Source organism: Sphingobium sp. TKS (assembly GCF_001563265.1).
In the GTDB taxonomy this organism is placed as follows: domain Bacteria; phylum Pseudomonadota; class Alphaproteobacteria; order Sphingomonadales; family Sphingomonadaceae; genus Sphingobium.
The window spans coordinates 2,091,549-2,202,600 of the sequence record NZ_CP005083.1; the positions used below are offsets into that span (position 1 = coordinate 2,091,549).

The window sequence follows — 111,052 nt, forward strand, 5'->3', positions numbered from 1 at the left end:
CCAGCACTCCAACAACGGCCTTCACCGAGGACAAAACGCCGGACGACTGCCGGGTCGAGCTTCTCAGGATCAATCTCGCCATCACCGAACCGCTCGAGGAGCAGCTGGCGAATGATATGGATCCGCTGCCGCCGCGTCGTGTCCGCCAGACCACCGACATCGCGCATGTAACGATCGAATGCTGCCAGTTCACCGTCGAGCCGGCCCCTCTGTTCGATCGCCGGAATCCGCCTTTGGGCACGAAGCACGTGCAGAAGGTGCCGGATAGCGACGCGCAACTCGTGGCGCAGCTTGCGAACCGGGTAAGGGCAATCGCAAGATGGCACATGGGTATCCAGGAATCGTCGTTGCGCCGCCTCATCGATCAGCGCGATGTCCAAGCCTTCCTCGGTCGCCCACTTCCCGAAATGCGCGACGCAAGCAAAATATACTCGCACTGTGTTCGGATGATATCGGCCCGCTCGAAGATAGGAGACATACTCCTCCTCCACGGACGCAAAGACACTGTTCGCCAGCCAGCGACGCGGTCCCGGCTGCAATAGATCAGACTTCATGAAAGGCTCCTCTCCAGATGGTGGGTGGAGAGGAAGGCGTATTATGTGCAGCTGAAGTTAGTCATGCTGCAACATGTGCGACGAAAAAAAATGGCGGACTGGGCACAACCCGCCGTCGGCACCTGCGCATAATCCGGCGCTTCGCATAATTGCGATTGAGCGCCAGCGGGCGGATTGAGCGTTCGACGGTGTTGCTGTCGAGGTCGATGCGCCCATCGTCGAGGAAGCGGGAGAGGCCGTCCCAGCGGGTGAGCGTGTAGCGGATCGCCTCGCCGAGCTTGCTCTTGGTGCTGACCTGGCGGGCCAGGGCCTCGAGATGCTGGTGCAGATCGTCGATAATGCCGCGGCTGCGTTCGTGGCGAACCGCGCGCCGCTGCTCGGCCGGTGATCCTCGCACCTCGTCCTCGATGGCGTAGAGCATGGCGATGCGGCGCAGCACCTCGGTCGCTACCGGCGATGTGTCGGCCAGCTCGTAGAACTTGCGACGAACATGCGCCCAGCAGAAGGCGAGTTGGACTTGGCCACGCCGCCGGGCAAGCGCGGCATAGCCGCCATAGCCGTCGACCTGAAGGATGCCGGCAAAGTCGCCGAGATGGGCGTGAGGTCGCTCGGCCTTGCGGTCAGCGGCATAGACATAGGCCACCATCGGCGCATCCTTACCGCCCCACGGCCGATCATCGCGGGCATAGGCCCACAGCTGCCCGGTCTTGGTCCGCCCGCGCCCCGGATCGAGCACTGGTGCGGTGGTCTCATCGGCGAACAGTCGCTCGGATCGTCGCAGCCGCTCGAGGATGTGGTCGCGCAAGGGTCGTAGATACCAAGCTGCTCGCCCGACCCAGTCTGCCAAGGTGGAGCGGTCGAGTTGGATACCCTGGCGGGCGTAGATCTGCGCCTGACGGTAGAGTGGCAGGTGATCGGCGTACTTCGAGACCAGCACCTGGGCGATCAGCGTCTCGGTGGGGATGCCACCCTCGACGATCCGCGCTGGCGCCGGTGCCTGAACCACCGCGCTCTCGCACGAGCGGCAGCCGTAGCGCGGCCGGCGCGTGATCAGCACCCGAAAGGTGGCCGGCACCACGTCGAGCCGTTCGGATACATCCTCGCCGATCTGGTGGAGAGTACCGCCGCAGCAGGGGCAGGCCTTGTCCTCGACATCGACGACCTGCTCGATCCGTTCCAGGTGCGCGGGCAGCCTGCCGCGGTTGGTCTTGCGCGGACGGCCAACACGGGTCGGGCTCGCCTTCTCCGTGGCGTGCTCCGCCTCGGCGAGAGCCGTCTCGACCTCCTCCAGGCAGAGCTGGAGCTGATCGGGATCGAGCTGTTCGGAGCGGCGGCCGAAGCGGTGACGCTGAAGGGCATCGATGATGGCCTTCAGACGCTCGACTTCGGCTTGAAAAGCCTTGAGCGTGTCGAGCTCGCGAGCCTGTTCGAGGACGAGCGCGCGGAGCGCTGCAACGTCATCGGGAAGGTCCGCTTCCAAGAGCATGCAGGCACTGAATCAGCAGAAGAATGCCCGGTCAAGCGGCGATCACCGGTGCCTTCGGCCGACGGCCGCCATGCACCCGCCGCCAGTCCAGACCCTCCAGAAGCGCGCCCAGTTGCGCCGCAGTCAGGCGCATTACGCCATCGCGGATGCCCGGCCACTTGAAGCCACCTTGCTCCAGCTTCTTGGCCATCAGGCACAGGCCCGTGCCGTCCCACCAGATGAGCTTGATCCGGTCCGCTCGCTTTGCCCGAAAGACGTAGATCACGCCCGAATAGGGCTCGCCGCCGTACTCAGCGCCGACCAAAGCGGCGAGCGAGTCCGCTCCTTTGCGAAAATCCACCGGACGCGTCGCCACCATCACGCGCGCGCCGGCACCAGGGCCGATCATCGTGTCGCCTTGAGTGCTTCGATCACCGCCGCGATGACACCCGCATCGGCGCCGCGGGCGATCTTCACCGCCACCCCGTCGATCTCCAGTTCGACCGCACCGGCCTGCGAGCGCCGGCGCTTCCGCGAGCGCCTGGCCGGCGGAGCCGGATCGCTTGCCGGCGGCGGATCGATCACCGCGGGGACGAACGAAGGCGCCGGCGCCGTGGCCATCGGCAGCGACAGGCCCTGGGCCTCCAACTGCTTGCGAAGCTCCCGGCGCCAGGTGAACAGCTGCGACGGGCTCAGACCGTGCCGCCGAGCAACCGAACAGACCGTCTCAGCGCCTGAATAGCTCTCCGCGACGATTGATGCCTTCACCTCGAGCGGCCAATCGCGCCGCTTGCCTGCACCCGTAAAAACCTCGAACCGCTGAACCACGCTCGTGCCAGCATCGTCACATGACATCATCATAGCACCAGCGCACCTCCAACCGATCAAGGCGGAGACTCAGCGCTGCGCGTCACGCCCGCAAGGTGGGAGCAGAACAGCGCTTACGTTCTATCCATAATACGAAACCACCTAGTTGACCCGACCGCGTAATATCGAAAACCACTTCGCCAGCGTCTCCCGCAATCTCCCTGGTATCGAAGCGTAAATCCTCGAATATGTGCTTGTCTGCCAACAAGTGTGACTCAGGAAAGTTGAACGTGACAATGCGGCTAAGAGTGAAATCTCGACTAACGCTCTGTTTAATGCGCTGAGCATAATGATCTGCGACCGCCGTGCAGGCGGCGTTTCGATAAGGCGCTTCGACTACCGATGCAGGCGCAAACCAAGTTATGCATCTCTTGGGCAGCATATGGCCGTCAGGCTTGAGCAGCCGACGCGCGTTTAGGAGCGAACCGACGGCTCCCTCGGCACTTCCTATCATTCCGATCACTTCCGACACGCATAAATCGGCTGGTTCGGCTGGTTCGATCTCGGTGGACGGCCCACAATGGACGGTGATGCGGTCGCTCAATCCCAGCTTGGCAATATGTACTCGCGCCGCCTCTGCCGATGCAGGCATGACCTCGATCGCATCAACGTGCGATGCTCCGGCTTCTGCACACATAATAGCGAGCGGCGCCGATGCACCCGTGCCAAGATCGACCACCCGTCTGCGCGGTGCTGCTCGTTGGATTGCTCCGCGATAGGCTGCGATCCGACCGCTGTCTTCCAACAACCAGCGGTAGAGATGATCGTCATATACCGGATACTCACCAATTGTCGGCCGACAAGTGATCTCGCTGCGCCAGCGGGCAAAGGCGCTGTCGAACGCTGCTCGCGGTGGCGGTGACGATTCAGTCATTGAAAGCCCTTTCAAACCGGCTCGGGCGTCGAGCGACTGTCGCTGGTCACGGCTCCTATCGAAGCCGCCATGATTGTCCCGGTTCCGATGACCTGGGCGAGAGAAAGATGTTCAGCAAGAATGATCGCTGCCGACAACGCTGCCAGCGCTGGCTCCATACTCGTCAGAATGCCGAAGGTTCTTGTGGACAAACCTTGTAACGCGACGATCTCAAGCGAATAGGGAATAGCGCTGGTCAACAGGGCGACAGCAAGAGCAAGTGGTAGAATATCGAAAGAAAGTAGATGACCGCCGGTATGCTCAAGACCGACCGGAACGGTTAGGATGGCTGCAATCGTGGTGCCATAAGCGACGGCTGCCTGGCGGCCTTGCGCTGCGGCACGCTTGCCAATCCGTATGTAGACAGCCCAGCAAACGCCTGCCCCCAAGGCAAACGTCACTCCGCCGGCATTCAATCCCATGCCGGTCGTTCCGTAAGTGAACAACAGTGCGATACCGATGAACGCGAGGACCACCCAGCACAAATCGATAGGGCGGCGCGATTGCCAGAGCGCGAGGCCAAGCGGCCCCGTAAATTCAAGGGCAACCGCCACCGCAAGAGGCAGGCTATGGATCGCCAGGTAAAAAAGGAGGTTCATGCCGCCAAGTGCGGCTCCATAGAATAGCAGCGGGCGAATTGCTGCGCGATCCAATCGCGTTCGCCATGGCCGAAAGATGATGAGCAGGATGCCCGCTGCCAGCCCTAGGCGAAGAGCCGTCGCCCCCTCCGCTCCCACGATCGGGAAAAGCGACTTTGCCAGCGAGGCACCACTTTGGATCGACACCATCGCCACCAACAGCGCAGCGACGGGGATCAGAGGAAACGGTGCGGAGCGCGACCCGGTTGATCCGTCTGATACGGTGATGATCCTCTCGCTCAACGAATGTGAAGCTGACTCAGTAAGTCTCAGTTCTTGCATTGACATGCCCCCTCGGCTCACGCAGCGATGGCGAGGGGAAAGATCGGCGCGAGCAAATCCTGCCACCATTGCCGCATCGCCGCAATCGCCTTGCGTCCACCGTCCAATGCGGCGCCGGGGCTGACGCCATCAGCACTGACGGTCTGCTGATAGGGATTGATCTCCTGTAGAAAGATTCCGAGTTCATCCTTGTGGCTCTGCTCGACTCCGCTCAGATGCATGTCGTGGAATGCCACCAAGGGCTTACCCTCGGCCGCAAGCTCACCACGCCTGATGACTTCCTTGGAGATATGCCGGAAAATCTCATGCTCGAAGATCGCCGCCGCTTCCGTGGCATACATGGCACCAAGCATTCGCGAGGGGTCATCCGATATCAGACCAGCGATACGGAAGAAGAAATACGAAGTGGGAGGAAACTCGTCTCTGGACTCGATGGAAATGCCAATACGTTCCAACGCGGACTTATACATTGCGGCATGGCCGTTCTCTTCGGCCAGATTTCGCATCAATTCGGTGTGAATAGCCGCGTTCGTAAATTCAAGTGCTAGTTCCGCTCCTTGTGCGAGGAAGGTCGTATTGCGAGCCGAAAATTGATAATGCTCCAGCATTAGCCAGTTGAGTGAACGTGTATCGAAGTTCGCGAGGTTGGAGAGTTTAGATTTTACATGGGAAGTAAAAGCCAAATTCTCCGCGTCTATGACTCCTGCGAGTGATGATGATGCATCCATTGCGAAGCTCCTAGAAAGCCATTCGTTATGTTTGTGGTTGGATGATCCACCATTGCCAGTTAGGATAGCTAAATATTCTAAGGGGTATTAAGCATGACTAATCCCATAATCGAATATTCAGCACTCGCTGCTGTTGCCGCCGTGGTGCGCGAGGGAAGTTTTGAGCGTGCCGCCGCAGCTCTCGGAGTCACCTCGTCGGCAGTCTCTCAGCGGATAAAGGCCATTGAAGAACGTGTCGGCGCAGTGCTGGTGTTGCGCACAAGCCCTTGTCGCCCGACCTCGGTCGGCGCGCGTATGTGCGCTCATTTCGAGCGCGTGCAGCTACTCGAAAGGAACCTCATAGACGGAATGCCGAACCTTTTTACCGTTCATCCGGCATGTGCCCCCACAATTCGCATTGCGGTCAATGGCGATAGTCTCAGCACATGGTTTCCAGCGGCTGCAGGGGAGTTTGCGCGGCGCAGTGGTAATCTGCTTGATCTCGTTCTTGAGGGTGAGGAACAAACCGCCCAATTGCTCCGCTCCGGCGAAGTCCTTGCGGCAATCACCGCTGACCCAGCGGCCGTTCAAGGCTGCCGTATTACGCCTTTAGGCATACTCCGCTATGTTGCGGTTGCATCACCGGCCTATTTCACCCGCTTTTTCCCGAACGGCATTGACGCTCTCTCTCTTTCGAAAGCACCGATGCTGCGCACCGACCGGGAAGATGCCCTGCAGGCGCGCTGGGCAAAGACTGTTCTGGACAGCGATGTATCGCCACCAACCCATTGGGTGCCGTCTACTCAAGGATTTGTCGACCTACTACGGGTGGGACTGGGCTGGGGCATGGTGCCGCATATTCTGGGTGATCGCTACATTGCGTCTGGCGAACTGCAACCGTTGGAACCTTTGCGTGCACTGGATGTCACGCTATACTGGCAATATTCTCGGCTTTTCGTCCACATCCTTCACGATCTCAACAAGACCGTTATCGCAACTGCCCGCACGTTGCTCTTTCCCCCAAGCGAGGAAAGAATGAGTGAATGAGGTGTGGAGCGAAGCGACCGGCCGCGCGCTCCCCATATAGCGCCGTAGCGGCCGGTCGGCTTCGCGGCCTATCATCCTGCGATCCGGCCAAAGCGTCTAACGCCCTATCCTGATCGTGCATCGCACCGGCTCCTTGGCTTTCTCCGCCGCCCTCTCGCAAGCGGCGATGGTGTCGCGGTTCGCCTGCCGCATGTCGGCGGCATCAACGATGGCCCGCCAGCCTTCCGGGTTCCCCGCGCGCATCAGGCGGATACCGGCGTCCCACAGCGTCGGCTCGCCCATCGTGCGGCGCGCGACCCGTTCGGGCCATTGCCAGCTTTGCGGGGTCATGCTCGCGGCCAAGGCCCAGGGATCGGAGCTGGATTGCAGCATCCTACTACGTATGTTTCCCAATGCTGGCTGCCCGCCTGGCGCGCGATAAGACAGGCATGATCCAGCTTGTCCAATCCTGCGCCGATTGCGCTGTGCGAAGCTCAGCGGTCTGTAAGGGTGTCTCGGATGCGGATCTGGCCACGTTCCACCGCATCGGGCGGCGCTCGCGCGTTTCGCGCGGGCAAGGCCTCATCTGGGCGGGCGACCCGCATCCTCCATGCGGGAGCCTCGTCTCGGGCATGGTCAAGATCACTGCCTCGACCATCGGCGGCCGTGAGCAGATCGTCGGGCTCCTATATCCAGGCGATTTCATCGGGCAACCGTTCGCCCCGCAGGCCGAGTTCACGTTTACCGCCCTCACGGACGCGCAAACCTGCATCTTCGCGCAGCGCGACTTTAGGCGCCTGCTGGACATGCATAGCTGCGTCGAGCAGGAATTGCTCAGGCGAATGGCGCATTCGCTCGACTTGGCGCGCCACCGGATGCTGATGCTGGCGCGTCAGTCCGCCGGCGAGCGCATCGCAGGCTTTCTGCTGGAGATGGAGGCGGCCATTGAGACTCCCTTGGCGAGCGAAGGGCGGCCGAATGCGTTCGAGCTGCCGCTCTCCCGGGGGCAGATCGCGGAGGTGCTGGGGCTCACGATCGAAACTGTCAGCCGACAGCTCACCAAGTTGAAGAACCGCGGAATCATCGCGCTTTCCGGCGGCCGGTCGGTGGCGATCATCGACCGGGGCGGACTGGAAGGGCTCGCCGAGGCGGCCTGAGCCGCTCGGCCGGAGGTTAGGAGCGGCTGCCACATCCGGAAAGGCGGCCGACCAGAAACGCGTTTGCCTCATTCGTTAGCCGGTTTCCTCCGAGGGTCAGGAGTGCCAGCGTCTCGAACGCCATGTCCGCACGCGCCACCTCGAAGAAGCTTCTCAACATGTATCCCAAGGCCTCCGCGGAAAAGGCGCGCGTAGCGCAATTCAGCGGCCGCAGCGCAGCTGCGAGATCCTCCGCAGCTATCGCCTCGACCAGATGCTGGCGCCCGATGCGTTCCAGCAGGATCGTGCGGAGCGGCTCTGCCGTTGGGCGGGCGAACAGCTGTTCAACGAGCCGTCGCCCCCCGCGGGGAAGCTGGGACGAGAGCCTCCCCAGGTCCGCGCAGACATCGTCCACCAGCGCGGGTCGAGGCAGGCCGGGCAGCCCGTCGGCGAGCTTTTCGAGCCTGTCGCACAATGCCGCTAGGTGCGCGTGATCGGTCATGATGGGAACCAGTTCCAGCTCACCAATCATATGCCAGCCCGACCTGAAGGCGACGAGATTGTCCGGCGCCTTCTCGATATTCATGACGCTCCGCTGAGGCCGCATATCTTTCTCCGATGCAACTTGCGGGGTCTAGCGAAAGCATGAAGCGGCAGCTTTGACTCGCGTCAAAGTTGACGGTCAGCTGGATCGGGCGGAGGACTCGACGCTGACGGTGCTGATCACAATGTCCACACGCCGCGCCGGGCTGTCTCGGCGATCGCGAAGATCACCGAAGAAAAAGGACAGTCATGTAGCTTGTAAACCCAGTCATGCGGTGACTGCTGTCGCCCGGCACAGGGTCATAGATTCGACACGAACCACACTATGAAACCCGCCACTCCGGCAAGGGCGAGCGCGAGAACGACACGCACAAGCGGCGGGTCCTTTGCAATGTCTTGAGGCCAGGGCAAGGTCAGCGCCCGCATGGCCGATACGAAAAGCGGCAGCGGCTCCAGCTACCCGAACCCAGTCGTCACCCAGCGCTGCGCCATGGCGATCGACTGACCATCTGTGATGGTGTCCTTGGGCGAGTGGATGCCGTGATAGAAGAGCGCGGCGTTCATAGGCCAGAACTCGACCACAGTCAGGATCAGCAGGAGCAGAATGCCGATCGATGGCAGGCAGAGCAGCCATCGATAGCGCCACGGGGTTCGCCACCCCGCTACGAGCGCACCGAACCCGGCTATCAGCATGGCGGCCGAGAACGGAATGAAGAATATGCCGGTATCGACTGGCCAAGCCTTGCCGTAAGGCATCATACCGAGAGATGCAGGTGGATTAGCGCTCCAAGCGCCAGCAAGGACGAGAAGGTCGAACAACTTGGCGCCGAGCAGCGGTCCGCCCGCCAACACGGCCAGCCAGAGGGATGCTCGGGTTATGTCTTCTCTGCTCGCCATTTCCCGCCCCAGCCAAACCCACGAGTTATGTCCGTAGCCTGGGATCATCTCCTCAAACCTGCCCGGCAGCAAGCCACCAATGACCGCCCCTCGCGCATGGGTTTGCAAGCGACATAAATGCGAAAAAAAGCCACCGCGGACGCGGTCCGCGGTGGCATTGCGCTGGCGCGGGGAGGGGGTAGCGCCAGGATCAGTACAACGGTTGTTCGCGAACCAGCCTGCGCCCGTCCGAGGGCACGAAGAGCAAGACCGCAGTCAATAGGGCGCCAGCCGCAAGGGAAAGCAAGAAAGGAGACATCGAAGCGCTGGTGCCATGTCGCGTATCCTGACGGAGTCGATGGATGAAGTTGTGATCCCGGAGCAAGGCCAGCACTTTGACGGCGGTCAAAAGCCTCGTGGCCGAAGCGAAGAAAATCGGCAAGCGGCGCATGCTGGCTCGAATCCGGGAGACGTCACTGTCCCGACCTCTTGAGAAGACAATCTCAACTTCCGCGAGGCTCGCGCGACCAAACAAGCGCGACCGCGCCAGCAGGGAGGGAATGATACCAAGGCGTGCGCAGGTGCCGTCGGCCGTGCGCGCGAATGACGGTGCCGGCGATCGCACGGCGGCATCGTCTAGCGAAAGGGGCCGGCGCACTTCGGCGCGAACGATCCTGGTTAGGCAGTTCGGCGGATTTTCGTCTGTTCGACCCCGACCAAACGCAGCCTTGACCTTGGTCAAGGAGAGAGATGCCGAGAGCGCACAAGCGGACGAGCCATGTGGCCCTACCATCCAGACCTGCTCGCCCAGCCAGTGCCGCGCTATACGAGCTATCCGACCGCCCTCGAGTTCGAAGGCGGGATCGGCCGATCTGAGCAAGTGGCGGCGCTCGAACGGATCGGCCGCGAAGCTCCGGTCTCGGTCTATGTCCATATCCCCTATTGCCGGGAGATATGCTGGTATTGCGGTTGCAATACGGGTGCGGCCAATCGCCCGGGAAGGCTCGCGGGTTATCTCGAAGCGCTCGAACTGGAGATCCGCCTTGTGGCCCGGCGCCTTCAGGGACGTGGACGCGTCACCCGGATCGCCTTTGGCGGCGGAAGCCCCAATGCCCTGCCGCCGTCGAGCTTTCTGCGGCTGCTCGACCGACTCATCGTCGCGTTCGATGCGGCCACCGCCGCGCTGTCGATCGAATTGGATCCCCGCACCCTCGACGATGGCTGGTACGATGCGATCGCCCAGGCGCGCATCTCCAGCGCCAGCCTCGGCTGTCAAACCTTCGAGCCGCATATTCAGCGGGCGATCGGCCGTATCCAGCCCCTGTCAATGATCGAGACCGCGATTTCGCGGCTGCGTGATTCAGGTATCCGGTCTCTGAACATTGACCTCATGTACGGTTTACCCGGCCAGACGGGCGCCGATCTTGACGCCACCCTCGACGAAGCGCTGCGGCTTGCCCCCGACCGCATGGCCTTGTTCGGCTATGCTCACCTGCCCTCGGTGATCCCCCGTCAGCGCCGGATCGATGGGAGCCAGCTTCCCGACATGCGGCAACGCTTCGAACATGCTGCGCTCGGCTTCGAGCGCCTGACCCGGGCAGGCTACGCGGCCGTCGGGTTTGACCATTTCGCATTGCCGGGCGACCCGCTCGCCATGGCAGCCGAGGGGGGGAGCCTGCGGCGCAATTTCCAGGGATTCACCGACGATCCCGCCGACGTTATCCTGGGCCTCGGCGCCAGCGCCATCAGCCTGTTCCCCGACATGATTCTCCAGAACGAGAAGCTCGCCGGTCGCTACCGCATGCTGGTCACGGCAGGGAGCCTCGCGGGTCAACGGGGCGTGATGCGCTCGCCTGACGCCCGCCGCCGCGCTGCGATCATTGAAAGCCTTCTCTGCTCTGGGGAAGCGGCCGTCCCCGAGGATATGTTGCAGGCCGTGCGGCCCCATCTTGAAGCATTCACGGCGAGGAACCTCCTCGCCGTGGAATCTCGCCATCTGAAGATCGCACCGGCCGGGCTGCCTTATGCGCGGCTGATTGCGAGCAGGTTCGACAGCTTCCGGGCCGATCCGACACGTGCAGCCGGCAGCGCGCTCTAAACCGGCCCATATCTGCTGATTGCCTTTGACCTTCGTCAAATCGGTCGATCCAGCGAGCCGCTAGCCTGACTGCGAAAGGAAATCGTCATGGCAGAGATGTTCAGCGCCCATTTTCCCCTGCTCGTTGTCGGATCGATGCTGTTCTTCATGATCGTCCTCGGGAGCGTCTCGATCGAAGATGCCTTGCGCGGACGGCGGCATTGACGACTGCGAGTGCCCCGCCGTGGTCCCCCTTCGAAGCGATCGGGGGCAGCGACGCGATCAGGCAAATTGTGGATCGCTTCTATGACCTGATGGACACCGATCCTGCGTATCGCGATCTTCGCGCCCTGCACGCCGACGACTTGACGCCGATGCGCCGCTCGCTCAGCGGTTTCCTGACCGGCTGGATCGGAGGACCGCGCGACTGGTTCGCGGCCAATCCGGGCAAGTGCATGATGTCGGTCCATGCACCCATCGCGATCAGTGCCGCGACGGCCAACCAGTGGGTCCGAGCCATGTCGGAGGCGATCAAAGGCTGCGACGTCGACGCCGATCTCTCGGATAGGATCAATGAGGCGCTTGCCCTTATGGCGTCCGGCATGGTGCGCCAGGCCTGAGCCCACCGGCGACGGCGACAGGGTTCCCAGGTCGCGAGATTGGTCTTTCTGCCATCGCGGCAGCCATGGACCTTCGTGGTGTCGCTTGTAAGGCAGCGCCGTCGGCGGAGGGTGGGGCGCGATCGGATGGACTTCAAGGAAGATTTCTCAGGGGCCGGAAGCGGAGTGTCAGATCCGGTCAGCTAGGATGGATGCCGCCGGCTCAGCCGTCAGGCGAGACCGTCTGGAACCTTCAGGAGGAGAGGCTTTCGGCCAAGATGCGGCCAATATCCTGACGATTCGTCATAAGGTCCGACAGTGTGTAGCCGTCCAGTACGCCAAGGAAAGCCGCCAGCGCCTCCTTCAGGACTCCCGTCAGCCCGCAGGCGCGAGCAATCACGCAGCTTCCGCAATCCACCAGATCGAACCCGTCTTCGGTATGCCGGACCAGCGCGCCAATATTGATCTCTTCGGGCGCTTTGCCGAGCCGGATGCCACCGAATCGCCCACGCTCGCTTTTGATATAGCCGCTGCGCGCGAGCTCATTGACCACCTTCATGAGATGATTCTGCGAGATGCCATAGGCCCGCGCGACCTCGGCGATCGAGCATAGCCGATCGGGCCGTGCGGCGAGATAAAGCAGCACCCGCATCGAGTAATCCGTGAACAGCGTCAGCTTCATGCATGCTCCTAAGCAACCTTCAATCGGGCCATCGTACATAATATGCATAACGCTTGCATCTTTCAAATGTCACGATAGATGTATTGGAGATGTATGATTGGAGCGTGAGTCGTGGGCAGTGTCGCGGGAATCGATGAGGGAGGGCTCAAGAGGCTTGTGGACGCCTTCTACGCCCGCGTGCGCGCGGACGTCGAACTCGGCCCCATATTCAATGGTGCGATCGATGACTGGCCCGCACATCTTCAGAAGCTCACGGCCTTCTGGTCGTCGGTGATGCTGACCAGCGGACGCTACAAGGGCCAGCCCGTGCCTGCCCATATGAAGCACCGCGACCGGATCACGCCCGCGCTGTTCGGGCGCTGGCTCGGGCTTTGGACGGACACGACGAACGAACTGATGGCACCGGAGGCGGCCGCAGCCCTTCAGGACAAGGCGGCGCGGATCGCGGAGAGCCTGCAGCTTGCCCTCTTCTTCAGGCTGGATTCTCGGCCACCGCGGCCGATCGTCCAGGCGACGCACCTCGCCGACGGGGCTCGCCTCTGATGACCGAGAACTCGCGCGTTCAACCCTATCGGTCGACGCCGGTCTTCGACGAGACAACGCTCCCGGCCGCGTTGCGCGGCCGGCACAGCACCAAGGCCGGCGTATGGGGGATCGTCCGCGTGATCGAGGGGCGGGTCCGGCTCAGCTATCTCGATCCTCCTTCCGAAATGCTGCTCGATCCGGAGACCTCGGGCCTGCTGCTTCCTGAGCAACCGCACTTCGTGGAGCCGCTTGGCCCGATGAAGATGCGCGTCGATTTCTACGATCAGCCGCCCGACGGCTGACCTTTCGCTTCACCTTCACTACCGGCCCTAAGGAGACGTTGATGTCACAGACACTCAGCGAGCGCACCATCGCGCTCGTCAAAGCCACCATGCCCGCGCTCGAAGCGCACGGCCTCGACATTGTACGCGAGATGTACCGGCGGATGTTCGAGAACCCGGAGATCCGCGACCTGTTCAACCAGTCGCACCATGGCGATGCCGGTTCGCAACCGCGCGCGCTGGCCGCCGCCATCCTCGCTTATGGCGCCAATATCGACAATCTCGGCGCGCTGGCCCCCGCCGTCGAGCGGATCGCGCAGAAGCATGTCGGCCTGCAGATCCTCCCCGAACATTATCCTCACGTCGGCGAAGCGCTGCTCGGCGCGATCAAGGCGGTGCTGGGCGATGCCGCTACCGACGAGATCCTCGCCGCATGGGGCGAAGCCTACTGGTTCCTGGCGCATATCCTGATCGCTCGCGAGGAGCGCCTCTACAAGGAGCATGAGACCGCGGAAGGCGGCTGGACGGGTTGGCGCACCTTCGTGATCGACGAAGTCCGCCCCGAAAGCAGCGTCATCACCTCGTTCATCCTGCGCCCGACCGACGGGCGCCCGGTCATTCGCCACAAACCCGGCCAGTATCTGACCTTCTGGCTGGAGATCCCCGGTCACCCGCCGGTCAAGCGCAACTACAGCATCTCGCAGGCGGCCAATGGCGAGACCTATCGCATTTCGGTCAAGCGCGAGCCCATGGGCCTCGCCTCCGGCTGGCTGCATGACCAGGCGAAGCCGGGCACGGTGCTCAAGGTGGCGGCGCCCGCGGGCGAGTTCTTCCTGTCCGAGAATCCCGAGCGCCCCGTGGTGCTGATGTCCGGCGGTGTCGGCCTGACGCCGATGGTCGCAATGCTCGAGGCGATCGCGCAACATCATCCCGATCTCCCCGTCCAGTATCTTCACGGCACGCTGGATGGTTCGACGCACGCGCTGGCCGATCATGTCCGCGCCATCGCGGCTGCTCATCCGAGCATCCGCGTCACCGATTTCTATCAATGCCCTCGCCCCGAGGATGTGGCGGGTCGCGATTACGACCATGATGGCTTGATCGACGAGGCCTGGTTGACGGAGCACACGCCGATCGAAGATGCGGATTATTATCTATGTGGTCCGCGCCCGTTCCTGCGCACCTTCGTCGCGACGCTGTCGCTTGCCGGCGTGGCGTCCGATCGCATCCACTACGAGTTCTTCGGTCCGGCCGACGAACTGCTCGCAGCTTGAGGCAGGCGCCGCGATGGACGATTTCATCATTGGTCGTGCGCTGCACGTCGTCGCCGTCCTGATGTGGATCGGTGGCGTTGCGTTCGTGACGACCGTCGTGATGCCGTCCATCCGGCGCCACCATGCACCCGACGAGAGGCTCGCCGCCTTTCATCAACTGGAGGAGCGGTTTGCGCCGAAGGCGCGCCTGTGGGTGCTGCTGGCCGGAGCAAGCGGGCTCTGGATGGTCTACAGGGCCGATATGTGGGGCCGGTTCGCCGATCCCCGTTTCTGGTGGATGGACGCCATGGTCTGCCTCTGGGCCATATTCATGGCGATGCTGTTCCTGATCGAACCGCTCTTTCTCCACGCGCGCATGGAGAAATCACCCGCTCCATCGGCGGACTTCGAGAGGATGGTAGGAATGCACCAACTCCTCCTGATGCTGGCCGTCATAACGGTGCTTGGCGCGGTAGCCGGAAGTCATGGGTTGCTCTGAGCGGACTGGCTCACCTTGACGATGGCGAGCTTGCGTTCATGCCCCTCCCGGTCTGGCCACAGAATCGACTCTCCCTCGCGCAAGCCGATGAGGCCGGCTCCGACTGGCGTCAGGATCGAGATGCGTCCCGCCGAGATGTCGGCGTCCTTTGGGTAGACGAGCTGTACCGAACGCGTCGCTCCGCTCGCGTCGTCGGTGAACTCGACGGTCGAACGCATCGTCACGACGTCGGACGGGATTTGGGTCGCGCTGTGAATCGTGGCGCGTCCGATTTCCTCGAGGAGCAATTCGCTGACCTGCGGTAACCGCTCTTCGGCGCCAAGCGCCAGGTTGGTGAGGGCGTCGGCCTCGGTGTCGATCAAATGGATGGGCGGTCGACATGCCGCCTTGCTGTTCGTCATGGTGCTGGCTTTCCGGATAAGGAGGCGCGCGCAGGCTCATGGCCTGGCGCAGCGGTCTGTCGAGAGTTGCCCCGAGTTCGGGGCGTGCCGCACCGGAACCCGGGGCCAGATGCCCGCGAGAAGCTGCCCCCCATGATGGCGGAATCGGAAATGACGGCGCCTAGTCTGCATGATGCGATGATGTCCCCAGCACAGGCGCAAGTCAAATCATCTGCATAGGGGCTGGGTGCCGGTCAGCTAGCCAGCGTAGCGGGCCTCGGCGAGATCGAGTTCGCGCACGAGCTTGCGCGCGGCTTCGCTGCCAAGTTCGCGCCGACGCACGCGTCTGAAGATCTCTCCCCGTTCGGCTCTGAGCGCAGCCAGCCGCAGCTCGCGCTCGATGGCGTCGTCACGCCGGATCAGGCTCCCCTGTTCCGGCCCGCGGGCGTGGCGGTCGATCCGCTCGCGATAGACATCCATGAGACGCGACGCGACGGTAACATAGGTGTCGGCATCCTTACGGCCGTCCGCAAGGCGATGCTGGGTGCGCTCGATCTCGGCGATCGCCGCTTCCGCAGCGGCTATGCGCGCAGCTTCGACCGCGGCAGTCTGGCTTGGCTCCGGAGGCATCTCAAGGTTGCGCAGCAGCAAGGGCAGCCCGATGCTTGCCGAAGCCAGCGATACGATGATCACGCCCATGGCCAGGAAGATGGCGAGATCACGGGCAGGAAAGGCCGAACCGTCGGCCATGGTCAGAGGGAGGGTGAGCACGCCGGCCAGCGTGATCGCACCACGCACGCCGGCGAAAGACATGGCCCCGATAATCCGCCAGCCCGGAGCGCCACGTTCGTCGCTCTGGCGAAACAGGGTCAGGTGGAGCGACAGCCATACCCACCCGAAGCGCAGACCCGCAAGCCCGGCATTGATCGCGACGACATAGATGGCCAGCCACCAGGGCTCATAGTGGCCGGTCAGCCGGACGGTTTCGGCAGCACCCGACAGGATCGACGGCAACTGCTCGCCCAACAGGACAAAGATGATCCCGTTGGCGGTGAACTGGATCATGTCCCAGAAGGCGGTGCGGCGGATGCGTGTGACGGCGAGTGCCTGTCCCCGGGATTCGACGAAGCCCATGGCAAGCCCCGCCGCGACGGCGGCGAGAATGCCGGAACAATGCAGCCGTTCAGCGATGAGATAGGCGCCAAACGGAATCAGCAGGCTGATCAGGACCTGCGATCCGCTTTCCTCGCCGAAACGGCGAGCAATGATGGCCTTGAGCCAACCGACCAACCAGGTCAGACCGGCCCCGATGATGATCCCGCCAGTCGCGACCCAGAGAAAGCTGAGCGCGGCCTGGCCGAGAGAAAAGGCACCGGTGAGAGCGGCAGCGACCGCAAAGCGGAGGCAGACCAGGCCTGACGCGTCATTAAGGAGTGATTCGCCCTCCAGGATATGCATCATTCGCTTGGGGATGGGAGAGCGTTGAGCGATTGCGGATACCGCGATGGGATCCGTCGGTGATACCACCGCGGCCAGCGCGAACGCGACGGCAAGCGGCATCGCCGGGATCATCCAGTGGATGAACAAACCCATGCCCAGCACCGTGAAGACCACGAGGCCGAGCGCCAGCTCGAGAATGGTCTTGCCGTCCTTGAAAAGGTCTTCGCGCGGAATGCGCCAGCCGTCGAGGAAGAGAAGCGGCGGGAGGAAGAGAAGGAAGAATATCTCGGGATCGAGCGTCACGCGCCAGTTCGCCGCAAGCCCGATGAAAGCGCCCAGCGTGATCTGAACAAGCGGGCGCGGTAGGGGGAAGGGCAGAAGCCGCGCAACAATGCCGCTCACGACGACGGCGAAGAGCAGGGCAAGCACGATCGTGATCGTTTCCAAAACATACTCCGAACAAGAAGCTGGTCCGTGTCTCCTTTCCTATAAACGGCTTGAGGGCCAGTCCCCTCCCTTGAACCTTGACGCTCTCAGATCACGGCGCCGGCGTCCTCATGGCACTGCATCGCTGGTTCGCCGCCGATGGTCGCATCTCCGACGAGGATCGCGAATTTGGCGCCGGCATAGTGAGTGGCGGGCGTATGCCAGGCATTGGCCACAGTCAGGATTTCACCCGCGATTTCCACCTGCTCGCCAGGCGCGGGCGATCGGACGAAATGATAGCAGCCCCGTGGGGCGGCCGTACGACGGTCGGGTCCGGCAAACACATCGATAAGCATGGTTATCTCCCTTCACTGAACAAGAGCGCGTACCGGCGCGGGAAAGCGCCATGGCTCGCCATGACCCAGCGCGGCACCATATTGCTGTTCGGCGATATGCCAGTTCGCGAGTCTGTCCCACCAGACAAAGGCGGTCACGTTCAGGTTCTCGGCAAGCCGGTCTGCCGGATAGCGCGGCAATCTCCAACGCGCTAGAAGGCCGCCGTTCCGAAACCGGATGTTTTGCGGCTGTCGCTTGTCGAGTGCTAGTTGACATCGCGGCTCTCGTGCAGGCGCGCGCGCAGGGCCGCGAGACAGAGTGCGATTTCCTCGACCGGGTGATCTTCCATCCACTCCCCACGGGCGCATGCCACCGCGATGCCGCGCGCGCGGGAGTCGATCCAGTATCCCGGCGGTACGAGCGTCGCCGCCGCCGTGTGCGAACCGGTGTAGCGCAGGGCGCGGACGCGGGAGCCGTCTGGATGCAGCCAGACGCCTACCTCGATCTGCGGCAGTTCCGCCAGGCCGGGGAACACCCCAACGGCGATCAGAGCGTCGAGCGGGCGGCTCGGCGATAAGGCGTTCTCACAGGCAGCGATCGCACCCATCAGCACATCGCACGAAGTCGCCGTGCTCGGAACAGGCGGTCGGACGATGGCTTCCATGATCAGCCGGTCCCATCGATCACAGGCTCGACCGCTAAACCCCCGCCGTGGACTCGCCGGCACAGGCTCTTCAACAGTCCATCGCCGATCCTATAGACCCAGCCGTGCAGGCTCAGCGGGGCCTCACGCGCCCAGGCCGCTCGCACGAGAGGATTGACGGACAGCGCGTCGACTTGCGCCACGACATTGCGCTCGCACAGGGCCTCGGCTGCCGCCCCATCGGTGTTGACCTTGCAGGGATGACGACGGTGAAGCTGACGCACGGGCGCCAGCCAGTGGCCGATGGCGTCGTCGGTCTCGTTCTCCATCGCGGCATGAATGCCGCCGCAGCCATAATGGCCCACGACGATGATATGGTGGACATTCAGGACATCGACCGCGAACTGCAGCGCGGCGGAAAAATTGGGATCGGCGGCGATTGCGAGATTGGCGACGTTGCGATGGACGAACATCTCGCCCGGATCGAGATCGACGATCTCCGTCGCCGGCACGCGGCTGTCCGAGCAGCCGATCCAGAAATAACGGGGCCGCTGCTGACCGACGAGGCGGCGAAAGAAGCCCGGATCGTTGCGCGTCTTGGCATCGGCCCAGGCCCGGTTGCGGTCGAACAGCGTGGACAGCCAGCCGTCGCCTTCAGGAATGGCGGCGGCCTTATCCTGCCCGTTCGTCCGCGTCCGGCTCATTGACCGGTCGATTGCAGATCGACGATCCGCAGATAGGGCTTCAACGTCTTGAAGCCTTGCGGGAACTGCCGGTTGGCTTCCTCGTCCGATAGCTTGGGCGAGATCACGACGGGTTCGCCCGGCTCCCAGTTGACCGGAGTGGCGACGCTGCGCGCGTCGGTCAGCTGGAGGCTGTCGATCGCGCGCAGGATCTCGGCGAAGTTGCGGCCCGTGCTCGGCGGATAGGTGAGGATCAGCCGGACCTTTTTCGCCGGATCGATCACGAATACCGAGCGGACCGTGACGGTCGGATCACTCTTCGGGTGGATCATGCCATAGAGGCTCGAGACCTGGCCGTTGGGATCGGCGATCATGGGGAAATCGAGCGTCGCGCCTTGCGTCTCCTCGATGTCGGACTCCCATTTATGGTGGGCCTCGACCGGATCGACCGACAGCCCGATCGGCTTCACGCTGCGCCTATCCCATTCGGGGCGCAGCCGCGCGACCTCGCCCAGTTCGGTCGTGCAGACCGGCGTGAAGTTCTTGGGGTGGCTGAAAAGGACGCCCCAGCTCGCTCCGAGCCAGTCGTGGAACTGGATGCGGCCGTGGGTGCTGTCCTGTTCGAAATCGGGGGCGATCTGCCCAAGCTGGATAGTCATGGAGGCTCCTTCGTGCATGCGGAGCCAGTGTGAGGCCGCACTAGCCAACAAACAAACGAATGTTATTTCAGGTTGAAAGCAATATCATTGCCTTTACTGAGGTTCACGGGGGGCAGCCATCCAATGGTCAACAGCGCTATGGGCAGGGCGATCAGCAGGACGAACTCGCCATCCGCATCGCTGATTACGCCACTCTTGCCCAGAACCCAGATGAACAGCCGCAGCGATGCGATCGCAATTGCCGCGGCGACCATCCAGTAGAGGCCGACGCGCAGATGCGGCCGGCGATTGCGGCACTCGCCGCCGCTTCCGTTTCGCTGGCCGCTCACGGCTCATCGCCAGGTTCGACCCCGGGATGACGGGTCGCATTGCGCTTCCTGGTTCTTGGCGATTGGGCGGCGTCCGATCTGCCATGGTCCAGCGGCCACAGAGCGGTGAAGTCGGCGGGGGGCGGCACTTCGCGGAAGGCCTTCGGCGCGCTGGTGGATGTCGCCGCCCATTCGAAGCCCATGATGACGAATGTCGCGACAGGCGCCGCGACAATGATGACGATGGGCAAGGCCTGTTCGGAGATGATATCGGCTTTGACGAGGCCATAAAGGCCAAGCCAGGTCACCGCCATCAGGATCGTGGCGAGAATCCCGAAGGCCTTCCCGTCCTCGCGTCGCGGTGGCTCGGGACGAACCGGATCGAACGGTTTCACTGCAGCACCGCGCCCAAGGAGAGCGGGTCGGCTTCGGCGAACACTCCTTCATGCTGGACCATCCTGGTCCTCCTTGTCGGCACATCATCCGCCCGCTATTATCCATCAAGCAAATGAATATAATTGATGATTGAGCGGAAAGATCTTGCGGCATGGATATCGGCGTCGCCCGCACCTTCCTGGAAGTGGTGAAGACGGGCAGCTTCGTCGCTGCTGCCGCGAATCTCAATCTTACCCAGACCGCGGTGAGCGCGCGCATTCGCGTCCTTGAGGACCAGCTCGACCGGCCTGTGTTCATCCGCAACAAGTTGGGTGCGAAGCTGACGCCGGCGGGCGAGCAATTTCTGCGCTTTGCGACCACGCTGGTGCAGGTGTGGGAACGCGCCCGCCGCGCGGTGGCGCTGCCGCCTGGCCGCGAGACGGTGGTGACGATCGGCGCCGAGCTCAGCCTGTGGAGTCCGCTGCTGCGGCACTGGCTGCTCTGGATGCGGCGCGAATGCCCCGAGTTCGCGGTCAGCACGCAGATCGACGCTTCCGAGCGGCTGATGGAGCAGGTCCAGGACGGCTCGCTCGACGTCGCGGTGCTCTATGCCGCGCCGCGCCGTCCCGGCGTGATCGCCGAGCTGCTGTTCGAGGAGAAGCTCGTCCTCGTCCGCACCACGCCGACCGATCGGCCGCTGGCGCCCGAAGACCATGTCCAGATCGACTGGGGCGAGGAGTTCGCCGCGAGCTATCAGGCCGCCTATCCGGACCAGCCGAACGCGGTCGTCGCGATCAGCTACGGACCGCTCGCGCTCGACTATCTCCTGGCGACGGGCGGCAGCGGCTATTTCCGCAAGGGGTTCATCCGATCCTATCTGGAGGAGGGCAGGCTCGCGCTCGTGCCCGACAGTCCCGAATTCTCCTATTCCGCCTATGTCGTCCATTCGACCAAGGCGGACCCCGGCGTGATGGCCCGCATCCGCAGCGGGCTCCGCGCTGCGGCGGCGATCGCGGCATGAGCGACGAGCCCGCGTCCCCGGTCTGCTATGCGGCCCAAGCTGACGACGTCTATATGGGCTATGCCGGGCGCGATGAGCTGCTGGCCGCGCTCAACGAGCTTCTCGAAGCCGAGCGTGCCGGCGCTCGGGTAGCGTTGGCGAGCGCCAAGGCGGCGGCGAGTCCGCCACATGCGGCGCTGATGAGGACAGTGCGCGCCGACGAGGCGCGCTGGTGCGCGATGCTGGCGCGGCAGATCAAACGACTCGGCGGTATGCCCTCCCGCAGGACCGGCGGCTTTCATGGCAAGGCGATGGCGATCGCCGATCTGGCAGAGCGTCTGGCCTTTCTCAACCGCGGCCAGTCCTGGGTCGTGCGCAAGCTCGAAGCGCTGACGCCTCGCGTGCGCGACGAGGGTCTCCACGCGGACCTGCGCGCCATGCTGGACAGCCACAAGGTCAACATCGCGCTGGCCGAAGCCTTCCTCAAGACCATCGCGCCGAGCGGCGACCAAACAAAATAATTGCTCAAGTGGAGTGAGATGATCTTTGTCGCTGTTTGCTTGAGTGTCAGGCGATTCAAGAAGACGTTTCCGGCAATACGCAGGATGACGGTCCGACCAGCGCGCTGATCGGGCGCATGGCGTTTTGCCTGCATCCCGCCCCGCACCAATTCTTTTTCGCGAGTTTCATCTGGTCGCTGAGGGCCAGTGGCTTGCGCCGATCGGTAAGGAAAGGCGCGACCACGCTCGGGTGGACTCTCTCGAGTCCATCACCCTGCCATCAATTCGAGACGCGACCCCGGATCGCGTGAGTTTTTGTCGCGCGAGCATCGCCTGGAGGCCGGGTGTCATGCGGCGCGTGGAGGTTCCGGCGGTTCTGGAGGTCGGGATCGCGGGGATTGTCGCGGCAGCTTGGCAAAGGGCAGCACATTTGCCCGTTCCTCGCCGCTACGATCGGCGATGTCATCGTCCAAATCTTCAGGGGATCGGTTGTGGTCGTGGCCGCTCATGGTTCCGCTCCAGGCGCAGTTCTTGGCGCATTCATCGGTTGAAGAAGGGGATCCCCGGATCCGCACGGCGCGGTCCGGGGCCACTAGCCTTCGAGAAGCCGATCCGCGTGGCGCGCAGAGCGCCTTTGGAAGATGGAGTCGCACATGGTGCGTCAGTCAACGTCGCCGCGCGCGAAAAGTCAACGCAGGCGGTATTTGGAAGCGTAATCGCCTAGACGGCCCGCTTTTCTCCCCGTACCCGCAACAAAAACCTGTCAGCCGCTTCACCATCGGCACATCCATCAGCTGCGGAAAGGTGAGCGGCCACGACGAAACAATGCCTAGCGGATTTCGGCTTCTTCGACGACCGGGCGGCTCTCTCTCGTGCCGCGCATGTGGCTGTCGGGATCGTTGGGATCAGCGCTGATGATTACATATTCGTCATGCACCTCGAGCAATGTCCCCATGAAGGGAAAGTCGCTCAAGCTACCGGTCACCCGGTAACTGACGAGATCTCCCACCTTGAACGTCGCCGCATCGAAATTGAACTCGAAGGGACAGTTTTCGCCCATGCCTTGCATCGCGAGTCTCCTCACAATCAATAATCGCATTTCTCGACGCTTGCGGCCCCGGACGCAAGCCTGTCGCGTGAACGACCGATACGTTCCAAGCCGCCGTCGCACGGATGTACCGATTGGCGCGCGTCGTTGCATGAAGTGCTCGCCGGCAAAAGGTAGCGGAGGGATCGGTGTCGCGTAGCAATCAATCCCGGTGGCCATCTCGCGGCCCACAGGCCGGCTCATATCAAAATCATTGCGTTAAACCCTCAATAAAAGTCGCTTGTCTTATTCTATCGACATCCTCAATCTGTCGGAAGCTGAACTGAGCTTCGCTAGAAAATGCGCCCGGAGAGGATCCCGTGCCGGTGGCATGGGCCGGAGCGCTGAAGGGAGCTGAACGCCAAGGACGAACGCGCATGACAGCATCGGATCCGCCAGGGCGCGCGCTGACCCTGGAGCAATGGCGACTTGTGGAACTGCTTTCCCGGTCCCTGGATCCCACGCAGGCGCGATGGCTTAGCGGCTATTTCGCGGGACTTGACGCCGGCCTGTTGCTTCGCGCGCAGTCGCCGGCGTCCGCTTCGGCCTCGGCGCGCAAGCTCACGATTCTGTATGGCACAGAGACCGGCAATGCAGCGGAACTGGCGCGTAGCCTCCTCGACGTCTTGTCCGCACAGGGCCTCAAACCAGCGCTTTCGGATATGGCCGACTACAAGGTCCGGCAGCTCTCCCAGGAGCAGGATCTGCTGATCATCGTCAGCACCTATGGCGAAGGCGATCCGCCGCAACCGGCGACAGGCTTCTTCGAGTTCGTGGAAGGGCGCAAGGCCCCGAAACTGGGCGACGTGCGCTTCGCGGTATTGGCGCTCGGGGATTCCACCTATGAATATTATTGCCAGGCCGGCAAGCGGATTGACGGACGGTTGGAGGAGTTGGGCGCGACCCGGCTGGTGCCGCGCGTCGATTGCGACGTCGACTATGAAGAGTCGGCCGGCGCCTGGACGCAGGCGCTCGTTGAGCAGTTTGCCGCCGAAAAAGAGGCCGCCCCGCGCGTGGCTCCCGCCGTTGCTGCGTCGGCGGTTTCTGCGTCATCAGCTTATGCCAAGCGGAACCCGTTCCCGGCATCGGTAACCGAGAATATAGTGATCGTCGGACGAGGATCGACCAAAGAGACGCGTCATATCGAACTCGCGCTCGCCGGATCGGGGCTGACCTACGAGCCCGGCGATGCGCTGGGGATCGCCGCCTCCAACGACCCGGCAGTGGTCGCGGCGCTGCTCGATGCGCTCTCGTTGCCTGCCGAGGCCGAGCTGGACCTCAAGGGGCAGACGATGACGATCGCGGAGGCGCTGACGCAGCGCTTCGAGATCACCGCCGCGACCCCGCGCTTCCTCGACTATTGGGCGCTTCTCAGTGATGCCGCCGCGCTCACGCAATTGCTACAGGAGGACCGCTCGGGCGAGCGCTCGGTGTTCCTGCGCACGCATCATATCATCGACATCGTCCGGAGGTTCCCTGTGGGTGAGGTGATGCTCCAGGGCTTCGTCAGCGCGCTGCGGCCGTTGCAGCCCCGCCTCTATTCGCTGGCCTCGAGCCTGGCCGCCGCGCCAGACGAAGCCCACCTCACCGTCGCGCCCGTCCGCTATGCGTTGCATGGCGAGGCCCGCAGCGGCGTCGCCTCGGGCCTGCTTGCCGACCGTGCCGGACCGGACACCGAACTGCCGGTCTACATCCAGACCAACCCGCATTTCCGGCTGCCGGGCGATGATGTTCCGATCATCATGATCGGCGCCGGCACCGGCGTCGCCCCCTATCGCGCCTTTCTTCAGGAACGCGAGGCGCGGGGCGCGGGAGGAAAGAACTGGCTGTTCTTCGGCGAGCGCAATTTCCGCTCCGATTTCCTCTATCAGACCGAATGGCAGGGCTGGTTGAAGGACGGCGCGCTCGGCCGCATGGACGTCGCCTTCTCGCGCGACGGCGCGGAGAAAATCTACGTCCAGCACCGCATGAAGGAATGCGCGCGCGACTTATTCGCCTGCCTTGAGGACGGCGCGCATGTCTATGTCTGCGGCGATGCCGCGACCCTCGCGCCGGATGTCCACGAGGCACTGATCGATATCGTCGCGGCGGAGGCGCGCACCGGGCGGGAGGCGGCCGAGGACTATGTCCGTTCGCTGCAGGCTGACCACCGCTACCAGCGCGACGTCTACTGAGCCATGACCATGACGACGATCGACCGCAGTCGGGATCTCTCGCAGCCACTCGACCGGCTCAGCGCCGACGAGCGCATGAAGGACAGGAGCGACTATCTGCGCGGCACCATCGCGAAGGGGCTGCTCGACCGGATCACCGGCGCGGTGCCGTCGGTCGACGACGTGAAGCTGATGAAGTTCCACGGCATCTATCAGCAGGACGATCGCGACGTGCGAGACGAGCGCCGTCGCCAGAAGCTCGAGCCGGCCTTTCAGTTCATGATCCGGGTTCGCCTGCCGGGCGGCGTCTCCACGCCGGCGCAATGGCTGAAGCTCGACGAGCTCGCCCGCGCGCATGGCGGCGAAACCCTGCGCATCACGACGCGCCAGACCTTCCAGTTCCACTGGGTCCTGAAAGACAGCCTGCGTCCGATCATCCAGGGCCTGCACGAGACGCTGCTCGACACGGTCGCGGCCTGCGGCGATGACAGCCGGGGCGTGATGTGCACGGTCGATCCGCAAAGCTCGCGCTTCCATGCCGAGGTCGCGGCGATGGCGAAGCGGGTCAGCGATCACGTCATCCCCAAAACGCGCGCCTATCACGAGATCTGGTATGGCGACGCGCGGGTCGCCTCGTCAGTGCCGGAGGAACCCTTTTACGGACGCACCTACATGCCGCGGAAGTTCAAGATCGGCTTCGCGCTGCCGCCGTCCAACGACATCGACGTCTACGCGCAGGATCTTGGCTTCATCGCCATCGGCGGGCCGGAAGGGCTGGCAGGGTTCAACGTCGCCATCGGCGGCGGCATGGGCCGCACCGACCAGGCGCCGGAGACCTATCCGCGCCTCGCCAGCGTGATCGGCTTCGTGGCCGCCGACAAGATCATCGCCTGCGCAGATGCGGTGATGGCGGTGCAGCGCGACTACGGCGACCGCAACGACCGCCAGCATGCCCGCTTCAAATATACGATCGACGACAAGGGACTCGACTGGGTCAAGGCGGAGGTCGAAAACCGCATGGGCGCCGCGCTCGAGGCCGCGCGCCCCTTCGCTTTCACCTCGAACGGCGACAGCTATGGCTGGAACACGACGGCCGACGGGCGTCACCATCGCACGCTCTATATCCAGAGCGGGCGGCTGGATCTGAAGCTGCTCGACGCGCTGCGCGATGTGGCGCGCATCCATCGCGGCAGCTTCCGCATGACGCCGAACCAGAACGTCATCATTGGCGGGGTGGAAACCGGCGATCGTGCCGCGATCGAGGCGGTGCTGGCGGAACATGGGCTGGAAGTCGACCACGTCTCGATCCTGCGGCGCAATGCGATCGCCTGCGTCGCCTTGCCGACCTGCGGCCTCGCCATGGCCGAAAGCGAGCGCTACCTGCCGACGCTGATCGACAGGATCGAAGCAATCCTCGCAGAAAATGGTCTCTCGGACGAACCGATCACGGTCCGGATGAGCGGCTGTCCCAATGGCTGCTCGCGTCCCTACAATGCCGAAATCGGGCTTACCGGACGCGCGCCGGGCAAATATAATCTCTATCTGGGCGGGGGCTTTCATGGGCAGCGGCTCAACCGCATGGTGCGCGAGAATGTCGGCGAGCCCGTGATCCTGGAGGTGCTGGCGGACGCGCTCGGCCGTTACGCCCAAGAGCGGGAACCGGATGAGCATTTCGGTGACTTCGCCGTGCGCGCCGGCATCGTCCGCGAGGTGACGGAAGGACGGTTCTTCAATGACTGACGGCCACGACGATGTCCCAAAGCCCGAGACGATCGCCGCGTCGCATGGCGTGGCGAGCGATACCGCCTTCGGTGCGGTGGCGCCGCCGCTTTACCTCTCGAGCACCTATGAGTTCGCGGGATTCGAGTGCCCGCGCCCCTATGATTACGGCCGATCGGGCAATCCGACCCGCGACCTGCTGGCCGATGCGCTCGCCAGACTTGAGGGCGGGGCAGGGGCGATCGTCACTTCGAGCGGCATGGCGGCGATCGATCTGCTGATCAGTCGCCTGCGCCCGGACGAGCTCGTGATCGCGCCGCACGATTGCTACGGCGGCACCATGCGCCTTCTCAAGGCGCGGGCCGAGCGCGGACAGATCGCGCTTCGACTGGTCGATCAGGGCGACGACGCGGCGTTCGCCGCCGCGCTCGAGGACGTGCCGTCGCTGGTGCTGATCGAGACGCCCAGCAATCCGCTGATGCGCGTCGTCGACATCGCGGCTTTGTCGGCCCAGGCGAAAGCTGCCGGCGCCGAGGTCGCGGTCGACAACACGTTTCTGTCGCCGGCGCTTCAGCGGCCGATAGCGCTCGGCGCCGATTATGCGCTCCATTCCACCACCAAATATCTGAACGGTCATTCCGATGTCATCGGCGGCGCGGTGATTGCCGCCGATCCGGCGCAGGTGGAGCAATTGCGGCACTGGGCCAATGTCGTCGGGAGCGCAGGCGCGCCATTTGATTCCTGGCTGACCCTGCGCGGCCTGCGCACGCTCTTTCCCCGCATGGCGCAGCAGCAGATCAATGCGATGGCGGTGGCCAACTATCTCGAACGCCATTCGGCGGTCGCCCACGTCTATTATCCGGGTCTCGCCTCCGACCCGGGACATGCCATCGCCTCAAGGCAGCAGCGGGGCTTCGGCGCTATGTTGAGCTTCGATCTCGCGGGAGGGGTGGAGGCCGTGCGCCGCTTCATCGCTGCCGTTCGCACCTTCACGCTCGCGGAATCGCTCGGTGGCGTCGAAAGCCTCGTCGCCCATCCCGCAACCATGACCCATCTGGACATGGGCGCGGATGCGCGCGCGGTGGCGGGGATTGGTGACGGGCTGCTCCGCCTGTCGGTAGGTCTGGAAGCCGGGGCGGACCTGATCGCGGGCCTGGATGCAGGGCTGATGGCGTGCGCCGCGTGAGGATATCCTGCGCGGCCGGCACGAGAGGTAACCTATCATGCCCGCCTTCGTGCTGATCGTCGATCTGGGCGGGACCATCCTCGCCGTCGTGGGCTTCAATATGGCATTTCGGCAAGCCTTCGTCCGCCGCGTCCTGGGCCGAAATGGCATTTTGGAGGCGAAGCGGGCGCGACCGGATAATGGTCAGGATCCGCTGACCTACGCCCTGCGAATCGCAGGAGTCATGATCATGGTCTTTGGCATAGCGATCGCCGGAATGGTGACGCTGTTCCACGGCCGATAACGGAGGATTGAGCGGGGCGGGAGATTTGGGAGCCGTGCCATTGCTTCGGTCCGCGCCTGAACGACAATGCAGACGATGGTTCGACACAAAACGGCCGATTCCCCTGGCCTCCCACGACCGCATGATCGCTCCATGCCTCCCTTGCCGCTGGGACCTGGCTGCAGCCGGCACGGGTCTTTTCGCAGGCGCTGCGCACACCGGCCACTTCGATCTATCCGCTGTCGCCGCGATCGGCCTGCGCACCTCTTCGAACGTCACGCCCATGGCCCGCGAGCGCTTGCGCCATTCATCCATGGGTATAGGCTGCCTCTTCCGGTCGGTGTCGATGAGGCCGCCGAGGCCGGACCGATGCCCAGGAAAATGGCGGCCTGTGCGATGCAAGGCACGCCGGCGCTCATTCCGTCCGACCGCGCGGGAGGGCTGCGCCAGCAGTGCTCCGGCTTCGAGGATGAAGTGCGTGTTGGCGCCGGCATCGCATCTGAGATCGCCGACAGGAGACTGACCGATGACGCATGAATATGACGATCCCATCAAACTGGAGGCGCTGGCCGAGGCGGCGCGGCACGTCGAGAGGCGATATCGCACCGGAGCAACCGACCTAGACGACCTCGTGCGCCGGACCGTTCATGAACGCTTTTGTTCATGCGTCGCTTCGTCCGACCGAACGGACAATGCCACGATCCTCAACGCGCTCATTGCCGATGTTGCCGCGCGCGTCGAGATCCTGCTTGCCGCCGACAGGCCGATCGACCCGATCGACGAGGCGTCGATCGAATCCTTTCCGGCGAGCGATCCGCCGGCCTGGATTGGCAGGAACGAGCGGGACTGATCACCACCCATATCGGCGCAGCAGGCCATACCTGCGGAAATGAGGCAGGTGGCAAAAACGCGGTCCCGTGCGCCTGCCGCGATCGGCTATGCGCCGGCGTGGAACTCGCTATGCCGGCAGCCATCCGTGGCTGCCGGCAACGGCGCCAAAGATCGTCAGAAGACTGAGCACGAGCAGCAGCTTGTGAACACGATGAAGGGCCGCGAAAGCCCGCTCGGGATCTCGTTGCGCCCATGCCGGAAAAGCGCGCTGGAGGACAAACGGTTCGCCGACGAATAGGACGAAGGCGAACAGTCCCCACACGCCGACCATGGCGTGCATCCACCAGAAGCCCACATCGGCGAAGCGATCCCAAAGCTCCATCCGCGCGATCATAAACAAGCCGGTCAGGCCTGCGACGACCACCGCCGCCCGCGCCTGCCAGACGAACCGCCGCTCAAACGCGTGAAAGGCCTTGAGGCGATCTTCTCCGAGATCGCCACGCCGCACGGCGGGCAACGCGACCGTCGTCGCCATCGACACGCCGCCGATCCAGACCACGACGGCGAGCACGTGCAGCGCACGGGCCAAGGCGAGTTCATCCATGGATCGCATTCCCTTCGATCGATCTGCCATAGACGGCCGGTGCCGGACGGCGATTGCGCTGGCGCAAGCTGCCCGCGCCTGAAGATCTATCGCGCCAGTTGCGCGGCGGCCTCCGGTGTCAGCGCGCCGTCCCGAACGAACACGCCCTGGAGCAGCACATCGCCGTCACGAGCAGCCGCCCAATGCTGCCCGCCGACAGCCGGCACGACGATCACGCTGCCCGGACCAAATCGGCGCTCGGCGGCCTGGTCTACCTTGTCGCCGTCGCCCCAGGACAGCGTGCCCGAAACGACCGTCAGGATTCGTAGCCCGCCCTGTGCGCCGTGCGGCGGCAGGAATTGGCCTCTGCCGATGCGCAGGACGAAGGTCAACGGCCGTCCTTCCTTGTCGACGGCCAGGATCGCGCGCCGGGCGACCTCATGCACGGTCTCGTTGCGAAGCCGGTCGATGTCGAGCTGTGTGGACCGCGCCGACGCGCCGGCCGGCAGTGCTACGGCTGCGATTATCGCGAGCAGGACAGGACGATAGCTCATCATTACCTCCAATGTTGGTGGATCTAAAAACGGACGGTCACGCCGCCGCCGAAGCTGCGGCCGTCACCGGGAAGAAAGACGGCCTGGTCGGGCCGCGCATGATCGACGATCAGCGACGAGGAGGCGTAGGTCTTGTCGAAGAGATTGGTGATCTCGGCGAACAGCGAGAGCCTGTCGCTGATCCGATACGTGCCGCGCAGGTCGGCGATCGCATATGGGTCATTGTAAAGCGTGCCCAGATTGTCGACCGGCGTCTTTTCCGGCACCCAACGCAGAGCTGCCTCCAGGGCCAGACCTTCGAGCGGCCGATAGGCGAGCGTCGCGTGGACCCAATGCCGCGGCGCGCCTGCGAGCCGATTGTCGCCGCGCAGCGCATCGTCGCGGAACCGGAAGTCCTGAAAGGTGTAGACGATTCTGCCCGTGAGCGCCGGGGCGATTCGCGCGGTGACGCCGAGTTCAACACCGAAATGGCGCGTGCGCGGCGCATTGACCGCGCCCAACGACGTGCCTGACGCATCGCGCAGGCTGAGGAGCTCGTTTCTGACCCAGCTATAGTAGAGGACGCCATCCCAGGACAGGACGCCGGCATCACCGCGCCAGCCCGCCTCCAGCGTCGTTGCGCGCTGCGCCTTGAGGTCCGGCGTGACGAACACGGCCGCAGGCATTGCCGGATTGGCCGGGTTGGGTCGGCCCGCGCTGCTGTTCGGCGTGCCGTTTACGGTCGCGAACAGATCGTCATGAGTCGGCGGCTCGAAGCTGCGGCTGATTGCCGCGAACAGCGTCTGGTGTTCCGCCGCACGCCAGCTGATACCGAGCGCCGGGCTCCAGCCTTCATAATCGCGCGCATAGCTTGAGCTGACCGTGGGCACGGCACCTCCCGGCAGCGCCATCGTTGGATTGGCCGGGGCGTAGGCGGCGGTTGGGCGCGCAGGGAGAGCATAACGGTCGACATTGTCGCGGGTCGCACGCGACCATGCGAGCGAGGGCGACAGCGTGATCCGGTCGCCCAGCGGGATGTTGAAAGCCGCATTGAGCGCAAGCGTATCGGCCTTCAGCCGGTTGTTGCCGAATTGTGCGCCACGGCGTCCCGACAGATTGAGATATTGATCCCGGTCGGCGGAGCCATTCACATACTGGCCCGTGGCCTCGAACAGGGGCAGGGGCCGCGACCCATCCGGCTTATAGGCGTAGCGCAGCACCGCTGTGGCGTCGTGCCCGTCGGTTACGCGCACGCCGGCGGAGATCGGAAAGCGGAAGCTGTCGTCGGTCTGCGTGTAGCCGACCGCAAGATCGACGATATGCGAACCAAATGAACCGGTAGCGCGGGCACCGATCAGGAGCTGGCTGGGTTCGCGGCGCGGCCGGTCCCGCACCACATTGGGACCCGGATTGATCGGACCGCCAGGCGTCACCGTCGGCCCGGCGAACACCGAGCGCGGATTGCTTTCGAGCAGATCGCGGGTCAGCGGCCCTGCGACATCGAACCCAAGATCCGTGTAGCGTGCAAAGGCGCGGAGCGTGAATGCGTCGGAGAGGCGGAAACCGAGATTGCCGCCAACGCTTGTCCGCTCCGACTTGTTGTAGACGCGAAAGCCGTCCCGATGGCTGACGTCGCCGTGGAGCAGCATATCGAAGCCATCGCGGGACAGACCGTATTCCGCGAGTCCGCCAATCTGGTCAAAGCTGCCGCCGCTGAGATTGAGCTTTACGCCGGGCGAACTCCGTCCTGTCGGCGACATGAGGTTGAGCGCTCCGCCCAACACGGTCGCTCCGAGCCGGTTGGCCGTGTAGCCGCGATAGATCTCAATTGCGTCCGCGCTCCCCGGATTGGCGAAGCCGACGACATAGGATCCGTCGGCCCGGTTGAGCGGCAGTCCATCCTGCAACACCAGCACACCGCGCTCGACGGGATTCTGTTGTAGTCCCGAGCCCCGGATCTGGATACGCGGCTGATCGTTGCCCCCGAAGAAGTCCTGAACCACCACACCCGGAACGTCGGCCAGCGCACGCGAAATCGTCAGGTTGGCGGTAGCAGGCATGCTCTCGGCGGTGACGACCGCCGTGCCACCCGCGGTCGCACCTAGCCGAGGTGCGATGACATCCCGCGGCGCCGTCACGACGATCTCGGCGCCAGTGCTGCCAGGCGTCGCGGATTGCGCCAGCGCAGCCTGGGGCACGGCACCGGCGACGAGCATGGCGAGCCCCGCCGAGGGCATTCTGGAGTGACCGCCTTCGGTGCGCCGCGGCACCGATCGGACAAGGCCGATAGGCATGTTGCTTGCCCCCTGGATATGCTATTGCGAGGCGTTTGCGAATAACATGCCCGATCAATGCCGGATTTGCGCTGGCGCAACGGATGGCCAGAATATCTTCATGGGTGAGGACTATCGTTGACGGAGCGACAACGAATGCAGGCTTTTACTTCGATGAACGGCAAGGCGGCGCTTCTGCGGCTCGAGGAGCTTGAGCTTTTCCGTTCGCTACCCGATGCGGCTCTTACAACGGTTCGCGCGGCGATGCAGGTTGATCGGGTCGCGAGCGGCAGCGTTGTCTTCGAGCAGGGGGAGCGTGCAAGCCGCGCCTTCGCGCTCGGCTCCGGCAGCATCCGCATTTCGCAGACCGGTCAGGAAGGTGGCCAGGCGATCGTTCGCTTCATCGCGCCGGGTGAGATGTTCGGTACCGTTCCGCTGTTCACCGACCATCTCTTCCCTGCGAATGCGATCACGGCGGAGAGCTCGGTCATCCTCAGCTGGAGCGAGCAGGGCCTTGTGGACCTGATGACGTCATATCCGGCCATCGCTCTCAATGTCATTCATGTGCTCGGAACCCGGCTCGGAGAGGCTCAGGAGCGCATGCGCGAGCTCGCGACGTTGCGCGCCGAGCAGCGTCTGGCGCAGGCTATTCTCAGACTTGCCGCACAAGCGGGATCAAACTGTCCCGAGGGTACGGCGATCACCATTCCGTTGCGGCGCAAGGATATCGCGGAATATGCGGGCACGACATTATACACGGCCAGTCGGACGCTCGCGACATGGGAGAAGGCAGGCGTCCTCACCAGCAGAGGGCAGTATATCACTGTTTGTCAACGGCGGAGCAAAAGTCGGCCATTCGGCGGCGTAAAACCAGGCCATCGTGTTACATGTCGGGGGGAGTGGCGTGAGGGCGTAGCCCGAGGGCCACTCCCCCCGGCATTGATGTAATTTTCAGGGTCTGGTTTTGGCCTTGCGGGCCCGGCTGTGCGCGAGGCGATAGCTTTCGCCGTTCATCTCGAGGATGCTGACGTGATGGGTCAGGCGATCGAGGAGCGCGCCTGTGAGACGCTCAGATCCGAAGGTTTCGGTCCATTCGTCGAAGGGCAGGTTGCTGGTGATGAAGGTGGAGCCGCGTTCGTAACGCTGGGAGATCAGCTCGAACAGCAGTTCCGCGCCGGTCTTGGAGAGCGGCACAAAGCCCAGTTCGTCGATGATGAGCAGCTTGTATCCGGCCATCTGCTTCTGGAAGCGCAGAAGACGGCGCTCGTCGCGGGCCTCCATCATTTCGCTGACCAGCGCTGCCGCGGTGGTGAAGCCCACCGACAGTCCTTTCTGGCATGCTGCCAGTCCGAGCCCCAACGCTACGTGCGTCTTTCCGGTGCCTGATGGCCCCAGAGCGATGGCGTTCTCACGCCGCTCGATCCACTCGCAGCGCGCCATCTCGAGCACCTGCATCTTGTTGAGCCTGGGGATGGCGGCGAAGTCGAAGCTGTCGAGGCTTTTGACGGCGGGGAAGCGCGCGGCCTTGATGCGCCGCTCGACCATGCGACGCTCCCTGTCGATCATTTCCATCTCGACGAGGCGGGCGAGGAAGCGGATATGATCGACGCCTTCAGCGGCACATTGCCGCGCGAGCTTGTGATGCTCACGCAGGCACGTAGGCAGCTTGAGCGCCTTGAGATGGTGAGCGAGAAGGATCTCCGGGGCCTGATCGCTCATGCGGCCTCCTGCCGGTCGGAGAGCAGGCTCAGATAGGCTCTGGCAAAGGTCTTCTCGACCGTGGTGCGTGGCAGGAAGGGATAGACGTCCAGGTCCAGCCTGGGCGGTACGCGTTCGATCCGGCACAGGACGAGGTGCTTGACGGCATCGAAGCCGATGGCGCCAAGATCGATGGCCTGTTCGACCGCCGCCTGGAGATCGGCGAGGGTGAACGTTTCCAGCAGGCGCAGTACCTGCACATATTCGCGCCTGCCATGTTTGTGCATGCGCCCTTCCATCAACCGCTGCAGTGTCGTGAACGCTTCGGGCAGGTCCCAGCCCTGCAAAGGCGCAGCCTGGTCGAATGCGTTGATCTTCTGCTCGATCAGCGGGAGATAATGGAGCGGGTCGAAGACAACCTCCTCGCGGGCATAGCAACGAGGATGACGGGCGATGACTTCGCTGCGGCAGCCGATCACCACCTCATCGACATAGGCCCTGATCCAGACCTCCTGATGGCCCCAGGCCACCGGAACCGAATAATCGTTGGTCCTGTAGCGCACCAGGGATTGCGAGGAGACCCGCCCGCCTTTCTGATCGCAGGCCTCGAAGGGTGTAGCGGGCAGAGGCTGCATGGCCGCGAGATCGCGCTGCAGCCGCTCACCGATCGTCTCGCTCTGCCCGCGCACCTTGTCCTGCTGGCGCTTGCGGCATTGCTCCTCCAGCCACAGGTTGAACGCCTCCCAGGTCGGGAACTTCGGGATCGGCACCATGAAGTTGCGCCGGCAATAGCCTACCAGCCCCTCCACATTGCCTTTCTCGTTCCCCTTGCCCGGGCGAGCATAGCGGTCGCGGATCACGTAATGCGACAGGAAAGCGCTGAACAGCGTGGCACGCTGCCGCGTGCCGTCGGGCAGGATCTTCGCCACAAGGCAGCGATCGTTGTCATAGACGATCGAGCGCGGTACCGCGCCGAAAAACGCGAAGGCATGCACGTGTCCGTCCACCCAGGCCTCCGCCACCGCCGCCGGATAGGCCCGCACATAGCAGGCATCACTGTGCGGCAGATCGAGCGCGAAGAAGTAGGCCTTCTGCTCCACCCCGCCGATCTCCACCAGCGCTTCCCCGAAATCGGCCTGCGCATCTCCCGCAGGGTGCGCCAGCGGCACGAACATCTCCCGGCTGCGCTGTTCGCGCTCCCGGATGTAATCCTTGATGATCGTATAGCCGCCGGTGAAACCATGCTCGGTGCGCAAACGGTCGAATACCCGCTTCGCCGTATGGCGTTGCTTGCGCGGGACACTGCGGTCACCCTCAAGCCATCCATCAATGATCGCCACAAACCCGTCCAGCTTCGGGCGCTGCGGTACGGACTGGCGCCGGTAACCCGGCGGCGATGAAAACGACAGCATCTTGCGTACCGTATCGCGCGACACATTGAAACGCTTCGCCGCCGCCCGTTGGCTCATGCCATCCGCGCAAGCCAGACGGACCTGAAGATAAAGTTCCACGCTGTAGATCCCCACACCTCCCTGACTCGGCAGAAAGGCTTCAAGGTGGACGACTTTTAAGCCGCCCGCAGCAGGACTATCCCGCCGCTACCGTGGTCGAATATTGCTCCGCCGTTCTCAAGCTGTCTGGATCGGGGTGAGCAAGGACAACCACATGGCGCGCCCTTCGCTTGTCAGTGCCATCCATCGGAAACGCTCCTCTGGCCAGGTCCCTAGGGGATCCGAACACGGCGCGCGCCTCGGGAATCTACGCAGTCTCGCCGGAATATACATTGGGAAGCGATGCGCCGCGCAGACTTTCCAAAGGCCGCTGACCGGGGAGGATCATTGCTTTGCGATAATGGCCATGATCAGGCGTCATCCTGAGCTATGACTTCTTTCGAGGCGGGCGTGGTGGGGCCGATCTAGGCCCTCGCGAGCGTCGGACGCCGCGACGCGGCTGCGCTTCGGCCTGCGCTCGAGCCTCGGCGACGACCTGCCGAAGACCATGCAATTGATCCACGAGGTGAAGCACGATGTCGATGCCCTCGTCGTTTACGCCGAAATCATGCTTGAGATCGCGAATGAGACGTGCGCGGGCCGCGTCCATATCGGACAGAATGATCGTCGCGGACCGCTGCTCGGCGATAATCCATTCGCGTTCGATCCACAGTTCCAGCGAACGGAGGTCGATGCCCGAGCGCGCCAGGAATTCGTCCAGATCGATCATCGCCCTGCCTCACGAGGATTGAAGCTCTTTCCGGCTTCCCAGTTCGAGACGAACTGTTCGAGGTCGGGATCCGCCGGCTTGGGAAGCATGATTCTGAGCTTGACGAACTCATCCCCGCGGCCGCCGCCGGGCAGGGGCGCGCCCTTGCCCCTCAGGCGCAGCGTGCTGCCGCTGTTTGAGCCTGCGGGGACCGTCATCGTCACATCCCCGGTGGGCGTCGGCACGCGGATTTTGCCGCCGAGGACCGCTTCGCTCAACGAGATGGGCACCTCGATCGTGATGTCGTCGCCATCGCGGATGAACCGGGGATCCGATCGGACCTCGATCTCAATGAACGCGTCTCCAGGGCCGCCCTTGCCGGTGCCCGGCGCGCCTTTGCCTTTTAGCCGCAGGGACTGGCCATCGACGATACCGGCCGGGATCGTCACGTCGAGCGTGCCGCCGGAAGGGAGGGTGACGCGTTGCGGACCGCCGGTAATGGACTCCACGAAGCTGATCGAAAGACGGTAGTGCAGGTCCTGACCGCGGCGATTGGCGCGTGCCTGCGTGCTCCGCCGGAACAGATCTGCAAATGGATCATCGCCCGCTGCAAAATCCTCGAAGCCCGCGCTGCTCGCATAACGGCCGAAGTCCGATCCGGCATAATCACGATAATATTGCTGCTGAGGCCGCTCGGTACCGGTCTCGTCGATTTCGCCCGCGTCATAGCGCTTGCGTTTCTCGGCGTTGCTCAGCAGATCGTATGCGCCCGCGACCTTCTTGAACTTCTCCTCGGCCGACGCATCGCCTGGGTTAAGGTCTGGATGGAGTTTCTTCGCGAGCTTGCGATAGGCTTTCTGGATGTCATCCGCAGTGGCGGACGTCGCGACGCCGAGAACTTCGTATGGATCGCTCACCTGTCACCCCTCCCGGCCGCGCCCGTGACGGACCTGGAAGCTTCGCCAAATTTGGTCGCCATTTTTCTGTCCGGACCGCCGGTTCTATCGGCGCAAGAAACTGTGCGGATGCCGGCGCCGATTGCAAGTCCGGCGTTACGGGTACGGCCGTCCACCGCGATATTCAACTAACCTTCAGCGCAAGTGCGCCGTCGCTCTCATCGATATGGACCGTCGCTCCATCGCGGATTTCGCCTTGAAGAATCAGGTCCGCGAGCGGATCCTGCAAGAAACGCTGGACCGCGCGCTTCAATGGCCGCGCGCCATAGACCGGATCATAGCCGACCCGACCAAGCCACGCGCGCGCCGCGTCGGTAAGATCGAGCGTAATTTTGCGGTCCTGGAGCAGCTTGCCCACCCGGGCGACCTGGATGTCGACGATGGGCGCCATATGGTCGGCCGCGAGCCGATGGAACAGGATGATCTCGTCGAGGCGGTTGAGGAATTCCGGGCGAAAATGGCCGCGGACGATTTCCATCACCTGCTCCTCGACCTTCTCGACCGGCTCATTGTCGGCGAGGGCCGCGATATACTGGCTGCCCAGGTTGCTGGTGAGCACGATAATCGTGTTGGTGAAGTCGACGGTGCGGCCCTGACCATCGGTCAGCCTCCCGTCGTCGAGCACCTGGAGAAGTATGTTGAACACGTCGCCATGCGCTTTCTCCACCTCGTCGAACAGGACGACCTGGTACGGCCGGCGGCGGACCGCCTCGGTCAGCACGCCGCCTTCTTCATAGCCGACATAGCCCGGAGGCGCGCCGATCAGGCGGGCGACCGAGTGCTTCTCCATGAACTCGCTCATGTCGATGCGGACCATCGCGTTGTCGTCGTCGAACAGGAAACCCGCGAGCGCCTTGGTAAGCTCGGTCTTGCCCACGCCGGTTGGACCCAGAAACAGGAATGAGCCCAAGGGCCGGTTAGGATCCTGCAGACCGGCGCGCGCGCGGCGCACGGCGGTCGACACGGCCCGGACCGCATCGGCCTGGCCGATGACGCGCTTGCCGATCGTCTCTTCCATGGCGAGCAGCTTCTCGCGCTCGCCGGTCATCATACGCTCGACCGGAATGCCGGTCCAGCGCGCGACGACACCGGCAATATCCTCGCTGGTCACTTCCTCGCGAAGCATTGCGCCCTCGGTCGCGCCCTCTGCATCAGCCAGCTCCTTTTCGAGGGTCGGGATAGTGCCATATTGCAGCTCGCCCGCCTTCGCGAGGTCGCCCGAGCGCTGCGCCTGCTCGAGTTCGATCCGTGCGGCGTCGAGTTTTTCCTTGATCCGGCTCTCGCCCGCGATCTTCTCCTTCTCGGCTTGCCAGCGCGACGTCAGCTCGGCCGATTGCTGTTCGAGATTGGCGAGATCCTGCTCGAGCGCCGCCAGTCGGTCCTTGGACGCCTTGTCGGTCTCCTTCTTCAGCGCCTCCCGCTCGATCTTGAGCTGGATGATGCGCCGGTCGAGATTCTCGATCTCCTCGGGCTTGGACTCGACTTCCATGCGCAATCGCGAGGCAGCCTCATCCATGAGGTCGATCGCCTTGTCCGGCAGGAAGCGGTCGCTGATATACCGGTGGGAGAGCGTCGCCGCCGAGACCAGCGCGCTGTCGGTGATGCGCACGCCATGGTGCAGCTCATATTTCTCCTTGAGCCCGCGCAGGATCGAGATCGTGTCCTCGACGGTCGGCTCGCCGACGAAGACGGGCTGGAAGCGCCGCTGCAGCGCCGGGTCCTTTTCGACATGCTTGCGATACTCGTCGAGCGTGGTCGCGCCGATGCAATGCAGCTCGCCGCGGGCGAGGGCGGGCTTGAGCAGGTTGGAGGCGTCCATAGCACCTTCCGACTTTCCCGCGCCGATCAGCGTGTGCATCTCGTCGATGAAGAGGACGATATGACCCTCCGCAGCCTTTACCTCATCGAGCACGCCCTTCAGCCGCTCCTCGAATTCGCCGCGATATTTGGCTCCCGCGATCAGGCTGCCCATGTCGAGCGCCATGAGCGCTCGGTCCTTGAGCGTGTCGGGCACGTCGCCATTGGCGATGCGCAGCGCAAGGCCTTCGGCGATCGCCGTCTTGCCGACGCCGGGCTCGCCGATAAGCACCGGATTATTCTTGGTGCGCCGCGCAAGGATCTGGATAGTGCGGCGAATCTCTTCGTCGCGGCCGATGACCGGGTCGAGCTTTCCGTCGCGCGCCGCTTCGGTGAGGTCGCGCGCGAATTTCTTCAGCGCGTCGTAGCGGTCCTCGGCCGAGGCGGTGTCGGCGGTCTTGCCCTTGCGCAGCGCGTTGATCGCTGCATTCAGAGCCTCGGGCTTCACGCCCGCCGCCGCCAGCGCCTTGCCCGCCGCCGTGCCTGAGACCAGCGCCAGTGCGAGCAACAGCCGCTCGACCGTAACATAGCTGTCGCCCCCTTTCTGCGCGATTTGCTCCGCCTGGTCGAGCATACGCACAGCGTCATTGTCGAGGCTCGGCGCGGCCTGGGCGCCGCTACCCGAAACAGACGGCACTTTTGCGAGCGCAATATCGGTCTCGCGCGTCGCGACTGCGGGGTCGCCCCCCGCCGCTTTGATCAGGCCGGACGCCATACCCTGCTCATCATCGAGCAGTGCCTTCAACAGATGTTCCGGGCTGATCCGCTGATGGCTCATCCGTATCGCGACGGTTTGCGCGCTCTGGAGAAAACCCTTGGCGCGATCGGTGAATTTTTCGAGATTCATTGGTTCCTCATATTTCCGTTTGGCAGGCGTACCGATTACCGCTCAGCGCGTTGCCTGGTCTCCGCCCGACCGAATGTTGGCAGAACACCAGCCAGCACGGCTCAAACGCGGTCGGCACAGGCGCGATTCGCTTGATCGGGAAGCCCGGAATTTCGTGGCATAGCTCGTTTCCCCCATGATCGCGGACCAGGTCCTCGGCGCTTATCCTTCGATCCCACGGATCGGAATATACGGGATTATCCGGTGCGCGCGGGAAGCGACTGCGGGCCAGCTGACGACGATATCTCCACGCCCAAGATGGGAGAATGCGATCGCAATCGGCATCGTCCTCTTTCACACCGCCGCGACGTAGGGCCCTTCCGCGATGAGCGATCGGTGGCTGGGCGATCGAGAGCAAGCGTGACGATTTCGCTATCTACCCGAGTTCGCGATGCGCCGGGAGGGCAACATGACGACCATCCGCCCGCCTCGCAAGCAACGGGGAGACAAATGGCGAAACCTATCCCTGCGACGATCACCTGCTCATGCAGCGGCTTTAGCCGCCTTGGCGGCGATCAAGACTTTAGATCCCCGTTTGGCTTGCCCTCTCGCTGCATCCTTCCGGTCAGCAGTCGCGCGCCGCGCCCGTAGGTGAACCACGCCCAGGACCAGTTCACGTAGACGAGCAAGCGGCTGCGAAAGTCGACCAGCAGCATCAGGTGCACCAGCGACCAAGCTAGCCAGGCGAGAAATCCTTTCAGCCTCAACCCACCCAGTACAGCCACTGCGCGGGAACGGCCGATCACCGCCATGGTGCCGTAATCGCGATAGCGGAACGCTTCAGGTTCGCGACGCCGCGCTATACGTGCGGCCAGCAATCGACCGACAAAAGCGCCCTGCTGCTTGGCGACGGGAGCGAGACCTGGCAACGGACGGCCGCCGCCGTGATCAAAGCTGGCAACGTCCCCAATTGCGAAGATCTCCGGGTGCCCCGGCACGGAGCAATCGGCGGCGACCTTCACCGCTCCGTTGGGAGCCGCAGCCGCAGCGAGCCATCGGGCGACGGGCCGTGCCTCTGTTCCGGCGCACCAGAGCACGGTGCCGGTGTTGATCCGTTCGTCTCCCAGCATGAGTCCCGTGGCGTCGATCGCCTGAACGGCCTTGCCGGTCCGCACCTCTACTCCGAGCGTGGCCAGGGCCTCGGCCGCATAGGCAGAAAGCGACGGGTCAAAGGCAGCCAGCAGTCGCGGGCCCGCCTCGCACAGCACCACACGGGTCTTGCGCGGGTCGATGCAAGTGAAATCGCGCGCAAGTGTGGTGCGGGCGAGCTCGGCGATCGTGCCCGCCAGCTCAACACCCGTCGGCCCGCCGCCCACTATCGCAAATGTCAGCAGACGCCGTACCTCGGCCGGATCGCCGGACTGCTCAGCCCGTTCGAACGCCGCAAGGAGTCGCGCGCGAATGGTGAGCGCATCGTCCAGCGATTTGAGAACAAGGCTATACGGGCGCCATGCCTCGTTCCCGAAGAAGCTGTAGGCGGCGCCGGTCGCGAGAACGAGATAGTCGTAGGACAAGCGCCTTTCGTCATCCAGGAGCACCTCGCGCGCGGCGACGTCGACACCCAGCACCTCCGCCATTTGCACATGGATGTTGGGATTGCCCCGCAGCAGCACGCGGTTGGCCGTCGCGATATCGGCCGGCGACAGCGCGGCCGTGGCAACCTGATAGAGTAGTGGCTGGAACAGGTGATGGTTGGTACGATCGACCAGTGTCACCTGTGCAGGGCTGCGCCGCAGCGCTTTCGCGGCCGCCATCCCGCCGAAACCGGCACCAACGATGACAATTCTGACTTTATCCGGCATTATGCCTCCAGGCTATCGTTGCCAATCATTTGACGAGTAGCGCGAGGGCCGGGATCATTGTTCCCTGCAATGCGAAGCGCCACTGGCGCACGCTCTTCGATCTGCTGCTGGACGGCGTGCTCCATTGGCCACGGCGCGCAGAACGTCGTAGGCCTGATCCCATGTCTTGCCGGGGCCGTTGAGGCGTGAGGTGCAAGGCGGGCCCGTACTGAGAGGAAGGTGCTCATGGCAGGAAAGCGTTTCGGGGTCGGCATCGTCGGACTCCAGCCGGGCCGAAGTTGGGCGGCCATCGCGCATGTTCCGGCGCTTCGCGCGTTGCCTAACGATTATGAGATCGTCGGCATCGCCAACACTAGCCGCGAAAGCGCCGAGAAAGCAGCCGCCGCGATGGAGATCGACCGCGCATTCGCGGACGTTCCCGAGCTGGTCACCGCGCCGGAGGTCGACGTCGTCACCGTTACGGTGAAGGTGCCCCATCATTTCGAGATCGTGAAGGCGGCGATCGACGCCGGCAAACATGTCTACTGCGAATGGCCGCTCGGCAATGGACTGGCCGAGGCTGAAGAACTTGCCCGGCTGGCGCGGGCGAAGGGTGTTCTCGGCGTGGTCGGAACGCAGGCGCGGGTCGCACCGGAGATCGTCCATCTGCGCCGGCTGATCGAGGAAGGTTTCGTCGGCGAGGTGCTGTCGACGACGCTGGTCGCATGGGGCGGCGGCTGGGGCGGATCGATTCCGGTCAAACAAACCGGCGCGTATCTGCTCGACCGCGCCAACGGCGCCACCCTGCTAACAATCCCGCTGGGCCATACGTTGGCAGCGCTCCGCGATGCGCTGGGTGAGATTTCGGAGCTCTCCTCCGTCCTCGCGACGCGGCGGACAACGGCGATCGCGCTCGACACCGGCGAAACGCTGCCAGTTACTGCGCCGGATCAAGTGCTTGTGAGCGGCATCCTGGAAAGCGGCGCACCTGTTTCGATTCATTATCGCGGCGGCTCTGCGCGGGATGGCCGCGGCCTGCTCTGGGAGATCAATGGCACTGAGGGCGATATCCGCGTGACGGGCTCGTCAGGCCATGCGCAGATGGTCCAGCTCTCCCTCGCGGGCGGACGTGGCGACGAAAAGGAACTGAAACCGATCGAGGTGCCGGCTGATCTGCGCACAGGTTGGCCGGACGATGTCGTGCCCGGCAATGTGGCCCGGGTTTATGCCCGTATGGCGAAGGACCTGCGCGATGGCACCCGCACCGCGCCCCCATTTGACGATGCGGTCGCCGTACATCGGATCATCGCTGCGATCGAGGACGCCGCGCAATCTTAGCGGGCACATGATGCGAGGATCGGCCAACGGCGATGCCGAAACCATCATCTGTCCACCGCGTGAGAAATCGTGAGCCGGCCAGTAATTGGAGTGCGCGAGCCTTTTCGCTTTCAACATGTCGACCGGGAACGCGTTTTCTCGATCACATGTCAGGGCGTGACGGCGTAGAGCATCGAGCCGAATGGAACGGCGGCGCGGCACTCTAAGCTGGCCGATTGGCTCTGGCGTCCCTGGTATGGCAAGCTTCGGTGGACCTCGATCGCCGTTTGGTGGATTGGAATGGCGGTAGCCACGAGGTTTGAGCCGCCGGCTGCGTTCTATGACAGCGCTTTGGCCGGATTTCTCAACGTGCGCTCTGGAACTCCGGGCGCCGCTTTACGGGCTTCAGTCAGGACGACTTGACGCGATAGCTCTTCTCGATAATCCCGGCATCCTTGTCCGCGTTCACCAGCGCCGGACGGACCCATACGAGGCGTCCCGCTGCGAGGCGACGAATATGTCCTCGGCGTAAATGGGTTCGCCTCATCGCAGACTCGTAGCCGGGCTTGTCGGATTGCTCCCTGGATGCGACATCTCCCGAGACCGTTAGAACCTTATAGTCGTATAGAGGGAGTTTGCCCGACTTGGCGCGGGCCCGGGCGAGCTTTTCAGGCACGGGGACGTCCGCCTGCTCCACGTTCCCGCAATTGAGAACCGCGCAGAGCTGAGCGAGCATGATCTGTTCGTCCGAGATATTCCCTATCATCGCCGCCTTTATCCGATCGTCATCGAAACCAGCCTGGCGCATGGAATGAAGGAGCATCGGTTGCAGCGGCGCCAGGTAGCACCTCAGAGCCATCTTGGACATTGGCCTGCCTTCTTCCTGCACTTCGGCAAGATACTTGAGCGAGGCGGGTGTGTTGGGCTCCGAAAGCCGGTTATATGCCTCCTGCTCGTAAGGGAAATAGGACCCGCATCCGCTGATCTCCCATCGCTTTGCGGCATCGACATAGTATATCGCAATGACCAGCACCCCCTCCGAATGCGGCTCCGGCCTTTCAGCGCCAGGAAACTTCTTCAGCATTTCCGCCGCTGTCATCTCGACATAGAGCCCGATCCGCCTGGACGACGTTTCCTTGCCGCTCGCCAAACGATCCTCCGGTCGCGGTGGAAACGGAGCTTCGATGACCGTGATCGGATAAGGGAGCTTGATGAGATCAGCATGCTTCTGATCGAAGCTGGTGAGGTCCAGGAGTTCGCCATGGTCGGGCAAAATGAACTTCACCGCCGTGTCGAGGATATCCAGCACCCAATAGACGTTGGGCTCGGGCGGAATACCCTTATTGGACAGCTCGCGCTGCTGCCGGCGAATATTCTCGATCGCATGGGTGGTATAGTTGAGACGGTCGATCATGCTGTCTGTCCTGATAGGGCGCGGCCGAGAGTCTGGGGTTCGGGACCGCTATACTCGGCCGGGCGGCAGTGGTTCGGTGCCTTCGCTTAGGATAGCGAGATAGCGCCGATAGCCGAACACCCGACCGCGGCGGCGGCCTGTGACCTCTTCCACGATCCCCAGGCGCTCGAGATCGGCAAGGGCAGCATTCACCGTAGGCGCCGTTAGCCCGGTGCGCCCTACAAGAAGATTTGCCGTGAGAAACGGATTCTGCTGGAAATGGTCGTGAACCCGAAGCGCGGAGCCCGCACGCTCACTCTCAGCGGCGATGCGATCGCGATCCTGCTTGAAGAGATCGACGATTCTGGCCGCGGCGTCGAAGGCCTGGTTGGCGGTTTCGGCAACGCCGTCCAGAAAAAATTCGAGCCACGCCTCCCACGCGCCCAGTTCTCTCACCTCCTGCAACAAGCGGTAATAATCCGGCCGGTGTGTCTTGAGATAGAGGCTGAGATAGAGAAGCGGCGAATGCAGAACGCCGTTGACACAAAGAAATAGCGTCACAAGCAGGCGACCAACCCGGCCATTGCCATCCAGAAACGGATGAATGGTTTCGAATTGCACATGCAGGAGGCCGGCTTTGATCAGTGCCGGCAACCGGGATCGGTCCTCGTGCAGAAAGGCCTCGAAAGAACCAAGGCATGCCTCCAACTCAGGCACAGGTGGTGGAACAAACTGGGCGTTGCCCGGCCGCGTTCCTCCGATCCAATTCTGTGAACGGCGAAATTCACCGGGGTCCTTCGTGCCGCCTCGACCACTGTCGAGCAATCGGGCGTGCATTTCCCGGATAAGTCGCAGCGACAGGGGGAACGTCTGCACGCGGTCCAGCCCGTACATAAGCGCATCGACATAGTTGGAGACCTCGCGGACGTCATCGATGGGCTGGCCAGCTTGCGCTTCTGCTTCAAAACGAAGTAGGTCTGTTAGCGTCGATTGCGTACCCTCGATCTGGGACGAGAGCACTGCTTCCTTTCGTACGTACATGTACAGGAAGAGCTCCTGCTTCGGCAGCAGCATCGTGATTCCATCTAGGCGACCAAGGGCTCGTTCTGCGAAACTCAAACGATCGAGCAACGCGAGTATGTCGATCGGTGGCTCGGGAGGCAGCGGCGGCGGAACGAACGCCCGCACGGTTTCGCCTCCGGCAATTGTCTCGACGAAGCGACCAAGGCGCTTGCTCAGATGGTCGGAGGAGGGCATCTAAACGTCATGCACGATCGGCTTTATTTAAGCAATGTGGCATTGACTTAATTAGCGCGTTAGCTTATGTAAGGGGTCTTAAACAAGGAAGTCCGGAGGACCCGGTCATGTCGCCATCGACACCCGATGATGAGGCTGTGCATCACGCCGCCCCGGTTCGACCGGGCGTTCGCGATTGGCTATGGCGTCCTTGGTACGCGAAGCTCTGGTGGGCGGCGATCTCCGTCTGGTGGACGGGTATGGCCGCATCGATCAAAGTCGCGCTGCTTACCACGTTCTATGCCAGCGCACTTGCGGGCTACCTCAATCTCCTGTTCTTCCCAATGACGGCGTTCATTGTGCTCGGCTTCGGCTACGCCCGAGCGTGGTTGGCCGCCTTCGCTGAGCAGGGGAGCGACGCAAATAGGGCGCCGTTCTATTCGATCGTCCCCGACCCATTTGGCGATGAGTTTACCCGTCGGCGGTATGGGCAGCCGCACCCATCGGTCGATATCTATGATCCACGATCCGGCGGTCTCTACATTGGCAATCCGTTTAGTCCTCAGCACCCTGGTCATCACTAGCGCTTCTTGAACGTGCTATCACCGTCACCTTTGCTTCCATCTATGTCGGTCGAAAACGACCCGCTGTCCAACACTGATCTCTGCTCAATCGATGTGAGCGGTCCAGTGATATCGAACGTCGCACGATCTGAATCAGCCTGACCAAGGTAGCGATTGCGCAGCCCTTCGCTGCCGAGGATTCTTTCTGATAGCTCGCGGGAGAAGGTTGCTTCCGGTGTCGTTGACCGCGCGGATGCGCGCTCTGCGGCAGCTATCGCCTCGCGGACGTCGTAGTTGACGATGTCGAGATTTGATTGGGCACTTTCGGTAGTGACGCCAACATCTGAACTCGTGAAACCCACGCGGCCACCCAGCTGACCAGAGGTCGATCCGGCTTTTTGGGGACGCGAGCGCTCGTGCGCTGCCTCGCCGGAAGTACGACCGAAGTGCGTTTCCGAAGCGCTCACAGCCCCACCGATTTCTGCTCCGACATTGGTTCCCATCGTGGTCTGATCTTGAGCTAGGCGATTGATGGACCGCTGCCATCCGGTCTGCGCGATTAGCGCCTGCACATCCCTTGTCAGCGTGTCGGCGACCTGAGGTTTCAAGCGCCAATTGCCGTGGCGATCCATTTCAAAGCCACCTCGCAGCCAATTCCGCATCATGGCCTGACCTTGCTCGCCGCCACCCAGGAAATGTTCGATTGTATCCGGCCCCGCCTGCTTTCCCGCCTCGAATCGCGTGCTGGTATCGCTGCGCGCCGACTGCTGGAATCCGACGGAGCTCGAAACCAGCACGTCATTATGAGCGAAGCTGAATCGGGCTCGTCCGCCTCCTGCCACCGCGCCGAGCTGGCTGTCGTTGATGAGACCGCCCCGCCACATTTGGGTCGCAGCCTCGGGTGTGAGATTGAGGCTCATATCGCCGTTCTGGTCCATCGCGATCTGACGCTTGGAGAGGCGAACGCCATGTTCCCTCAACAGGCCCTGCATGCGCGTAAGCCGCTCGTTTTCGACGATACGGCCGAGACGTTCGTTCCGGGCGCGATCGGCGATGCGCGCGGCGCCGCCCTCGGCCATGTCGAGCTGATTGCCGGCGCCCTGGGAGAGAGTTCGGATAAAGCTGTCCAGCCTCGCCGCCTCGCGGACCGACATGCCGGCGGCCTCGGCCCCTTCCGCAAAGCCCGCATTGTCAGCCTGGCGCCGCTGTTCGCCGATCCGGGCTGCTGAGCGGGTGCCGTCTTGTCCGACCTCGCGCTGTGCGTCGAGCTTGCCCGAGCGTTCCGCAAAGTCGTAGCCACCTGCCTCGCGCGTGCGGCCGTAGACGCTGGTGCCTTCGCGCGCGGCTTCGGCGCTAGCTCCATCGGCCGTGCCCACCTGCGTGGCGGCATTGTAGGTTTCGAGCGCATGGAGGACCTGAGCCTCGTTGCGGCCGGTGGCGCGCGAAAGCTGGGTGATCGCGCTTGATCTCGCTTCGCCGGACAGCGCATTGATGAAGCCAATACGGCGGCTCGTCTCCTGGACGGAGAGCCCGAGCATCGAAGCGGCGTTGCGCTGACCTTCGTTGCCACCGGTCCGATGGGCCTGTTCGGTCGCAACATTGCGCCGCTCGATCGACGCGACGTTGTCGCCCGCGAAGTCGCGGCGTCCCTCCATCGCTCCGACCTGCACCTGCGCGCCGGTCAGATCGTTACGCAGCATCTGCTCCTGCTCGAAGGCATTCGCGATGAGCTTTGCAAAGGTCGGATCCGCCGAAGCCTGGCCGATCACGGTCGAGGCCTTCAGTGCTGCATCCTTTTCATCGTAGCCGCCCCGCTCGAAATGCCGCTGGGCGCCCTGGCGCATCATGTCATAGGCGCGCTGGTCGCCGAAGGCGCGCCACTGCACCATATTCTGTGCGAACGAGGCGAATGCCCGTTCCCCCGCCTGACCCTGTCCGAAATAGGTCGTGCCAATCGAACGCAAGGCGTCCTTTTCGGCAAAGTCGCGGATCGCGGAGGTGGTGGCATTGGCGCGGACGGCGCGCGCGGTGGCGGGATCGCCAAGATTGCGTCCGGCGAGAGCAGGGGAGAGCCCCCCGAGCTCGCGCGACGCGTCGATGCCCCCGAGCGCGAACGCCGCATTGCCCAGTGGGCCTCCGCCATGTTCGCCCAACACGCTTCCGGCGGCGCCAAAGGCGCGATTGGTACCGAAGGATGACCTCTCCCCGTAGTCGCCGAAGCTCGAAGCCGCGCTTCTGCGCGCCATTGTTCCGGCAGCCGATGCCTGGGCCTCCAGCGCGGACGCATATCCTTCGCGCGTCGAGAGCGGCGCGGCGGCAGCCGAGCCTTGGCCCTGCGTCTGCAGCGCGCCGCTGGTAAAGGCCGTGAAGACATTGCCAGAGAAGCGGAACACCGTGAACACGAACGCGCCGGCAAGCCCCGCAGCGGCAGTGCGGAAGCTCCCGAATATCGCCAGTGCTTTCATCGCGGCCGAAGGTGCGAGCATCCACGCATTGGCGGCAACATGGTTGGAACGCATCTCGGCAAGGACATCCATCGCCCGTCCAAAAGTGAGCTGGTAGATGCCGGCATCGATCACCCCCCAGAGCGCGACAAACACGAACAGCCCCAACGCGAAGCTGGCTACCCTCAAGTTGATCGGCGTCAGGATGAACAGCAAGGCGATCGGCATCATCATCAGCATGATCCCGAACACCGTGGCGCGGATGGTGGGCATCCATTCGTTGGCGACCGACATGGTGGAAAGACCGCTGGAAATGACCGCGCGGTTAGCCATCACCCGTGCCGCGGTCGCCGGACTGTCCTCGAACAGCACATCTCCGACCGTGCTTCCCAGCAGGACGTCCGTCATAAATGCCTGGAGCGAAAGGGGCGTGCCCATCATCATGTCGCCCATCTCGTCCAACCGCGAACGGCAGCGCGAAAGCTGAGCGGAATCGTCGACATTATAACCGGTGCGCTGGCAGACCTGCTTGGCGTAATCGTCGAAAAGGGTCGGATCGCTCAGACGGGACTGGATATGATCCCAGGACTCGGTGCAGCTTACCGTTGTCCCGCCCTTGTCGGAGGCAGTGTACACCGTGCTGAAGGTTGCTGGGCCCGCCATGGCGGCGAACGACGCGGGCAGATCGGTCGACGTGCGGAACAGCTGGTCATCGTCGACCCCGTAGGCCGAGGACACGCGCGCCACCGGATAGCATTGCCGCACATAATCCTTGATGGTCGCATCGAGGAAGGTGTCCGTCATCGGGCCTCGCGGGCTGACCGCATTCAGGAAGAGGTCGAACGAATGTCCACCCGCGCCGAATTCGAGCTTGGCATTGGGGTCGGTCGTGTTGTCGTCGATCGTCTCGGCAAGCGCGCGCTCCATGAGGTTTGTGACCCCGGCCACAACGACGATGAGGTTCGGGACATCGCCCACCGGCTGATAGGCGTTGCGCACCCGATCATAGACATGGACGGTCCCGGTCGTGGAGACCAGACCCACGAACAGGCCGACGCCGACGAGCGTCTGGAAGCCGAAGGTGACCAGCCCCATTCCCTGGCCCCGGACGCTGGCGAGCAGCGCTCCCAACGCGATCCCGACCACCCCGCAGATCAGCACCAGCGTCTCGTAGCGCGCGTCGCCGAAGATCATCGAGACGAGACGGAACGCATCGACCGTCTCGGCAAAGCCATCATAGGTGTGAAAGCTTGTGTCGATCGCCAAGGCGGGTGTGGCAGTGAGCGCAAAGGGTAGCGCGAGCAGGGAGCGGAGCGACGGGCGCATGGAAGTGCCTTTCCGGATCAGCGGTTGGGATTGGCGGCGGTGCCGGCGGCGTCGCGCGCGTCGCGGTCGCGGGTGTGAAGCAGGCCGGCATAGCTTGCCGAGAGGTTTGCCTGGGACAGTGCCGCCATATAGCTCTGGCGCATCTGCGCCCGCTGCCGCAGAACCTCCTCGCGAAGGTCGCGCAACTGCTCGATCCCCTTGCTCAGAATGCGCGTCTGACAGATATTGGCCTGACCGGCGTCGGCGGCGCCGGCGACTGTTGTGCCGCGTTCGGCATTGCCGATCGCGAAGTCGATCGAGCGGGTGAGGTCGTTGAGCATCTGATAGGCGAGGGTCAGCGCGACAAGCTCGTCGGTATCGGCCACGACCGAATCCGGAACGCCCTGGCGGACGCCCCATTCGAGCAGCCGATAGACCGGCAGCGTCCGCACGTTCGCGACGAACTGGCGCTCGTCCGTCGTCAACGCTGCTCGTGTCCGGATCTTCGTCGCGATCGACTGCATACGCTCGCGTGCCAGCTCGAGTGCGCCCTTGCCGGTGTCGGTCGAGCAGTCTGCGGCGCTTGGCGGGATATTCAGGGCCCGTCGCTGGACCTTGCCTGACAGAAAATCGTCGGGAGACTCGGTATCCTGATGCGGACATGCGGGAATGGCGGAGAAGATCGGCACCTTGTCGGTCGCGTCCCAGCGCATGTAGACGTCCCCGACGCGCGCCCGCATGACGTTTGTCCAGTCGCCTGCTCCCACACGGGTGGCGGCGTGCGCGAGCAGCGATCCCGTCTTGAAGATGTCGGTAACCTCGGCTGGACAGTTGGCCAGCGCATCCTTCAGGTCCTCGGTCGGATTGTTCTGGTTCGCCTGAATCTTCTCGCGCGAGTTCTGATAGCTTTTTGCGAAACCCTCTTTGACAGACTTGTAGCCAGTCATTTCCTCGATGATCCCCGACATATTGTCGTCGCCCTTGGCGATCTGGACCATACGGTTGGCGAGACGGCAGTCGTTGACCTGGATAGAATTCAGGAAGTTGGTCGCCGCCTCCATCTTGGAGATGATGTTCCCCATTTTTTCATCGAGCGTCTCGAGCAGATACTGGAACGCAACCGCAGGCGCGGCCTGAAGAATGCTCTCGAGTTTTTGCACCAGGTAGTCGGGATCGAGGAACGACATGCCGCCCAGGAACATGTCGATGCCGCCACAACCCGCTTTCACCTTGGGAAGGGTGAGGCTCATCAGATAATCGTCGTGCACATCGACCCGGCCGGACATGCCTCCAGCAGTCAGATAGCCGCGGGTCTGATCCTCGAAGGATCCTGGGCTCGTGTAGGTGACGTTATCGAACCAGCTCTCAGCCCAACTCTGGGCGTAGGCAGGCGCCGAGATTCCGCAGGCTGCAAGGGCGGCAAGGAGGGGCAGGCTCAGGCAGTGGCGCATCTTGGGCATGGCGGGCTTCCTCGGACATGAGCTGGACGAAGGCGCCGGCCCGCCATGCGCGGCGCCTTCGGAAGGATGAGTGGGACGGCCTTTTGAATCCGGCTTCGAGTTCCGGTCCTGCAGGACAAAGGACGCTTCGGCCCTCTGTAGGGTTGAGACGCAGCCGATGGCGCGCCCATCCGCTTTTCGGGGCCGGTCATCGCGCTCTCCCTTGAGTGGAAACGACGCCGACGATGCCGGTATATTTCGACATGGCGCGCAGACCGACGTCCGCTCGGACGCCGGTCAGCATCTTGGCCGCGAGATAGGCGTTGCGGGCGATATTGATCTCGTGATCCGTACCAATGGCGATCGGAATCGTCCGGTCCGGATCGGCCACTGGGCGCACCCATGCGACAGGATGTCCGACCCAGGGCAGGCCGAGCCTGCCTGATCTCAGCAGGGCCTCCTGGCCGCTGATCGTTCGCACCTGCCACCCATAGGCGCGATGAAAGACCCCGAGCGCGGCCCAGAGATCGGCGCACGGTACGCAGCCGGGGGCGGTCGTCATCTCGATCAGATAGAGCGAGCCCTGCCCTCGCAGCGTTGCGGTAAAATCCGGGGGGAAGGCACGCGTTTTCGGCACGCGCCGAAGCCAGTCGCGCAGCGCGGCTTCGTTTGCGACCGGATGGATCGCCGCGCGCGCGGCCTGCTCGCGCGTGATCGTTTGCGCGGCGACCGGCGAGCCGGCGGTGGCCATAATTCCGGGAATGCCAAGCAGAATGGCGAGCGTTCGGATCACGAAACGCTTGTTGATTGTAATGAGTTTTTTTCTTACATTCGGGGCAGGAAGGACTCGTCCGATGAATGCCGTCACCGTCACTGCCAAAGGGCAGATCACATTGCGGAAGGAATTGCTGCAGCATCTCGGCATCCATCCCGGCGACAAGATAAGCTTCGACAAGCTGCCCGGCGGAGAAATCAGGATTCGGGCCGTGAAGCCGTCTGGACGGATCGAGGATTTCTTCGGCTCGCTCAAGCGGGAAGGCCAAAGACCGGTCTCGATCGAGGAGATGAACGAGGTCATCGAGAAGGGGTGGGGCGGCCAGCTGTGAAGGTCACCGCCGACACCAACATCCTCGTCAGGGCAGCCACCCTGGACGACCCGGTTCAAGGCCCGCTCGCCCAGAAGATCATGAAGGATGCCGAGCTTGTGGCTGTAGCGGTCGCAGCATTGTGCGAGTTCTGCTGGGTGCTCAAACGAGCCTATAATTTCGAGCCTGCGAGGATCGGCGCCTCCATTCGTCTGCTTCTCGAAGCCGCAAATATCCGGGTCGATCGACAGGCCGCTGAGGCTGGGCTGGTGCTGCTCGACCAGGGGGGAGATTTCGCCGACGGCGTCATCGCCTACGATGGGCAATGGCTGGGAGGTGAGACGTTCGTGAGCTTCGACAAGAAGGCCGTTGGTCTGCTGCAGAAGCGGGGAGGCGCCGCGCGCGTTCCCGCCTGATCGAGCGTCCTCCGCGAACGGCTGGCGCGAAAGCGCGATAATCCCCCTCATCGCTTCGGCTCCAGGCTTGTGTCGACGAGATCGCCGCCGAGCGCGCGCGGATCGGTGGCCGAGACCGGTCCATTGGCGAGCGCGTCGAAGAACCCGTCTTCCTCGCCTGCACCCGTCAGGAATTGCTCGGGGCGGATGTCGCCCGAAAGCAGCCGCACGGCCTGATAGGCGGTCTGCATCAAATTCGGATACGCCTCGACGCCCGTGGCGATGACCATGCGCTGCTGGCTGTTGCGGCGGATGACCATGGTCGTCGGCGTGACCTCGACGCCGAAGCGCTCGCCAATGCCGGGACGCCTGTCGATGTCCATCAGGGTGACCTGCCAGCCGATCTCGTCCTGGAAGCGTTGGACGATTGGCCACTGGACCCGGCAATATCCGCAGGTCGAGCGCGAGAACATGACGAGCGCGAATTCATTGGCGTGCGCGCGCAGATAGCTGCGGCGCGTCTCTTCCTTCGACGCCAGCAAGCGATCGCGGGCGTCGCCGACCATGGGATTTGCCGATTTCGAATTGAGCTCGGGATGCTGGAGCATCGCGATCTGGGTCACGCCGGCGAACGCGCGCGCCTTGCGCCGGGCAAAATCCTCAAGCCGCCAGAAATCGGCAACGGCATCGACGGTCAGGACGGTCGCGGCATAATCGCGCTGCTGCTCGATAAGCTTGCGGATCCTGGGCGGCGTCCAGGTCGCGAGCTCCGCCATGGGCGGAATCTCGGGCTTCACCACCGCATCCGATTCGGCTTTCTCCTCGGTCGGCTTCGGCGGGGGCGCCTGATACCACCAATAGCCTTGTTTGGGCGTTCCGCGGTGAGTGCTCGAGCCAATCGCAGGCCCCTCCTGCGCCCTGACATTGGTCGTGAACGTGAGCATGAAGGCGAGCGCGATGGCGGCGCAGCGGGCGGGCGAGCGGCGGGTCACAGCACGCGCTCCATGCGCTGGAGACGCGAAATCGCGATCGGCCCATAATAGCGGCTGTCGAACCCGCTCGGATGGGAAGAGCCGACATAAATCATGCCTGACGGGATCTGCGCCGCGGCAGGATTCCAATGGTCCAGCTTCTGGCCATTCCGACCGATCGCCTTGCTCACGCCCAGCAAGCGCCCGTTGCAATAATACCATCCATCCCAGGCCCGAGGGGTCATCGACGGCTTCTCGATCATGTCGATCCGGTCGCCCGGCATGCAAAGCGCATATTTGGTAACGCCGACAGGCTTTGGCCCGGCGAGCGGGTGCGACAGCTCGAACGACACGAGATCGCCGCGATGGATCGGCCCCGGAGCGGCTCGGACGGCCCAGGCCTTGATCGAAGGGCTCATCACCCATGTGACCTGCGGGATCGCCCACCAGGTGAGCACGCCGATCGGGAGCACGATACCGTAAGCCTTCCACAATTGCTGCGGGCGGGGCGGCTGCCCGAGGCCGGCGCTGCCGAGCGCCACCGCCGCGCGAAGCGGCAGCAGTCTGATCTCGGGCCAGAGCGCTTTACCGGCCTTCCAGGCGAGCCTGAGCATCGCGCACCTCCTCTTTGCTCCCGAGCCGGGCATATTCGTCGAGGAGCCCGGACAGCGCGGCGTCGCCGTAAACGAGTTGGGACGCGCGCGGGCTGTCATCCTCTCGTTCACAATAGGGTTGCGTCGGATCGCCCGGGACCATCGCCAGCGCCGGCACGCGCATGACGCCGTGCTGGCGGAAGACCAGGGGATCGACGATCAGCTGCACGTTGCGCATCGCACAGGCCGGACCCTCGCATCCGGGGTCGATCCGCAGGATTTCCGCCGAAAGCTTTGCCATCGGGGCGACCCTGCTCAACCCTCCCGGCATCCCGCGAAAGGCGAACACGCCTCCCGCGCGCTCAAGCTGGGCCGCATAGGTGCGCAGGATCGGCGCGGGGATCGAGGAAGAGACAAAGAGAACCGGAACCCATGCCTTGCCGGCGGGCGCGACGGTGCCGGCAATCGCCTTGAGGTCGGGAGGTGCGAGGCCGAGCGCCTGGGCGAGCTTCTCCGCGGCTGCTTCACGCTGCGCGGCAAGCGCGGCCTTGCCCTTCTCGAGCGTCGCGCGCGCACGCGTGTCGATCGCCGGCGATGTCACGCGCTCGGCGATCGCCTCGCGCAACCGCCGATGGTCTGCTTCCGAAGGCGCCGGGACCCTCACGCTCGGTTGTCGAACGCTATCCTGCTTGCGACCCGCGACCGCCGCCCGGAGCCGTTCCATCGCGTTGTCACCGGCCTTCTGCGCCTCGCTTTGCCCGAGCGGGGCAGGTCTATTCGCCTCGGTCTGTCCCGGCGCTGCGCCCGGCAATTCGAGCGCGCAGAGGAAGGCGGTTGCCACCACCAAGCCCATCCGCCTAGTTCTGGATGGTTTGCATATACGCATCGACGCGATCCTTCATGTCGATCTGGATGTCCGACTGGGCGCGCGCCTCGATATCCGAATAATATTCGGACAGATCGATCTTGCTGAAGTCGAGCGCCTGGAATTCATCCGGAGTGAACCCCCGGCAATAGGGGTGCTTGGCGGTACCCCAGCCCAGGCCGTTGAACGACTTGAGCTGCGGGCGTCCCTGCTCCTGGATGATCCGACCCAATTTGGTATTGAAGCAGCAATGGCCCTTCGACTTCTGGACGCAGATGCCGAGAATCTTCGAGCTGCAGTAGGTGCCGACCTCGTGACACATGCCCGAGCCCCGCAACATCCCCACTTCCATGTCCTGCTGGTCGCAACCGGACAGGAGGAAATCCATCATGAAGTTGATCGCCAGGCTGATCGCGATCGACGTCGGATCGATCCCGGCGATGATGGCATTGGCGCCGGCGCTTGCGGCCTGGCTCGCGGTCGCACCTGCCTTGAAGGCCGTGTAAGCCGCCTTCATGCCGGTGAAGACGCCCTTCGCGACGGCGAGCTTGGTCCCGATCGACGAGATCGACGAGCCCATTCCGTCCTTGATGATCTTGCCCCGGTCCTTGCAGCAGTTCGAGAAGGTGGTTTTCAGGCCCGCCGGACGGCAACGGAGAGCGCGGCCGGAGAATATCTCGATCGCGCCTGTACAATTGCCTTCGGCGTCGACCGGCCCGTCGGCCGGGGCGCCGGGATCGTCCACCACCGGCTCATCCTCGATCCCGCTGCCGCCCGTCGTGGTGCAGCTGTTCGGCGAGCAACTCGGCGTGCCGCCGCCGCTCGGGCTCAAGCATTGATATTGCGTGCCCAGCGGACAGCTATATTGCCCACCAGCATCGGCGACGCATGCGGTCTCCTGGATCGGACAGAGCCACGACCCACCCTGCATTTCGGTGCAGCTCGCGGTTTCTCCGGCATCGGCCGCATCCCCGTTTCCGTTGAGATCGGCGGCGCACAGCTGCTGTGCGATCGCCGGCGCCGGCAAGGCCGCGGTGAGCGTTGCGGCCGCGGCAAGCACGGCAATCCAGCGCGCAAGGAAAGGTTTGCGGAGCATCACCGCACCTCCGACGTGCAGACAAGATCCGCGCCGCCGAGACGAACGGTTTGCATCATCACCACCGCTTCGGGGAAATCGTCGAGACAGCCGCAGCCCGATACGATCTCCTCGCCCCGCCCGAGCGGACACACATTGGCGGCTGAGCAGCTGTGATAGAATGTGTCCCATCCGGTCGGATTGTTCTGGCTCGCCCCGATGACGCCCGCGATTGCGGCGTCATTGTTGGCTTTGGGCGCGCGCGTCTTGCAGATGGCCTCGCAGGCCGGAACCGATCCGCGATCGGGCAGGGCAAACGGGCGTGTGGATGTCGACACGCTTCCATCCGACGCAGTTGTCCGGTCGGCCAGCAGCGTCTCGGTCGAATGATCGATGATGTAGGCGCCGCGGCTGAGATCGGGCGGGGTGGGGGAACCGAGATCGACCGAACATCTGTACCGGCGATCCCGCTCGAAGAAGTCGCGGGTGAGCCGTATCGTGCATGTGGCTGTGCCGAACAGCCGCGTCTGCGGAAGTGGCGCCAGGCCGGTCGCCACGCCGTTGCGGAAAGTGTCGACCCCATCGACGCTCTCATTGTCGAGCCGGCATTTTGGGTCGCTGGCATAGCCGGCGCAGAGGTCGACGAGGCGTTCGGAATTATCGCAGGAGGTGTCGACCTTGATCTCGACCATGAGGTAGCCGCTCTTATGCGAGCCCGTCGCCCGAATCCGGGCGTCGATCGTCGCGCCAGCATCCTTGAGCGTGGTCGCGAAATCATAGTTGGGCGCGGCGCTGTAATTGTCGCCGACGCCGCAATCGCCGCTCGGCAGACTGTTGGTGAGCCAGGGGCGTTTGCCGGCGTAGGCAACTGGCGTGCCGTTGAGGCGAGCCTGCAGCCAGTCCGCGGTGAAGATGCTGACGATACGTGCCGACAGGACGCGATCGGGCCGGGTGGTGCTGAACCGCACGGAGTAGGTCGCGGGCGGGTCGTTGCAGTTGCCGGTCCCGCCGATCTGATAGAGCCGGCATCCTGTCCCGCAATCCGAGATGCTCTGGATCGGCCCGCTGGCGGAGATGATGTCGTCAAAGCCGCTCTGAGACAGCGTGACCTCGCGCTCGATGGTGCAGGATCGGGTCTCCTCGGCCTTGCCGGCTCCGGCAGGCGACGCGGCAAGCGCCTGGAATACGCTGTTCGACTGAGACGCGGCAAAGGCATCGCCCTGGATCGCGGTCGGGTTGCTCCGATAGGATGTCGCCGCAACTTCCGGGTTGGCGGTGCAGGCCGTCGTCTGGGCGCCGGTGTAGCGGATCACCGGGCCGTCGATCGAGGCCTGCGCGACACCTACGCGCGGATCCGCGGTCGTGAGCGCGCCGATCACACCGCCACCCAGATCCTTGAGGACCGAGGCGAGGTTGCCCCATGCGAGATTGCTGCCGCAGCTGTTGTTGACGCAGTAACAGCCGGCAAGCTCGGTCTGATCGACCTCGCTCAGCTTCAGGTCGCCGGCGGCCGCGGTGTCCCATTTGAAATCACGGCACTGGTTCCAGGTGCCGGGTTGGCACGAGATCACGCCATTTGCGCAGATGCCCGACACGGGAACGGGCAGGGTCAGTGTCTGATCAAAGCTTCCGTCAAGATCCTTGTCCCGCGAGATGCGCAGCGTCCCGATGTCGCCGGTCGACGAGGGCTGCGCGAGCAGCTCAAGCAGGGTCGCCGTCTTTTGGCAGGCGAGGTTCGGATTGAACGACTTGCTGTTGTCGATCGTGGCGACGGGCTGGCCGGCGAGGCCGGGCGTCACATAATTGTTCAGCAGATCGTCGCTGTCGCCAGTCTTTGCGCGCGAGGCGGTGGCCGCCGCGGTGGCACGATCGTCCATCGTCTGCCCCCATGCCGCAGCGGGCAGTGCGGCGATGGCGCAGCCGAGCAAGAACCCCGGTCTCATGGCCGCCACCGCCGCGGCGCGTACCCACGCGATCCGCGCCGAACGCGCAGCAAGGAACCGACGGGCACATCGGCGTCGAGCGAGGACGTGACCCGGAAGACCGCCTGTCCTTCAAATATGGTCAGCACGGCCACGACGGCATTGGACGCGAGACGCGATGCATCCAAGGCCGCAGGGGAGCCTGTGGCCGTGCTGACCGGGGGTGGAGCGGCGCCGCTTGGGGGGCGCGACGCCGCTCCCACCTCGCGTGACGCCGGACAGCCTCGAGGGCTGTGGCGGGCAGACCGGGCTGGGTCCTGCGGCGGCGCGAGGTGTGGGGAGGATGACCGCGTCACGGGGTGGAAATCCCCGCGCAGCAGATCACCTTTTCGAAAAGCATGAATTGGGCGTTGTCTTCTCCCGGGGCGTGCTTGGCTGAGGACCAGAGCGCGCCGGGGCGGCCGATGTTCACGCATTTGCCGCCCTTGACGGGCTCCATGATCTGGAGCTTGTAGCGCGACTTGGTCCAGATCGGCTGGGGCTTGAACGAGCAGCCGTCGGCCGACGAGACGGTAAGGGCGCCGAGCCGGCCCATCATGAATGTCCCGCGCGCGGCGAGGCCTGCCCAGGCTTCGACACTGTCATCGAAGTGAATGTCGCCGGCGATCGGGTAGGTGGCGCCCCATGATCCCATGCACCAGAAGAGCGGATCGATGACCTTGCCGGCGGCAGCGGCGGCGCTGTCCGCCATGCAGGCGAGCCCCGCGGCCGGGTTGCCGAAGAGAATGCCTTCAGGCTGGATGATCGCGCCCAGTGTTCCCGACTGCCAGGTCGGCAGCACCTCGGTGATCATGGCGACGTCGAAGCCGTCGTCCTCGATGCACGGCAGGTCCGTGAACATGTCGAGCATCTTCCAGACCGGCGAGATATAATAATGCATCTGCGCGAACATCTTGCGAGTGTTCGTTCCGTCCGAAATCGAGGATTGGCTGCCCTGAAGCTTGCCGCCCGTGGGCATGAGGTCGACACCGAGCGCCATCATGCAACCCGGTTCGGTGACCACGTCGACCATCCGGTTGGGCGACCAGAAACTCACCTTCACGCCGAACCAGAAGGTCACGCCCTTGCGGCAGGCGCAGAGCGGATTCGAGGCCGATTGCGCGTCGAGCGCCTTGTCGAGCTTGTCATAGCTGCCGACCCGCACGCCGCCGATCGTGATCGGAAAGATGCAGTTCCAGCGAACCTTCGTGATGGGATTGAAGATGGTGCCCGCCTCGCATTTCGACGCATGCGCGGGGGCCGAGGCGAGCAGCAACGCGAGAGGAACCGCGAGGAAGGCCGCAGCCATCGCCGCGCGAATCCGCGGAAGCCGGATATTCATCGCGTGCCTCCGTCGGACCGCCGATCGAGCCGAACCTCGGAGAGCTCGAGCTTCTGACCAACCTGCCGGACGATCACCGGCGCGACCGTCAGGCCAAGGCGCTGCTTGACCCGTTCCTCCAGGATGAACAGCGCGCGACGGTGCTGCTCGCCCAGGCTGATCGCGTCGGCGTCGCGCGGGCCGCCGGCCGCGAGGAGAATGAAGTCCGCGGGCGCTGCGACGCGCAGCGCCCAACCAAGATCACGCGGCTGCACGATCACGAGCTTCTGCGGCAGGGACACATAGCTGAGCGGATTGAAGGTGAAGCCCTTCGGATAGAGCAGCCGGCCGTCCGGCAGGCGAACCTCCTGATCGAGCGTGTAGAAGGGAACGACGAAGCGGGTCCGGGCGTGCGTTGCAGGCGCGAGATGCGCCGAGCGCATCGCGCTCCAGTTTGTACGTGGCCCAAACCTGGCCGCCAGAACGGGCGGTACCGTCGCGGCGCGCGCCTCGATCTCCGCCATCGCGTCGGGCTCGGCGATGGCCCAGGTTCTGCCGATCGTGCTGCTCGCCGCATGCGCCGCCCGGGCGTGGAGGAATGCGATGGCGAGGCCGATCAGGAAGCCGATCGCAAATATCGACCAGCGTCCGGAAAGGCGCCGACGAAGCCCGAGGAGCCGCCGGACGCCGCTCACTGCCGGCCTCCGCCGCTTGGGCCGAGCGCTCGCCTGTTCGGCTGCCAGATGCTGTCGCTATGGGCCGGTCCGCCGTGGATGGCGACCGCGAAGGCGAGGAGTCCAAGCGTGGCCGTGCCCCCGACGATGACCCGCAACATGCCGTCGAGCTCGACTCCCGAGCACAGGACGAGCCAGCACTGGACCAGCAGCAGCAGGTGCGTTCCGACGAGGAGCCGGACGGCGGTCTGGCCGGGCGTCGCGGAGCAGATTCCCTTCACCGGCGCCGCCTCCATGAAGCGAGTTTGGCGAGGAAGCCTTCGATCCGGGCGGCATGCGTCAGGAAGCCGATGCCGCCCGCGACTGATGCCAACGGCAGCAGCACGAGAACGGCGCATTGCGCGATCGCGGATGGCCTCCCGAATATCATCAAGCCGCCCGCGATGATCGATGCGGCAACCGTCTCGAGGTAGATCAACTGGCGGAACCGGCGCGCGATGACGCGGTTGGTATTGATGACGCCGTCTTCAAGAACGCCGATGGTGCGATTGAGCCGCTCGATCTCGCGTTCGTTCCCGCGGGCGATCCGCACCATATAATCATAGAGCGTCTCATCCGGCGCCCGCCGCGCTTCCGCCGGCCGATCGCGTCCACCGCGCAGCCGTTCCGCACGGGGGAAGGGGAGAATCTCGCTCATCGCGCCCTCCACTTCCTGACCTTGCTCAGAAGCATGCCCGTCACGCCGGAGAGTGCGATGAGGATCGCGCCGGTCACGAAGCAGGCGACAGCGACGATTGCAGCACCTCTGAGCACGATCGCGGTCGGCTGTCCCAGGGCCAGTCCCGCGGCCAGCACGAGGCCGGACATCAGGGTCGTCTCGATGAGGACGAGCCGGAACCGCCAATGGATGGCCTCGGCCTCGGCCCGAATGGCGACCCTTGCCTCGATGATGCGCTCGATTTCGGCATCCTTGCCGAACCCGAGCGCGAACTGGTCGGGATTGGAATTACGCTTGAGCATAGACGGTCTCCCTTTGGCTGCCGGGAAGGATTTCGGCTGGGTCGACCCGGGCGAGCTCGCACACCGCCTCGAGGGGACTGCGGCCCGCGCGGATCAGCGCTTCGAACGCCGCCACTTCTTGCGGCGCGCTGGTGTTGATCCAGTAGGAGAAGGGGTCGACGACGAGCCTGGCGATCCCGAGCCCGAGCGGGCTGTCGATGAAGACCTCGCTGTAATTCGGTTTGTTGTTGCGGACCGACTTCAAGAGGTCGAGCACAAAACCCGAATAATCGAGAATCCTGTTGTCGACGGCCTTGTCGTAGGTCGACCCCTGCAGAAGGAAGCGGGTCGCCGCATTTTCGAGGATTACCTGGCCGGTACCTTCGAAGAGGAGGAGGTCGTTCATCGATTGCAGGACGACGCCGAAACTGCCCTGATATTTCCGCGCGCGGCGATAGCCTTGGCCGAACGCCTCGGCGAGCCGCGACAGGTCCTGGCCCTCGGTGCGGGTCATGAATTGCGCGGCCTCATCGCACAGGACGAAGCGCGGACGATCGCGGGCCGAAAGATAGAGTTCCTGGGTGACGGCGTTAACGACGACCATCACGATGACGTTGAAGAGATCCGGCATCGCCTTCAGTCGCTCGAGCTCGAGCACCACGAATTCATCGGACGAGATGTCGAAGGTCGACGGGCCGTTGAAATAATGGCCGTAGGCGCCGTCGGAACCGAAATCGCGCAGGTTGAATGCAAGCTCGCGGGCAGTGGGCACGAGATGCTCGACCCGGTCGAGGTCGCTCGCGACATTGGTGGGATAGGCGCCCAGCCAGTCGCGCACCGCGTCGATGCCCTGCTCGGATCGCCCGGTCTCGATCGTCCATTGGACCGCCGATTTCAGGAGATTCCACTCCGAGGTGGACACGCCCTTGCGCGTTGCCGCATTGGACATCTCCGCGACGATCGCAACCGCCATGGAGATGGCCGACTGCTTATCGTCGCCGTCCAGGGCAAAACCCATGTCGAAGGGATTGAGGACGAGCCGTTCCTCGCCGATGTCGATGTAGCGGCCAGAGCAAAGCGTGCACAGCTTTCGGTAGCTGCCGCCGATATCGATGATGCGGATAAGCGCGTTCTGCGCATAATATTGCTGGCAGAGATTGTTGAGGAGAAAGCTCTTGCCGGCGCCGCTTTCTGCCGAGACGATGAAATTATAGTTGTTGATGCGCGGGTCGAACAGATCGAGCGTCACCAACTGGCCCTTGCGCCCGGTGTAGAGGAGGGCAGGGCGCCCGCCGCCCCGGAAGTCGGTCTGCGCGGGAGAGAGCAGGACCGCCGCCTTGACCGGCATGCGGAAGTCGCGCTCGAGCATCCGGATCGTGCGCTTTTCGGGATACAGGCCGAAGGGCAGGCTCATCGGCAGCAGGATGGAATTGAGGTAGCTCTCCTCCTGCATCATCCACGGAAGGGGCTCGCTCTCCCACAACCGCTTGGCGCGCGCTGCCATCTCGCGGGCCTGGGCGCGCGTGCGGCCGAACACCCAGACCAACGGGATCACCGAGACGAAGCGGCTGTTGCCCACTTCGTCCAGCACCCAGCCTATCTCCTCGATCTGCTTGCCGACCTCGACGGCGAAGCTGCCCGCCGCCTTTTGCGCCGAGAGGATCTGCGCGCGCTTGTGGATCTCGAACTGGCTATGATCGAACAGGATGTTGAGCGTGAAGAGGAACGGACCCCCGATCTGGTCGCTGTCCTCCGCCGATCCGCGCATGCCGCCGAGAAGCCGGTTGGCGCGTTCGGCCGTGATGCGGCGCGCCGGCGCTCTCGGCGTCAGACAACGCGCGACCTGGTTGCCGAGAAACACCTCGGCCCCTTCGAACAGAAGGTCGGGTCCGGCATCGATGATCTGCTTGCGGATCGGCCGCGCAGGCTCGCCGTCCGATCCATCCGCGAAGACGCCCGGGGCGTGCCGAAACACGCCGTTGAACACCCTGCGATAGAAGGAAACGAGCTCGTCGGGCGCGATCCGGCGTATGCCGAGCTTGGATAGCTGCTCCTCGACCTGGCGACGCAAATCCGCGCCCAGCTTCACGCGGGTCTTGATCGACAGAAACAGGCGGAAGTCCCGGATCGGAATGCCGTGCAGCGCGGCCAGGCCCTGCGTTCCGGCGCGCAAATAGTCGACCGTCCTGCGCGCGGAGGCCTGAATCAGCGGGTCGGGGCGGGTTTTGAGGTCGAGAAAGGTGTCGAGCGCATCGTCGATCAGCGGGTCCGCGAAGCTGTGCAGTTGAAGGACGGTGCCTTCCGGGAAATGAATGTTGAGGAGCCCAAGCAGGGCCTGATGGACATGGGCGAACATGTAGGCCGAGGGCACCAGCTCCCAGGCATGTCCCCAGCCATCGTCGATGCACAGGAAAGCCTCGTCTTCCTCGTTCCAGGACACGAGCGGGAGGAAATCGGAATAGGCGTCGCGCGACACGGCGCGCCGAAGCGTCGCGAAGGTGAGCCCACCACCATGATGACCACCGAGCGGCTTCATGGCCGGGGATCCGCCGGGGCCGCCGGGACGTCCGCCGGCTCGCCTTCGACTGCGCGGTCGACCGGGTTCTTGTCATGGACCTGTTCGAGCACCGGCACCCGCGCGGCAGGCTCGACAGGGTTTACCAGATAATCGCCGACGACCCATTGAGGGCGTTCGAGGATCGAGTAGACGTACCGCGGCATGTAGAGTCGGTCCGGCCGCTCGCGGTCGGCATAGGGGAGGATCAAGGTGCGGACAGTGCGGCCCTGCCGCAGCATGGGTGTGACCGGCGCGTCGATCAGTCCCTGCAGTTCGCGATAAACACTGTCGCGATAGCCGAGATAAGGCGGAGTTGCGCCGCGTTGTGGCCCGCCCGCTTCGGCGCGATTCGGTCGGACTGCCGCGCCCTGCTCGCGAAGAAGCTTCTTGTCGCGGGTCACCGCCGGATCCGACCGCGACGGGACCCCCGCGACCGCATCGGCATAGGCCCGATCGGGATGGATGCACTGGCCGTGATCGCTGTTTTTGCAGCTGAATTTCTCGCTGTAGGGCGACATCATCGAGCCGATCGTGGCGCAGCCCGAAAGGAGGAGCGCGGCGGTGCCGACGACGACCGTCAGCCACAGGCGAGGCCGCCTTGGATTGGATTGAAGCATCGGCTCTTCTCCTTGGATGGTCGGGCGCATCAGAACTTCGCTCCCGCGGTCGGCTTGATTTCGAGAGTCACGCCCTCCTGGATGACGACCACGACGTCCTTGGCGGCACCGACCTCGACGATCGGCCCGGCCTGGCGCGCGAGATCGAGATAGAAGTCGGTGAGCTTGTCGGAGGACTTGGAAAGGCCCCCGGCGATGCCGCTCTTCGCCGCATCGCCCGCGTCAAGCGTGCGGACGCTGCCGAGGGCGGAGGTCGAGACGTCCCCAAAGCTGTTGTCGACGGCATCGGCGAAGCCGCTGATCGTCCCGGCGATGAAGGCGCGGGCCAGCGCCGCGCCCGCGCGGGTGACGACTTTGCCCGACAGGCCCTTCTTGCCGTCGGTGTCGACGAAGAAGCCCTTGATCGACTGGTCGACCACCGAGCGTTCGTCGAAGTCGACGCAGGAGAGCGAGACCAGTTGGACCTCCACCCGTTCCTTGGCGAGGCTACCGGTGGCGTTCCCGATGACGAAGCAGCCGGCAAGGTTCGCCTTGACGTCATTGGGAAGAACCGCCGGTGCCTGGACGCGCGCGATCAGGGGCTCGGGATTGGAGGTCGCGTCCCGGCTGGCCAGCGCGTCGATCCCGGTCAGGAGACGAGCTCGCATGAAACCAGGCGGTAAATAGATCGTCCGATTCTTTTTTTTGGCGCCGTCGGCCGCCGCGCTCTGGCCGTTGCCGGCGGCCGGCACGATGGCGCTGGTCGCGGCGCCGATTGCTCCGAAGGTTTTCTCGACAGGTGGCGCTGGCGGTGCCGCGGGCGGAGTGGGCGGTGCCGGCAGGGTTCCGGCTGCACTGTCGATGTCCGCCTGGTCAGGGGATGGCGGGAATGAGGGCGCTGCTCCCGGCAGAGCTGCCGGCAGCTCGCCACCATCTGTCACGCCCGGCGGTTTGCTTCCGGGCACGACCTTGCCTTCCTCGATCGCGGTGATGCGCTCGCCAAGCAGCGATTGACCGTCGAGCACCTTCTTGAGGTCGCCGCGCAGCTTCGTCTCGAGGCTGTCGCCCCGCAGGCCGGCGCCCATGTCGAGTTTCGAGGCGGCCGGCGCAGCCTCGGGCTGCGCGTGATTGGCGGTCGACGCGGTGTAGAGGCCGTAGCCGAGAACCGCGACCGAGGCCGCTACGCCCAGTTGCTTCGCGCGCAATTTCTGGCGCGCGTTGAGAGCGGCCCAGCGCGCTTTCAGGTCGAGCAGCGCCGGATTGCGCGTGCTCCCGTCAAGTTGATCGGCCGCGGCGGCCTCGGCGAGATGGGTCTGATAAGGCCCTTGGACCGATTCTTCCGCACGGCCGGTACGGCCAGTGCCGGTCTCCACCGGATCATTTTCATCGGTCATTGGGCCGCCTCCCGACGGACGACCACGAGACGAGCCGTGTCGCCGGCCCTGAGCGTGAGGCGGTCGGCGCTGACCGCGAAGATCCGCGCGCCAAGGGCGCGATCGAGAAACTGGCGCTCGTCCAGCGTGGTGTCGGCAGAGACCTCGACGCGGTACTCCGAGGCCGACAGGCCGGCGCCCTCGACCTCGAGGCGGCGGCGTTCGGTAATGTGCGCGCCAGGCAGGCTCGACAGGAGCACCGCGCCGGCCTGCGGCGCCACCTCGGTGAAGGTGGCGGGAATGCGTTCCTGAAAGATGGCGAGCGTGATCGAGACGGCCCGCTCTTCCTCGACAAGCGGTCCCAGCAGTTCTTCGTTCGCCCGGGCGCGCTGTGAGGCGCCGGGCACCAGGCTCACGGTCTGGGCCGGGATATCGGAAGGCTCGGCGTAAAGCGGGTAGATCGCGCCATTGCAGGAGACGAAGAATTCCGATGGCGTGGTCACATAGCTGCGGGTGACCTGGCCCAAATCATCGGTTTCCTTGACGAGAAACTTGATCCACGCATCCGAGCCGCCCTTTTCGACGGCGATCGCCTTCTCGGCCGAGAACTTCACGTCCTCGATCTCACCGCCGACGCAGATGACGTGGTTGATGTCACGGTTGGACAGACGGATCGCACTCCTCTGATCCGGCAGCGCGGTGATTTGCTGCGCGCCGACAGGCACGCTCATCAGGAGGATCGCCGGCAGTGCGAGCGCGCGCGTTCCTCTACCGAAGCTCGGCATCGAAATTCTCCTCGGACAGGCGGGTGAGCCAGAAGCGGCCGTTGTCGATCGCGTAGCCGATGCGTAGCGTGCCCCGGAATTTGCGGATGACGCCGCCGATCACGCGGACCTTCTCGACCGGCACGACGATTTCCGTATCGGTCCAGGTCACCGGCTGATCGGGGCGAATATAGGTCGCGATCGAGAGCGTCGGGTTGTTCGCGAGTTCGTCAAGGATCGCGTTCAGATTGTCGCGCATCCCGTTATAGGCCGACGGGTGGACGATCGAGAGCAGCTCCTGGAACTGCCGGTCCGCCGAATAGGCCGAATAGGTGCCCGACAGCGTGACGATGTTGCGCGTGATCGTTCGCAGATAGGCGGTCGAGGGCTTCGAGCCCGTCACATAGAGATCACCGCTCGCGCCGAACGGAACCACGACGGTGCGCCGGTTCTGGTCGGAGGAATAGACCACCGCGCCCAGCACGGCCGTGATGCCGAACAGCCCGACGATCGCGAATTTGAGAAGCCGGTTCTCCTCGAACAGGTTTGAGCTTCCCTGCAGATAACGGTGGATGCCGAAGCTGGCGGGTTTGCCGATCAGAGGATCGGCCTCCGGCCCGGTGCGGCGGTTGAGGAATGACATGGCGCCAGCTCACTCGAAGAAGCGGGTCTGGGTCGGACCCGGATAGTGACGAAAGGAAAGCAGGCCCCAGCGCCACGCGAGGTGGGGAAGGAAGCCGCGTGGCTTCGATCGCTTCCACGGGATGAAAAGGAGAAGGGCGCCGATGAGCATCCAGCCGATCACCCCGCCGACGATTGCGGCGACGAAGATGGTCGACAGAACCAGTACGAACTCGTCCGCCGCGAACCACAAAATCTGCGTCGGGCGATGGAGATACTGGGGCAGACGTTCGTCCAACGTCCTTCTCCTCTTGCTTCATGCCCCCGGCATGGGGGCGGTTTTCCCAGGGAGCCGGTTCATCGGCGCCCCGGGTTCGTGAGGCCGCGCCAGCGCTCGCGGGACGGGGGCGCGGCCAATCCGGTCAGATCACCATTCCGAAAGTCTGGAGGATCGTGTCCGATTTGATCAGGCAGACCGCGGCGACGATGGTCGGGATGCCGACCATGACGTTCGAGAAAAGCCGCGAGACGCCGAACAGGAAGGCCGCGACACCGCCGACAAAGCCGAGCGGTCCCTTGACCCCCTTGTTGACCACGATGTCGTAGATGTCGTAGCCGAGGTCGCCTGCGGCCGGGGCCGTGAAGGCATGGGCGCCGCCGCTCGCGAGCGCGAACATAGCAAGCATAGGCAGCCCGGTGCTGGCGTAGGAGACGGTCCGACGCCCGATTTTCTTGATCATTGCGCATACTCCGAGGATGTGGGAGCCGTCCGGAAGCATGCCTGCGGACCCCGAATGGGCTCGTTGGCGGCCGATGATCGTGTCGGACGGCTCCCATGGGCCGCGACCATCGGCATCTCGACACGCCAGGCCGGCGCTGGGACGTCGCGTTGGACGCCAGACCGGTCGGACGGCCGCCAGAAGTGGGTGAGGTGTTTCAGCGGTTCGCATGCGGAGCCGCCTTCGCGGCCAGCTTGGCGCGAGCCTGATCGAGAAAAGTCTCGAGTTCGGCCTGCTGAAAACCCGATATCAATTGACCGTCAGCGATCAGCGTCGGCGTGCCGCTCACACCGATCTTGCGGACGAGATCCGCATCGGCCTCCACCTTCGCGTGGCCTGCCATGCACTTATGCATCTGCGCAGGCTTGGCCCCGGCGTAGACGGCCTTGAAGGTCGCTTCCTTGTCCGGTGAGCAGAGGATGTGCTCGGCCTTTGCGGCCGCATCCGGGTGAATACCCGAGACGAAATAGACCAGCCGCCGCACGGGCTTGCCCTCCGCGGCCTTGGTCGCCCAGAAGCGCTCCAGCGCCCTGCAGTAGGGACAATCGGGATCCGTGAATTCGATGATCGTCGGCGCGCCGGCGGGTCCAATGGTCAATGCCTTCGCCGGATCGATCGCGGCGAGATGCTTCCTCGCGGTCGCCTCCTGGGCCAGCGCGGTGACGTTGGCGCCATTCTTGTCGTAGATCGACGCGAAGAGGATGTGTTCGCTCTCGGGGGCGAAATAGATCACGCGGCCGCCCGCGATCGCCTGATAGATCGGTCCCTTGACCGGCGCCGGGCCAAAATCCTCGAACTGGAGATTGGTGAAGGTCTGGTGCAGCTGCTGTTCGGCTTCGGCCGCCGCCTGCGCGAGCGCGGAGCGATCGTTGCCTTTGTGGGTTGCCGGTTCTTGGGCGAGGGCAGGGGCGGTGGCGATCAGCAGCGCCGCCATACCGGCGCCGCCGGCGTGACGCTTAATCCAATGGGGCATTTGATATCTCCTGAGGTATGATGCTCGAGGATCCGGTCACGAGGCTGCGATCGAGATGGACCGAACTTCCCAGCATGAGCTGCGCTGCCGGCATCGAAAGGCCGGCGGTGGAGGCGTTGCCGCGGCTGCGGATCACGAAGTCGGTTGCGGCTTCAGTGATCGTAAGCCGTATCATCTGCGGTGCCGGCGCGGGGGAAGCGCGCGGCGCGGCGCAGCCCATGACCGTCGCCGGGAGAAGCAACGCGACGGCGATTGCCTTGTGTCTGTTGGGCATCGGGCTGTCCCCCCTCGCGTGAAATTCGGAAGCCTGCAGCTGGCGCACGGACTGGCGTTCTCCGCGTCCGTTCGTGCGCCATGCCGAGGCGTCCTCGACGTGCGGAAGGAATGATGTGTTTCACCCTGAAACAGCAATCGGGTAGACACTGACGTGTGAACCTGGACACCTCAGTGACGTATTCGCCACTTCAGTACGCATCTGCTCACTTATGTGGTGATTTGGCCTGGTCGCCGGGAGCCGTCGCTCGTCCGTTTGGCCGAGGCCAATAGAGAGGAACGAATCGCACCGTGGGCCGTCCATCGAGAACCTACGCGCTCAGGATGTCACCAGCTGGAGTCGAGCTCTTTCTCGATTGCCACCATCGCCTGTGCAGGCTGACCCATCAGTTGCTGCCCTATGGCCAAACGCTGTTCGCGGCCATGATGCACCTCAGCCGCCTCGACGCCGTCCTCATCATGGACGACCTCGCAACCTTCAAGGCATCGGGGCTTGCGGGTCGCCGCAATTGCTTTGTCGGCGCCCCATCGTGCCTAATGGATGTCGTCTCGCGGATTTCTACAAGCATTGCCGAGCAATTGCCCGACAATCGGCGTCCGATCATGACCTCCCGACTCTTCATCGTTGCGCTCAGACGCTTTCGAGCGGCCGACTCGGACGACTTGCTGCGTTCCTATGAACTGATGGTCGAGGAGGCCGGCCCGATGCTTAAGATTCCTAAAGACTGGCGCGACATCAGGCGCTCCGAGGCAGGGCATTGATACGCTACACATAAGATGCGGCAACATTGGCCTATTCTCTCGTTGACCTGCGGATATGTATCTTACACAAATCTGCAGCATCGAGCAGGCCGTGGCGGGCTGAAAGCTACCTTCGGGAGAGGGAGATGCCGCTTGCGCGCGATAACAAAACCGAAGAACCAGTCTATTTGTCCGAAGTCAAGCGGCTGTCAGGACAGCGCATAGAGCAGGAAAGACGGCGACGCGGGTTGAGCCAATCTTTCATGGGTACGAGGATAGGACGGGGAACGACCTGGGTACGCCAGATCGAATCTGGTTGCCCCAAAGTTCGCCTGGATGATCATGTCCTTTGCTATGACTTCTTGAGCATTTCTCCGCTGGCGATCTTCATCCCTCTTCTCTTTCTCCTTCACGGCCGCGAATGTCCGCCGCATCTTCTGTTCGGCAACCTCAAGCACCTCGAAGAGGCGATCCTCAACTGCGTGATCAACTGGAACCTTAGAAATCTGCGTGGCCTTCTGCACCAACAGCCTTCGGATGAGCCGGAGGAGGCGATGGCGACAGGCCATAGCGAAAATTCGGTGTGCGCCGCGGATCGGCCGTGAGTCTCACATTTGCGACTCGAGGACCCTCGCTGACCACTGTCGGTAGCCTGAGCCTCTATTAAGGACGGCGTAACGCCTTGGCGTAAAAGGCAATCGCCGCGGAGGCATCCTCGAAGTAGATCTGTGGAATGGCCACATTGCGGTAGCGATAAGTCCGTAGCTCGGTTTTCTCTGGCACGGTCGTCCGTCTTCCCATTTGAGTTTCGAGGAGGTTCGAGCGAGCGGCGGACGATGCGATGCGATGCGATGCGATGCGATGCGCGGAGATGCCTACCAGAGGTTCTTGCCGTCAATGACCGCGACTGGCCAGTCGGCTGCCTCGAAGTCGTCGATGAGACGCGCATTGAGCGCGATGCGCCGGGTCTTGCCGTCCCATGAGCCGTCCTTATCGAAGGCCGGGCTGTCGGCGTATGTGTCGCATCCGCACGCGCTGCAGAAATGGTTGGCGACCTGCTTCGACCGCCAGCGATAGGCCGCGTCGCTATCGGCCTGCCGCACGGTGAACTGATCCGGCCGGTAATAGGCGAAGAGGTGCCCGCGCTTCGAGCACAAGGAACAGGTGCAGCGGGTCAACTTTTCGGGAAGCTCGGCATCAACCTCCATCACCGTGCGTCCGCAATGGCATCGTGCCGTGATCGTCATGGACTCCTCCAAATCTTGCTCGATGAAGACTTCCTCGCTCTCGCTCAGTCGTAGCGGCTGACTTCCACCAGGTTGCCGTCCGGGTCACGGAAGTACATCAACATCATTCTGCCCTGCGCGCCTTCGCGCTCGATCGGACCGAGCTCGATCGCGACGCCGCAGCTCTCGAGATGCGCGCGTACCTCGTCGAGCGGTCGTTCGATGACCAGGCAGAAGTCGCCCGCGCCGGACGTCGGCGCGACAGCCTTGGGGTCGAACGTGTGGCCGACCTCGTGGACGTTGTTCTTCCGACGACCGAAGGTTAGCGCGGCGGGCCGCATCGCCGCGCCCACCCGGCGAAAGCCGAGCGCACGCTCATAGAAGGCGCACGTCGCCTCCAGGCAACGGCCGGTGAGAACCAGATGGTCGATGCGGTCGATCATGCTGCCTCTCCGAAGAAACGAAGGAAATGTGCGGCGACCGCATGGGGCTGCTCTTCGGGTATGAAGTGACCGCAGGGCAGCACCTCACCTTCGACCTGGCTGGCCCACGGCCGCCACAGCGCGACGCCGTCCTTGCCCTTGAGCGAACCCTGCTCGCCCCACAGGACCAGCAACGGCATCGCCAGCTTACGTCCGCGGTCGGCCTCGTCCAGCTCGCGGTCGATGCCCCAGCCGGCGCGATAATCCTCGCACCAGCCCCGCACCGTCCCGGATTGCTGCGCGCAGGCGACATAATCGGCGACATTCTGCTCTGGAAACTCGAATCCCGGCGCCGACTGGTGTTCGAGGATGTAGCGCACGAACCATTCGGGATCGGCGCCGATCAGCTTCTCGGGCAAGCCATCCGGCTGCGCCAGGAACGGCCAGTGCCACGTCGCGACAGCTTGCTTCGCTCCCATGCTGTTCCAGACATCGGCGGTCGGAACCACGTCGAGGCTGGCGAGCCGCGTCACCACTTCGGGATAGTCCAGCGCGAGCCGATAGGCGACGCGGGCACCGCGATCATGCGCGCCGACCGCGAACCGATCGAAACCGAGCGCCTTCATTGCCAGGATTTGGTCCTGCGCCATCGCCCGCTTGGAATAAGCAGCATGCTGATCGCCGCCCTCCGGTTTGCCGCTTCGGCCGTAGCCACGCAGATCGGGCATGACGACGGTGAACATCTCCGCGAGCCCAGGCGCCATCGCCGACCAGCACATGCGTGTCTGCGGCCAACCGTGGAGCAACAGCAAAGGTCGCCCGCTGCCGCCGACGAGGGCATCCACTTCGATGTCCTCGCCCGGAAGATGCCGACGTGTAGCGCGACGATTACGGAGTCCGGTCGGCGTCAATTATGATGGCCGATAGGTGGCCGCGCCGGTTGGTGAATTCTGGCTACCATTTGCTGTTGCGGGAGCAACCGTCGAGCGACAATTACGACGCTGGGTAATTGTCGCTGACGCTGGCCGGAAGCGAGGGTCTGAAGCGCATGGGATGGTTGGCATGTAATTGCCGCTGGCGACAATTACCCGTTGCCTCAGCAAGGGTGCTCCCGAGCGCGAAGCCAGCGACAATTATGATGGCCGGTCCGGGGCGCCATTCGGCGGGTCGTAATCGCCGGCGTTGATACGGGCGACGGCGGAACGTTTGCGGTAGCTTTCGCCGTTCATCTCGATGATGATCGAGTGGTGCACGAGGCGGTCGATCGCGGCGACAGTCATAGCGGGATCAGGGAAGACGTTGTCCCATGCCGAAAATGGCTGGTTGGCGGTAATGGCGAGCGAGTGGCGTTCGTAGCGGTGGGCGATGAGCTCGAACAAGGCGCTGGTCTCGACCTGGTCCTTGCGGACGTAGGACAGATCGTCGAGCACGATGAGATCGAACTTGTCGAGCTTGTCGAGCATGGCGGGTAGGCTGAGGTCGCGGCGCGCGGACTGGAGCTTCTGGACCATGTCGGTGGTGGAGCAGAACAGGACGCGCCGCCCCGTGTCGATGAGGGCATGACCAATGGCAGCAACTGCGTGCGTCTTGCCGGTCCCGCTCTGGCCGAACAGCAGCAGGTTGCCGCCGCTCTCGATCCAGTCGTCACCGGCGGCGAGGGACAAGAGGTGCGGTTTGCGGATGCCGGGGGCTGCGTCGAAATCGAAGGTGGCGAAGGTCTTGCCTGCGGGCAAGCCGGACTGGTCGCGATGGCGCTGGATGCGCCGGGAGGAGCGATCGGCCATCTCGATCTCGAGAAGCGAGGCCAGCAGGTTGGCGGCCGGCCAGCCATCGCGATCGGCGGTGTCGGTGAGGCGCTTCCAGTTGCGGTTGATACTCGGCAGGCGCAAGGCCTTGAGCAGGGTAGGCAGCACGGCGGCGGCCTGGTCCTTGGTGCGGGTCATCAGTACACCTCCCCGCTGGCGATCAAGCTGTTGTAGCTGTGCAGATCGGGAGGCGGGATAGTGACATCGCGCTGCGATCTTGCGGTTGGCAGGAACTCGTCCCTGAGCGCATCGACATCGGGCAAGCGCCCTCTGTCGAGTGCCTCATCGATCCGCCGGGCCAGCACGTCGACACAGTCGCCCCTGGCGGCGATATCGAGCAGCGCGACGGCATCGCGGCAGGCCTGCCGTCCATCGAGTTGGGCATCGAAGGCTTGCCAGGCCCGCCGGTAGGCGTGATCGGGGAACAGGGCTTCGCGGTAGACGAGGTTGCGCAGCGCACCAGGCTTGCGGCGCAGGTTACCGATCATGTGCCGGAAATCGATGCTGTGCCCCCGGTGGGGATGGCTGATCCGCACACGCGGCGTGGACATTACCCTGTCCGGACCGAGGAAGAGCTCAATGCGATCGTCAAAGAGATGCGCGTTGAGGCGCCGTCCGACGAGGCGGGAAGGCACCGAATAGGTAACCCGATCGATGGCGACGGTGCCGTTGCGGGTGACATCGACGGTGACCATGGCGAAATCGGTGGTTCGCCTTGCGGGCAGCGCCTTGAGTACCCTGCGTTCTGCATCGATGTGCGCAGCATGCCGCCGGTTCTGTCTGGCGACCTGCGCCTCAACGAACTCGCGCCAGGCCTCGATGCTGACGAAATCGCGGCTTCCCCGCCGGCGTAAGGCCTGATCGAGCCGTCGCTTGAGATGGGCATGGGGACCTTCGATCGATCCGTTCTCGTGCGCCTCGCCGCGGTTGTTGCGGGTAGCGAGCATGCCGTAATGACGGCACAGCTCGTCATAGCTTCGGGTAAAATCCCGCTGCGCATCGGCGTCGAGGTTTTTGTAGGCGGCTGACAGGGAATCGCTGCGGTGTTCGGCCGGCGCGCCGCCCAGCTTCCACAAGGCATCCTGCAGGTGCTCCGAAAGGGCGGCAAAGCTCTCCCCGCCCAGCACGACAGCCGCATGCTCCCAGCCACTCGCCGCCAAGCGGAAGTGGTAAAGGCGATAGGCCAGGGTCTCGCCGGCAACGGTGACCTTGAGACTGTCGCATACCGTGAAATCCGACAGGCCCTGCCGACCGGGCTCATGATGCTGCGGGAAGAAGATCTCCTTCTCGCCGCCGTGCAGTGCCCGCCAGCGGGCGATCCGGCGTTCAAGTGTTCGTCGTATCGCATCGGGAACAGCATCCTCGCCGAACTCGTCCTGGAGCGTCTCGAAGACCGTGACGGCAATGATACCGTCGATCTGGAGCAACTCCTCGACGCGTGGCCAGAATGGCTCGAGCGGATCGGCGCGGGTGCGCCAGTGGCGCTCCTTCTTCTTCTGGGACGGAAGCTGCGGATCGTTCTCGATCCGGCGTGCGCTGCGCTCGCTGATACCGGCCTTGGCAGCCGCGACGGCCTGGGTGTGTTGGCGACGATGGGTCATGAAGAGAAATACCTGCTGATCGGAAATGTGGTGGCCCGGCATCGCAAACCCATCGCTCGTTGTTCGATGAGTGTTCCGATACCACCGCCCGCCACAGCCCCGATCAGCCCCCCCGAAAGAAGGGGAAAAAGATCGCCACCGGTTGTCTGGTCCGCTCTCCGGTCGGGGCTACGCCCCTCCCTACGATCAGCCCAGACAACCGATCCTACCGGCCATCATAGTTGCCGCTCAACCGGCCATCGTAGTTGTCGCCACGCAGCCGACGCGCAAATCCCTCGATCGAACCGTCAACCATGCAGTTCTCGCCTTTCGCCAATCGACAATAACTCTAACCGAGGCTGATTGTTCTCAGGCTCCGATGGCTCTCGGACAGATGACACTTGAAGGATGCTTGTATGATCAGCCTTTCCTCGCTGCCCGGAATGCCCCGCCTTGGGCCGGCGAGTTCCCTGTCCCTAGCAAAGCGGTTGCGGTGAGACTCTCCGGCGAAAGGCGGAGAGCGGCAGCCTCTGGCGGTGCCAGGCTAGTATGAACGGCGATACGTACTCGTTATGTTTGTCCTGCATGGCACGATCGCCGGAGCCATTGCGCAAGATGAGTGAGCCGGCGGCAGGTCACGCCTCGTTTCCTCCAGATGTGCGGCGTTTGCCCGATAATGGCGACATCGTTCGGAACGCTACAGAAAATGCACATCGACGCGCATTGAAGCCCAACTGTGAGCAATGCTTGGCGAGACCAACCCCGGCGAAGTCGACATGCATCGCAGCCATCCGGGATTCTACGGATCGGCGGCTACATGGAATTGCGGGATAGCCTGAGCTCTTGAATCCTGCGGACCTGAAGGGTGCGGCGCAGTGGCGGACTTCTCGGCAATTTTCAGATGATCGGCTGGTTCCGACATTGTGGTGCGAACGCGCTCTATTCTCCTGGGCGGTCAGCTAGCCAACTCATTCGGAACTGTCATCTCACCGGCGCAGAAGGAAGGATCCTCGATGCCATCTAATGCCGCCGCTCTTACCCGGTTGATGTTCGCGGAGGAACGGGCGCTGAAGCGGCTTTTTGCACGCATGGTTGAACGCGAAAGCCTCGAAGACACTCTTCAGTCCCTTTGGATCCGGGTGCAACGCGTCGCGGATGACCCGGCTATAGAGGATATGGGGGCGTTCCTGTTCTATCTTGCGCGTTGCGTCGCGCTCGATCAGGGTAGGGCCGAGGCGCGCCGCAAACGGTTACAGCGGGAGATCGAGAGTATCGTCTGGGGCGTGGATTATGTCCTTCCAGTTGACCAAGTCGCGATTGCGAAGGACGGCCTCAGTCGCGTTCTTGCGCGGGCAGAAGCCCTGCCGGAGCCAACCCGCACGATCTTCTATCTCAATCGAATGGAAAACATCCCGCAGCGCGATGTCGCCAAACGGCTGGGGGTCTCCCGGACCACGGTCGAAAAGCACATGCGGCGCGCTCTCGCTGCTCTCTGTGCGGCGCTGGCGGAAAGCTAAGCCGCATTTTTCTTAATCAGCGGTTAGGCAATCGGTTCCCGCCTTCGCCCTACGAATTGTAGGCACGGATCTGACCGCGCCTTGCCGGGGAATTCGATAGGCCGATGCATGAACGCGACCCTGGACCCACCTCCGCCGCGCAAAGTTGGGTCGTGCGCCTCACTTCTGGAGACATGAACGACCGTGAGATGCGGCGATTCCGCGATTGGGTCGCGAAGCCGGACAACGAGCGGGCGTTCCAGCTCGCAGTGGCGAATTGGCGTACACTCGGCGCGCTCCGTGAGGGTCTGGCCCGCACGATCACATTGCCCTCTGCGAGTTCGGTGATGCGACGCAAGCTCACGCGTTGGGTGAGCTTTATGATCCCTTCCCTTAACCGAAATGGCTGAACGTAATATAGGTTGTATCAGAACTATCGTGCATGGGCGCGATGCAAGTTCTGTCGTCTACGTATCGCCGCTGGCATCTAGACCATCGATGTACCCTTCGAACAGGCTCGTCACATTTGCAGCGGTCGCAGTCTGATCGAAATCGCGCGGGTGAACGAACTCGTCCCTGAACCAGGGGTATTTCTCCCCCGAGAAGGCCGATGTCAGCCAATCTACGGCCCGCTCCACCTCGGGGGATTGGGCGCGGGCGGGATTCAAGACACACAGGATCTCGCGCTTGAGGTGGACACCGATATCGATGGGGCGCACCAAGCGACTGATGGCGCGGGCATAGGTCGGAAGGAATCCTATGCCACCCCCTGCGGCAACCGCGCGGAAATGCGTCAAACTACTGTTCGTGGTCAGGCTGATCAGATCGCCCGTATCGACTGTGCCCACAAAGAAGGGGAGCAACTGTGAAGCGACCTGGTCCGCCTCCTGCCAAACCAATCGGTGATCAGGCCAGTCATCGACGGATTGCGGCACGCCCGCTTCTCGCAGATACTTGTCGGACGCGAACGGCATCAGATGGAGTGTCCCCAGGCGGAAGCACAGCGAACTGGCCACCTCCGGCTGCTCGAGTTGAACTGCAATGTCGAAGTCACCCTCTGCCATGTCCACGCGCTGCATGTCGCAATGCAGTTCGATCCTAAGCTGGGTCGCGGCCTGGAATTCGAGAATGCGCGGCGTCAGCCAATAGGTACCCAATCCCTCGGTCGCCGCGATCCTGACGCGCATCCGCTGTCCGCTTTCCGCGTCCTGATGCGCCGCGCTTTGCCGCGACGAATGCATCTCTCGGGCGATACGCAGCAATGCCTGGCCGGATTGCGTAAGTTGCAGACCATCGCGGCCGCGTCGGGCGATGAGCTCTCCCAGAACATCCTCCATTCGCGCCAGCCTGTTGCGTACGGTATTGATCGCACGGCGCGTGCGGATTGCACCGGCCCTGATGCTTCCGGCCTCGGCGACGTTCAGAAAGAGCTCGAGATCCGTCCAGTCGATTTGCTTGAGATTGGCCCGGAAGGACGCCGGAATTCCCTTCCCAAGCGCTCCACGCGGAAGACCCCGTTGGCCTAAGCCGCCAGGCTCTGTCGACAGCAGGGAGGTCGAGCGAGAGGCTGGCCGCTTCTTGATCATAGCGTGACACGCGCGCGGGGCGTGTCCGGCGGCCGCCCCCTGGCGGTCAACTCGCCATCTTGACCAGCCGCTATCGGCGACCACATCGGCGCGGAAATCGTCTCTCCACGGCCCAAGCTTCCTCTCGGTCTCAACATGCGAACAGCCCTCCTGGCAATTCCTCTCCTCAAGATAAGGCGCTCGCTTTGGCGCTTTGCCTATCCCCGGGGGCGGCACAAACCATCTCCGATTTGAACGGGATGAGGGCCGGCGCACGCGCGCACGGGTCAACATTTGATCCACCCAGGTCAGAAATGGCCTCGCTTCACTGGAATGCGAAAGGCGTAGCTGAACAACCCTTCACATCTCGAAGGGGGTTCCATGTATCAAGAGTCAGTTAGTCCCGCCGACGTCGATGGCTATCGCTCGATGGCATTCTCGGATCGCATCCGGAAGCTCTGCAATGACGGCAGCCGGCCGGCGGCTGTCACGCGCCGCGCGACGATCCGTGAGGCCCTTCGCGCACTTGGCCATGCCCGTATCAGTCTCCCAGGCTTGGCCTGCGATAAGGTCGTCGAAGCCGCGATGGCGCATAACCCGGACATTTTCCAGCTTATCGAAGGGAACGGGCTCCCGCCCGGGAGTATGCCGTTTCTCGCTTATCTGCCGCTCACCAGTGACGGCGCCCGAGCTTTGATCGAAGGACGGTTCAAAGGAAGCGCCCCCGATCTCGCACTCGTTTGCCGCGGCGACGAAGTTCCGTCAGCCATCTACATCTGGCTGATTTTCGCACCCGCCGCTTTCGGGCCGACGGTCAAGGCACTTGCCCCTTTTCTGGGCCGTCTGTCACCCGATGGATGTCCGCTTTTCACAAGGGCGGTGACCGGCCACACCGCCAAGCTGTTTCCCGCCATGGGCTTCGTCGCGGCCCAGTCCGTCTACCCGTCCGCGCCTCGCGACCTCCTTTCCCTGCCACCGCTTTCGGGCTTTCCCGTCTTCGGTATCGACCATCGTCGGGGAAGCGGTGAGATCGAGGTCGGGGTTGCGCGCACGGTCGAGGATCTGCTGAAGGCCTTCTCCGTGCGGGCCGCGACGTACATCAGCGAACAGGAATGCCCGTATGAAGAGGAGTTCGATGGAAACGACTTCTGCGCGACCCATCTGATTGGTCGGATCGACGGCGAGCCCGCGGGATGTATCCGCATCCGCTTCTTCGCGGATTTCGTGAAGCTCGAGAGACTGGCTGTCCGCAAGGAATACCGGACATCCAGGCTCGCTTTCCGGCTGGTTCGCGAGGCCATCGGCTATTGCAGGCGGAAGGGGTATCGACGAGCATATGGTCACTCGCGTGTCGACCTGACCCGCTTCTGGGGCCTGTTCGGCTTCAAGCCGCTGTCTGATCGCTCATCCTTCGCCTTTTCGAATGTGGAGTATGTCGAGCTCGAGGCGGATCTCGGGATCGATCCGAATCCCATCGTCATCGGGGCAAATCCATATATCCTTATCCGTCCAGAAGGGGATTGGGACAGCCCTGGACCGCTCGACCGCTCAGCGGCGCGCTGCGGCTTCCCAAAGTCCGCGGCGCTCGAGCCCGAGCGCCATTGCAAGGGCCGGAGCGCTGCCGCTGTCCCCGTGCGATGATCGGGGAGCGAAAGATGACCAAGCAGATCGGAAGGATCGATCAAGGCGCCGCCGAGGAGATCACCCCGCCCATAGATACGTGGGGACTCCAGCCATCGGGCCACCGACAGCTCTCGCCATCCGTGCCTACACATGAGACAGCGCGCGCCTCCGACGCCGGTTCCTTGCCGGGTATTGACCTCGCCTCATGGTGGCTTAGGGCTCGACGGCTGCGCGAGGAGTTCTTCGGAGCGGAGATTTTTTCGGACCCGGCATGGGATATATTACTGTGTCTCTACGGGGTAGCGGCCCAGGGCAAGAAGGTGAAGATCACCAGCCTTTCGCCGATGACCGGCCTGCCGATCACCACGGCGGGGCGCTGGGCCAGAAATCTGGTAGCGAGCGGCTTGCTCGAGCGCGAACGAGACTCTCGTGACCGTCGGCGCTCCTTTGTCGGCCTCAGTCCCAAGGGATATGAGCTGGTCAGGGGCTATTTCGAGAAGTTGATAGCGAAGAACGATCTCCCTCATCCGCCACAAGGTTGAACCGTCTGCGAAATCACCGGCCGGTGATAAAGTGGCACGCGGACATTTTTCATCCGAGTGGAAACCTCGCTGGCGCAACATGCGCTCTGGTCAAGCCGATGAGCAGAGCGCACGCTCTCACGGCGTGCGAGCCTGCCCTTCAGCGAGAAAGGGAACACGCCGGCGGTGGGAAGGGGAGGACCACACCGGTCGGCAGCTGCTGGGCTCGTCCAAATCGGCTACGCAATTCCCTCTTTGCGGCGTTGACCGCTCGTTGGGTGTGCGCCGCACTGTCGCCATCGCCCTCGTCGAGTTCGTCGAGAAGGGCCAGGGCGCGATCCAGATGCCTGACAAGCATCACCCATTTTCTATGCGTCTCCACTGACAATTTCCGCTCTCCGCCCGCTGTGCGGTGAATAGAACGTGGTAACCGAGGCGCCACGACTTGCTATCCACCGGCCGTTTCTCCGATGCGACCGGGCGTTGAATCTTGTCGGCGCCCGGAACGAGTGCGCTGGTTGAGGCGCGAGCGGCGCGGCTTCAATGCGCCGATGGCTCCCGCGTGGGACGCGGGAGCCGGGGCTGGTAACATGCGAAGTGACATGCGCCTGCGCTTTTAGCCGCAAGCGACCTGGACATATGCACAGGCACCCCGGCGGATCGCTCCGCCGCGGGCCATCGCACTTCGCGGGATTACCAGTCCCGACGCCACACCTCTGCAGCGCGCTATTGCGCTAGCACACGCGCGCTTCTCGACCAAGCCGTTGCGGGCGAAGCATGGTCGGCTCCTCGGCCGGCGCGCAGGCCCACACGCCGGGATTGGGCTTGCCGTCTCCTGCCCTCCTGTCCGTCGCAGCGAATGCCGAGGGCCTGTTGGAAAGCCGTTCGATCCGACCATTTTCGATCGAAGGGATCAGCGGAGCCGAAGCCGTCGACTGGATCGAAGAGCCGATGATCGAGGGGCCTCAACATGGTTATCTTCAACTGCCACCACACCGCGCACGATCGACCAGTTGAGCCGCTTCGGACCGGGGGAGCGCCATTGCCGCGCAATCGCGCCGCGCCGAGATGTTCAGTTATTTCAGTGATGGCTCCATTTTTCGTGAGATTGGGTGGCAGGGAGCACCGCCATCCTCAGCCGGGTCGCCATGTTTGCCGGTCATTTAGATTGGGACCGCAAGAAAGTTTCAGCTTTGGCCGAGGGCGGTCGGATCCTCCCCCACGTCCAGCGCCGGGACGGAGAGGACACGCGCCTTCGCTGCGACCGGCCGGGTTTAGCGAACGTGGAAACGCCGCTAACCCGCGTGCTCAGTGGCGAGCGTGTGGCAGGCCTCACCGAAGATCAGGAGCTAAGCCCTCGCGAGGCTTAGGCTATCCCTCGGTCGCGCTGACGGCGAAGCGCGATGCCCATCAGCACGATGGAAGCGCCGGCCGATGACGCGGAGGACTTGCGCGTCTGCAATGGCGCCGAAGCCCGTTCATCTCGATTTGCGACGCCTTCGTCCTCAAAGCCGTCCGCAATCTCCTCGCCAATGTCCCGGCGAGCCCGTCCGAGCGGTCTCAGGTCACACGGCAGCTAATGGATCCGTCGGCGCAGACCGGACCTGCTCGTCAGGTCCGCGCCATATTGCAAAAAATCGGGGCGCCGTTCTCGAATCCGAGCACGCCAGTGACCTGATCGAGGTCGATGATCACCGCCCGGCCTTTCCGCTCCGGGTCACGCTCGCGCTCCTTCTCATTGGACAGATCGAACGCGCGATCGCGCTCGGCCGGGTCATCGCTGATCCGCGCTCGCCCGATGAACTGGAGAACCGGCACCGTCGGCGAACGATACGCCAAGGCGACGTGCGGGTTCTGCCTGATCGCCTCAAGCGTTCCGCCCTCGGCGTTACGCGCCCAGAAGCTGAGCTGGGTATCGCTGAACACAACCGTGCTGCCCCGAAACGACAGAACGGGTTTGTGGCCGGCATCGACGACGGCCAGAAGCAATGGCTGACCAGCATCCAGAGCGCCGTTAACCAGCGCTGAAATCTCGGGGCTGAGCGCGAGCGGGGTAGTATTGGGCATGGGCGGCGAACCTCCTCTCAATAGCCGACGGTGAAGCGCTGGCGGCGATGCGCTGGATTCTCGATCTCATCCACCAGAGCGACCGCGTAATCCTCGAACGAAATCACGCTCCCCTTCTCGGTGGATAGCAACTCATCCTTGCCAAGACGAAATTTGCCCGTCCGCTCGCCGGGCAAGAACTGCAAGGATGGTGACAGGAAGGTCCAATCGAGATCCTGTTCCTGACGCAGCAGATCGAGAAAGGCTGCGCCACCGCCCGCTTCGGCCTTATACGCCTCTGGGAAGTCCGGGGTGTCGATCAGGCCGATGCCCGGCTTCACCTCGAGGCTGCCGGCGCCTCCGACCACAAGGTATCGCTTCACCCCGGCTGCCTTGACCGCATCGATCAGGATGTGGGGATCGCTCGCCGTGAAATGGACCGAGCTCACTACCGTGTCGTGGCCTCTCAGCAGTTCGACCAGCCCCGCCTTGTCGAGCACATTGAACCGCCCCGGGATTGCCGGAGGCCCTAACTCCTGAGAGGAAGGGTCTACGATGAGCAAGACGACGAACAAGTTTGCACCTGAGGTTCGAGAGCGGGCTGTCCGCATGGTGCTGGATCACGAAGGTGCCCATCCGTCCCGCTGGGCGGCGATCACATCGATTGCCGAGAAGATCGGCTGTTCGGGACACACGCTGCTGGAGTGGGTGAAGAAGGCGGAGGTGAACAGCGGCAAGCGGGCCGGGTTGCCCACCGATGTAGCTGACAGGCTCAAGGCGCTGGAGCGTGAGAACCGCGAGTTGCGTCAGGCCAACGAGATCCTGCGCAAGGCATCTGCGTATTTTGCCCAGGCGGAGCTCGACCGCCCGTTCAAGCGATGATCGCGTTCATTGACGAGCATCGCAGTGATTATGGGGTCGAGCCGATCTGCCGGGTTCTGCCGATCGCCCCATCCACCTACCATGAACATCTGGCGCAGCGGCGCGATCCCTCGCGGCTATCGTCGCGTGCTCAGCGTGATCAGATGTTGAAGCCGGAGGTGGTGCGCGTCTTCGCCGAGAACTTCGGCGTCTACGGCGTGCGCAAAGTGTGGCGGCAGATGCGGCGCGAAGGCTTCGATATCGCCCGATGCACAGTGGAGCGGCTGATGCGCGATCTTGGCCTGCAGGGCGTAATCCGTGGCAAGCCAGTGCGCACGACGATCAGCGACAAGGCGGTGCCTTGCCCACTCGATCAGGTGAGCCGGCAGTTTCATGCGCCGGCGCCGAACATGCTGTGGGTCTCGGACTTCACATACGTCGCGACGTGGTCGGGGTTCGTCTACGTGGCCTTCGTGATCGACGTCTATGCCCGCTACATCGTAGGCTGGCGGGTGAGCAGGACGGCGCACGCCAGCTTCGTGCTGGATGCCCTCGAACAGGCGATCCACGATCGGCGTCCTGTCCATCGCGGCGGTCTGATCCACCACAGCGACCGCGGCAGCCAATACGTCTCGATCAAGTATACCGAGCGCCTTGCCGAAGCTGGGATCGAGCCATCGGTGGGCAGTGTAGGCGACAGCTACGACAACGCTTTGGCCGAGACAATCAACGGCCTTTACAAGGCAGAGGTGATCCACCGACGAGGTCCATGGCGATCCTTTGAGGCCGTTGAATACGCCACGCTCGAATGGGTAGACTGGTTCAACAACCGCCGGCTCCTCGCGCCCATTGGCAATATACCGCCTGCCGAAGCGGAGGAGCGCTACTACGCCATGCTGGACGACACTCCCATCGCCGCGTAATTTAACCCGAATGGCCTCCGGCAATCCCGGGGCGGTTCACATCGCCACGCCGTGCGGTGACATTCGGCAGATCAGCGATCTTTTCGGGGTGACGGGCGATAGCGGTAATCGCGTGGCCGCGATCGGAAAGTTCCTTCAGGATACGGGAACCGGCGGCTCCAGAGGCGCCGATCAGAGCGATGGACAATGGCAATCTCCTCGGTCGACTTCGATGCTGCGAGGTTCGGGCTACGCAGTCCTCCCGACCTCAAAGTGGGGACGAGTAAGAATTCCACCTCAAACCTATTTCGAGGACGTGAATCAGGCGAGGTAGATTTCCTACATGGGGGAACTGCCTGACTATTGACGAGGCCGCGCGGGTCTCATGCGTCAGGCGCGACATCTGCCAAGACCGACCTTTTTCGGCACGGGGCCGCTGGACCTGTGAGCCGGGCGCCTGGTCGACCCGTCGCGACGGCTGGGCCTAACCTGACCGAATGGCGAAGTCGCATCCTGCGATCGTGGCTACTATAGTGGCGGTTGGAAACAGGAGTCGAACCGACGAGCATTTCGCTGACCCTTCTCGATCTTGGGGGCATCGCGGCGCTGCTGCTCTGGGGCGTTCACATGGTGCGCACCGGCGTGCAGCGCGCGCTGGGCGCAAAGCTCCGTTCGCTACTCGCGCATCATCTCGGCGATCGTTTCCGCGCCTTCCTCGCCGGCCTCGGCGTCACCGCGCTCCTCCAGAGCAGCACCGCCACAGGTCTCATGGTCACGGGCTTCGCGGCCGAGGGGCTGGTCGGACTGATCCAAGGCCTCGCTGTGATGCTCGGCGCCAATGTCGGCACGACGCTGATCGTCCAGCTTCTCGCCTTCGACGTCGCGCGCATCGCACCGATCCTCGTGCTCGTCGGCTATCTGCTGTTCCGCCGAGCACAAGCCGGCTGGCGAGACTTCGGCCGGGTATTCATCGGTCTCGGTCTCATCCTGTTCGCGCTCCACGAGTTCCTGGTGGTGCTCGAGCCTGTCGCTGCCAATCCTATGACGCGCGCCTTTCTGACCGCACTCTCCGGCCACATCGTGTTTCTGGTCGTGCTTGGCGCACTGATGACCTGGGCAGCGCATTCGAGCGTGGCCGTTGTGCTGCTGGCCATCTCATTCACCACGGAAGGCGTGCTCTCCGTGCCCGCCGGGATCGCGCTGGCGCTTGGCGCCAATCTGGGCTCGGCGATCAATCCGGTGCTCGAAGGCACGGCACGCGATCCCGCCGCCCGCCGGCTACCCGTGGGCAACCTGATCAACCGCTTCATTGGCGTCGCTCTGGTATTGGCGGTCTTTCCGCTGATCCCTCCGCTCGTAACGGGCATCGAGGCCAACCCGGCGCGGGCGATCGCCAATTTCCACACTGGCCTGAATATGGCGCTCGCATTGTTCTTCTTCCCGCTGCTCGGTCCCTTCGCCCGGCTGCTGGAGCGCATGCTTCCCGCACGGCCCGACGAGGGATCCCCCGATGCGCCGCGCTATCTCGAACCGGTAGGAGAGGGGCACTCGCCCGCGAGCGCGCTTGGCGGCGCAACCCGCGAGGCGTTGCGTCTCGCCGATATACTCGAACAGATGCTGCTTGGCCTCAGGCAGGCACTCGCGCGTCCCGACCGCCGGCACATCGCCGAGACACGCACGCTCGACGATCGGCTCGATCATCTCAACCGCGCTATCAAAGAGAATCTGCTCGCGATCGATGCCGGCAGCCTCGACGACGAGGGCGGTCGAAGGCTCGCGCGCATCCTGACCTTCTCGATCAATCTCGAGCAGGCCGGCGACCTGATCGACCGCGGGCTGCTTGGCATCGCCAGCCGCCAGCTCCGGCGCGGAGTTGCTTTCTCGGCTGAAGGCACGGCCGACCTCATTTCGCAGATCGATCGCCTGCTGACGACGCTGCGAAGCTCGACCACCGTATTTCTGAGCGGTGATCCAAAGGCGGCGCGCGAACTTGCGTCTGAGAAGCAGGCGTTCCGGCGTATCGATGAGGAAGCAACTGCCGCCCATTTCGAACGGCTGCGCTCTGGCAATGTCGAGACGGTTGAAACCAGCGCGCTTCATCTCGACGCGCTCCGCGATATCAAGCGCATCAGCAGCCATCTCATCGAGGCATCCGCTTACCCCGTTCTCAAGCAGCGGGGCGACCTCTGCCGACGAGATTGCGTACGGTCGACTGATTGGCCCAGGCAGTCACTGAGCTAATGGGCAATTGCCCTATTCCTCCGATCATATCGGACAGCATGCGGTAGCGCCCGAGCCACGAATGGAACCGTGCTCGAGCGCTTCGTCGCAGTTTCCCCAATGGCGGGAACTTGCCCGAACGGTTTGCGAAGGAGCATGGCAATGTCTCGCCCGGCGCTCGACTGGTCGGGCGCACCTGACGGCACCAAAAGCTATGCGCTGATCGTCGAGGATCCCGATGCGTCGATCGAATGAGTGGCCTCGATGATCGAAGCATTCTAACGTCCTCCCTTGATGGGAGAGAGATGGATGAACGAGGCGAGCCAGGAACCACGGCGGGTCAGCGAGATCGCCATCCTTCCGTCGCGACAGAAGGCTGAAGCTGCGATCGCCGCTCTCGCCGCCGCCGGCTTTTCGGCCAGCGATATAAGCCTGTTCATACAGTCTCCGACCGACCAAGACGTAAACAAACCGCGCGACGACAACGTCGATGAGGCCATTGAGGCGGGCGGGGAGCGCGGGGCCGGCATCGGAGCGACTGCTGGCGGCCTGGGCGGTCTGCTGGCGGAAATCGGTGTGCTCGCGGTGCCTGGGATCGGCCCGATGATCGCAGCGGGTCCGCTGGCCGCAACTCTGACGGGGGTGATCGCGGGCAGCGCGTTGGGCGGCGTGGCGGGTTCCCTGATCGGTTTTGGGATTTCCGAAGCGCAGGCCAAAGCTGCTGAAAACCACCTCAAGGCCGGGCGCGCGGTGCTTGTCATCCAGTGTGGCGGCCGCGTGGAAGAAGCGCTTGCGATCCTTCGCGCGCACGGCGCTTTCCGTGGCGAACCGCACTAGTTCAGGGGAACGTGGACCAGCTGGATTGAACTTCTGGCTGACGGATGGGTATCTGGATATTCCCTGGCAAAAATCGCTCTTGACCCTGATGGCTGAGCCGTCCTTCTAAGTTGGGCGCTGCGCTGAACCGTTTATTCGTGGCGGAGGCCACCAGATTAAAGGACGGGACTTGGACTCTTTCAGCGCTGACGCCAGTATAGAAAAACCCGAGCGACCCAAGCTGCTGAAGGTATTGGGTCCTGGTCTCATAACCGGGGCGTCGGACGACGATCCGAGTGGCATCGCAACCTATTCCCAGGTGGGTGCGCAATTCGGTTACGGCCTGAGCTGGGTAATGCTCTTCAGCTGGCCGCTAATGTGCGCGATCCAGGAGATTGCCGCGCGCATCGGGCGCGTTACCGGCCGAGGTATCGCGGGTAATCTGAGGCGACATTATCCCGCCGGGGTCGGCTACGGCATCGTGGCGTTGCTGGTGATCGCGAACATCATCAACATCGGCGCCGATCTCGGCGCAATGGGCGCCGCGCTCAAGCTCCTCATCGGCGGGCCGGCACTCGTATATGTGGCGGGCTTCGGGCTGGTCACCGTGCTGCTGGAGGTCTTCTCGCAATATTCCCGCTACGTCTCCATTCTGAAATGGCTGACGCTCTCGCTCTTCGCCTATGTCGGCGTCGCCTTTGTCGTGCATGTTCCCTGGACCACCGTCGCGCATAGTCTGGTCGTTCCGAACATCACGTTATCCGCGAGCTATATGACCGCGGTTGTGGCGATCCTCGGCACGACGATCAGCCCGTATCTGTTCTTCTGGCAAGCCGAGGAGGAGGTCGACGAAGTTCGGGAGCGCAGCCATGCGAAGCCCCTGGAGCGTGCTCCGCAGGAGGCCGATGTAGAATTCAGGCGGATTCGGATCGACACCTTTGTCGGGATGGCGCTCTCGAACGCGGTCGCCCTGTTCATCATCGTGACCGTCGCCGCGACGCTGCATGCCAAGGGCGTGACGGACATCCAGACCTCCTCAGAAGCCGCGGAGGCGCTTCGGCCGATCGCCGGTCGCTTTGCCTCTCTCGTCTTCGCGGTGGGCATTATCGGCACAGGGCTCCTGGCATTGCCGGTGCTGGCTGGGTCCTCTGCCTATGCCCTGGGCGAGACATTCGGATGGCATGTGGGCCTAGCGCGCCGGCCAGGCCGCGCGAAGGCGTTTTACGCCGCCATCGCCATCGCAACGCTCCTCGGGGTGGTGCTGAATGTCAGCCCTATCGATCCGATCAAGGCGCTTTTCTGGAGCGCGGTTATCAATGGGGTCGTCGCCGTTCCGGTCATGGCCCTGATGATGCATCTGTCGAGCCACGGTCCCGCCATGGGGGATTTCAGGCTTCCCTTTGGACTGAAGATCGTCGGCTGGACAGCGACCGCTGTTATGACGCTTGCGGCGATCGGATTGTTTGCGACCTGGGGCGCATAGCGTTCCGGCGATGGCAAACAGGGAAGCAGGCCCTGTCGAACCTGATGCGGTGGGGGCTTTTCCTAATCGTGTCTCGAAGCCACCGGCATTAATGCCGCGTCTCGTGCTTGGCCCGGACGATATCAAAACTCCGGTCCGGATCTTGCTCTTGACGTGCGTTGGCCAAGGCTTCGTCGATTTTCTTCATGATGCCGGCGGCATTCTTCCTTTGGCGGCGCCAAAGCACGAGTAAGCCAATAGGTACAAAGGCAAAGGCTATCGTAAACGCCATAACTTGCTCGGCTCCCCCATGAGGTCATAGCCGATGGCAAGTCAATTTAACAGGGTCTTCCATGCCGGCGACGACGATCGGTGCTGGCTCCGTCCTGCATCGATCGTCGACGCACATTCTAACGATTGAGATATTTTTCTACCGCGGTAGCGCTGTTGCCGACCGTTTCGACGGCTTCCTGAAGTTTCTCGCGGCTGATGCCGAACCTTTCGGTCCAATATTCGACTTCGTAATCCTCACCCATGGCAATGCGCGCGCTGTCCTGGGGCGCTCGAACTGTCTTGTCGTCTGCCATTTCGGCCTCCTTGTTGCCGCAGCTTCAACGTCCTCGATTCCGGAGAGTTTCTGCGTCGTCGACAAAGGGGAACGATTGGCGGTCGAATCGAGTCTTGGAGTGATGGGAAGAACGCTCACTTCAATTGCGCGCCAGGGAGCTGCGGATCGCGGCGGTCGAACGACAGCCCGATCCGTCGCTCGCGCCGGCCCACCTCCATTCCGGCCCCTCCAGCTCGCGCGGCTCGTTGACGTCGTTCCCTCGGGCGACCGTTGGCTGCACGAGATGAAATATGACGGTTACCGGACCCTGGTCGCGATCGGTGGTGGCGAGGCGCGCGCCTATACGCGCTCGGGGCTCGACTGGTCGGATCGCTTCGCGGGCATCCTCGCGGACGCGCTCAAGCTCAAAGTCGGCTCGGCGCTGATCGATGGCGAGGCGGTGGTGCTCGATGCCGAAGGGCGATCGAGCTTCCAGGCGCTGCAAGGCGCGCTCAAGGGCGCGCCGGGCAACATCGACTATTATGCATTCGATCTGCTCGAGCTGGACGGCGAGGACCTGACGGGCCTCCCGCTTGTCGACCGCAAGGCAAAGCTTCGGGCGATCCTGCAGAGGTCCAAGAACCGGATCCGCTTTTCGGATCATATCGTCGGCAGCGGCGAGAAGCTGCTCAGCAGCTTCTGCGCCGCCGGTCTCGAAGGCGTTGTCTCCAAGCTCGTAACCGGCAAATATGTCGGCGCGCGCTCGGGTGGCTGGCTGAAGACCAAGTGCATCAAGCGCCAGGAATTCGTGATCGTCGGCTGGACCCCATCGGACAAATCGCGCTCGTTCCGCTCGTTGATCCTCGGCGTCCACGACAAGGGTGAGCTTCGCTATGCCGGCAAGGTCGGGACTGGCTTCGACACGGCCGAGCTGTTCCGGCTGATGGAGATCATGAAGCCGCTCGAGCAGACGGATCCGACCCTGAAGGCGCCGCGCGCCGAGGTCCGCGGCGCGCACTGGCTGAAGCCAACGCTGGTCGCCGAGATCGCCTATACCGAGATGACCAACGAAGGCACGCTTCGGCATCCGAGCTATCTCGGCTTGCGCGAGGACAAGAAGCCCGAAGCGGTCGTGCTCGAGACCGAAGCGCCGGTCGAGGAAGCGACCGCGCCGGCATCGTCGCTGGTGAAGATAAGCAATCGAGAGCGCGTCATCTATCCCGAGAGCAACATCACCAAGGGACAGCTTGCCGACTATTATGACGCGGTGGCCCCGATCATGCTGCCCTGGACCGGCTCGCGGCCGATCAGCCTGGTGCGCTGCCCGCAGGGTCGCGCCAGGAAATGCTTCTTCCAGAAGCATGATGCCGGCAGCTTCGGCGATGCCGTCCACCACATCCGGATCATGGAGAAAGACGGCCACGAGGAGCCCTACCTCTACATCGACACGCCCGAAGGGCTGATGACCTGCGTCCAGATGGGCACGATTGAATTCCATGGTTGGGGCGCGCGCATCGAGGGGCGGATACCCCGGTATCCGATCCGGGCGACATCGTGGTGACGTCGATGCGCCGCAGCGCGACGCTGGCGGCGGTGCCGATGGCGGTCTCGGTGGTCAACGGCGATGCCTTGCGCAATTCCGGCGTCACCGACCTGCGGGCACTCACCCAGCTGGCTCCGTCGCTGCTCGTTTCCTCGACCCAGTCGGAAGCCGCGGCGGCGCAGGCGCGAATTCGGGGTGTCGGCACGGTGGGGGACAATCCGGGCCTCGAAAGCTCGGTGTCCGTTTTCGTGGATGGCGTCTACCGGCCGCGCACCGGCATGGCGCTGACCGAGCTGGGCGCGGTCGATCGCATCGAGGTGTTGCGCGGGCCACAGGGCACGCTGTTCGGCCGCAACGCCTCGGCGGGTCTGATTCATGTCATCCTGCATTCCCCAAGTGGCGTGGCGTTTGAGGTGAAGATCGCCTGTATCCGAGCGCTAGACAAGGATTTTCTGCCGCAAGCGGCACCTGCGGTCGCGCAGACTGCTGGATCTGGACGGATCAGACCGCGAAGCCGCTGTTTCCTTGCCCAGGGGCGGCGTTTTTCAGCGCAGCGGACAGATCTGTCCAGCCGCTTTCGTTCAGTTTGAGCGTGGATCGCGATCATGCGCATAGCGGTGGCGCTCGCAATCGGCGGATAGCGGCGAGGATGGCGCGTACCATCGTGCCGGTGACAGCGACCTCGGCCAGCTGGAAGGTGATGGTGCGGGCGTGACGGACCACACGTGCCCCGATCTTGATCAGCTTCAGTTGCAGGCTGGTCAACGACCAGTCGGCCATGGCCTCGGGCAGCTCGATGCAGCGCAAGAAGGTGGCCAGGTTGTACGCCAGGGCGTGCAGTTGCAGCCGCACCTCATTGTCGCGGAACTTCCGGCACGACAGCCGCGTCCAGCGAAAGGCGTATTTGCCCTCTTTGATGTGCTGCTCGGCGGTGCCGCGCTGGTTGTAGAACCGCACCACCCAGTCCGGCTCCATCGGCAGGTTGGTGACGATGAAGCCGACACGCGGGAACAGTTCGCCCGGATGCCATTCGATCTTGGCGATCACCCGGCGTTCCTTGTCCCAGGACGCCGCCTGATACTCGAATTCCTCGAAGAACCGCTTGACCTTGGTCAGTGACGGCCGCCCGACAGGGCGCGTTAGCCGATGCGCGATCTTGTCCTTGAGGACCGCGTTTGCGGGCAGCCGGATGGCGTAGAAGAACCGCGCTTCTTCCAATCGCTCATAGATCGCCGGGATCGCGTAGGCAGCATCGGCCCGGAAGAACCTGCCACCAAGGTCGCGCTCCGCGTAGCGCGCAATGACGGGGTCGAGAACATCACGCCAGCCATCGGCGCTGTGGACGTTGCCATGGCGCAGGGCGCAGCGTTCCAGCATCCCGAACTGGTTGAACAGAAAGTTGGGGTGATAGCAGCTACAGTCGAAATGGCCATTCCAGGCGGACCCTTCCTGGTCGCCATGGGTCGGGCTGACCGAGCTGTCCATGTCCAGAACGATGTACTTCAGCCCGTTACGGTCATGGAACCGGTCGATCCATTGCCCGTTCAGGTCGGCCAGCGCGGCACGGTTCCCGGCCAGAGCCAGCGTCTCGGTCTCGAACCGTCCCATCTGCGATGCCGAGGCCGCTTGTGCATCGACCGCTCTGCCGCCGACAACTTGGCGCATGACCGGATCGCAGGCGAGACGGTTGGCGTCGTTGACATCCTCGTATCCGGCCAGCCGCCCAAAGACTGATTGCCGGAACAGGCCGTCGAGCCGATGGACCGTGTTCTTGCCAGAGCGAGTATCGCGCAGCGCCGCTGACGCCAAATCGGACAACCCGAGCGCGTCATCAAGCTCGCGCATCACCAGAAGGCCGCCGTCGGAACTGAGCTGCGTGCCGCGAAATTCCAGCCGCACGCGAGGGTCGAAATCCACCCGATCTGCCCGTTGCAAGCCCGCACCCTCTGGGTGATCCATGAAACGCGCCCCTCGCAGCCTTCAACACCATGTTTTATATAGGAAATATAATGGTCAGGACAGCGAAATCAGCGCCTTACTTGGGAAATGTGGGCGAGGATGTCGAGAAGGCCGATAGGCTGGTGTTCGATCTCGATCCGGACGAGGGTCTGGATTTCGAGAATGTGAGAACCGCGGCCTTCCATTTCCGCGACATTCTGAAATCGATAGGCCTGGAGACCTTCCCGATGCTGACCGGCGGCAAGGGCGTCCATGTCATCGCGCCGCTCACGCCCCGCGCCGAATGGCCCGAGGTCAAGGACTTCGCACACCGGCTTGCCCAGGCGGTGGCGCAGTCGGACCCCGCGCATTTCACCGCCGCTCTGCCCAAGGCGCAGCGCAAGGGCCGCATCTTCGTCGACTATCTGAGGAACCAGCGCGGCGCGACGGCGGTGATGCCTTACAGCGCGCGGTCGCGCGAGGGCGCGCCGGTCGCGGCGCCCATCACATGGAAGGAAATGGAAACGATCGACAAGCCCTCGCATTTCCATGTCGGCGACGCGAAGGAATTGTTGAAGCGGGCAAGGTCCAGAGCGTTGTCAGCTTGGGGACGCGCCGACCAGGAACTCCCGGACCTGTGAAGATCGCCACATACAATGTGAACGGCGTCAATGGCCGGTTGCCAGTGCTGCTGCGATGGCTCAACCTCGCGGAGCCCGACATCGTTTGTTTGCAGGAGTTGAAGGCGCCGCAGGAGAATTTCCCAGAGCATGCGATCCGCGCCGCCGGCTATCAGGCAATCTGGCACGGCCAGAGCCGCTGGAACGGCGTCGCGCTGCTGAGCCGCGTCGGCGAAATCCACGAGACCCGGCGCGGCCTGCCTGGCGACCCCGACGACGTGCAAAGCCGCTATATCGAAGCGGCGGTGGGCGGCGTGCTGATCGCCGGGCTCTATCTTCCGAATGGCAATCCGCGTCCTGGCTCCAAATTCGACTTCAAGCTGCGCTGGTTCGACCGGCTGCACGAGCATCTGGGAACGCTGATCGATCTTGACGCGCCGGTGATCGTCGCGGGCGACTACAACGTGATGCCGACCGACATCGACGTCTATGCCCCCGAGCGGTGGCGCGAAGACGCGCTGTTCGCGCCAGAGGTTAGGGCGGCCTGGCAGCGGCTCCTCGACCAGGGCTGGACCGACGCCATCCGGCATCTCCATCCCCGCGACACGATCTACACCTTCTGGAAATATTGGCGCGGCGCGTTCGAGCGGAACGCGGGCCTGCGCATCGACCATTTTCTGCTCAACCCGGCAGCCGCTGCCAGGCTTGTCGCAGCGGAGGTCGACACGCGGGCGCGAGGCTGGGAGAAGACCAGCGACCATGCGCCGGTGTGGATCGAGCTTGGCGAGGCGAAACAAAAGCGCCGACGAAAGATCGCAGCGCAGGAGCACTTATGATGGAGACCGAGCAGTTCCTCCTCCATGAGAATGGCTGGGTGCCGAACAATGATCGGCTGCCGGTTCTCGTTTATCGTGGCGTGGTCCATACCGAGGGTGACAAAGCGGCGCAGCAATTCGAAAAGATGTTCGCCGATCATGGTTGGCCGCCACAGTGGCGCGACACCGTCTATGACTACCATCATTACCATTCGACCGCGCATGAGGCGCTCGGCATCGCCGCAGGCTCGGGGACGCTGATGCTCGGCGGCCCCGGGGGCCGCAAGATTGCCGTCAGCGCCGGCGATGCGCTCGTTCTGCCCGTCGGCACCGGGCATCGCCGCCTCGATGTCAGTGACGACTTTCTCGTGGTCGGGGCCTATCCGCAAGGTCAGGGGTGGGACATCCGCCGAGATGCGCCGTCGGCCGAGACGCGCCGCCATATGCACGCCCTCGCAATCCCGAACCACGATCCCGTTGCCGGCGCGTCGGGCGTCCTTACCGAGCATTGGCACGAACAGGAGCGGGCCGGTGACAACTGACGATATCTGCGAAGATGCCCTCCCGCTGACCGGCCGCTGTGCCTGCGGCGCGATCCATTATGATTTGCTGTCGCCCCCATTCGATGCCGGATACTGCCACTGTCGCATCTGTCAGCTGATGAGCGGGGCGCCGGTCATGGCGTTCGCGACCGTCCCGCTGGCAGACTATCACGTCACCAGCGGCGAGCCTTTTGTCCGCCTGTCCTCGGAGTTTGGCGAACGCGGATTCTGCGGCGCCTGCGGGACGCCGCTCACCATGCGGGTCACCCACCAGCCGGATACGATCGATTTCACGATCGCGACGCTCGAGTGGCCGGAGGCGGTCGCGCCGGGATTCCATATCTGGGTACAAAGTCGCATCGCCTGGTTCGGGACAAGCGATAGCCTGCCACGACATGCCCGTTTCCGGGCCGATACGGTCGGTCTCACTGACGAGGTAGCCCGAGGCGCATGCGCCTGAGCTTTGTGAACGAGGCTATGGCGACAGGGAATCGATCGAGTCACGCCTGCGGTGGGTTCACTTGCCGCCAGCGTTCCTCCGCCGCGTCTCCCACCCCTTGCGGGCGGCCGCCGAGCGCTGTTCGGCCGAGCCGGACTTGTGAGCGCGTCCGCCGCGCGATGATGAGACGTGCGTGTCCTTCTTGCCGCGACCCGATCCCGACTTGTTGCCGCCGCCGGATTCCTTGTTGACCGTCGCCCAGGCGCGGCTCTCCGCTTCCTTCTTGGGCGTGCCGCGCTTTTCATATCCTTCCTCGATATGCTCGGCCTTGCGCTTTTGCTTGTCGGTGTAGCTGCTCTTGTCGCCCTGGGGCATTGTTCGACTCCTTCATTGCCCCGTCTTCGAGAACCCTTGACGCGCGCTCTGGTTTCCATCGGCTCGCTGCGGCGCGCCGAGCCGCTGCTACGGCTCATCCCTCAGGCGGGATCGCAATCGCCGTGCCGGTGTTGTGAACGCTAATCGAGATAGCAGGAGAATCAGGATGCCCGGTAAGAACTTGGCAGGCAGCGGACGCGACGATGGCGACCTCAATGCTGAACCCAGCACGCCATCCCAGTCGGGCAGCAGCGGCGGTACGCTGGCAATCGATATCGGCAGCGAGGATGAGGAAAAGACGGCGCTGGGCGGCGATCCCGAACCGACGCGCGTCACCAAGCAGGACAAGGTTCAGTCACGCATTCCGACGCGTTCGGACCACGAGAGCGCGGTCGGCTAAGCGTCGGGAGCGGATCGGCGGATGCCTTATCGCGTCTTGGCTAGCGGCGATGTGGTCGGTTGGCTTTGCCGCCGATCGCCGCCCTAGCGGCCGAGTTTTGCCTTGAGGTCATCAACAGCTTGGATGCGTCCGCTTTGCTCAGATCGCGGGACGGTGGCTCGACCTGTGCCTCTTCGCACAACGTCGGCCTGCGGGCCGGTCATGCGACCGTTGCCAGACACCCAATCCTCGGGATCCTTTTCGGTGTACGAGCCCGGGTGCTCGTCGAACTTGGGATCGTGGAGATGCTCCTGCATTTGGGTGCCTCGCGTTCGCTATCCCGGTAATCGGGTCGCTGATTCATGACGGCTAGTGGGGCGCGAGTGGGCGCTACTGCATCACTAATCCGCCGTCGACCGCATACTGGCTTCCGGTGACATAAGAGGCATCGTCAGACAGAAGGAAAAGGGCCACCGCTGCCGCCTCAGCAGCGGTTCCAGCGCGTCCAAGCGGCACCTGCCCGATGACGAATTGTTCAAAGCCCCGCTTGGCTTCTTCCGGCAGGAAATGGCGGAAATTTGTCTCGATTGGCCCAGGCACCAAAACATTGACGCGGATTCCGCGCGGCGCGAGCGCCGTGGCCCACGATCGCGCCATCGCAACGATGGCGCCCTTGGTGGCGGCATAGAGGCTGGTTGAAGCCGCTCCTTCGTAGGTGGATGAGGAAGACGTGACCACGACCGAACCGCCGGCGCTGAGAAGGGACGACAGGCTTGCGAGCTGGAGCATCGGCCCTCGGACGTTCGCCGCCATCATCCGGTCAAACGCGCTAGCCTCCATCTCTTCAGGCGCACCGAGGGCGGCATAGCCAGCGTTCAGCCACAGACCATCCAGTCCACCGTCTGATCGTACCGCATCCGCCAACGCGTCCGGCGAAGCGGGATCAGCCGCGTCGTTGAAGAGAACCTGTCCGCTCTCGCCCAAGCATCTGCGAGTTCCGCTGATTCGCGATGCGTCCAGGCCGGTGACTATGACTGCGCCGCCCTCGGCGACGATGCGCTTGGCGCCAGCGAGCCCCATACCACTGGTGCCGCCGGTAATCAGGATGCGCTTGTTCGTGAACCTGGCCATAGGCGACGACTAGCACCCGGGAGCAGCGCGCGCACCCTGCGGGAAGATCAATCGGAATGTTCGACACCGTAGCCCCAGGCTGACCTCGCGTCGTGAGCATTCCGCCGGCACGCGTCGGGATATGAAAATTCAATCTGGGCACTACTAGATCGACATGCCCATTCCCGAACTGCGCGATGCAGGAGTGTCAAAAAGCAGCGCCGCTCATAGCGCCAGCGCGGCCTGACGCGGGCCGTCCATTATCTCTTTGATGAGGAAGGTTCGTGCAGGCGGTGCCTCGAGAAGATCAATTTCGGGCATCTGATGGTCGAGCCATTGCATCACCTGGCGTCGGTGGATGATCGCGCCATGCCGCTCCTGGTAGCGGGCAATCTCGGGATTCGCAGGCACCGTGACGATTCGGTAGCAGAGCGGCCATTCGCCCATCGCAGGCTCCCAGATGCCGGCGAGATAGAAGAAGTTGCCGCCGTCGAGAGTAACGCGATACCGCTTGTCGCCGACCGTCATCTGGAATTCCGAGGCCGGAATCAGGCAGCGTTGGCTTGGAAATGTGCGGCCTTCGGAACGCACGAAGCGGAATGGCGTGCCGTCGCTGAACCGGGGATTGGAACCCCAGGTCGCCTCAAGCATCTCGATTTCTTGCATCGTCTCGGGATTGCGCCGGATGATGGCACGGCGTGCCCCAAGTGGAGCATCCGAATCGAAAGGGAGGGGCTTTGAGTCCATGGCCGGAACATACAGGGAACGATGGCTAACGGCAAGCAGCGGCTGCGACAGGAGGGCGAATGTGTAACGATTACCGGCTGGAGGTCGACATCGCTTCGATCGTCGAGGATTTCGACAACCTCAAGATCAAGATCAGCACGCCCGAGGGCACGCCGAACGTTGCGGCCCGCGAGGACATCAGGATCAGCGATACCGCCCCGATCGTGCGGAGTGTCGAAGGAACACGCGGCGCGGGAGAACTGGTCAACCGGCGCTGGAGCTGGCCGGGCCCGAACGGCAAGCCGGTGTATAATTTTCGGTCGGAGGGCCGGGACTTCACTTCGCATCGCTGCCTGATCCTGGCGGACGGATTCTACGAGCATACGAGGCCCGAGCAGCCCGGCCAGAAGCGCAAGACAAAGTGGCTGTTCACGCTGCGCGATCATCCCTGGTTTTGCATCGCCGGCATCTGGCGGGAGCATACCGAGATCGGCGAAGCCTTCACCATGCTGACGACCGAGCCGGGGGAGGATGTCGCTCCCTACCACAGTCGCCAGGTCATACCGCTCCCCCGCGATCAGTGGTCCGGCTGGCTCGATCCGGATGTTCCGGCGCACGACGTGCTTCGCGCATTGCCCAAGGGTAGCCTGCTCGTGACGCGAGTCTATCCGCCCGCTCCGGCACAGGCGGCGATGCTCTGACCATGGCCGGCAAGCCTTCGCTCACTGTGCCGAGGCGAACGCGGGACGTGCTGCTAGAGGCCGGCCCGGCGCTGCCTGGCGGCGTTACCGAGCTATTCGCGCATCCGGTTCACGATGGCGAGGAACTACGCGGCTACGATCATCGGCACGCGGACATACGGGTCCATGATGCTGTGGCATTGCTGGACCCGGATATGGCGGGGTTGCTGGACAGGTGCGGCGTTAGACGCATCAGCTTCCGAGAGATTCGGGAGTGCAGCGAGCCGCCAAGACTACGGCAGGAAGGGATAACCCATGCGTTTGGTTATGGGTCTTGTGTTTCTGGCGATCGGCGTCGCCATCATCTTCTGGACCAACAAGCGCGCGTTCAAGCGGCGCAATATGGCGGGCGTTCAGGAGTTCAGCTCCTACGGCCATTCGCTGCTGATCCGGACCCTTGAGAGGTTCGGCCGGATCGGAGCTTGGTTTTTCATCCTGGCCGGCGCGGGCTCGCTGTTGATGTTCTTTGTCACGGGGCGCGGTTGACGAGCGCGGCGCGCGCGCCAGATCCCGCATAGTCGAAAGCGACTATGGCGGGCAGGGAAGGGGGCCGTTCAGCGGCCCCTTTTTCCGCTGCGCGGCGGCGAACTCGTTTCTCGAGCTCGCATAGTCGCGGTCGACTACGGTGGACCAAATATGGTCCCCCGGCGGTAGCGCAAGGGGGGGATGGCCGCCGCCGGGGGTGGTTGGCCTCGTTGCTCGGGGGCAGAGCAGCGGGCCGTATGAAGCATATAGTGCGTTCGGGCACGGTTTCCATTGTCGGGCTTCCCTGCCTGCCCCGACCATCGCCGCGATGGGTATGGCGCGCGACGAAAGGCCCAAGGATCAGTGTTCAATACGTGCGGCCAGGACCGCGAACAGGACGCACCCGGTTCAGAGGCAGGCACCCTTCCTTTTCGGGAGCGTGCCGCCGGCTGTTCCAACACGCCCGCAAATGATGGGGAATGTGATCGAGTAGGACGTGCATGTGCTTAATTCATTGCCGATAGGCCGCATAGGCTGAGGCCTAGAACGCCTGAACAAAGATCCGACGGGGGCCGGCGTCTCGCGGGCGGTGGTCCAACCTTTTATCCACGTCGCCACTATGCCGGGATCGGCCATCAGATCGTTTTCAGCCATATCCCCGCCTAGCATACATCAATGCCTATTTGGCCGGTTGAGCGGGTTCCGGCCCACGGCGCGAGGGCGGCGCCGACCGCCTCCGTATCCATGATGCACGCGCACAGGCGCGCGGCGGTTTCCAGCCCATTCGCGTGATCGGCGGGCTCCATATCCGCCGTGGCGTCGGAGACGGGACCGCCGTGACAGGTGACGTTTTGCTGATTCAACCATCGCCCCGAGCACGGCGGCGATGGTCGCAAATATGACGACATGCCGCGCCCTAAAGGGAGCGCCACCAGACCGCGCTAAGGCTCAGAGTCGGCTTCGTCATGGGCCGTTGATGCCACGCCAGCCACAAAGTCGGCAAGAGCGGCCGACACCATTGCAGTTGAGAGGCTTGTTGCGGCGCGCTAGTAAACCGCGTTCGCGCGACTGGCGATTGAGATGGAGCACCATCGGGAAGCGCGAGCGGTCGAGCCCCGCGCCTGGGCAATCGGGAAATCCGATCCACCTTCAAGCGACGGACCGCTATGTTGACCACCATCCAGATCACCGCCTTGCAGACCTACGGCTATCACGGTCTGTTCGAGGAAGAACGCAGCCTCGGGCAGAAATTCAGCTTCGATGTGGAAGCGACGCTGGCGCCGACGACGACCCATCGGGATGACAAGTTGAGCGGGTCGATCCGCTATGACGGCGTGGTGGATGCGGTCGTGGCGCTCGCGGGCGAGGCCAAATATCAGACGCTCGAAGCGCTTGGCGAGGCGGTCGCGATCGGCCTGCTCCGCCAATTCCCCGCGATCGAGACCATCTCGGTCGGCGTCTCCAAGTTCAGCCCGCCGATCCCCCACACGTTGAGCAAGGTCGGCATTGGGGTCCGACTCGCGCGCGCCGAGCTGGACGACAAGGCCGGCCGGATTGCCGAACCGGCCTATGCCGGTGCCAGCTAGAAGCGAAGCGAGGCTGCTGTTGGCCTTGGTCTGCTAGGCTGAAAGGGCGAGTATCGCATCGATATCGATATGCCGTTCGAGTTCGGCGGCAAGGCCATCAAGCGCAGCATCAACCGAGGCGTGATAATCGACGCCCCCACCCTTGCCGCCAAGCCGCGCGGCCCATGCCGCGCGTTGCCGTGTGTCCGCCAGCAGCCCGTGAAGGTAGGTGCCCGAGACCAGGCCGTCGGCGCTCATCGCACCATCACTCCGCCCATCATCGAGGTGCACGAGCGGGCGCGCCGTGTCGGAGCCGAAGGTCGTGCCGATGTGTATCTCATATCCCTCGCAGCGCTCGCCCAGCGCCTCGCCCGAAACCCGCCGCAGCGCCTTGTCGCCTGCGAGCACAGTTTCGACATCGAGCAGCCCGAGGCCCGCCACGTCCGCGGGTGGCCCCTCGATGCCGTACGGGTCCGCGATCCGCTTGCCGAGCATCTGATAGCCGCCGCACAGGCCCAGCACCGCGCCGCCACGACGGCGATGGGCGAGGATATCAATATCCCAGCCTTCGCGCCGGATCGCGGCGAGATCGGCGATCGTCGCCTTGGAACCCGGCAGCACGATCAAAGCAGCCTCGGCCGGGATCGGTTGGCCTGGCGGGATCATCGCCAGTTCTATGCCCGGTTCGAGCTTGAGTGGATCGAGATCGTCGAAATTGGAGATACGCGGCGTGATGGGGCAGGCGATCAGCAATCTGTCGGAGGTGAGCGCGCCCTGCTTTTCCAGCACGACCGCATCCTCACTTGGCAGCCGCGCACAATCGGCGAGCCAGGGCACCACGCCCAAGCCGCGCCAGCCCGACAGGCGCGAGATGTCGCGATAACCGTCCTCGAAAAGCGCGGGATCACCGCGAAACTTGTTGATGAGGAATCCGTGGATCATCGCCGCGTCTTCGGGATCGATCACCGCGCGCGTGCCGACGATTGCCGCGATCACCCCGCCGCGATCGATGTCGCCAACCAGGATGACCGGCACGGAAGCCGCGCGGGCGAAACCCATATTGGCGATATCGCCTGCGCGCAGATTGATTTCGGCGGGGGAACCGGCACCCTCGACCACCACGATATCGCATTGCGCGCGCAGACGCCGATAGCTCGCCAGCACATCGTCCAACAGAGCGGCGCGGGCTTCGCGAAAATTGCCGGCCGCGAGTGTGCCTCGCACTTTCCCGTGGACGATGAGTTGGGCAGTCCGGTCGGCTTGGGGCTTCAACAACACGGGGTTCATATCGGCCGTTGGTTCGACCCGGCACGCGATCGCCTGTGTGGCCTGGGCACGACCAATCTCGCCGCCATCGATCGTTACCGCAGCGTTGTTGGACATGTTTTGCGGCTTGAAGGGCCGAACCGCTAGTCCGCGATTGGCAAGGACGCGGCATAGCCCGGCGACGAGGACCGACTTGCCAACATCGGAGCCGGTGCCCTGAAGCATCACAGCGCCCATGCGACGGCCTCGGGAAAGACGGCCGTGGTGTAAAGCGAGTGCAGCTCCCAGCCCAAGGTTGATCCGATCGCCGCGTCAGGCCGCGAGCGACCGATCGGCACTGAGGAACGGCGAGACGGCCGCAATCGCCCGATCGACATATAGCGCCTTCTCACCAACCGGCGCGACGTAGTGCATGGCCTCTTCGGCATCGCGCAGCGAGGCCCCGCGCGCGATCATCCACGTCACTAGGTATTGCGACGCGAGGCACCCGCCAGCAGTCGCCACATTCCCATGCGCCACGAATGGCGCATCGAGCACCTTCACGCCCGCCTCGATGACCCACGGCTTTGTGGTCAGGTCCGTGCAGGCTGGCAAACCGCCGATCAGGCCGAGCTTGGCGAGAAGGAGTGTGCCCGAGCATTGCGCGGCGATGAGCTGGCGCGAGGGATCGAGCTTGAAGCGTGACAGAAGTTCGGTGTCGGCGGCAATCTCGCGCGTCTTAATCCCGCTGCCTATCAGCACGGCGTCAGCTTCGGCCGCGAATTCAATCGGGCGCTGGCGGGAAATGGTGACGCCGTTCATCGACGTGACTTGCTCTGTTGGGGATGTGATATGCGCCGCCCAGCCCTTCGCCTTTAGACGGTTCAGGATTGCGGCAGCGACGAACGAATCCAGCTCGTTGAAGCCATCGAACGTCAGAACTGCAATCTGCATTGAAACCTCCTGCCGAATAGCGCCTATCCCGCGCCGCCTGTTGAGGCCGTCGGTGAGACGGCGGATGCCCTACCATATGTCCGCAATGGTGCGCGTCTAGAAAAACGATGCTTTCGAGAACACACTAAAGCGGTTCGAGCGGATCGGCCGGGGCGCGTCGATCGCAACAATGGCGCGAATCCAAGACGGAACGCCGGCAGGGCTAGAGGCCATTCACGCCGAGTTCGGCGATGGGGTGGAAATACAGGTCCACGATATACTGCACCGGACGAACCCACGATCTTATGATATAGGGGACGGGCTCAAACACTGGCAGGAGGAACTAAGCCGTGGATCGACCGAGCAGAGATTATTCGACCAGCTCTGTCGCATCAGGCGAGAGGGACGAGGCTCCGACGACTTCGAGCGCCAAGCGCGAGGCCAGCCCATCGCGGCGCGGGACGCGCGCGTGGCACGCCAGTCTGACGGAAGCGGCGAAGCGCCTGGCGACGAACCCCGACGAACAGGCGAAGATCGAGGCACGGAGCTTCTAAGGGGCCTCTACGTCCCCACGGCCGCCGAAAAGTCGGCGGCCGAGGCCCCGGCAGACGACGGCACCTATACCGGCCCGATCGTCGCCATCGACACCAAGACCGCCACGCACCTCGTAGGCGGCAAGCGGATCGACCATCAGCTCCGCTTTCTCCGGCAAGACCGGCGACCTGGCCGAAGGCAAGACGCTCGCGATCACCTGTCGTGGCGGGATCGGAAAAATAGTCGATCCCCAAACCCAAGCCAAACCCGCTCCCGGGGCCGCTAGCGTGCGGGGGGGGACCCGGATCTGCAGCATAGTTTCGGCCGACTATGGTGGACGAAAAGGGGGCCGGGATTACTCCCGGCCCCCCAACTCCCGGATCGGGGCGAGCGCCGGCAGGCGCGGCCCCCGAGGCGTCGGCCCCCGCGCTGCGCTGTGAAGCGAGTTGCACGCGGAGCGACGACGATCTTGCGCGCATCGATACTCGGCGAGCTGATCGGAATCAGCAGCCTTGACGAATCCTCCGACTCATTGGAACATAATAGGAACGAAAGAGTCGACGTGACTGATGTCCATGCAACCCGCCCCAATCGATCGGCCTCGCGCCGAACAGCTTGCCGCACTTCGCGCGCAGCTTGCGCAGGCGCACGCCCCGCGCGGGCCGGTGCTGGCGTTCGAACTCGCGGCGCTCGACGACCGGTTGGCCGATCGCGGTCTCGACGGCGCCGGCCTGCACGAGATCGCGGCCGCCAGCTCCGCGCTGAGCGATGACGCCGCGGCGACGCTGTTCGCGGCCGGAATCGCCGCCCGGTTCGCAGGCCAGCCAGGATCTACGGTGCTGTGGGCGCTGACCCGATTCGATCTCTATGCGCCGGGCCTCGAACAGGTCGGGCTTCGCCCCGATCGCGTCCTGTATGCCCAGGGCCGCAAGGACAGCGACGTGCTCGCGCTCGCCGAGGATGGCTTGCGCGACGGTTCGCTTGCTTGCGTGATCGCCGAGATAAAGGCGGCCGACCAGACCGCCACGCGGCGGCTCCAGCTTGCCGCGTCGGACGGCAAGACGCCGATGCTGCTCTATCGGCGCCATCGGTCGCGCGAGCGCTGCCCGCTCGAGCAGCCATCCTCGGCGATGACGCGCTGGCGCATCGGCTGCATCTCGTCGGCACGGCTTCCCTATCCCGGCGTCGGCCGGGGCCGCTGGTTGGTCGAGCTGATCCGCCAGCGGAACGGCAATCCTTTTTCTCTTGAAGTTGATGCTTGTGATGACACGGGTCGCCTCGCTCTACCTGCCGCAGCTCCCGATCGAGCGGCTGCGCCGGTCGGAGCGGCCAGCCAAGCCGCCTGAGCTGGTCCCCCTCCCGCAGGTGGTGTTACCACCGATTGACGACGATCCCGGCGCTTGCTCGGCACCACGCGGCGGCGGCTGGCGCCCCGGTGCGCGCTGGGCGCGCGACGACACAATTGGGCAGGGGCCGCGCCAGGCCGAGATCGACGCGCTCCCCAAGCACCAGCGCCCTACCATGCAGCAGATGGGACGGCGCAGCGAGCCAGTCGAACATCCGTTCAGGGCGATGCCGCCCGATGAGGGCGCGCCGGATTATGCGCCGGGATGGCTGCAGCCGGCGGTGGTGACGTTCGGCAGGCCGGTGATCCTGATCGAACGCGTCGGGCAACGCGATGTCGTCACCGCGGCCTGCCCGCTCGCGCTGGACCTGGGCCTGCGGCCTGGCATGGCCGCCGCCCACGCCCGCGCGCTTGTCACTGATCTCGACGTACGCGATGCCGAAGGCGAGAAGGACCGCGCCTTGCTCGATCGGCTTGCTCTGCACGCGATCGGTCGCTGGACGCCGACCGCCAGCGTCGCCGCACCGGACGGACTGTGGCTCGATCTCACCGGCACCACCCACCTGTTCGGCGGCGAACAGCGCTTCTGTCGGCGTCTGCTCGCTTTCCTGCGCAGGCTCGGCTTCACCGCCACGATCGCGATCGCCGGTACGCCGGGCGCGGCGCATGCGCTCGCGCGCTATGGCGGAGACGCCATTACCGTCCTGCCGCCCGGCGCCGAAACGCGGGCGATCGCCGAACTGCCACTCGCCGCCCTGCGCCTGGCCCCGGAGGCGCTGACCGCCGCCGCCCGGTTCGGGCTGGAGCGGGTCGCGGACCTGTATCCGATGCCGCGCGGCCCGCTCGCGCGGCGGTTGGGCGTCGCGACGGTCCAGCGGCTCGACCAGGCGCGCGGGGCTGTGGCTGAGCCGATCGTGCCGGTCGTGCCATTCGAGGAACCGCACGTCGCACGTCGGCTGCTCGAACCGATCGGCACGGCTGAGGCGATTACGCAGGTCATCGGCGATCTCGTCGACGATATGGTGGGCCTGCTCCAGGCACGCGGGCTCGGCCTGCGCGCGGCGGTGCTGACCTGCGTTCGGGTCGATGGCGAGGCGCAGCACATCGGCCTCGGCACCGCCAGGGCCACGCGCGATGCGAAGCATCTCAAGCGTATGTTGGGGATGCGGGTCGAGCGGATCGAGCCGGGACTGGGAATCGAGGCGATGGCGCTCGCAGCGCCGCGCGTCGAAGACCTGTTCCCGCACGCGCTGGGTGCCCGACTTGGTGGTGAGACCCAGGCGTCCGATCTCGCGCCCTTGGTCGATCAGCTCGCCGGCCGCGTCGGCGACGCCGCCCTGTTCCGCGTGGGCAGCCAGGAAAGCGACGTTCCCGAGCGCGCCGCCTGCCGCGCCGACGCGCTCGCGTGCCCGACCGGATGGCCGGCATGGAAGCGGCCGGCGCGGCTGCTGCGTCGGCCCGAGCTGCTGGGACAAGTCGTCGCGCTGCTGCCCGACCATCCGCCCCGCCGCTTCGTCTGGCGCGGCAAGCGCTATCGCGTCGTCGCCGGCGACGGTCCCGAGAGGATTCATGGCGAATGGTGGCGCAAACCCCAAGAGATGTGGGCAATCCGGGACTATTTCCGGGTCGAGGCGGAAGGCGGCGAGCGTTTCTGGTTGTTCCGGCGCGGTGATGGTGTGGACGCGCCGACCGGCGATCTCTCCTGGTACATGCACGGGCTGTTCGGCTGATGGCGGTCTACGTCGAGCTTCAGGTCACAAGCCACTTTTCGTTCCTGCGCGGCGCGTCCTCACCCGAGGAGCTGTTCGCCGCGGCGGCGTTGCAGGGCCATAAGGCGCTTGGCCATGCCGATTGGGGGAGCGTCGCCGGCGTCGTCCGGGGCTGGGAAGGGCAAAAAGCGACCGGCGTCCGCATGATTCCCGGTGCGCGGGTTGAGCTGACCGATGGCCGCGCGCTGCTGTTCTACCCCACGACACGCCCGGCCTGGTCGCGGCTCACCCGGTTGCTGACGGCGGGCAAGACACGCGGCGGCAAGGGCTGCTGCATCCTCGACTGGAGCGACGTCGTCGCCCACGCCGACGGGCTGATCGCGATCCTCGTGCCGGACTTGCCGGACGACACGACCGCCGCGCATCTTGGCGAGCTGCGCGAGGTGTTCGGCGCGCGCGGCTATCTGGCGCTGTCGCTGCGGCGCCGGCCGGACGATGCCGAGCGACTGCACCGACTCGATGCAATGGCCCGCGATGCGGGGATGCGCGGCGTCGCGACCGGCGATGTCCTCTATCACGCGGCCGAGCGGCGGCCGTTGCAGGACGTCATGACCGCGATCCGCGAGAAGACCACCATCGATGCGCTCGGGTTCAGGCGCGAGCGGCATATGGACCGTGACCTGAAGGCGCCGGCCGAGATGGAGCGTCGGTTCGCGGCTTTCCCCGATGCGATCCAGGCAAGCGCCGATATCGCCGCGCAATGCCGGTTCGACCTTGGCGAGATCCAGTATCAATATCCCTATGAGCAGGTGATGGCCGGCCGGACGGCGCAGGAAGCGCTCGCCGCGCTGACCGAGGAAGCCGCCGCGCGGATGTTTCCCGATGGCCTTCACCCAGGCTATCGCGGCCAGATCGATCACGAACTGCGGCTGATCGATCAGCTTGGCTACGCGCCCTATTTCCTGACCGTCAACGCGATCGTCGCCGAGAGCCGGCGGCGCGGCATTCTGTGTCAGGGACGGGGCTCGGCCGCCAATAGCTGCGTCTGCTACATGCTCGGCATCACCTCGATCGATCCGATCAAGCACGAGCTGTTGTTCGAACGGTTCGTGAGCGGAGAGCGCAAGGAACCACCTGACATCGACGTCGATTTCGAGCATGAGCGGCGCGAAGAGATCATCCAGTGGATCTACGAGACCTACGGCCGCCACCGCTCGGCGCTGACCGCGGTCATCACCCGCTACCGCACGCGCGGCGCGGTCGCCGAGGTCGGCAAGGCGCTCGGCCTGCCGCGCGATCTCACCAAGATGCTGACCGGCCTGGTGTGGGGCTGGTCGATGGACGGCATCCCGGACGAACAGATCGCCTCGCTCAACCTCAATGCCGAGGATCACCGCCTCAAGCTGACGCTCGAGCTGGCCCGCCAGCTCGTCGGCACGCCGCGTCACCTTTCGCAGCATCCCGGCGGGTTTGTGCTCACCCAGGAGCGATTGGACGACCTCGTGCCGATCGAGCCGGCGCGGATGGAAGACCGTCAGATCATCGAATGGGACAAGGATGATATCGACGCCTTGAAGTTCATGAAGGTGGACGTCCTGGGGCTCGGGATGCTTGGCTGCATGAACCGCGCCTTCAATCTCCTGAAGGAGATGAAGGGAATCAAGGTCGGAATGGCCGACCTGCAGGACGATGACCCGGGCGTCTATGCGATGATCCAGAAGGCCGATACCTTGGGCGTCTTCCAGATCGAGTCCCGTGCGCAGATGTCGATGCTGCCGCGGATCAAGCCGAACAAATTCTACGATCTGGTCATCGAGGTCGCGATCGTCCGGCCTGGACCGATCCAGGGCGATATGGTCCATCCCTATCTCCGTCGCCGCGAAGGCAAGGAGAAGCCCGAATACCCCAAGCCGGAACTCCGCGCCGTGCTCGAGAAGACGCTGGGCGTGCCGCTGTTTCAGGAGCAGGCGATGAAGGTCGCGATCGTGGGTGCGGGCTTCACGCCCGCCGAGGCCGATCAGCTGCGCCGCGCAATGGCGACGTTCAAGCTCACCGGCGGCGTCAGCCATTTCTACGACAAGCTCGTCGGCGGCATGGTGGAGCGCGGATACCCACAAGACTTCGCGGAGCGCACCTTCAAGCAGATCGAGGGATTCGGCAGCTATGGCTTTCCCGAGAGTCACGCCGCATCGTTCGCCAAGATTGCCTATGCGTCATGCTGGGTGAAGCATCACCATCCCGACGTCTTCTGCGCGGCCTTGCTCAATGCGCAGCCGATGGGCTTCTATGCGCCCGCGCAAATCGTGAAGGACGCGCGCAACCACGGTATCGAGGTGCGTCCGGTGTCGATCAACGACAGCCATTGGGATTGCACGCTCGAGGCGACCGGCGGTCGTTATATGGCGGTGCGGCTCGGGTTCCGGCAGGTGCGCGGGCTCGCCAATCTTCACGGTGCGGCGATCGTCGGCGCGCGCGGGCCGGCACCCTATGAGAGCGTCGAGGAAGTATGGCGCCGCGCCGCTGTGCCGCGCGCTGCGATCGAGCGACTGGCCGAGGCAGATGCCTTCCACTGCATCGCCGAGAACCGGCGGCAGGGATTGTGGAAGGTGAAGGGTCTGGGCGAAGCGCCGCTGCCGCTGTTCGTGGCGGCCGACGAGCGCGACGCCAAGTTCAGCCCCGAAGGGCTGGAGCCATTGGTGGCGCTCCGCCCGATGAGCGATGGCCGCGAAGTGGTCAAGGACTATCGTGCGCTCCAGCTCTCGCTGCGCGGCTATCCGGTGAGCTTCCTGCGCGGCCAGCTCGACGCGATGAAGATCGCGCGATGTGTCGATCTCCCGACCATCCGCGATGGCCGCAATGTCGAGGTCGCCGGCGTGGTCCTTGTTCGACAGCGCCCCGGTTCAGCCAAGGGCGTGCTGTTCGTAACGATCGAGGATGAGACCGGCATCGCCAACGGCATCCTCTGGCCCGATCGGTTCGAGATCTACCGCCGACAGGTCATGTCCGCTTCGATGATCGCGATCAGAGGGCGCCTCCAGAAGGAGGGAGAGATCATCCACATCATTTGCGACCGCATCACCGACCATAACGCCATGCTCCGTTCGATCGGGCGAATGGATTTCGCGGTGGCGCAAGCACGCGGCGATGGCTCGAAGAATGGCGGCGGTCCCGATCCGCGCGATCCCGCATGGAGCCCGCGCGGCCGTGTATTGGCTTCGCCGCCCTATGGCAGCGCAGCCGAGCAAGAAGAGATTCTGCGCGTCCGCAGCCATGACTTTCATTGATAGAGCGAGCGAAGCCACGCAATCCTGGGCATGCTTCTGCCGCGATCATGTTCGACGATCGCCGAGCGTGCGCTCAGGATATTCTCGCGTTCAGGGTAGGCAGTTCCGCCACCAGCTCGCGCGCCAGTCCATTGAGCATCGTCCTGACCTCCTCATGCTCCTCGGGCGACCAGCGTTCGAGGATATGCGCCAACCACGCGCGATAGCCTGCGATGATGTTCTCGAAGATCGCGCGGCCGGCATCCGAGACCGCAAGGCGGCCCTCGCGCGCGCGCCTCAGCAAACCCCGGTCGACAAGTCGGCCGGCGATCGGCCCCAGAGATCCTTCGCCCAGGTTCGCCGGTAATGCTTGCGGAGCCCGACAGAGCTGTACGAGCAGCCACATCTCATCCGGTGCGAGCGAGATTCCGCGTCGTTCGGCGATGCGGCGATATGTCTCCCAGCGATGCTCCCGCCGGCCCAGGCGCGTCACGATCAGCTCGAGCTCGTCCAGCGAGGTCGCGTCATGCGGCATTGCGAAGCTCTCGCCGATTGTCTCCGACCGCTCGCCATCCCGCAGCGGCACCTCCTTCAGGAACCAGGTCAGCAGGAAAGCGAATGCTGCGATCACCGCCGCCGACAGGAACACGGGGTGCAGCGCTGCGGTGAATACCTCAAGATAGACATGGCGAACGCCCGGCGGCAGCGCGGCGATCGCCACAGCATCGCTCGCCGTCGGCAGCCTGGCACCCGCCGGCATGCGGCTGGCGAGCCCGCTCGCCAGGTTCGCGGCGAAGATCGCGCCGAACAGCGACACGCCGACCGAGCCGCCGGTCGAGCGAAACAAGGTCGTGCCAGACGTGGCGACGCCCAGATTCCGGTAGTCGATAGCGTTCTGGACGGCCAGGACCAGCACCTGCATGACCATGCCGAGCCCAAGGCCGAGCACCAGCATGTAAGCGGGCGCCACCCAGATGCTGCTCGCTACGCCGAGCGTGGAGAGCAAGCCCAGACCGACCGTCATCACCGCGGTGCCGATGATAGGAAACAGCCGATAGCGCCCGATCCGGCTGATGATCTGCCCGCTGGCGATCGAGGTCACGAGCACGCCCCCCATCATCGGCGTCAACTGCAAACCGGCGGTGGACGGGCTCACGCCCTTCACCACCTGCAGATAGATCGGCATGTATGTGACCGAGCCGAACATCGCCAGGCCGACGATGAACCCGACCGCGCAGGCGATGAGGAAGGTTGGGTTGGCGAAGAGCGGCAGCGGCAGGATCGGCTCTGCGGCACGGCGTTCGACCATGATGAAGCCAGCCAGCGCGACCAGTGCGACCCCCGCCAGCCCCAGGCTCATAGGGGAATCCCAGGGATAGGTATGGCCGCCAAGGCTGGTGAATAGGACAAGCGCCGTCAGAAAAGTTGCCATCAGCGCGGCCCCGGTCACGTCGATCGCTGGTCGCCGCCGCTCGGCGGGCGAGGTGAAGGCGACGGCGATCACGCCCAGCGCCAGGAGGCCCAGCGGCAAATTTATGTAGAAGATCCAGCGCCAGCTCAGATGCTCGACAAAGAAGCCACCGATCAACGGTCCGAGCACGGTCGACAGCCCGAACACGCCACCAAAAAAGCCTTGGTATCGGCCCCGGTCGCGCGGCGGGATGATGTCGCCGATCGCCGCCAT

General features: G+C 63.9%; 118 protein-coding genes, 3 pseudogenes, 1 riboswitch and 1 other annotated feature (2 of these 123 only partly in view). Of the genes and pseudogenes, 48 read left to right on the forward strand and 73 right to left on the reverse strand.

Annotated elements, in window-relative coordinates; translation table 11 throughout:
• The 7 genes and pseudogenes from K426_RS10385 to K426_RS10415 all read right to left on the reverse strand — a co-directional run.
• Positions 1–554, reverse strand: the 5' end (the start) of a protein-coding gene (locus tag K426_RS10385) for a tyrosine-type recombinase/integrase (RefSeq protein WP_053085704.1). The gene continues 688 nt to the left of window position 1, outside the view; 554 of the gene's 1,242 nt are visible here — the first part of the coding sequence; its start codon is at positions 552–554; the stop codon falls past the left edge of the window.
• Between the two features lie 142 nt (positions 555–696).
• Positions 697–2,040: pseudogene (gene tnpC / locus K426_RS10390) on the reverse strand (IS66 family transposase); the annotation flags it as partial.
• A gap of 31 nt (positions 2,041–2,071) precedes the next feature.
• Positions 2,072–2,428, reverse strand: coding sequence for an IS66 family insertion sequence element accessory protein TnpB (gene tnpB / locus K426_RS10395; protein ID WP_066556620.1), 357 nt, complete (start codon positions 2,426–2,428; stop codon positions 2,072–2,074).
• Positions 2,425–2,880 carry an IS66-like element accessory protein TnpA gene (gene tnpA / locus K426_RS10400; RefSeq protein WP_066556627.1) on the reverse strand — a complete coding sequence of 152 codons (456 nt, stop codon included), beginning with the start codon at positions 2,878–2,880 and terminating at the stop codon, positions 2,425–2,427. The genes tnpB and tnpA overlap by 4 nt, the downstream gene beginning before the upstream one ends.
• 49 nt (positions 2,881–2,929) lie before the next feature.
• Positions 2,930–3,760 (reverse strand): methyltransferase domain-containing protein, encoded by an 831-nt coding sequence (locus tag K426_RS10405; RefSeq protein WP_145907261.1) that lies wholly within the window; start codon positions 3,758–3,760, stop codon positions 2,930–2,932.
• Between the two features lie 11 nt (positions 3,761–3,771).
• The gene (locus K426_RS10410; RefSeq protein WP_236036186.1) at positions 3,772–4,725 is read right to left on the reverse strand and encodes an EamA family transporter; all 954 of its coding nucleotides are present in this window, start codon (positions 4,723–4,725) and stop codon (positions 3,772–3,774) included.
• Positions 4,726–4,736: 11 nt separating this feature from the next.
• Complete coding sequence (locus K426_RS10415; protein WP_082748547.1) at positions 4,737–5,447, reverse strand: DUF3865 domain-containing protein; 711 nt, start codon at positions 5,445–5,447, stop codon at positions 4,737–4,739.
• A gap of 93 nt (positions 5,448–5,540) precedes the next feature.
• Between K426_RS10415 and K426_RS10420 the strand changes: the two genes are divergently transcribed.
• A complete protein-coding gene (locus K426_RS10420) occupies positions 5,541–6,473 on the forward strand; it encodes a LysR family transcriptional regulator ArgP (RefSeq protein ID WP_197672781.1) in 933 nt (310 codons plus the stop codon).
• Positions 6,474–6,569: 96 nt separating this feature from the next.
• Here K426_RS10420 and K426_RS10425 read toward each other — a convergent pair whose 3' ends face one another.
• On the reverse strand, positions 6,570–6,845 hold the full coding sequence (locus K426_RS10425) for a DUF6118 family protein (protein ID WP_066556636.1): 276 nt from the start codon (positions 6,843–6,845) through the stop codon (positions 6,570–6,572).
• A gap of 92 nt (positions 6,846–6,937) precedes the next feature.
• Between K426_RS10425 and K426_RS10430 the strand changes: the two genes are divergently transcribed.
• Positions 6,938–7,609 (forward strand): Crp/Fnr family transcriptional regulator, encoded by a 672-nt coding sequence (locus K426_RS10430; protein ID WP_237230051.1) that lies wholly within the window; start codon positions 6,938–6,940, stop codon positions 7,607–7,609.
• 16 nt (positions 7,610–7,625) lie between these two features.
• On the opposite strand, the gene K426_RS10435 is transcribed toward K426_RS10430, so the two are convergent.
• The 3 genes from K426_RS10435 to K426_RS31260 form a co-directional block, all read right to left on the reverse strand.
• Entirely contained in the window at positions 7,626–8,174 is a 549-nt protein-coding gene (locus K426_RS10435; protein WP_066556637.1) for a hypothetical protein, read from the reverse strand.
• A 413-nt stretch (positions 8,175–8,587) separates the two neighbouring features.
• Positions 8,588–9,028 carry a hypothetical protein gene (locus K426_RS10440; protein ID WP_197672782.1) on the reverse strand — a complete coding sequence of 147 codons (441 nt, stop codon included), beginning with the start codon at positions 9,026–9,028 and terminating at the stop codon, positions 8,588–8,590.
• 190 nt (positions 9,029–9,218) lie between these two features.
• Positions 9,219–9,749 (reverse strand): hypothetical protein, encoded by a 531-nt coding sequence (locus tag K426_RS31260; protein ID WP_145907263.1) that lies wholly within the window; start codon positions 9,747–9,749, stop codon positions 9,219–9,221.
• Positions 9,750–9,785: 36 nt separating this feature from the next.
• On the opposite strand from K426_RS31260, the gene K426_RS10450 reads away from it, so the two are divergent.
• Together K426_RS10450 and K426_RS10455 are read left to right on the forward strand one after the other, a co-directional pair.
• Positions 9,786–11,105, forward strand: a complete 1,320-nt coding sequence (locus K426_RS10450; RefSeq protein WP_066556639.1) for a radical SAM protein — start codon at positions 9,786–9,788, stop codon at positions 11,103–11,105.
• A 200-nt stretch (positions 11,106–11,305) separates the two neighbouring features.
• A complete protein-coding gene (locus K426_RS10455) occupies positions 11,306–11,704 on the forward strand; it encodes a group II truncated hemoglobin (protein ID WP_066556640.1) in 399 nt (132 codons plus the stop codon).
• 232 nt (positions 11,705–11,936) lie between these two features.
• Here the strand turns inward: K426_RS10455 and K426_RS10460 are convergent, their stop codons facing one another.
• Positions 11,937–12,365, reverse strand: coding sequence for an Rrf2 family transcriptional regulator (locus K426_RS10460; RefSeq protein ID WP_066556641.1), 429 nt, complete (start codon positions 12,363–12,365; stop codon positions 11,937–11,939).
• A gap of 111 nt (positions 12,366–12,476) precedes the next feature.
• Here K426_RS10460 and K426_RS10465 point away from each other — a divergent pair, with 111 nt between their 5' ends.
• Genes K426_RS10465 through K426_RS10480 form a run of 4 tightly spaced genes read left to right on the forward strand, consistent with a single transcriptional unit; the run spans position 12,477 to position 14,923 of the window.
• Positions 12,477–12,908, forward strand: coding sequence for a group III truncated hemoglobin (locus K426_RS10465; protein ID WP_066556643.1), 432 nt, complete (start codon positions 12,477–12,479; stop codon positions 12,906–12,908).
• On the forward strand, positions 12,908–13,192 hold the full coding sequence (locus K426_RS10470; protein ID WP_066556645.1) for a DUF1971 domain-containing protein: 285 nt from the start codon (positions 12,908–12,910) through the stop codon (positions 13,190–13,192). The genes K426_RS10465 and K426_RS10470 overlap by 1 nt, the downstream gene beginning before the upstream one ends.
• A gap of 41 nt (positions 13,193–13,233) precedes the next feature.
• Positions 13,234–14,445: an NO-inducible flavohemoprotein gene (hmpA, locus tag K426_RS10475; protein WP_066556647.1), complete on the forward strand. Its 1,212-nt coding sequence runs from the start codon at positions 13,234–13,236 to the stop codon at positions 14,443–14,445.
• Between the two features lie 13 nt (positions 14,446–14,458).
• Positions 14,459–14,923 carry a hypothetical protein gene (locus K426_RS10480; RefSeq protein WP_066556649.1) on the forward strand — a complete coding sequence of 155 codons (465 nt, stop codon included), beginning with the start codon at positions 14,459–14,461 and terminating at the stop codon, positions 14,921–14,923.
• Here K426_RS10480 and rnk read toward each other — a convergent pair.
• From rnk to K426_RS10520, 9 genes are all read right to left on the reverse strand, one after another.
• The gene (gene rnk / locus K426_RS10485; protein WP_066556652.1) at positions 14,908–15,324 is read right to left on the reverse strand and encodes a nucleoside diphosphate kinase regulator; all 417 of its coding nucleotides are present in this window, start codon (positions 15,322–15,324) and stop codon (positions 14,908–14,910) included. The genes K426_RS10480 and rnk overlap by 16 nt on opposite strands.
• A 237-nt stretch (positions 15,325–15,561) precedes the next feature.
• Positions 15,562–17,190 (reverse strand): Na+/H+ antiporter, encoded by a 1,629-nt coding sequence (locus K426_RS10490; RefSeq protein WP_066556659.1) that lies wholly within the window; start codon positions 17,188–17,190, stop codon positions 15,562–15,564.
• An 86-nt stretch (positions 17,191–17,276) separates the two neighbouring features.
• Positions 17,277–17,525: a hypothetical protein gene (locus tag K426_RS10495; RefSeq protein ID WP_066556661.1), complete on the reverse strand. Its 249-nt coding sequence runs from the start codon at positions 17,523–17,525 to the stop codon at positions 17,277–17,279.
• Positions 17,526–17,537: 12 nt separating this feature from the next.
• Complete coding sequence (locus K426_RS31265; RefSeq protein ID WP_236036189.1) at positions 17,538–17,705, reverse strand: hypothetical protein; 168 nt, start codon at positions 17,703–17,705, stop codon at positions 17,538–17,540.
• A gap of 65 nt (positions 17,706–17,770) precedes the next feature.
• Positions 17,771–18,169 (reverse strand): hypothetical protein, encoded by a 399-nt coding sequence (locus K426_RS10500; protein ID WP_145907266.1) that lies wholly within the window; start codon positions 18,167–18,169, stop codon positions 17,771–17,773.
• A 2-nt stretch (positions 18,170–18,171) separates the two neighbouring features.
• A complete protein-coding gene (locus tag K426_RS10505) occupies positions 18,172–18,852 on the reverse strand; it encodes a carbonic anhydrase (protein WP_066556665.1) in 681 nt (226 codons plus the stop codon).
• Positions 18,849–19,490 carry a peroxiredoxin gene (locus K426_RS10510; RefSeq protein ID WP_066556666.1) on the reverse strand — a complete coding sequence of 214 codons (642 nt, stop codon included), beginning with the start codon at positions 19,488–19,490 and terminating at the stop codon, positions 18,849–18,851. Before K426_RS10510 ends, K426_RS10505 begins: the two co-directional genes overlap by 4 nt.
• Before the next feature lie 62 nt (positions 19,491–19,552).
• Positions 19,553–19,819 carry a hypothetical protein gene (locus tag K426_RS10515; RefSeq protein WP_066556668.1) on the reverse strand — a complete coding sequence of 89 codons (267 nt, stop codon included), beginning with the start codon at positions 19,817–19,819 and terminating at the stop codon, positions 19,553–19,555.
• Entirely contained in the window at positions 19,816–20,193 is a 378-nt protein-coding gene (locus K426_RS10520) for a hypothetical protein (protein ID WP_066556669.1), read from the reverse strand. Before K426_RS10520 ends, K426_RS10515 begins: the two co-directional genes overlap by 4 nt.
• Before the next feature lie 152 nt (positions 20,194–20,345).
• Between K426_RS10520 and K426_RS10525 the strand changes: the two genes are divergently transcribed.
• A complete protein-coding gene (locus K426_RS10525) occupies positions 20,346–21,194 on the forward strand; it encodes a LysR family transcriptional regulator (RefSeq protein ID WP_066556670.1) in 849 nt (282 codons plus the stop codon).
• Positions 21,191–21,694, forward strand: a complete 504-nt coding sequence (locus K426_RS10530) for a DUF6306 domain-containing protein (protein ID WP_066556672.1) — start codon at positions 21,191–21,193, stop codon at positions 21,692–21,694. Before K426_RS10525 ends, K426_RS10530 begins: the two co-directional genes overlap by 4 nt.
• 808 nt (positions 21,695–22,502) lie before the next feature.
• Here the strand turns inward: K426_RS10530 and K426_RS10535 are convergent.
• Positions 22,503–22,742 (reverse strand): hypothetical protein, encoded by a 240-nt coding sequence (locus K426_RS10535; protein WP_066556674.1) that lies wholly within the window; start codon positions 22,740–22,742, stop codon positions 22,503–22,505.
• A gap of 395 nt (positions 22,743–23,137) precedes the next feature.
• Here K426_RS10535 and K426_RS10540 point away from each other — a divergent pair, with 395 nt between their 5' ends.
• From K426_RS10540 to K426_RS10560, 6 genes are all read left to right on the forward strand, one after another.
• Positions 23,138–24,934, forward strand: coding sequence for an assimilatory sulfite reductase (NADPH) flavoprotein subunit (locus tag K426_RS10540; protein WP_066561649.1), 1,797 nt, complete (start codon positions 23,138–23,140; stop codon positions 24,932–24,934).
• A 9-nt stretch (positions 24,935–24,943) separates the two neighbouring features.
• Positions 24,944–26,653 (forward strand): NADPH-dependent assimilatory sulfite reductase hemoprotein subunit, encoded by a 1,710-nt coding sequence (locus tag K426_RS10545; protein WP_237230024.1) that lies wholly within the window; start codon positions 24,944–24,946, stop codon positions 26,651–26,653.
• The gene (metB, locus tag K426_RS10550) at positions 26,646–27,818 is read left to right on the forward strand and encodes a cystathionine gamma-synthase (RefSeq protein WP_066556677.1); all 1,173 of its coding nucleotides are present in this window, start codon (positions 26,646–26,648) and stop codon (positions 27,816–27,818) included. Before K426_RS10545 ends, metB begins: the two co-directional genes overlap by 8 nt.
• A 37-nt stretch (positions 27,819–27,855) precedes the next feature.
• Positions 27,856–28,101, forward strand: coding sequence for a hypothetical protein (locus K426_RS10555; RefSeq protein ID WP_066556684.1), 246 nt, complete (start codon positions 27,856–27,858; stop codon positions 28,099–28,101).
• A gap of 348 nt (positions 28,102–28,449) precedes the next feature.
• Positions 28,450–28,617, forward strand: a complete 168-nt coding sequence (locus K426_RS31810) for a hypothetical protein (protein ID WP_158511735.1) — start codon at positions 28,450–28,452, stop codon at positions 28,615–28,617.
• Positions 28,607–28,930: a hypothetical protein gene (locus K426_RS10560; protein ID WP_066556685.1), complete on the forward strand. Its 324-nt coding sequence runs from the start codon at positions 28,607–28,609 to the stop codon at positions 28,928–28,930. Before K426_RS31810 ends, K426_RS10560 begins: the two co-directional genes overlap by 11 nt.
• 108 nt (positions 28,931–29,038) lie before the next feature.
• On the opposite strand, the gene K426_RS10565 is transcribed toward K426_RS10560, so the two are convergent.
• From K426_RS10565 to K426_RS10575, 3 genes are all read right to left on the reverse strand, one after another.
• Positions 29,039–29,515, reverse strand: a complete 477-nt coding sequence (locus K426_RS10565; protein WP_066556686.1) for a hypothetical protein — start codon at positions 29,513–29,515, stop codon at positions 29,039–29,041.
• A gap of 86 nt (positions 29,516–29,601) precedes the next feature.
• Complete coding sequence (locus tag K426_RS10570; protein WP_158511736.1) at positions 29,602–30,048, reverse strand: hypothetical protein; 447 nt, start codon at positions 30,046–30,048, stop codon at positions 29,602–29,604.
• Between the two features lie 23 nt (positions 30,049–30,071).
• Positions 30,072–32,321, reverse strand: a complete 2,250-nt coding sequence (locus tag K426_RS10575) for a TonB-dependent receptor family protein (RefSeq protein ID WP_197672783.1) — start codon at positions 32,319–32,321, stop codon at positions 30,072–30,074.
• A 135-nt stretch (positions 32,322–32,456) separates the two neighbouring features.
• Between K426_RS10575 and K426_RS10580 the strand changes: the two genes are divergently transcribed.
• Positions 32,457–33,248 carry a Crp/Fnr family transcriptional regulator gene (locus K426_RS10580; protein ID WP_237230025.1) on the forward strand — a complete coding sequence of 264 codons (792 nt, stop codon included), beginning with the start codon at positions 32,457–32,459 and terminating at the stop codon, positions 33,246–33,248.
• 3 nt (positions 33,249–33,251) lie between these two features.
• Here K426_RS10580 and istB (K426_RS10585) read toward each other — a convergent pair whose 3' ends face one another.
• From istB (K426_RS10585) to K426_RS10610, 6 genes are all read right to left on the reverse strand, one after another.
• Positions 33,252–34,019, reverse strand: a complete 768-nt coding sequence (istB, locus tag K426_RS10585) for an IS21-like element ISSsp5 family helper ATPase IstB (protein ID WP_007686288.1) — start codon at positions 34,017–34,019, stop codon at positions 33,252–33,254.
• The gene (istA, locus tag K426_RS10590; RefSeq protein WP_080993751.1) at positions 34,016–35,509 is read right to left on the reverse strand and encodes an IS21 family transposase; all 1,494 of its coding nucleotides are present in this window, start codon (positions 35,507–35,509) and stop codon (positions 34,016–34,018) included. The genes istB (K426_RS10585) and istA (K426_RS10590) overlap by 4 nt, the downstream gene beginning before the upstream one ends.
• Positions 35,510–35,876: 367 nt before the next feature.
• Positions 35,877–36,218 carry a chaperone modulator CbpM gene (locus K426_RS10595; RefSeq protein ID WP_066556698.1) on the reverse strand — a complete coding sequence of 114 codons (342 nt, stop codon included), beginning with the start codon at positions 36,216–36,218 and terminating at the stop codon, positions 35,877–35,879.
• Complete coding sequence (locus K426_RS10600) at positions 36,215–37,114, reverse strand: DnaJ C-terminal domain-containing protein (protein WP_066556703.1); 900 nt, start codon at positions 37,112–37,114, stop codon at positions 36,215–36,217. Before K426_RS10600 ends, K426_RS10595 begins: the two co-directional genes overlap by 4 nt.
• A gap of 163 nt (positions 37,115–37,277) precedes the next feature.
• Positions 37,278–39,857, reverse strand: a complete 2,580-nt coding sequence (clpB, locus tag K426_RS10605; protein WP_066556704.1) for an ATP-dependent chaperone ClpB — start codon at positions 39,855–39,857, stop codon at positions 37,278–37,280.
• Between the two features lie 554 nt (positions 39,858–40,411).
• A complete protein-coding gene (locus K426_RS10610) occupies positions 40,412–41,698 on the reverse strand; it encodes an NAD(P)/FAD-dependent oxidoreductase (protein WP_066556706.1) in 1,287 nt (428 codons plus the stop codon).
• 225 nt (positions 41,699–41,923) lie between these two features.
• On the opposite strand from K426_RS10610, the gene K426_RS10615 reads away from it, so the two are divergent.
• Positions 41,924–43,015 carry a Gfo/Idh/MocA family protein gene (locus tag K426_RS10615; protein WP_066556712.1) on the forward strand — a complete coding sequence of 364 codons (1,092 nt, stop codon included), beginning with the start codon at positions 41,924–41,926 and terminating at the stop codon, positions 43,013–43,015.
• A gap of 388 nt (positions 43,016–43,403) precedes the next feature.
• Here the strand turns inward: K426_RS10615 and K426_RS10620 are convergent, their stop codons facing one another.
• Positions 43,404–44,408, reverse strand: a complete 1,005-nt coding sequence (locus tag K426_RS10620) for a hypothetical protein (protein ID WP_066556713.1) — start codon at positions 44,406–44,408, stop codon at positions 43,404–43,406.
• A 48-nt stretch (positions 44,409–44,456) separates the two neighbouring features.
• Positions 44,457–45,644 carry a Fic family protein gene (locus K426_RS10625; RefSeq protein WP_066556714.1) on the reverse strand — a complete coding sequence of 396 codons (1,188 nt, stop codon included), beginning with the start codon at positions 45,642–45,644 and terminating at the stop codon, positions 44,457–44,459.
• A gap of 107 nt (positions 45,645–45,751) precedes the next feature.
• On the opposite strand from K426_RS10625, the gene K426_RS10630 reads away from it, so the two are divergent.
• The gene (locus K426_RS10630) at positions 45,752–46,207 is read left to right on the forward strand and encodes a hypothetical protein (protein WP_237229757.1); all 456 of its coding nucleotides are present in this window, start codon (positions 45,752–45,754) and stop codon (positions 46,205–46,207) included.
• Here the strand turns inward: K426_RS10630 and K426_RS10635 are convergent.
• The 3 genes from K426_RS10635 to K426_RS10645 all read right to left on the reverse strand — a co-directional run bounded on the left by K426_RS10635 (position 46,204) and on the right by K426_RS10645 (position 52,125).
• Positions 46,204–49,956 carry a conjugal transfer protein TraG N-terminal domain-containing protein gene (locus K426_RS10635; RefSeq protein ID WP_066556716.1) on the reverse strand — a complete coding sequence of 1,251 codons (3,753 nt, stop codon included), beginning with the start codon at positions 49,954–49,956 and terminating at the stop codon, positions 46,204–46,206. The genes K426_RS10630 and K426_RS10635 overlap by 4 nt on opposite strands.
• A gap of 17 nt (positions 49,957–49,973) precedes the next feature.
• Positions 49,974–51,386, reverse strand: a complete 1,413-nt coding sequence (locus tag K426_RS10640; protein WP_145907501.1) for a conjugal transfer protein TraH — start codon at positions 51,384–51,386, stop codon at positions 49,974–49,976.
• A gap of 196 nt (positions 51,387–51,582) precedes the next feature.
• Positions 51,583–52,125: a hypothetical protein gene (locus K426_RS10645; RefSeq protein WP_066561651.1), complete on the reverse strand. Its 543-nt coding sequence runs from the start codon at positions 52,123–52,125 to the stop codon at positions 51,583–51,585.
• Between the two features lie 103 nt (positions 52,126–52,228).
• On the opposite strand from K426_RS10645, the gene K426_RS10650 reads away from it, so the two are divergent.
• Positions 52,229–52,480, forward strand: a complete 252-nt coding sequence (locus K426_RS10650) for an AbrB/MazE/SpoVT family DNA-binding domain-containing protein (RefSeq protein ID WP_066556720.1) — start codon at positions 52,229–52,231, stop codon at positions 52,478–52,480.
• Positions 52,477–52,875 carry a type II toxin-antitoxin system VapC family toxin gene (locus tag K426_RS10655; RefSeq protein ID WP_066556724.1) on the forward strand — a complete coding sequence of 133 codons (399 nt, stop codon included), beginning with the start codon at positions 52,477–52,479 and terminating at the stop codon, positions 52,873–52,875. Before K426_RS10650 ends, K426_RS10655 begins: the two co-directional genes overlap by 4 nt.
• A 47-nt stretch (positions 52,876–52,922) precedes the next feature.
• Here K426_RS10655 and K426_RS10660 read toward each other — a convergent pair whose 3' ends face one another.
• From K426_RS10660 to K426_RS10745, 18 genes are all read right to left on the reverse strand, one after another.
• Entirely contained in the window at positions 52,923–53,798 is an 876-nt protein-coding gene (locus K426_RS10660) for a conjugal transfer protein TraF (RefSeq protein ID WP_082748832.1), read from the reverse strand.
• A 44-nt stretch (positions 53,799–53,842) separates the two neighbouring features.
• Positions 53,843–54,439 (reverse strand): S26 family signal peptidase, encoded by a 597-nt coding sequence (locus K426_RS10665; RefSeq protein ID WP_066556727.1) that lies wholly within the window; start codon positions 54,437–54,439, stop codon positions 53,843–53,845.
• The gene (locus tag K426_RS10670; protein ID WP_248845108.1) at positions 54,411–55,271 is read right to left on the reverse strand and encodes a type-F conjugative transfer system pilin assembly protein TrbC; all 861 of its coding nucleotides are present in this window, start codon (positions 55,269–55,271) and stop codon (positions 54,411–54,413) included. The genes K426_RS10665 and K426_RS10670 overlap by 29 nt, the downstream gene beginning before the upstream one ends.
• 4 nt (positions 55,272–55,275) lie before the next feature.
• Positions 55,276–56,379 carry a conjugal transfer protein TraN gene (traN, locus tag K426_RS10675; protein WP_066556731.1) on the reverse strand — a complete coding sequence of 368 codons (1,104 nt, stop codon included), beginning with the start codon at positions 56,377–56,379 and terminating at the stop codon, positions 55,276–55,278.
• Positions 56,379–58,301, reverse strand: a complete 1,923-nt coding sequence (locus tag K426_RS10680; protein ID WP_066556733.1) for a hypothetical protein — start codon at positions 58,299–58,301, stop codon at positions 56,379–56,381. The genes traN and K426_RS10680 overlap by 1 nt, the downstream gene beginning before the upstream one ends.
• Before the next feature lie 331 nt (positions 58,302–58,632).
• Positions 58,633–59,628, reverse strand: a complete 996-nt coding sequence (locus K426_RS10685; protein ID WP_145907504.1) for a TraU family protein — start codon at positions 59,626–59,628, stop codon at positions 58,633–58,635.
• Positions 59,629–59,657: 29 nt separating this feature from the next.
• A complete protein-coding gene (locus K426_RS10690) occupies positions 59,658–60,269 on the reverse strand; it encodes a conjugal transfer protein TraW (protein WP_082748834.1) in 612 nt (203 codons plus the stop codon).
• A 62-nt stretch (positions 60,270–60,331) separates the two neighbouring features.
• On the reverse strand, positions 60,332–60,595 hold the full coding sequence (locus K426_RS10695) for a hypothetical protein (RefSeq protein ID WP_145907268.1): 264 nt from the start codon (positions 60,593–60,595) through the stop codon (positions 60,332–60,334).
• Entirely contained in the window at positions 60,592–61,011 is a 420-nt protein-coding gene (locus tag K426_RS10700; protein ID WP_066556741.1) for a hypothetical protein, read from the reverse strand. The genes K426_RS10695 and K426_RS10700 overlap by 4 nt, the downstream gene beginning before the upstream one ends.
• Positions 61,008–61,334: a hypothetical protein gene (locus tag K426_RS10705; RefSeq protein ID WP_066556742.1), complete on the reverse strand. Its 327-nt coding sequence runs from the start codon at positions 61,332–61,334 to the stop codon at positions 61,008–61,010. Before K426_RS10705 ends, K426_RS10700 begins: the two co-directional genes overlap by 4 nt.
• Positions 61,321–63,849: a TraC family protein gene (locus tag K426_RS10710; RefSeq protein WP_066556745.1), complete on the reverse strand. Its 2,529-nt coding sequence runs from the start codon at positions 63,847–63,849 to the stop codon at positions 61,321–61,323. Before K426_RS10710 ends, K426_RS10705 begins: the two co-directional genes overlap by 14 nt.
• Complete coding sequence (locus tag K426_RS10715; RefSeq protein WP_066561657.1) at positions 63,846–64,487, reverse strand: TraV family lipoprotein; 642 nt, start codon at positions 64,485–64,487, stop codon at positions 63,846–63,848. The genes K426_RS10710 and K426_RS10715 overlap by 4 nt, the downstream gene beginning before the upstream one ends.
• A 29-nt stretch (positions 64,488–64,516) precedes the next feature.
• Entirely contained in the window at positions 64,517–65,860 is a 1,344-nt protein-coding gene (locus K426_RS10720; protein ID WP_082748550.1) for a TraB/VirB10 family protein, read from the reverse strand.
• On the reverse strand, positions 65,857–66,624 hold the full coding sequence (locus K426_RS10725) for a type-F conjugative transfer system secretin TraK (RefSeq protein ID WP_066556749.1): 768 nt from the start codon (positions 66,622–66,624) through the stop codon (positions 65,857–65,859). Before K426_RS10725 ends, K426_RS10720 begins: the two co-directional genes overlap by 4 nt.
• Positions 66,608–67,246: a TraE/TraK family type IV conjugative transfer system protein gene (locus K426_RS10730; RefSeq protein WP_066556752.1), complete on the reverse strand. Its 639-nt coding sequence runs from the start codon at positions 67,244–67,246 to the stop codon at positions 66,608–66,610. The genes K426_RS10725 and K426_RS10730 overlap by 17 nt, the downstream gene beginning before the upstream one ends.
• A gap of 9 nt (positions 67,247–67,255) precedes the next feature.
• The gene (gene traL, locus K426_RS10735; protein WP_066556756.1) at positions 67,256–67,522 is read right to left on the reverse strand and encodes a type IV conjugative transfer system protein TraL; all 267 of its coding nucleotides are present in this window, start codon (positions 67,520–67,522) and stop codon (positions 67,256–67,258) included.
• A gap of 124 nt (positions 67,523–67,646) precedes the next feature.
• Positions 67,647–67,964, reverse strand: a complete 318-nt coding sequence (locus K426_RS10740; protein WP_066556758.1) for a hypothetical protein — start codon at positions 67,962–67,964, stop codon at positions 67,647–67,649.
• A 196-nt stretch (positions 67,965–68,160) separates the two neighbouring features.
• On the reverse strand, positions 68,161–68,937 hold the full coding sequence (locus K426_RS10745) for a DsbC family protein (protein WP_082748552.1): 777 nt from the start codon (positions 68,935–68,937) through the stop codon (positions 68,161–68,163).
• 113 nt (positions 68,938–69,050) lie between these two features.
• Here K426_RS10745 and K426_RS10750 point away from each other — a divergent pair, with 113 nt between their 5' ends.
• From K426_RS10750 to K426_RS10760, 3 genes are all read left to right on the forward strand, one after another.
• Entirely contained in the window at positions 69,051–69,272 is a 222-nt protein-coding gene (locus tag K426_RS10750; RefSeq protein ID WP_145907270.1) for a hypothetical protein, read from the forward strand.
• A 268-nt stretch (positions 69,273–69,540) separates the two neighbouring features.
• On the forward strand, positions 69,541–70,011 hold the full coding sequence (locus tag K426_RS10755) for a hypothetical protein (RefSeq protein WP_066556771.1): 471 nt from the start codon (positions 69,541–69,543) through the stop codon (positions 70,009–70,011).
• Positions 70,012–70,136: 125 nt separating this feature from the next.
• Positions 70,137–70,595 (forward strand): hypothetical protein, encoded by a 459-nt coding sequence (locus tag K426_RS10760; RefSeq protein ID WP_066556772.1) that lies wholly within the window; start codon positions 70,137–70,139, stop codon positions 70,593–70,595.
• A 270-nt stretch (positions 70,596–70,865) separates the two neighbouring features.
• Here K426_RS10760 and K426_RS10765 read toward each other — a convergent pair whose 3' ends face one another.
• From K426_RS10765 to istA (K426_RS10785), 5 genes are all read right to left on the reverse strand, one after another.
• Positions 70,866–71,237, reverse strand: coding sequence for a GFA family protein (locus K426_RS10765; protein WP_066556774.1), 372 nt, complete (start codon positions 71,235–71,237; stop codon positions 70,866–70,868).
• A 44-nt stretch (positions 71,238–71,281) separates the two neighbouring features.
• Positions 71,282–71,659, reverse strand: coding sequence for a VOC family protein (locus K426_RS10770; RefSeq protein ID WP_066556777.1), 378 nt, complete (start codon positions 71,657–71,659; stop codon positions 71,282–71,284).
• Positions 71,656–72,483, reverse strand: coding sequence for an alpha/beta fold hydrolase (locus K426_RS10775; protein WP_197672698.1), 828 nt, complete (start codon positions 72,481–72,483; stop codon positions 71,656–71,658). Before K426_RS10775 ends, K426_RS10770 begins: the two co-directional genes overlap by 4 nt.
• Positions 72,484–72,771: 288 nt before the next feature.
• Positions 72,772–73,581 carry an IS21-like element helper ATPase IstB gene (gene istB / locus K426_RS10780; protein ID WP_009823666.1) on the reverse strand — a complete coding sequence of 270 codons (810 nt, stop codon included), beginning with the start codon at positions 73,579–73,581 and terminating at the stop codon, positions 72,772–72,774.
• Complete coding sequence (gene istA, locus K426_RS10785; RefSeq protein ID WP_009823667.1) at positions 73,581–75,086, reverse strand: IS21 family transposase; 1,506 nt, start codon at positions 75,084–75,086, stop codon at positions 73,581–73,583. The genes istB (K426_RS10780) and istA (K426_RS10785) overlap by 1 nt, the downstream gene beginning before the upstream one ends.
• Positions 75,087–76,036: 950 nt before the next feature.
• On the opposite strand from istA (K426_RS10785), the gene K426_RS10790 reads away from it, so the two are divergent.
• Positions 76,037–76,540, forward strand: coding sequence for an RNA polymerase sigma factor (locus K426_RS10790; protein ID WP_082748557.1), 504 nt, complete (start codon positions 76,037–76,039; stop codon positions 76,538–76,540).
• A gap of 104 nt (positions 76,541–76,644) precedes the next feature.
• Positions 76,645–76,929 (forward strand): FecR/PupR family sigma factor regulator, encoded by a 285-nt coding sequence (locus K426_RS10795; RefSeq protein ID WP_066556784.1) that lies wholly within the window; start codon positions 76,645–76,647, stop codon positions 76,927–76,929.
• A 57-nt stretch (positions 76,930–76,986) separates the two neighbouring features.
• On the opposite strand, the gene K426_RS10800 is transcribed toward K426_RS10795, so the two are convergent.
• Complete coding sequence (locus K426_RS10800; protein WP_066556786.1) at positions 76,987–78,105, reverse strand: LysR family transcriptional regulator; 1,119 nt, start codon at positions 78,103–78,105, stop codon at positions 76,987–76,989.
• 360 nt (positions 78,106–78,465) lie between these two features.
• Between K426_RS10800 and K426_RS30285 the strand changes: the two genes are divergently transcribed.
• From K426_RS30285 to K426_RS10820, 3 genes are all read left to right on the forward strand, one after another.
• A complete protein-coding gene (locus K426_RS30285) occupies positions 78,466–79,725 on the forward strand; it encodes a GNAT family N-acetyltransferase (protein WP_082748559.1) in 1,260 nt (419 codons plus the stop codon).
• A gap of 14 nt (positions 79,726–79,739) precedes the next feature.
• On the forward strand, positions 79,740–80,249 hold the full coding sequence (locus K426_RS10810) for a winged helix DNA-binding protein (protein WP_082748836.1): 510 nt from the start codon (positions 79,740–79,742) through the stop codon (positions 80,247–80,249).
• Positions 80,250–81,005: 756 nt separating this feature from the next.
• A complete protein-coding gene (locus tag K426_RS10820; protein ID WP_066556792.1) occupies positions 81,006–81,245 on the forward strand; it encodes a hypothetical protein in 240 nt (79 codons plus the stop codon).
• 594 nt (positions 81,246–81,839) lie between these two features.
• Here the strand turns inward: K426_RS10820 and K426_RS10830 are convergent.
• Together K426_RS10830 and K426_RS10835 are read right to left on the reverse strand one after the other, a co-directional pair.
• Positions 81,840–82,295 carry a pyridoxamine 5'-phosphate oxidase family protein gene (locus K426_RS10830; protein WP_066556797.1) on the reverse strand — a complete coding sequence of 152 codons (456 nt, stop codon included), beginning with the start codon at positions 82,293–82,295 and terminating at the stop codon, positions 81,840–81,842.
• 17 nt (positions 82,296–82,312) lie between these two features.
• Entirely contained in the window at positions 82,313–82,774 is a 462-nt protein-coding gene (locus K426_RS10835; protein ID WP_237229769.1) for an NAD(P)-dependent oxidoreductase, read from the reverse strand.
• Positions 82,775–82,829: 55 nt separating this feature from the next.
• Between K426_RS10835 and K426_RS10845 the strand changes: the two genes are divergently transcribed.
• Positions 82,830–84,058 (forward strand): IS3 family transposase gene (locus K426_RS10845; RefSeq protein ID WP_145907272.1). Its coding sequence is split into 2 segments (ribosomal slippage): positions 82,830–83,118 and positions 83,118–84,058, totalling 1,230 coding nucleotides; the frame shifts between segments, so codons are not numbered across the junction.
• Positions 83,111–83,227 (forward strand) — a sequence feature (AL1L pseudoknot). It overlaps the preceding gene by 117 nt.
• A gap of 1 nt (position 84,059) precedes the next feature.
• On the opposite strand, the gene K426_RS32510 is transcribed toward K426_RS10845, so the two are convergent.
• Positions 84,060–84,245 (reverse strand): NAD(P)H-binding protein, encoded by a 186-nt coding sequence (locus K426_RS32510; RefSeq protein WP_066556805.1) that lies wholly within the window; start codon positions 84,243–84,245, stop codon positions 84,060–84,062.
• A gap of 332 nt (positions 84,246–84,577) precedes the next feature.
• Between K426_RS32510 and K426_RS10855 the strand changes: the two genes are divergently transcribed.
• The 4 genes from K426_RS10855 (at position 84,578) to K426_RS10865 (ending at position 88,556) form a co-directional block, all read left to right on the forward strand.
• Positions 84,578–86,278, forward strand: coding sequence for a Na/Pi cotransporter family protein (locus K426_RS10855; RefSeq protein ID WP_197672699.1), 1,701 nt, complete (start codon positions 84,578–84,580; stop codon positions 86,276–86,278).
• Between the two features lie 141 nt (positions 86,279–86,419).
• A complete protein-coding gene (locus tag K426_RS30290) occupies positions 86,420–86,512 on the forward strand; it encodes a hypothetical protein (RefSeq protein WP_236036272.1) in 93 nt (30 codons plus the stop codon).
• Positions 86,513–86,566: 54 nt separating this feature from the next.
• A complete protein-coding gene (locus K426_RS10860; RefSeq protein ID WP_066556808.1) occupies positions 86,567–87,094 on the forward strand; it encodes a hypothetical protein in 528 nt (175 codons plus the stop codon).
• 169 nt (positions 87,095–87,263) lie between these two features.
• On the forward strand, positions 87,264–88,556 hold the full coding sequence (locus K426_RS10865; RefSeq protein ID WP_066556809.1) for an NRAMP family divalent metal transporter: 1,293 nt from the start codon (positions 87,264–87,266) through the stop codon (positions 88,554–88,556).
• Positions 88,557–88,644: 88 nt separating this feature from the next.
• Here K426_RS10865 and K426_RS10870 read toward each other — a convergent pair whose 3' ends face one another.
• On the reverse strand, positions 88,645–88,827 hold the full coding sequence (locus K426_RS10870) for a hypothetical protein (protein ID WP_066556810.1): 183 nt from the start codon (positions 88,825–88,827) through the stop codon (positions 88,645–88,647).
• A 118-nt stretch (positions 88,828–88,945) separates the two neighbouring features.
• Positions 88,946–89,122: a DUF3606 domain-containing protein gene (locus K426_RS30295; RefSeq protein ID WP_082748565.1), complete on the reverse strand. Its 177-nt coding sequence runs from the start codon at positions 89,120–89,122 to the stop codon at positions 88,946–88,948.
• Positions 89,123–89,224: 102 nt separating this feature from the next.
• Between K426_RS30295 and ligD (K426_RS10875) the strand changes: the two genes are divergently transcribed.
• Positions 89,225–90,643, forward strand: coding sequence for a DNA ligase D (ligD, locus tag K426_RS10875; protein ID WP_082748566.1), 1,419 nt, complete (start codon positions 89,225–89,227; stop codon positions 90,641–90,643).
• Positions 90,574–91,020, forward strand: a pseudogene (locus tag K426_RS32515) (TonB-dependent receptor plug domain-containing protein); the annotation flags it as partial. The gene ligD (K426_RS10875) and the pseudogene K426_RS32515, both read left to right, overlap by 70 nt.
• Positions 91,021–91,228: 208 nt before the next feature.
• On the opposite strand, the gene K426_RS10885 reads toward K426_RS32515, so the two are convergent.
• Positions 91,229–92,584 carry an IS1380-like element IS1247 family transposase gene (locus tag K426_RS10885; RefSeq protein ID WP_006473457.1) on the reverse strand — a complete coding sequence of 452 codons (1,356 nt, stop codon included), beginning with the start codon at positions 92,582–92,584 and terminating at the stop codon, positions 91,229–91,231.
• A gap of 95 nt (positions 92,585–92,679) precedes the next feature.
• Here K426_RS10885 and ligD (K426_RS10890) point away from each other — a divergent pair.
• The 4 genes and pseudogenes from ligD (K426_RS10890) to K426_RS10905 form a co-directional block, all read left to right on the forward strand.
• Positions 92,680–93,204, forward strand: a pseudogene (gene ligD / locus K426_RS10890) (non-homologous end-joining DNA ligase LigD); the annotation flags it as partial.
• Positions 93,201–94,019, forward strand: a complete 819-nt coding sequence (gene xth / locus K426_RS10895; protein ID WP_066556814.1) for an exodeoxyribonuclease III — start codon at positions 93,201–93,203, stop codon at positions 94,017–94,019. The pseudogene ligD (K426_RS10890) and the gene xth, both read left to right, overlap by 4 nt.
• The gene (locus K426_RS10900) at positions 94,016–94,540 is read left to right on the forward strand and encodes a cupin (RefSeq protein WP_145907274.1); all 525 of its coding nucleotides are present in this window, start codon (positions 94,016–94,018) and stop codon (positions 94,538–94,540) included. The genes xth and K426_RS10900 overlap by 4 nt, the downstream gene beginning before the upstream one ends.
• Positions 94,530–95,000 carry a GFA family protein gene (locus tag K426_RS10905; RefSeq protein ID WP_197672812.1) on the forward strand — a complete coding sequence of 157 codons (471 nt, stop codon included), beginning with the start codon at positions 94,530–94,532 and terminating at the stop codon, positions 94,998–95,000. The genes K426_RS10900 and K426_RS10905 overlap by 11 nt, the downstream gene beginning before the upstream one ends.
• A 57-nt stretch (positions 95,001–95,057) precedes the next feature.
• Here K426_RS10905 and K426_RS10910 read toward each other — a convergent pair whose 3' ends face one another.
• Positions 95,058–95,354 carry a plasmid stabilization protein gene (locus K426_RS10910; RefSeq protein WP_066556817.1) on the reverse strand — a complete coding sequence of 99 codons (297 nt, stop codon included), beginning with the start codon at positions 95,352–95,354 and terminating at the stop codon, positions 95,058–95,060.
• A gap of 166 nt (positions 95,355–95,520) precedes the next feature.
• On the opposite strand from K426_RS10910, the gene K426_RS10915 reads away from it, so the two are divergent.
• Positions 95,521–95,754, forward strand: a complete 234-nt coding sequence (locus K426_RS10915) for a hypothetical protein (protein ID WP_066556821.1) — start codon at positions 95,521–95,523, stop codon at positions 95,752–95,754.
• Positions 95,755–95,837: 83 nt separating this feature from the next.
• On the opposite strand, the gene K426_RS33065 is transcribed toward K426_RS10915, so the two are convergent.
• From K426_RS33065 to K426_RS10930, 3 genes are all read right to left on the reverse strand, one after another.
• Positions 95,838–96,050, reverse strand: coding sequence for a DUF3072 domain-containing protein (locus tag K426_RS33065; RefSeq protein ID WP_237364985.1), 213 nt, complete (start codon positions 96,048–96,050; stop codon positions 95,838–95,840).
• 73 nt (positions 96,051–96,123) lie between these two features.
• A complete protein-coding gene (locus K426_RS10925; RefSeq protein WP_066556825.1) occupies positions 96,124–96,864 on the reverse strand; it encodes an SDR family oxidoreductase in 741 nt (246 codons plus the stop codon).
• A 204-nt stretch (positions 96,865–97,068) separates the two neighbouring features.
• Positions 97,069–97,494 carry an SOS response-associated peptidase family protein gene (locus K426_RS10930; RefSeq protein ID WP_066561673.1) on the reverse strand — a complete coding sequence of 142 codons (426 nt, stop codon included), beginning with the start codon at positions 97,492–97,494 and terminating at the stop codon, positions 97,069–97,071.
• A gap of 155 nt (positions 97,495–97,649) precedes the next feature.
• Here K426_RS10930 and K426_RS10935 point away from each other — a divergent pair, with 155 nt between their 5' ends.
• The 3 genes from K426_RS10935 to folB all read left to right on the forward strand — a co-directional run bounded on the left by K426_RS10935 (position 97,650) and on the right by folB (position 100,360).
• Positions 97,650–98,270 (forward strand): SOS response-associated peptidase, encoded by a 621-nt coding sequence (locus K426_RS10935; protein WP_066556828.1) that lies wholly within the window; start codon positions 97,650–97,652, stop codon positions 98,268–98,270.
• 294 nt (positions 98,271–98,564) lie between these two features.
• Positions 98,565–98,795, forward strand: a complete 231-nt coding sequence (locus tag K426_RS10940) for a molybdenum ABC transporter permease (RefSeq protein WP_145907278.1) — start codon at positions 98,565–98,567, stop codon at positions 98,793–98,795.
• Between the two features lie 1,033 nt (positions 98,796–99,828).
• A riboswitch (ZMP/ZTP riboswitch) is annotated at positions 99,829–99,908 on the forward strand.
• Positions 99,909–99,940: 32 nt separating this feature from the next.
• Positions 99,941–100,360: a dihydroneopterin aldolase gene (gene folB, locus K426_RS10950; RefSeq protein WP_066556840.1), complete on the forward strand. Its 420-nt coding sequence runs from the start codon at positions 99,941–99,943 to the stop codon at positions 100,358–100,360.
• A 33-nt stretch (positions 100,361–100,393) separates the two neighbouring features.
• Here folB and K426_RS10955 read toward each other — a convergent pair whose 3' ends face one another.
• Together K426_RS10955 and K426_RS10960 are read right to left on the reverse strand one after the other, a co-directional pair.
• Positions 100,394–101,842, reverse strand: a complete 1,449-nt coding sequence (locus tag K426_RS10955; protein ID WP_066556842.1) for a cobyric acid synthase — start codon at positions 101,840–101,842, stop codon at positions 100,394–100,396.
• 75 nt (positions 101,843–101,917) lie between these two features.
• Positions 101,918–102,538, reverse strand: coding sequence for a DJ-1/PfpI family protein (locus K426_RS10960; protein ID WP_066556846.1), 621 nt, complete (start codon positions 102,536–102,538; stop codon positions 101,918–101,920).
• A gap of 329 nt (positions 102,539–102,867) precedes the next feature.
• Between K426_RS10960 and K426_RS31275 the strand changes: the two genes are divergently transcribed.
• From K426_RS31275 to K426_RS10980, 4 genes are all read left to right on the forward strand, one after another.
• Positions 102,868–103,071: a hypothetical protein gene (locus tag K426_RS31275; RefSeq protein WP_145907280.1), complete on the forward strand. Its 204-nt coding sequence runs from the start codon at positions 102,868–102,870 to the stop codon at positions 103,069–103,071.
• A gap of 549 nt (positions 103,072–103,620) precedes the next feature.
• Entirely contained in the window at positions 103,621–104,397 is a 777-nt protein-coding gene (locus tag K426_RS10970; RefSeq protein WP_082748571.1) for an ImuA family protein, read from the forward strand.
• A 175-nt stretch (positions 104,398–104,572) separates the two neighbouring features.
• The gene (locus K426_RS10975) at positions 104,573–106,126 is read left to right on the forward strand and encodes a DNA polymerase Y family protein (RefSeq protein ID WP_237230052.1); all 1,554 of its coding nucleotides are present in this window, start codon (positions 104,573–104,575) and stop codon (positions 106,124–106,126) included.
• Entirely contained in the window at positions 106,126–109,389 is a 3,264-nt protein-coding gene (locus K426_RS10980) for an error-prone DNA polymerase (RefSeq protein ID WP_066556851.1), read from the forward strand. The genes K426_RS10975 and K426_RS10980 overlap by 1 nt, the downstream gene beginning before the upstream one ends.
• A 73-nt stretch (positions 109,390–109,462) precedes the next feature.
• On the opposite strand, the gene K426_RS10985 is transcribed toward K426_RS10980, so the two are convergent.
• A protein-coding gene (locus tag K426_RS10985; protein WP_066556854.1) for an MFS transporter crosses the window boundary here: on the reverse strand, positions 109,463–111,052 show its 3' portion. Its footprint extends 387 nt past the window's final position; only the last 1,590 of its 1,977 coding nucleotides appear in the window; the start codon falls outside the window, past its right edge — the gene reads right to left on this strand; its stop codon occupies positions 109,463–109,465.

Bases quoted from the DNA above. Each gene is read 5' to 3' on its own strand.
- tnpB (WP_066556620.1), bottom strand. From the start codon at position 2,428: ATGATCGGCCCTGGTGCCGGCGCGCGCGTGATGGTGGCGACGCGTCCG.
- tnpA (WP_066556627.1), bottom strand. From the start codon at position 2,880: ATGATGATGTCATGTGACGATGCTGGCACGAGCGTGGTTCAGCGGTTC.
- K426_RS10405 (WP_145907261.1), bottom strand. From the start codon at position 3,760: ATGACTGAATCGTCACCGCCACCGCGAGCAGCGTTCGACAGCGCCTTT.
- K426_RS10410 (WP_236036186.1), bottom strand. From the start codon at position 4,725: ATGTCAATGCAAGAACTGAGACTTACTGAGTCAGCTTCACATTCGTTG.
- K426_RS10415 (WP_082748547.1), bottom strand. From the start codon at position 5,447: ATGGATGCATCATCATCACTCGCAGGAGTCATAGACGCGGAGAATTTG.
- K426_RS10420 (WP_197672781.1), top strand. From the start codon at position 5,541: ATGACTAATCCCATAATCGAATATTCAGCACTCGCTGCTGTTGCCGCC.
- K426_RS10425 (WP_066556636.1), bottom strand. From the start codon at position 6,845: ATGCTGCAATCCAGCTCCGATCCCTGGGCCTTGGCCGCGAGCATGACC.
- K426_RS10435 (WP_066556637.1), bottom strand. From the start codon at position 8,174: ATGAATATCGAGAAGGCGCCGGACAATCTCGTCGCCTTCAGGTCGGGC.
- K426_RS10440 (WP_197672782.1), bottom strand. From the start codon at position 9,028: ATGGCGAGCAGAGAAGACATAACCCGAGCATCCCTCTGGCTGGCCGTG.
- K426_RS10450 (WP_066556639.1), top strand. From the start codon at position 9,786: ATGTGGCCCTACCATCCAGACCTGCTCGCCCAGCCAGTGCCGCGCTAT.
- K426_RS10460 (WP_066556641.1), bottom strand. From the start codon at position 12,365: ATGAAGCTGACGCTGTTCACGGATTACTCGATGCGGGTGCTGCTTTAT.
- K426_RS10470 (WP_066556645.1), top strand. From the start codon at position 12,908: ATGACCGAGAACTCGCGCGTTCAACCCTATCGGTCGACGCCGGTCTTC.
- hmpA (WP_066556647.1), top strand. From the start codon at position 13,234: ATGTCACAGACACTCAGCGAGCGCACCATCGCGCTCGTCAAAGCCACC.
- K426_RS10480 (WP_066556649.1), top strand. From the start codon at position 14,459: ATGGACGATTTCATCATTGGTCGTGCGCTGCACGTCGTCGCCGTCCTG.
- rnk (WP_066556652.1), bottom strand. From the start codon at position 15,324: ATGACGAACAGCAAGGCGGCATGTCGACCGCCCATCCATTTGATCGAC.
- K426_RS10495 (WP_066556661.1), bottom strand. From the start codon at position 17,525: ATGCTTATCGATGTGTTTGCCGGACCCGACCGTCGTACGGCCGCCCCA.
- K426_RS10500 (WP_145907266.1), bottom strand. From the start codon at position 18,169: ATGGAAGCCATCGTCCGACCGCCTGTTCCGAGCACGGCGACTTCGTGC.
- K426_RS10505 (WP_066556665.1), bottom strand. From the start codon at position 18,852: ATGAGCCGGACGCGGACGAACGGGCAGGATAAGGCCGCCGCCATTCCT.
- K426_RS10510 (WP_066556666.1), bottom strand. From the start codon at position 19,490: ATGACTATCCAGCTTGGGCAGATCGCCCCCGATTTCGAACAGGACAGC.
- K426_RS10525 (WP_066556670.1), top strand. From the start codon at position 20,346: ATGGATATCGGCGTCGCCCGCACCTTCCTGGAAGTGGTGAAGACGGGC.
- K426_RS10530 (WP_066556672.1), top strand. From the start codon at position 21,191: ATGAGCGACGAGCCCGCGTCCCCGGTCTGCTATGCGGCCCAAGCTGAC.
- K426_RS10535 (WP_066556674.1), bottom strand. From the start codon at position 22,742: ATGCAAGGCATGGGCGAAAACTGTCCCTTCGAGTTCAATTTCGATGCG.
- K426_RS10540 (WP_066561649.1), top strand. From the start codon at position 23,138: ATGACAGCATCGGATCCGCCAGGGCGCGCGCTGACCCTGGAGCAATGG.
- K426_RS10545 (WP_237230024.1), top strand. From the start codon at position 24,944: ATGACGACGATCGACCGCAGTCGGGATCTCTCGCAGCCACTCGACCGG.
- metB (WP_066556677.1), top strand. From the start codon at position 26,646: ATGACTGACGGCCACGACGATGTCCCAAAGCCCGAGACGATCGCCGCG.
- K426_RS10555 (WP_066556684.1), top strand. From the start codon at position 27,856: ATGCCCGCCTTCGTGCTGATCGTCGATCTGGGCGGGACCATCCTCGCC.
- K426_RS31810 (WP_158511735.1), top strand. From the start codon at position 28,450: ATGCCCAGGAAAATGGCGGCCTGTGCGATGCAAGGCACGCCGGCGCTC.
- K426_RS10560 (WP_066556685.1), top strand. From the start codon at position 28,607: ATGACGCATGAATATGACGATCCCATCAAACTGGAGGCGCTGGCCGAG.
- K426_RS10565 (WP_066556686.1), bottom strand. From the start codon at position 29,515: ATGGATGAACTCGCCTTGGCCCGTGCGCTGCACGTGCTCGCCGTCGTG.
- K426_RS10570 (WP_158511736.1), bottom strand. From the start codon at position 30,048: ATGAGCTATCGTCCTGTCCTGCTCGCGATAATCGCAGCCGTAGCACTG.
- K426_RS10575 (WP_197672783.1), bottom strand. From the start codon at position 32,321: ATGCCTATCGGCCTTGTCCGATCGGTGCCGCGGCGCACCGAAGGCGGT.
- K426_RS10580 (WP_237230025.1), top strand. From the start codon at position 32,457: ATGCAGGCTTTTACTTCGATGAACGGCAAGGCGGCGCTTCTGCGGCTC.
- istB (WP_007686288.1), bottom strand. From the start codon at position 34,019: ATGAGCGATCAGGCCCCGGAGATCCTTCTCGCTCACCATCTCAAGGCG.
- K426_RS10595 (WP_066556698.1), bottom strand. From the start codon at position 36,218: ATGATCGATCTGGACGAATTCCTGGCGCGCTCGGGCATCGACCTCCGT.
- clpB (WP_066556704.1), bottom strand. From the start codon at position 39,857: ATGAATCTCGAAAAATTCACCGATCGCGCCAAGGGTTTTCTCCAGAGC.
- K426_RS10610 (WP_066556706.1), bottom strand. From the start codon at position 41,698: ATGCCGGATAAAGTCAGAATTGTCATCGTTGGTGCCGGTTTCGGCGGG.
- K426_RS10615 (WP_066556712.1), top strand. From the start codon at position 41,924: ATGGCAGGAAAGCGTTTCGGGGTCGGCATCGTCGGACTCCAGCCGGGC.
- K426_RS10620 (WP_066556713.1), bottom strand. From the start codon at position 44,408: ATGATCGACCGTCTCAACTATACCACCCATGCGATCGAGAATATTCGC.
- K426_RS10625 (WP_066556714.1), bottom strand. From the start codon at position 45,644: ATGCCCTCCTCCGACCATCTGAGCAAGCGCCTTGGTCGCTTCGTCGAG.
- K426_RS10630 (WP_237229757.1), top strand. From the start codon at position 45,752: ATGTCGCCATCGACACCCGATGATGAGGCTGTGCATCACGCCGCCCCG.
- K426_RS10635 (WP_066556716.1), bottom strand. From the start codon at position 49,956: ATGCGCCCGTCGCTCCGCTCCCTGCTCGCGCTACCCTTTGCGCTCACT.
- K426_RS10640 (WP_145907501.1), bottom strand. From the start codon at position 51,386: ATGCGCCACTGCCTGAGCCTGCCCCTCCTTGCCGCCCTTGCAGCCTGC.
- K426_RS10645 (WP_066561651.1), bottom strand. From the start codon at position 52,125: ATGGCCACCGCCGGCTCGCCGGTCGCCGCGCAAACGATCACGCGCGAG.
- K426_RS10650 (WP_066556720.1), top strand. From the start codon at position 52,229: ATGAATGCCGTCACCGTCACTGCCAAAGGGCAGATCACATTGCGGAAG.
- K426_RS10660 (WP_082748832.1), bottom strand. From the start codon at position 53,798: ATGCTCACGTTCACGACCAATGTCAGGGCGCAGGAGGGGCCTGCGATT.
- K426_RS10665 (WP_066556727.1), bottom strand. From the start codon at position 54,439: ATGCTCAGGCTCGCCTGGAAGGCCGGTAAAGCGCTCTGGCCCGAGATC.
- K426_RS10670 (WP_248845108.1), bottom strand. From the start codon at position 55,271: ATGGGCTTGGTGGTGGCAACCGCCTTCCTCTGCGCGCTCGAATTGCCG.
- traN (WP_066556731.1), bottom strand. From the start codon at position 56,379: ATGCTCCGCAAACCTTTCCTTGCGCGCTGGATTGCCGTGCTTGCCGCG.
- K426_RS10680 (WP_066556733.1), bottom strand. From the start codon at position 58,301: ATGAGACCGGGGTTCTTGCTCGGCTGCGCCATCGCCGCACTGCCCGCT.
- K426_RS10685 (WP_145907504.1), bottom strand. From the start codon at position 59,628: ATGGCTGCGGCCTTCCTCGCGGTTCCTCTCGCGTTGCTGCTCGCCTCG.
- K426_RS10700 (WP_066556741.1), bottom strand. From the start codon at position 61,011: ATGAGCGAGATTCTCCCCTTCCCCCGTGCGGAACGGCTGCGCGGTGGA.
- K426_RS10705 (WP_066556742.1), bottom strand. From the start codon at position 61,334: ATGCTCAAGCGTAATTCCAATCCCGACCAGTTCGCGCTCGGGTTCGGC.
- K426_RS10710 (WP_066556745.1), bottom strand. From the start codon at position 63,849: ATGAAGCCGCTCGGTGGTCATCATGGTGGTGGGCTCACCTTCGCGACG.
- K426_RS10715 (WP_066561657.1), bottom strand. From the start codon at position 64,487: ATGCTTCAATCCAATCCAAGGCGGCCTCGCCTGTGGCTGACGGTCGTC.
- K426_RS10720 (WP_082748550.1), bottom strand. From the start codon at position 65,860: ATGACCGATGAAAATGATCCGGTGGAGACCGGCACTGGCCGTACCGGC.
- K426_RS10725 (WP_066556749.1), bottom strand. From the start codon at position 66,624: ATGCCGAGCTTCGGTAGAGGAACGCGCGCGCTCGCACTGCCGGCGATC.
- K426_RS10730 (WP_066556752.1), bottom strand. From the start codon at position 67,246: ATGTCATTCCTCAACCGCCGCACCGGGCCGGAGGCCGATCCTCTGATC.
- K426_RS10740 (WP_066556758.1), bottom strand. From the start codon at position 67,964: ATGATCAAGAAAATCGGGCGTCGGACCGTCTCCTACGCCAGCACCGGG.
- K426_RS10745 (WP_082748552.1), bottom strand. From the start codon at position 68,937: ATGGCGGCGCTGCTGATCGCCACCGCCCCTGCCCTCGCCCAAGAACCG.
- K426_RS10750 (WP_145907270.1), top strand. From the start codon at position 69,051: ATGAGCTGCGCTGCCGGCATCGAAAGGCCGGCGGTGGAGGCGTTGCCG.
- K426_RS10760 (WP_066556772.1), top strand. From the start codon at position 70,137: ATGCCGCTTGCGCGCGATAACAAAACCGAAGAACCAGTCTATTTGTCC.
- K426_RS10765 (WP_066556774.1), bottom strand. From the start codon at position 71,237: ATGACGATCACGGCACGATGCCATTGCGGACGCACGGTGATGGAGGTT.
- K426_RS10770 (WP_066556777.1), bottom strand. From the start codon at position 71,659: ATGATCGACCGCATCGACCATCTGGTTCTCACCGGCCGTTGCCTGGAG.
- istB (WP_009823666.1), bottom strand. From the start codon at position 73,581: ATGACCCGCACCAAGGACCAGGCCGCCGCCGTGCTGCCTACCCTGCTC.
- istA (WP_009823667.1), bottom strand. From the start codon at position 75,086: ATGCCGGGCCACCACATTTCCGATCAGCAGGTATTTCTCTTCATGACC.
- K426_RS10790 (WP_082748557.1), top strand. From the start codon at position 76,037: ATGCCATCTAATGCCGCCGCTCTTACCCGGTTGATGTTCGCGGAGGAA.
- K426_RS10795 (WP_066556784.1), top strand. From the start codon at position 76,645: ATGCATGAACGCGACCCTGGACCCACCTCCGCCGCGCAAAGTTGGGTC.
- K426_RS10800 (WP_066556786.1), bottom strand. From the start codon at position 78,105: ATGATCAAGAAGCGGCCAGCCTCTCGCTCGACCTCCCTGCTGTCGACA.
- K426_RS30285 (WP_082748559.1), top strand. From the start codon at position 78,466: ATGTATCAAGAGTCAGTTAGTCCCGCCGACGTCGATGGCTATCGCTCG.
- K426_RS10810 (WP_082748836.1), top strand. From the start codon at position 79,740: ATGACCAAGCAGATCGGAAGGATCGATCAAGGCGCCGCCGAGGAGATC.
- K426_RS10820 (WP_066556792.1), top strand. From the start codon at position 81,006: ATGGTCGGCTCCTCGGCCGGCGCGCAGGCCCACACGCCGGGATTGGGC.
- K426_RS10830 (WP_066556797.1), bottom strand. From the start codon at position 82,295: ATGCCCAATACTACCCCGCTCGCGCTCAGCCCCGAGATTTCAGCGCTG.
- K426_RS30290 (WP_236036272.1), top strand. From the start codon at position 86,420: ATGTCTCGCCCGGCGCTCGACTGGTCGGGCGCACCTGACGGCACCAAA.
- K426_RS10860 (WP_066556808.1), top strand. From the start codon at position 86,567: ATGAACGAGGCGAGCCAGGAACCACGGCGGGTCAGCGAGATCGCCATC.
- K426_RS10870 (WP_066556810.1), bottom strand. From the start codon at position 88,827: ATGGCGTTTACGATAGCCTTTGCCTTTGTACCTATTGGCTTACTCGTG.
- K426_RS30295 (WP_082748565.1), bottom strand. From the start codon at position 89,122: ATGGCAGACGACAAGACAGTTCGAGCGCCCCAGGACAGCGCGCGCATT.
- ligD (WP_082748566.1), top strand. From the start codon at position 89,225: ATGGGAAGAACGCTCACTTCAATTGCGCGCCAGGGAGCTGCGGATCGC.
- K426_RS10885 (WP_006473457.1), bottom strand. From the start codon at position 92,584: ATGGATCACCCAGAGGGTGCGGGCTTGCAACGGGCAGATCGGGTGGAT.
- K426_RS10900 (WP_145907274.1), top strand. From the start codon at position 94,016: ATGATGGAGACCGAGCAGTTCCTCCTCCATGAGAATGGCTGGGTGCCG.
- K426_RS10910 (WP_066556817.1), bottom strand. From the start codon at position 95,354: ATGCCCCAGGGCGACAAGAGCAGCTACACCGACAAGCAAAAGCGCAAG.
- K426_RS10915 (WP_066556821.1), top strand. From the start codon at position 95,521: ATGCCCGGTAAGAACTTGGCAGGCAGCGGACGCGACGATGGCGACCTC.
- K426_RS33065 (WP_237364985.1), bottom strand. From the start codon at position 96,050: ATGCAGGAGCATCTCCACGATCCCAAGTTCGACGAGCACCCGGGCTCG.
- K426_RS10925 (WP_066556825.1), bottom strand. From the start codon at position 96,864: ATGGCCAGGTTCACGAACAAGCGCATCCTGATTACCGGCGGCACCAGT.
- K426_RS10930 (WP_066561673.1), bottom strand. From the start codon at position 97,494: ATGCTTGAGGCGACCTGGGGTTCCAATCCCCGGTTCAGCGACGGCACG.
- K426_RS10935 (WP_066556828.1), top strand. From the start codon at position 97,650: ATGTGTAACGATTACCGGCTGGAGGTCGACATCGCTTCGATCGTCGAG.
- K426_RS10940 (WP_145907278.1), top strand. From the start codon at position 98,565: ATGCGTTTGGTTATGGGTCTTGTGTTTCTGGCGATCGGCGTCGCCATC.
- folB (WP_066556840.1), top strand. From the start codon at position 99,941: ATGTTGACCACCATCCAGATCACCGCCTTGCAGACCTACGGCTATCAC.
- K426_RS10955 (WP_066556842.1), bottom strand. From the start codon at position 101,842: ATGGGCGCTGTGATGCTTCAGGGCACCGGCTCCGATGTTGGCAAGTCG.
- K426_RS10960 (WP_066556846.1), bottom strand. From the start codon at position 102,538: ATGCAGATTGCAGTTCTGACGTTCGATGGCTTCAACGAGCTGGATTCG.
- K426_RS10970 (WP_082748571.1), top strand. From the start codon at position 103,621: ATGTCCATGCAACCCGCCCCAATCGATCGGCCTCGCGCCGAACAGCTT.
- K426_RS10975 (WP_237230052.1), top strand. From the start codon at position 104,573: ATGCAGCAGATGGGACGGCGCAGCGAGCCAGTCGAACATCCGTTCAGG.
- K426_RS10980 (WP_066556851.1), top strand. From the start codon at position 106,126: ATGGCGGTCTACGTCGAGCTTCAGGTCACAAGCCACTTTTCGTTCCTG.